Here is a 115,343-nt window from a genome sequence, read left to right as displayed (position 1 = left end):
CGAGTTTTATCTCCGTATGGTAGATGGCTTCAACGGCCAAATTGCAGACTTTTCATCAACATATTATCAAACATACTCCACATCCCAAGCAAATCCGGGACCGGAACCCGAATTTTATATCCTGTATAAAGATGATGATGTAAGAAAAAACACTTTCTTCAGGACAAAAACAGACGGTACTCTTGTATACGACAAGTACAATCTTTCCGCAGGGCCATATGCAGCATGGGGGCTTGCAAATGGAGGTATAGTCATGCTATTCCGAGCAGCAGAGACTCAACTCATTAAAGCGGAAGCCCTGTATAGATTAGGAAAAATGACAGAGGCCAAAGAAGCTCTAAACGAATTCAAACAAGGACGTTATCTTGATATTGAAGGTTCTTACACGGAATCCGACCTGTTGAACGAAATTCTGAAAGAACGAAAACTAGAGTTTTATCACGAACAAGACATATGGTGGTTGGATATGAAACGTACCGGGACACGGATGGAAAGAGTTATTAACGGAACACTGTATGTACTTGAACCGGACGACTATCGGTATTGTTTCCCCATCCCACAAAGCGAAATGAAGGTGAACAAGAACATGGTTCAAAATCCGGGTTGGGAAGAGATCAGTCTTTAACTTCTAAATAAAAAAAACATGAAAAGAATTCTATACACTCTCGTGGCAATCTTTATCGGATGCATCATATCCTGTACCCCGGATAAAGACGAAGTTCTGGAAATGGGACTGGTTGACATGGATCACATCAAAGATATAAAACTACGCACCAGTCACTACCAATTATTGGCAAACGGGAAAGCACAACTTGAGTTCAACCCGTTACTCACGACAAAAGACGGTTTTACCGTACAAGACAGCCGGGTAGATCATTCCCAAATAGAGTATTACACCTCAACGGGTGAAACTCTACCCAAAGTATTTTCGACTTCCGACAAATCCCTGATCGGGAAAGAAATCAACGTGCACGCAAAAATCAAAGGAGCCGATCTCACCTCAAACACGGTAACATTCACGATCAGTGACCCATCCGTTTCAGACACTTACACGGAGATCACGATCCCGGTAATATTCCATTTGATTCAATCCAACCAGGATATAGCAGGATATGGTGGCGAAATCCCCATGGAAAGGATTCACCTGCTTATAGACAAAATAAATAATACGTTCTCTGGAAATGTCAGTACAAATGCCATGGGAGTCGACACTAAAATTCGTTTCAAAGCCGCTGTTTATGATCCTTACAAGAACAAATTACAGGAACCGGGCATCAACCGGATTTACGTGGAAAAGGTTACCGATGCTGCAAAAGATCAATACAAAACCTTTATTAAAGATCAAAAAGCATTATGGCCATACGACAAGTATTTAAACGTGTGGCTGATTTCGGATCGGGAAAATGAATATGACAAATTCTTTTATACTATTTCCAGAACGTGTATTCCTAGGTATATCGCCACCGAGGCAGATCCGGCAAAAATCCCGGAAGGATTAACTTTATCTTCTTTACCAGAAAACTGGACCCCGGTTCCCAACGAAGTCGGAATCCTGTATAAACTGCAATCAATACAGACGATGGTACGTTCTTTCGGGGAAAAGAATGAAAACGAACTGGTAAACGGCTTCGGTTATTATCTGGGATTACTCCCGACATGGGGTGCTTCAAGTAGTGCCAAACCTCAGGATTATTGTTCAGACACGCATAAATATTACGGAAATGACAATGAAGGATACAACAAAAACCAAACAGCATACAAGCTTGTCGGGGATTGCTTCTTCCTGGCAGAGAATATCATGGATGATCCTGTCGGGGTTCACCGTTCCGTCAGCCAGCAACAGGCTCAAAGAATGCGTTGGATTTTGAATAACAGCCCGGAACGTTCGGCATGGAAATCCGACTATGCTTTCACAGGACGATAAGATGTTCAACTATAAATAATAAATCATGAAAAAAATTGTATTATCATTTGTATGTGTACTCGTGGCTTGCGTGGCAAGCCACGCACAAGGAGTAAAATTTGAATCGGGCACGTGGAATGAAATCCTGGCTAAGGCCAAGGCTGAAAACAAGACAATCTTCGTGGATGTCTACACCAAATGGTGTGGCCCCTGCAAACACGTGTCGGAAACTGTATTTCCACAGGAAAAACTGGGTGATTTCTATAATCCCCTTTTCATTAACTTCAAAATGGATGCAGAGAGCCCAGCCGGAAAAGAATTCGTGAAGGCCTATCCCGTGACTGGATATCCCACCTTCTTTTTCATCGACGGAAACGGAAAGGTGATTCACAAAATAGTGGGAGCCAAAGATGTCGACGGCTTTATCTCGGAAGCTAAAATGATTTCGATGTACGCCCGTCACGGGGGGATTGACAACATGATGGTCACAATCAAAAACGGCACGGCCGACAGGGAATTACTGTATGATTATTACCAGTCCGCTAACAAGAAAAACAAACCGGAAGCATTGAATCTTTACCTGAAAGCACTCCCGACAGAAGAATTAATTGATGAAAACAACAAACTCATTGAAGAAATGTCTCTTTACGACAAAGAATTAATGACAAGACTTGTTGATGAGATCGTGAAAGCTAGTAATGACGGTCGGTTCTCCAATGGGAAATATGCCGAAAAATTTGCTTTTTGTATCGTTTTTCCCGTTCAATATGATATTACCACGTTCCTCCGCACAAGTATTCAAGAAGGTAACTGGGAATGGTTCAACGAATTACTACAACTAAAAGAAAGATTTGCCAATTACGGAGGCCGAGTCTACAGGGGAGGCAAATTACTGGATGGCGATCTCAGGATTATTCAAGGGAGAGGACTATTCTTTGCCACTCCGGAGTACAATAAACTTTGCTATTGGACCCGGAACAAAGTAAATGAAGATGAATTCAAAAGCATGCTCGTACCCTACATGGACAAACTGATCGCCGAGAACCCCGTTGATTCTTTAATAAAAGAAGACAACAATCAAGTTCTGGATATGATCAAAAAGGAGGGGCTAAAAGGTCAAATGCAATTTTTCGCACAAGGAATCTTTGAAGCCGGTAACGTCACGGCTCATAATATTATCGCCTGGACTGACTATTTCTGGAAACTCTCGCCTTCGGACAAGAAAACTAAAGAATTATGCGGCAAATGGATTAAATATGCCTTTAACGTGAATCGTTTTAATGATAAAGTTGCCGTCCCGGCCGCCGACTTATTGGCCAGAATCGGAAATTTCAAAGATGCCAAAATCATTTTAGAAAAAGCGATTGCCAGCCAGAAAGAGCTTAAAAACGAGGATCAGAAAGTTTATAAAAAACTCGAATTGAAATTACGGGATATCAATAATGGTAAACTGTAACATTTTTTCCTCGTACCGGGAAAAGTTGCCAACACCTCCTCTGTTTATGAGGTCACTGAAAAAGTTCTTTTTGTAAAAAACGATTACCCCCTCCAACTCTCCCCTTACACAGGAGGAGGGTTGATCACCAATCGGTTTCCCCTCCTGTGTAAGGAGGGGTTAGGGGAGGTAGTTCTCAATATTCAATTGAAATAATAAATTATGAAGAAAATCGTATTATCATTCGTATGTGTATTTATCGCTTGCATGACAAGCCACGCACAAGGAGTAAAATTTGAATCGGGGACGTGGGATGAAATCCTGGCTAAGGCCAAGGCTGGAAACAAGACAATCTTCGTGGATGTCTACACCAAATGGTGTGGTCCCTGCAAACACGTGTCGGAAACTGTATTTCCACAGGAAAAACTGGGGGATTTCTATAATCCCCTTTTCATTAACTTCAAAATGGACGCCGAGAGTCCGGCCGGGAAAGAGTTTGTGAAGACCTATCCCGTGACAGGATACCCCACCTTCTTTTTCATCGACGGGAACGGGAAAGTGATTCACAAAATAGTGGGAGCCAAAGATGTCGATGGCTTTATCTCGGAAGCTAAAATGATTTCGATGGACGCCCGTCACGGGGGAATTGATAACATGATGGCCGCAATCAAAAACGGAACGGCCGACAGGGAATTACTTTACGACTATTACACTTCTGCCAATGAAAAGAACAAACCCGCGGCCTTAAATCTTTACTTAAAATCCCTTCCCACGAAAGAATTAATTGACGTGGATAACAAGTTAATTGATGAAATCTCCCTATACGACAAGGAACTCATGACTCGTCTCGTGGAAGAAATCGTGAAATTCAGTCACGGGGAGAAATATACAGATAAAGAATTTGTCGGGAGATATTCTTTCAATATTGTTTTTCCCGTTCAGTACGACCTCACAACCTTTTTGGAAAAAAGTATAGCGGAAGGAAATCTCGAATGGTTCAACGAATTGCTGGAATTAAAAGAAAAATTCAATAATTACACGGGAAGATTACTGGACGGGGATTTAAATATACAACGAGGACGAGGGATATTCTTCGCCACCCCGGAATACATCAAATTATGCTATTGGACTAAAAACAGAACCAATGAAGACGGGTTCAGGGACGCTTTAACAACTTACATGGATAAACTTATCCGTGAAAATCATGTCGACTCGTTGATAAAAGAAGACAATAATAACACCCTAAAACTGATAAAAGAAGCAGGAGGGGTAAAAGGACAAGTAAAACTCTTTGCATCATTCCTTTTCAATGCGGGCAACGTGACCGCTCACAACATCATCTACTGGACACATTATTTCTGGAAACTCTCGCCTTCGGACAAGAAAACAAAAGAATTATGTACCCAATGGATCAGCTATGCTTTCAACATGAATCGTTTTAACGATCGTGTTGCCGTTCCGGCTGCCGACTTGTTGGCCAGAATCGGGAATTTCAAAGATGCTAAAATCATTTTGGAAAAAGCGATTGCCAGCCAGAAAGAACTTGGGAATGATGATCCTCAGGTGTACAAAAAGCTAGAACTAAAGCTTCGGGATATCAACAACAAGAAACTGTAAAATCAATCAAGAAAGAGGTGTTGGGAAGGGGATGAGACCAACACCTTTTTGTAAAAGCTAATTAGCGAAAGAATTGTATGAACAAAAAATTACATTGTATGAAAGAATCTATCCTAAAAATCGAAAACCTGTCCCACCGCTACAGTGTACAGTGGGCGATCCGGGATATCAATTTTGAAATCGACAAAAATGGCATTTACGGTTTACTCGGTTCCAACGGGGCCGGTAAGTCCACCACGATGAATATCATCTGTGGTGTCCTCAAACAAACGGAAGGAAGTGTTTCAATCAAAGGGATCGACATGAGAAAAGATCCGGTTCAGGCCAAACGCCACATCGGTTTTCTACCCCAGATACCTCCCCTCCACCCGGACTTAACCGTGGAAGAATACCTGGTACATTGTGCGAACTTACGCTACGTGCCTAAAAATGACGTGAGCAAGGCGGTTGACGAGGTGACTGTCCGTTGCGGGATATCGCATTTCAAGAAACGCCTGATCCGTAATCTCTCGGGAGGATACCAGCAACGCCTAGGGATAGCCCAAGCCATTATTCACAATCCCGATTTCGTCGTGTTCGACGAGCCGACAAATGGTCTGGATCCGAACCAAATCGTGGAAATCCGCCACCTGATCAAAGAGATCGCGCAAGAACGTACCGTGATCCTATCTACCCACATCCTGACGGAAGTACAAGCTACATGCGATCATATCTACATGATTGAACAAGGGAGCCTTGTTTTTTCGGGTTCCGTGGATGAATTTGATAATTATATCGAACCGAATTCCCTACTCGTCTCGCTCATGGCGAATCCCGGCGCGGAGGAATTACGTGTTATTCCCGGGATCACGGGAGTTGACGAACTTGGTGGCTCTCGCTACCGACTGAGATTCAACGATACTCCCGAGATAGCGGAACGTATCGTCGAAACAAGTGTCGCCAAAGGCTGGCGCTTAAACGAGATCAACCTAGAAAAGAGTTCCATGGACACCGTATTCGCGGAATTATCTAAAAAATAACGTAAATCACCAAGATATGAACATGATATTTAAAATAGCGAAAACAGAATTACAAACCTTATTCTATTCGCCGGTAGCGTGGCTTATCCTCATCGTATTCACTTTCCAAGCCAGCATTTTATTCACGGGAACATTTGGCATGTCGGTAAGAAGTCAAGCCCTGGAATACGAGGTCGGAAATCTTACCCTGTTCACGTTCGGAGGAGATTACGGGTTATTCACCCACATCCAGCAATACCTGTATCTTTATATACCGCTATTAACCATGGGATTAATGAGCCGAGAATTAAGTAGCGGCTCCATCAAGCTATTATATTCTTCTCCCGTTACCAATAAAGAAATTGTTCTGGGAAAATATTTTGCCATGCTCGTTTATGGCTTGGTACTTATCGGGATACTGGCCATTTACGTACTCTATTCCGCCTGCACAATTAAAGCATTCGATTTTACGGTTGTCTTGTCCGGGCTGCTAGGACTTTACTTGCTGATTTGCGCTTACGCTTCTATCGGTCTTTTCATGTCAAGCTTAACTTCCTACCAGGTTGTCTCTGCAATGGGTACACTCGCTATTTTAGCGGCACTCAGTCTAGTTCGTGGTATGTGGCAAGATATCGAGTTCGTAAGAGAGATCACCTACTGGTTGTCCATCAACGGCAGGGTCGATGAATTCGTTAACGGGTTAATATGTAGCGAGGATATACTTTACTTCCTTATCGTTATCACGCTTTTCCTAACGCTCACCATCCTACGCCTCCAAGTGATCCGCCAGAAAACCAGCTGGACGATCGCCTGGGGCAGATACATCGGGGTATTCCTGATCGCCATCGTACTCGGTTATTTCAGTTCCCGCCCAAAATTAATGAGTTTTTACGATGCTACCCGAACGAAACAAAGAACCTTAACCATGAACAGTCAGGATATTATCAAAAAGATGGAAGGAGGTCTCACCATAACGACCTACGTGAACATTCTTGACGGCTTCATGTATTACGGGCTCCCGCGCTCTGTCAAAAGTGACATGAATCGATTTAAAATGTACCGACGTTTCAAACCGGAAATTGACATGAAATATGTCTACTATTACGATACCGTGACCAGTCGATCTCTTTCTCTCCGTTATCCGGGAATGACGATGCGTGAGCAAATGAAAAAAATTGCCAAAACAATCGACATGGACACCAACAAGATAAAAACACCCGAAGAAATTCGTGCCACGATCGACTTAAGCAGCGAGAATAATCGTTTTGTACGTTTGTTAGAGCGAGAAAACGGGGAAAAAACATTCTTGCGAGTATACGATGATTTCATGAATCCGTTCCCTAAAGAATCAGAAATATCCGCGGCTTTCAAACGCCTGGTCATGGAGCTACCTATCGTTGGTTTCGTTAAAGGACACGGAGAACGAAATTGCACGCGGGAGGGAGATCGGGATTACAAACACTTCTCGCAAGACAAACCTTTCCGGTATGCTTTAATTAATCAAGGTTTTGATATCGCAGAAGTAGACTTACAACATGAAATACCGTCTAACATCACGATCCTGCTTATTGCTGATGTTCGATCACCATTCACGCCAGAAGAGATGAACACCTTGAACACCTACATTGCCAAAGGAGGTAATCTAATCATCGCGGGCGAACCCAAACGCCAAGCATTGATGAACCCGTTAACGGAACAACTGGGAATACAGTTTATGCCGGGTTGTTTAGTAAAACCGTCAGAGAACTTCTCCCCGGATTTAATTGTTTCTTTCGTCACCAAGGAGGCCGGAGAACTTTCATATCTTCTGGAAGATATGCGGAAACATGACTATTCGTTCACCACACCCGGATGTACGGGACTAAATTACACAACGGATAAAGGATTCGAAGTTATTCCCCTATTCAAAACGGATACCGTCGGCTGCTGGAACGAAATCGAGACGACTAATTTCATCGACGACACGGTTCGTATGAACCCGGCCAAAGGCGAGACGGAGGAAATATTCACAACGGCCCTCGCCTTACGAAGAGATATCAACAATAAAGAACAACGTATTATCATCATCGGTGATGCCGATTGCCTTAGTAACTCGGAAGTCGAGATGAGAAGAAAAGGAATCCGGGCTGCGAACTATTCCTTCATTCTCGGGACTTTTTTCTGGCTGTCGAATGAAGAAGTTCCCATTGACATCCGCCGCCCGACACCTCCCGACAACAAAGTTTATGTCGGAGAGTCAGGCATGAAAGTCACGAAATTCGGACTCATCGGGGGACTCTCCATGATCCTCGTATTCTTTGCCATCTTTATCTGGATAAGACGAAGAGGAAGGTAATGATATTTTACCTCCCTACCCCCTTCTGTAAAAGAAGGGGGTAGGGAGTATTCATGCGAGAATACCTACTTTCACCTCATTCTTCCCAATGCCCGAAATGATTCGAGCGGAACACCCGAACTTCCCGGCGTAATTGATTTAATTCATGCTGCATTTCGTGTAAACGTCCCATCAACTCGTGAATGACACCGATTCCCTCGATATTCACGGACAAATCCTCGTGCCAACGAATAAATCGTTCCAAATCGTGTAATTGCGATTCAAGCAAATAGCGTTCGCCATCGACCACCCGGATATCAATCAAACCATCCTCTTCCAGCGAGAGTATGAACGAGGGATCCACGTGACTTTTCTGACAGTATTCCCTGACTATAATCAAATCTGTTTCCATAACTCTTCTCCTTAATTAAGATTCTGTAATTCCCGGAACAACTCTTTCTGCTTTTCCGTCAACGTCGTCGGAATCTCCACCGAGTAAGTCACGATCAGATCACCGAACTTTCCCTCTTCCTTGTAAACGGGAAAACCTTTCCCCTTCAACCTTACCTTCGCACCGTTCTGCGTTCCCGGTTTCACCTTCAACTTTACCTTCCCGTCCATCGTCGTGACCACCTGCTCTCCACCGAGGACTGCCGTGTACAGGTTCAAGGGAGCTGTCACGTACAAATCATTCCCCAAACGTTTGAATACCGGATCCTCGGCAATAATAAACGTGATATATAAATCCCCGGCGGGTCCACCGTTCACCCCGGGGCCACCCTGTCCTTTCAGCTTGATCGTCTGTCCGTCGGCAACACCGGCCGGGACCGTGATTCGGATATTCTTGCCGTTCACGGTCAACACTTGCTTGTGGGTTTTGGCCGCATCCTGGAATGAAAGATGCAACTCGGCATTATAATCCTGTCCCCGGAACCCGGCAGCCCGTCCACCGCCTCTCCGCGAACCGAACAAGGATTCGAAGAAATCCGAGAATTCCCCGTCACCTCCCATACCGGAGAATCCGCCTCCCGAAGACCAGTAAGCCCCACCTCCATCACCGAATCCGCCACCACCTTGCTGTTGGTAACGTTGTTTCTGGGCTTCGAACTCGTCCGCATGTTTCCAGTTCTCGCCGTATTGGTCATACTTCTTTCGCTTCTCCGGATCACCCAATACCTCGTTCGCCTCGTTTATCTCTTGGAAACGTTGTTTGGCATTCGGATCATCCGGATTCAGGTCCGGGTGATACTTTCTGGCCAATTTCTTAAAAGCCTTCCTGATATCATCTTGTGAAGCACTTTTGTCAACTCCTAAAATTTTATAGTAATCTATATAGGCCATACTGTTTTGATTTTTAACATTATCAAAAAGGGTTGATACAAACATTGTACCAACCCGTGATATACGTCCGTTATTGACACTTAGTTACAATTGACCTGACAAAGTGACGAAAACGGGACACGATATTCTCGCAAATAAAAAAGTCCCCGAAAGCCACGATTGTAGCTTTCGGGGACACAACGGAAACGCAATTCTCAACTATTTCAACATCTTGTTTATCTTGTAAAGCATAAACTCGTAATGTCTTTTTGTCTCTCCCGTGGCACGAGGCAGAGCTCCCCGGATCAAATCCCTGGTCTTAAGGAGCATACTATAAAAAAGAGGGGCCGTGGAATAACGGTTAGCCTCTATTTTTGTCATGGTGGGGTAGAATCCGTAAAAGTGATCATGCGCTTTCCCCGTACCGCACACTGCATGCATAGGTGTCCCATCGGCGGTAATCTTTCGCACGCTCTCGAAAGTTCCTGCCGAAGAGCCCGCCTGCGATGTCACGGCAATCGAACCCAACAAACCTTGTTGCAGCATAATTTCCTCCTTTGTCAGGGAACGCCCGGCAATAGTGCCCTTCCAGATTTCCCGGTATACATCATCCACTAGCTCCTCGGGAGAATAAGCATCCGGATCTTTCTCCACGCAAAGAGCAAGACGACTGATTCTTCCCAACAGGGCACCCATAATAGCCGTACGGGTTACCTTGGTTTCCATGCCGACATCAAATTTTTGCAGAAGCCGGGGATCCCGTAACCAATCAATGTCTTTGGCTTGCGCTATGACATAACGCACAATTTCTCGCTGTTGTTCACGAGGAACCACCTGAAAAGCCGGACGCCCGTCACCCACTTTCACTTCATCCATATAAATACCACCCACATGACTCAGGACGTTATCCAATTTCCCGTTGAACATAAACCCGATACGCCCGAGAAGCAAAGCCCGGTAGGACATATCCTTGTCCCCCTCGGAGTACCAATCGTAGAAACCCTCCACGAATCGTTTTAGATTCTTCTTGAAATACTCGAAACTCTTGACCGGATCATTTCCCAAGTCCCCGGTCAGGACAGAAGGATCATAAGCAAACATGGGATATTGTTTCAACGCATAACGATAAACAGGATCACCCGCCTTCTCGTCAATCCAGCAATCAAGCACGGGAATCTCTTCTCTGGAAGAACGAGCATCAGGGATCGGTTGATAGAGCCAGCGTATAGCGTAACGATCATAAGGTCCCACTGCATCAGGCACGAGTAGCACGCCTTTCTCCACGTCTTCCGGTTGCGCAACATAATTATATTGCATCTGGTCCATAATGGAAGCCGTCAACCCGTGTTCTCGCGTAAAGGAAACCGAACGTAACGAATCGACAGGATAAGCATTCGAGGCCGCAAAATTCGGTAACAATCCCAGGTTCATTCCCATATATTGTATCATGGCAGCACGGATCAATTCTCCTGCCTGATTGTCAGACAACTGGGTTCGTCTCACGGAAGGATCGGCACCCATAGTAGCAAGGATTCGCTCCCGCTGCATGACCGAAACGGAATTGTTATGAATGTAAATAGAAGCATTCAGTATCTCACCCGAACGAGGGTCCACGAGCAAAGAATTCTGCGGCATATAAGACCAGGAGGGAGAATAACGCACGACAGAATGAGCAATGTCATTCGCATTGAAATCGGGATCATCTTTCGGGAAATCCAACACCCGAATAACATTTTTGAACCCGATCTCGGCAAAAGCCGTATTCCAAGCCTCGATTCCCTCCCGCACGTACGATTTCCATGCCGGGGGTACGAGACTATCCATGTAAATCACGATAGGTTTCTTAGGTTCTACTTTTTCCCCTCGAGCATAAGCATCGTTATCGGAGGGTTCCAGACGCCATCGTTTCGTATAATAAACTGGTGACAACCCCTTAAAAGAACCCTCGATCCCGGACTTTTCCATAAACGCCACCCCGATTCTGGGGTCTGCGATACGAGGCATCATGGGCGACTCGGGCAACACGGAGAGCATCCGGTTGACCGTCAAGGTCACGGGGATGTTCTGCTGGTTCATACGTCCCATCATGTAATAATCTACTTTGTAGAGCAACTCGCAGGTTGCCATGACGGTTGAAGGATACGCCCGGATACCCCTCAGGCGGGAATTTGCTACATCCGGCTTGTGAACCCGACTAATAAATCCCAACATGGAATTTCCCGCCATCCCGGGAAAAGGGCTGGCATAAGAGAAGTGTTCGAGAAAAAATTTGGTCATATCAAGTACTATCGCACTACTATCCGGGGTATAAGCTTCAATCTTGTATATCGACTGAATTCCAGGCATCTTCGATTTCTCAATAGCAGCGGTCATGTTCGGATTTCCGGTTTCGTTGACCGGTTCGCTGACAACAACCATGCGGGCATAAACAACCGAATCGTTTTTCGTGAAACGAAACACGCAACCATCATCCGAGAATTGCCCGACAATACCTTCCCCGTTGTCACAAATATCCTCGATAGAAGTGGAATACATCAAATCTTTTCCCAACAAGTTCACGGGAAATTCCACGTACGCTTTCCCATCTACAATGTGGACGGTCATCAATCCTTTGGAGGTAGAAACACGCTTCCCCTTGAACAACTTCTGGTAAGGAGTTAAGGTTTCTTTTAGCGTTTGCGTTTCCTTTACTTTCTTCTTTCGGGCATATCCCTCGTGGCTGCCGAAACACAAGAAGAAAAGTAATGGCAACAAGTAGTATAATATACTTTTCATGTTTTCCCGATATTAATTATTTAACGCCTGATTAATTTTGTAGAGTAATAGCTTGTAATGATTTCTCGTATCGGTAGAACCGGTAGAAACTTTACCCTGGATCAAAGCTTGAGCTTGTTTCAATTTCTCGTAATAGATATGATCCATCGGCTCCATCACGTCCGTGAGATAGACGTTAAACCCGAATCCCATTTGTTCCGCCGGGATCGCTTCACGGACTGCCTGATAATCATTTTTCCGGTTCGTGAACACACCCATCACTTCTTCAGGCAATTCACCGTAGAATGCTCGACTCTGTGCCTTGATACACTCGGGAATCTCGATCATCCCCTCTTCAAGGGTAATTCCTAAAGTGCCGCCGGACATCGTTTTATTGGCAATCCCGGCCGTCAGTACCAGATGTGATAAAAAACGGGTTTGCAATTTCTTTTCCACGTTTGTCAAGGTGCGTCCCTGACGGGTAGGTTTCCACACGTGATTGGCCACGTCTGTCAAGAAATCGGACCGGGTATAGGCATCTTTTCCCGCCTTGTCGGCACAGATCCCGATCATCCGCATCCGTCCCATCAAACCTTTAAAGACGGCATCCTCGACATTCGTGGAAATATTCCCACGCAACTCAAATCCTTTCAACAACTCCTCGTTGTCAAGCCAGGACATATCGTTCAATTGCTCCAAGATGAATCGCGTCGCCCGTTGCTGCCTCTCCCGTTCAACCGCCTGATAAGCAAGACGCTCATCCCCCTCGTAACGTTCATTAAGATATATTCCGCCGATATTGGCGATCACGTGATTGAGATAACGCATGTACTGGTAAAGAATTTCATTATAGATTTGCTTGCGGAAAGCGTAGTCCCGGTCTTCTTCACCTACCCAGTCGTTAAGATTGGAAAGTATGTACTTCAAGTTTTTAATCCCGTAATCGGCAGCCTTCATGGCATCATCCCCCAAATCCTCCTCGTAGGAAGTCGGGTCAATATGACCCCGTAACTGCTGTTTCCCGTAACGATACACGGGATCACCCGACCGCTCGCTCACCCAACGGTCAAGCGTGGGAACTTCTTCTTTCGAGGAAGTCGCATCCAGCAGAGGGGTATACAACCACTTGATAGCAAAATAGTCGAACACGCCCAAACGGGGAGGAGTCAGTTTCACGCCTCGTTCTTTATCACCGGGTTGTGCCACGTAATTGTTACGAGCGTAATCCATAATCGAATGGGTTGTTCCATACTTTTGCGTGAATGACGGGGAACGCAACGAATCCACCGGTATTGCGGCCGAAGAAGCCATGTTGTGCATGAAACCCAAGCAATGGCCTACCTCGTGAGCGATCACGTAACGCACACAATCACCAATAATCTCTTCCGGCAGGGTGACAGTGCGCACATCGGCATCCGCTTGAGCCGTGTGAAGGAAACGCCAGTTCTGTACCAACTGTAACATATTGTGATAAACATACACCGAGGCGTTCACGATTTCCCCGGTTCTCGGGTCTGTCCACGACGGGCCCATGGCATTTGCCACCCAGGAAGGGGAATAACGCACACAGGAATATTTCAGGTTATCCGGATCAAATTCCGGGTCATCTGTCGGGAAATCGACTGCCCGCACAACATTTTTGAGACCGATCTTCTCGAAAGCCGCATTCCACTCCTCGATCCCGGCTTTTATATATTTTCTCCATGTTTCTGGGAAAGCATTATCCACGTAGAACACGATCGGCTTTTTCGGCTCCACGAGTTCCCCGTTGCGATATTTTACCTCGTCGGAAGGCTCCACTCGCCAACGATTGGCATAAAAAAGAGGAAGCATTCCCCTCGGTTGGTTGGAGAACTCCGATTTCTGTTGGAAAAAGATATTCATGCGCGGATCAGCGATTCTCGGACGCATGGCCTCGCTAATCTCCGGGAGCAACACGAAACTACGGGTCATCACCGCGGTAAAAGGTATTTTATACAAATAATAATATTCCTGATCACGCAAACTTACCACGTAAGTCAACGAGGAACGAACGCTCACGTTATCCTCAAAAGCTTTGATCTCCCCGATAAAAGAATTCGCTTTCTTGAATTCTTTCTCGACCCACCTTTTACCTAACGCGATGGCATAAGGAGAGAACGGGTTCATCTGTTCCCGATCTTCCAACAGGAAATCCGTCATGTCAATCACCACGGTCGTACTGTCATCCGAGGTCACTTTCACCGGGAAACGTTGCATGATCGCCGGTTTCTTGCTCACCCGGATACGATCGGCCAGCAAAGGGTCTTCCGAAACATAGTCCGTATTAACCAAGCAAAGGTTCACGGTTGAGTCCGACCGGGTAAACCTGATATGTTGCGGGTAGAAAGGTTTCTCGCCCACGTTAGCAAACTGGTTATCAGTAATCTCGCTCACGGTGGAACCTAACAACATATCCCGTTCCATCAATGTCAACGGGATTTCGAAATAAACCTTCCCGTCCATTTTGTGAAGGGTGAAAAGCCCCTTGCGGGTTTCACACTTTTTCCCTTTAAAGAATTTCTGATAGGCCGTCTCTTTCTTCACTTCCGGAGCCTGTGTTTTCTTTTTATTTCTCGCCTCCCCCATAAAAGGAATAAGCACGAGAAATAACAACAATAATAATTTGTTTTTCATACATTTATGTGATTTAAATATAAATAAGAACCGAACAATAATTTTTCTTTTCCTTCCCAAACAAGGCATAAGCGGGGTGTAGTTACGGGAGTTTTCGCTCCCGTAACCGGCCCCAAGGATCTACAAACATTATAAACTTTACGCGCTCATCTATTTAGCCACGACATCAACCACTTTCCCGAAATTATAGCGGAAAAGTTCCTCGTAAATATTGGCATTTATATTAGCAGAAGACATATTCAAGGATACCACATCGCCATTCGTAAAAACCACACCCAGCGTGGATTCGTCTTGCATAACATTAGGCAGGCGAAGTAATTGAATAGATTGATCCTCAAACTCTTTCACGAGGACGGTAATATCCGTACTTGTATCATACCGATAAAGTTGATTATTGGACGCTCCCCCGGAGAAGAAAATATATTTTCCTGTCCGGAATATCGCCATTTGCGTTTGCGAGGTAAAATAACTGCTACACTTCAACTCTTTATGATTTTGCCCAACGATCAACATGAACGTATTATTGTAAGCCATGTACATCAACATAAAACGTTGGAAATAATATTTCCCGTCATCCGGATTCTTCACGATCATATTAAAATTCATCATCGGCTCGCCAACACTCAAATGAACGAGTTCCTTGTTCCCCATATCATTCAACGGGGTGTACGCCGCGGGATAAGAAACGGTGGGCATCTCCTGCACGTCGCCACCACTGCGAAAATCGGTACCCAAACACAACAGCCGGTTGTTCAACTCATCGTACAACAACACCTCGTTAGCAAAAGCCGGGGTCGACACTATTTGCCCGATCCAGGAATCTTTCGTCGGGTCCAGCAACATCGGGTTATTGTTAAAAGGATCTTGATGTAACTGGCCGTAATTGGCTATCGCTCGGGAATACAAATTCCCATCCTCTCCCAGAAGTACATCCGCATACATTCCATAATAAGCATCTTTCGGGACAAAACCGACAGGGGGTTGTTCGTTAAAGAATTCTTCGTCATTCCGTATTACCCGACTCATTGAATTCACATCCAACTCCACGGATTTTTGGCCTCCCCGCTGAATAACCAACAACTCGTAACTCCCACTAGGAGCATGATACACTAATTTCACCGGATCGGAACCCAATTCTTCCCCGTGATTATTATAAATATCCCGCCGATCGACATACTGGTATTCTCCATCTACATATTTTGAGGTAATCATGTGTAGAACGGATTTTCCTCCATCGTTCGACAAGACAAACCAGCTCGGAGCAAAAGCAATATTGTAAGGAGAACTGACCTGCACGATAATCTCTTGAATCGTCCGCACTTTCGTCCGATTGTTGATCACGGAAAACATCACGAAATTCGTCCCCAGAACTTCCCCGGTATATTTCAAATTGCGTTCCGTGGAATAAGGTTCTCCACCAATCCGCCATTCGTAGCTAAAATTTACGGAATCAGCAGGATTCTTGAACATTAACGTCGGTTTGATTTCAATATCCTCCCCGATCGGCACGGAATAAGATGCCAGATCAAAACTGATATCAACTTCATCTATTGAGGCATAAGCATAATTCCCTTTATCCTCGTAGCAAGAGTATAAAAATAAGCTACAAAGAAATAAAATGTATATTTTCAATTTCATGGATCTTTATTTTACATTCAACAAATTATTCTCGTTCCACGGTCACGAACCCATTACCGGAAGATTTTTCCACATAATAGACCCATCCTCATCCGTGTACTCCGGCTCGTATTTTCTCAGGTAGTTTTTGAACTCCAAGGCGATAATCCGTTTCGCATTCCACGTCCATCCCGTCAAATCACCTACTTGAGTAACTTCTTTGAATTTCGTAAACTTTTTCAACGTGTATTTCCCCAAGGCTTTCTCCGTTTCGGCATTCCACCAGTCCGGTTTTGTCACGACATTCGAAACCATCAACACCCGCCGGGAATAATTGGGTTCCCCGACCAGAATATGATCGTTATTTATAATGTCAACGACCAATGAATAAACGGTTTTATCTCCTTCAACAATACCCGCCCGATTCAATCGCAAATAAACAGTATCTTTTATTTGTCCCTTGGAAAAAGTAAATGTTTCGGGTAAATCAAATAATGCAGCCGGAGCCGTCGTCTCCCGCTCGTTCACGAGCAACGAAAGAGGGGTATCTTCCGTGAAGACATCGCCTATTAGTTTTATTTCCAACGGGATATCAACCTGATCATCCACGTAAAAGAAGAACGAGCAATTTAATGTATCCGTATATAATTTAGTGAACTGCACGTAGTGGTCATTTCCATAAGGCTTTATATTCTGTTTCTCACAAGACTGAAAACAGAAACCGATTAACACCAGATAGATAAAATATTTCATAATCTCCATTTTTTACATTAATAAATGTCTTCCGAATCCGGTCTCGGCAACACGAACGAAGTTGGAATAACCCGGTTCCCCAAAGTCACCGAACGATTCAAACGCTTGAACATAAAGAATGTCTGTCCCTCGGTCAAAAACTCCTTCCGGGCCTCCCAGATCAAAGCTTTCGTGAATTCCTCGGAAGGGGCGCCTGTCACCACTCTTTTAGCATCCCGGGCAAAACGAACTTCTTTCAACACCCGCTCGGCATCTTCCGGGAATCCGTTCGCAGCATAACACTCGCTGAGTATATAATAAATCTCGCTCAACCGAATCATCGGTACAAACTTGTACTGCCGTTGATTATTGGCGGTAGTCGTCCCTAAATCAAACCATTTGACACAGGTTTCCTTGTTACTGCTGGAAATGATCAGATTACCCCGATAATCATCTTGATCCAATTCCTGAGTGAACAAATCTTTCAGGCCATTCAGGTAGAGAGAGGTATAATTACTTGTTTGATAATCGGCAACTTTACTCGCCAGACGATTGTCATACAGGGCAAATAACAAGTCTTCTATCAATTTCACCGAACTATCCTCCTGCTTTGCCGGATAAACATCGCTAGAACTGGTGAAACTCCACGGGCGGGTCTCCCCGGTTTTCGGTGCATACTGATTATAAATAAACTCGGAATATTTTTGCGCGTTAATCTTATCGCCGGCATACAAATACACCCGGGCCAACAATCCCGTAATCGCAACGAAATTTAAACGCACTCCCCTGGAACAGAAAAATAACCCGCCTTCTGCCGAATAACCATTGATAAAACGATTGTCATGATTCGTCAACAACATACCCCGGTTGACAACCGTATCGTTCTTCGCAACAAGATCCTTGGCCCGTAACAAATCTTCCGTGATATATTGTAAAGCAAGCGTATTGGTCACTTTAGGCTCATCAGTAACGGAATAGTTTTTACGGTAAGGGATGTATTCCCCGGTATCATTTGTTACCGGTGCGGGAGCAAACAACCGTAAAATATCAAAATGTAACATGGCCCGAACTGCCAAGGCTTCTCCCAAAATCAAATCTTTCTCGGAAGCTCCCGCCGGAAAGAAGGAAGAATCCCGTTTCTCGATTTCCTCGATCAATTTGTTACAATTGGCAATAATATTATAAGCTTTCGTCCAAATAGATGCCGTAACATTTTTTACAGAGGCATTTTCAAAATTATATTTCTGCACCTCTTTATACACCGCCCCAGATTCTTCCGTCGAATAATCTTGTCCCAAAGCACTCGCCATTCCCCAGCTCAATTCCCGCCCGTAAAGTTCCGGGGACACCATTTCCTGATAGATACCGTTCAACGAATTCCGGAATCCGCGATAGTCACTAAACAAACTTTCATCCACGATCTTGTCTTTCGGGTTCACATCCAGCCATTTATTACAGGAAGTCAGTCCCATAACGGCTAACAACACCATGCTTATATACCTGTATTTTCTCATAATCTATCTGTTTTTAGAAACTGATATTCAAACTAAAATCAAAAGTCCGGGCAAACGGGTAGGATAGTCCTCGTTCTTGTTCTACACTGGAAACATTGAAAACATCCTTCATCGAAAATTGCGCCCTCATCGTACTCAACCCTATTCTTTGAAGCAAAGCCCGGTCGAAATCATAAGACACGGTAAGAGAATTAAACTTCAGGTTATTGTATTTCTGCACAAATCTCGAAGTCGGACGAGTCATCACGTTATTTGCTTGTATCTTCTTGTATTTCGTCTTATCGCCCGGCTTTTGCCAACGGTCGGTCAACACCCGACGATCCGCATTCTTATTCTTCAAATCCACACTTTCCACCTTCGTCACCAAAGTCTGGTTATACTCGTCACCACCGAACTCGTACATGAGACTCGCGAATAACGAGAAATTTTTATATTGAGCATTTATACCGAATGCCCCCTGTGCTTTAGGCTCCGTGTTACCTATAATTTGCTGGTCCTGAGACTGCCATGTATAAGATATCGATCCGTTGGCCCGCATAAAAATCTCCTCTCCATCTGCCGGGTTAATCCCCAATGAACGCATTCCGAAGATCGAGGTCATGGAACCTCCTTCCACGTATTGCAACACGGGTTTCGCATATTTCTCGTTTTGTTGATTCGCCAATCCCTGTTGCTCGTATTTCGCAAACTCCTCATTCACCCGTTCATTATAAGCCTTCAATGCATCCGAAATTTTCATGATACGATTCTTATTGTGGGCCATATTTCCCCAGAATACAATCAACCAATCTTTCCGTTTCACAAGTTCCGCACGCAAATCCAATTCAAATCCCCGGTTCCGGACTTCTCCCATATTATCCATATAAGAGGCAAATCCCGTGGAAGTAGGAACTGTCACGCTGGTAATCAAATCTTTCGTCATTTTATTATACCATGAAAATGTCAGAGTATAAGCATCATTCAAAAATCCAAGGTCAATTCCCAAGTCCACCGTGTTGGTTTTCTCCCAAGTCAGGTTCTTATTCCCATAATAACGCAAGATAACCCCGCTCCCTGTCTCATACCAATCTTCCATCAAGTCATAACTGTTCTTGGCCGCATAGGAGGGGAAATTCGTTTTACCCGTCGAACCGTAAGTACCTCTTATTTTCAATTTACTCAACACGGGATATTTTTTCATCCACTCGTAATTATGAATATTCATCCCGACACCCGAAGACCAGAAAGGTGCGTATTTCTTATCGGCCCCAAATTCGGAAGAACCGTCCAAACGACAAGAAGCATCAAACAAATACACATCATTATACGTGTAGTTTACCGAGAAAAAAGCCCCAAACAAACGAGTGTGATTATCCGTGAAAGTTGATTTCTTGGCATGTTCTGCCGCATATTCCGGGGAATTCAAATGACCGGAGGGAAATCCTTTATAATAATCCGTTGAACCTTTGGCTATATTCTCCAATGTATTCAACCCCAGCGAACCATTAATCTGATGCTTATTTATTGATGCCACGTAATTCATGAACAGATTGGAACTAAATTGAGTCCTCTTCTCTTCGGAAAGAGTCAATTCTCCCGGTAACGCAGTATTCACGGCATATTTACCGGACAACGGATCAATAAAGTCCTCAGAATCCGACACGTATTGCATCGCCTTAAACTGTCCTTTCAATTGCAAATTATCTAGGATATACCAATTCAAACTTAATTCATCAGCAAATTCATAATAACCATTCTGACTGTAATTTGACAATACTTTTGCCTCATACAAGGGATTTTTCAAATCACCGGGGCTACCATGCCAACCGTTACCATACTCTTGTTGCAAGGTTCTCACGTAATTTCCATTCTCGTCTTTATACAAGTCATAAGGTAACTTATTTGCATAATCGGCAAAGTTACCGTAAGGAGAGGCCGTAGCCTTTACTTCATTATAGGTCACGTAATTCTTTATCTGCAATTTTTTCATACGGTAATCCACGTAGAAGCCGGCCCCGATTTTATCCCGGGAAGAACCCTTCATTACCCCACCCTGTGCATCATACCGCAAATCAATCCCCACACGTACATCTTGTGATCCTCCATCGATATACAGGCTGTGTTTATGATTAAATTCCGTTTGCAGAGGCTTGGAAAGCCAATAAGTATTCACGCCACGATCAACCCGACTCTGTTTTAACAAGCGTTCCCGTTCCAAGGCATTTCTATCGGCAGAAGAGGCATTCTCTCCCGGAGTAAAGAAGCCGGCGGCAGTTTCGGCGGCCAGTTTTTCTCTCGCGTTCATCAGGTTATAATCAGACAAGTCAGGAGCCGTCACGGTAGCCGTAAAATTATAAGCCACTTTCAACTTACCTGCTTCCGGCGCGATCGTCTCGATCACGATTACCCCGTTTGCCGCACGGGAACCGTAAATTGCCGTTGCCGCCGCATCTTTTAATATGGTCATACTGGCAATCCGGTTGACATCGAAATCATACACTTTTTCTATACTCACCTCGAACCCGTCCATGATAAAAATGGGAGCGTTCGGATTGTTCTGCAATGAGGTTTGTGACAAATCTTTATCCAACTCCATCACCCCGATTCCCGATTGTCCCCGAACATAAAACTCAGGCAGGGTATTCGGGTCGGAACCCATAATATTGTTTTTTATCATTCGCAACGAGGGATCAAATACTTGCAAGGCGTCGATCACATTTCGACTGGAAACTCTCATCAATTCATCTTTTGAAACTTGAATAGAGTTTCCCGTAAAACTGGACTTTTTCACGTTGGCATACCCGGTCACAACGACATCTTCCAACTCGCCTACCTCTTCTTTCATCGTCACGTTGATGGCAGCCTGTCCGGAATACTTCACCTCCACGGTTTGCATACCCACGAAAGAAAATACAAGAACCAATTTACTCGAATCGGTTGTGGTCAACTCGAACTTCCCGTCAATCCCGGTTGCAACCCCGACAGTCGTTCCCTTGATCAAAACGGTTACCCCCGGAATCACGTCCCCTTTCGAATCTTTCACGATACCTTTGATCGTGTACCTCTTGAGCTTACCCAACGAATCGGCAGCCGTGAGTTTTGAAGGAAGGATCAGGATATAATCTTCCATCAACTTATAGGTCATCCCGCTCCCTTTCAGAAGAGTATTCAAGAATAGTTCAACATCGACATCTTTGAAATTCGCCATCACTTTACGGGCCGCCTCGAAATTGTCGTCACTATAAATCACGATCTTATGCGTCAAACGCTGAAATTCAGTCAACGCCTCTTTGATCGTTGTCTCACCTAAATTCATATTTACCCGCTGTTGCGACAACACCCCACCGTACGAGGTAAACACGAAAAAAATACTCATAAACAAAGTTAATCTCATAATCGTACAGATTTTCCACGACCTGTTTTTTGACAATACAGGTCGATACTTTCGACTTTTTTTCATACATTTGTATTATTAAGTTCTACAATTATCTACCCTTCCCCAAGGGAGATATAACCGGGTAATGTTGGTAGCATTACCCGATTTTCATTTTTCTACTTTTTATCTATTATCACTTTATTTCCGTCCACCTTAAAGGCCACATTTGTGATTTCCCCGATCATACCCACGATATGGCGAATATCATCATACTTACGGAAACCTCCCGTGAATCGCAGGTTTTGCAACGACACGTCCTTGAATTCGTAAGTAATATCATACCAGCGCCCCAATCGAATCATCAATTGTCCCAACGGCATGGCATCAAAACGAAATAAACCGTCCGTCCAGGCAATATAGTTTTGGGCATCTACTTCCCGAACCACAATCTCTGAAGTCTCGTTATTCAACACAAATTGCTGATCGGGAATCAATAATTTCTCCACGCTCCCCGCATTTACCTGTACTTTCCCGTTCACAAGAGTCACTTTCGTATTTATTTCTCCCGAATAAGCTGAAACATTAAATACCGTTCCCAATACCCGCACATCCGCTTTCGCCGTGTGCACGATAAAAGGTTTCTCCGTATCTTTCGCCACCTCGAAACAAGCCTCTCCTTCCAAATATACTTCTCGCTTAGCCCCCGAAAATTCAACTGGGAAACGTAATCTTGATTCGGAGTTCATTATCACCAAACTCCCGTCCGCCAAACGTAAACGATACTCTCCACACTTCGGAATGACCAGTTCATTATACGTCATGACATCCGATGTTATCGCTTCGCTCTTCCGGTATTCCAGATAAGAAGAATCTGAACGGATCACGACACCCTTTTCTTGAATCTCGTTATCCCGCATATTTTTCACGCTCACTTTATCGCCAGAGGACAGGATCAATGTAACATCGGCTTTATTCCAAACAGACTCGTGTTCTGCCACCCGTACCCTATTCTCTTGCGGCCAGAACAACCAGGAAATTCCTATAGTCAAAATAATAGAAGCCGCAACCGAAATCCGTACGAACAAGCGACGACGCTTTTGTTTTTGACGGACTTGGACTATTCGTTTCCATCCAGAGTTTCTGTTTACATTTTCCCGCTGATTTCCCCAACGGGCACTGTACCACAAAGCACAAAATTCCCGATACTCCCGGTGATTTTGTTCGCTTTCTTTCAACCATAACTGAAACAAAACCTCCTGTTCCGGTTTGATTTCTCCCGTTAAGCGAGCCAAAACAATTTCATATATCTCTTCCGGTAATCTCATATTTTTCTATTTTACCAGTAAGACTAGAAAAAAGAAAAAACGGGTAGGTGATTTTCCGATTTTTTTATAAAAAAATTAATGACGCTTTCTAGAGATATGCCCCCAAAAGAAAAAAAAGACGTCCACCCCTAAAATTTTCAGCCGATCTCGTAAACGTTTCGTACCTTCCTTCAACAAGAATTTCACGGTATTGATTGATATACCCAGTTCTTCTGCCACTTCCCGGTACTTCAAATTTCGCAACATAACACATTCCACAACCTGACGAGTTCTGCCCGGTAACTCTTCCATCTCTTTCATTACCCGATCAATCCGTTCTTCGTCCACGTCGGCCACCCATTCAACCGGAATATCAACATGGTCTAATTCCTTTGTCCTGCGCAACACATCCTTCTGTCTAATATAAGAATAACAGCGATTCCTCACCGCCGAATAAAGATAGGCTCCCAACGAGGTATTTGCTATCTTCAACAAGTAATCCTCCTCCCACAATTTCACGAATAATTCCTGCACGATATCTTCTGCAGCGGCCTGATCTTTCAAATACTCATCGGCATACAACACCAAAGGCCGGTAATAGCGGCCAAATAACTGCCGTATACCCGCACTCTTGTCCCGATGTACAAGATCTAAAATATTTTTATCCGACTGTGGCATCCTTTTCACCCATTATTGCTCCAAATATAATAAAAATACGGAGCGATACATGCCTTTAACAAAAATAATGGCAAAAATAAACCGGGATTATAAACCCCGGTTTAATATTTACTTTCTTTATCTATGGCCTCAAGATATAATTCTCGAAATACAATTTGAAACGATCTTTCAAAAGATCTTTAATCTTCAACATCTTGTCCATCTCGATCTTTCTCATTTCAAGTTCCGATTCCACGAAATAACTGATAAACTGATCAGTACCCAGACTTTCGATTAACTTGATCTTCGCATCAATCTCATCCTCGTAAATCTTCGTCAATTCCTTCACGTCATTCTTTTTCAACTTCAACACTTTCGTTTGAGCTTTCACTGTACTATCAATTTGTCCCTTGATCGACTGACTCTTTTCCAGCAACATTTTACGCAAAGTGGCATCATCGCCCAATTGCTCTTTAAAAGCATTCACCCGCCGGGCCATATCTTCCAGATTCATCTTTTCACCTTTCTCCAGCATCACTCGTTCTTCCTCCAAGTTTTTCAAATACTCTTCAAAAGTCAATACCGTTTCCTGCGGGGTATATTTAAACGTAATCGGTAAAGTTTTCTCGAAACGTACGGCTTTCCCACCAGACATGGCCGGTTTCCATTTCGGCATCCCCGAAATCACCCGCAAGGCCTCAGCATCCAAAAGCGGATGTGCGGAACGGGCAACTCTCGCACGCAACACGGAACCATCTTTCTCGATCACAAAGGTAATAAACACTCGCCCGTCAATCTGCTTCTCGTAAGCTTCCTGGGGATACTGCACGTTTTCCCCGATCCACTGATTCAGATTCCCGTTAAACTCGGGTTGCACCTCAGCAACCACCACGATCGTAGTGTCCTCATCCACCATACGTATCTCCATATCCCGTGCCGTCACGGGAGTTGAAAGCCAGCCCAAGCCAAGTATCCCCCCCAAAACAAGGGTTACTTTAGCCCAATTGTAGTTTCTTTTCATACTATGCATATTCGTCATTAAGTTTATCTATATCCATTTAATAAATAATGCATAAAGCTACAATTAATATCACAAATTCGGATGTCTCTCTCCACTTTTTTTATTATACCCCCTTGACAGCCTTCCTGAAAATTTGACATAATACCCGTGACAAAAAGTCCTAAAACCGTAATGGCATGCACTTTGCACTAAAGATAAGCGAACGCAGGGTTCACGAAGAACCCGGGTTCAAACCAAAATTGAAATGTTGAACTTAAAGATAGGAGACTAAAATTATGATGCCTGTAAGAAGAACTCAAAATTGGTTACCAAGTATCTTTAATGATTTCTTTGATAACGAGTGGATGACAAGAGCTAACGCAACCGCACCGGCGATCAACGTGATTGAATCGGAAAAAGATTACAAAGTGGAAGTTGCAGCTCCGGGAATGACAAAAGAAGATTTCAACGTTCGCATTGACGAGGACAACAACCTGGTTATCTCCATGGAGAAAAAGAGCGAGCAGAAAGAAGAGAAAAGAGAACATCGCTACTTACGCCGGGAGTTTTCGTACGCGAAATTCCAACAAACAATGATCCTACCGGATGACGTGGATAAAGAGAAAATCGCCGCTGGTGTCGAACACGGTGTTCTGACCATCGAATTACCGAAACTATCCCTCGAAGAAGTAAAGAAAGCACAAAGAACTATCGAAATAAAATAAGATTAAGGTAACCAAGGAATTTACTCTCCTACTCTGGTAAACAAGGGTAGGAGAGTTTTGAATTTTACAGTTTGCCGTTATTGACATCCCGCAATTTCAGTTCTAGATTTTTGTAAACTTCCGGGTCATTGTTTTTAAGTTCCTTTTGACTGGCAATCGCTTTTTCCAGGATGATTTTAGCGTCTTTGGTATTCCCGATTCTAGCCAGTAAGTCTGCGGCCGGAACGGCAACTTTATTGTTGAAACGATTCATGTTAAAGGCGTAGTTTATCCATTTACTGCATAACTCTTTCATCTTTTTATCAGAAGGAGAAAGTTTCCAAAAATAGTCCGTCCAGGCGATAATATTAAGGGCTGTAACATTCCCGGCTTCAAAAATATATCGAGCATAAAATGTCATTTGTCCTTCTAATCCTTTTTCTTTAAGCATATCCAGAAATTCATTCCGATCTTCTTTTATGAGAGAGTCGACGTGATTCTCGGCAATCAGCTTATCCATGTAGGGTACTAGTGTAATTTTAAATTCGTCTTCATTTACCCTGTTTTGAGTCCAGTAGCAAAGTTTATTATATTCTGGGGTGGCGAAAAACAATCCTCGTCTGCGAACGATTCTTAAATCTCCATCCAGTAATTGGCCTTCTGCATGAAATCTTCCTCCATAATTAGCAAATTCCTCTTTTAGCTTCAGTAACTCGTTGAACCATCCCTCGTTTCTTTCTTCAATACTTTTATCGAGGAAGGTCGTAATATCGTGTTGAACCGGGAAGACAATGTTAGAAGCAAACTTTTTGTCGTATTCCCCGTCAGAGAATCTTCCGTCGTTGCTGGCTTTCACGATCCCGTTAACAAGCTTTGTCATTAACTCTTTGTCGTAAAGGGATATTTTGTCAATCAATTTATTATCTTCATCTATCAATTCTTCTGCCGGGAGTGCTTTCAGGTAAAGATTCAATGCTTCCGGTTTGTTCCTATCATTGGCAGAAATGTAGTAGTCGCGTAGTAATTCCTTGCTAGCCGTTCCATTCTTAATTGCTGCCAGCATGTTGTCGATTCCCCCGTGGCGGGCATACATGGCGATCATCCCGGCTTCCGAGATAAAACCGTCCACATTCTTGGATCCGACAACCCTGTGGATAACCTTGCCATCCCCGTCAATGAAGAAAAACGTGGGATAAGCTTTTACGGGATAAGTCTTCACGAATACTTCCCCGGCCGGGCTTTTCGCGTCCATTTTGAAATTAATAAACCGGGAATTATAGTATTCTCCCAGTTCTTCTCGTGGGAATACGGTTTCCGACACATATTTGCAGGGAACACACCATTGGGTGTAGACATCCACGAAGATCATCTTGTTTTCAGTCTTGGCTTTCGCCAGGATTTCATCCCACGTCCCCGATTCAAATTTCACACCTTGCGCGTGACTTATCATGCAAGCGATAAATACACATACAAATGATAATACGATTTTCTTCATGATCTGTTTTTATAATTGAATGTTAAGAACTACCTCCCCCGGCTCCTCCTTGGAGCGGAACTCTTTTGTTAGAAGAGTATTCCAACTCTCCCTCTGTTTATAGAGGGAAACTAGCGATTAAGCGAGAACAGACGGGGAGCTTGCTCACGGTCTGTCGAGCGAGAGCTAGTTCGAGACCGTTTCGGGCTCAATACGGCGAAGCCGGGAGGGAGTTTTTGGAGATAGTGATAAGAACTCCTCCGTCGGCTACGCCGCCACCTCCTCTATAAACAGAGGAGGTGTTGGTGGTTCTTCCCGAAAACGGGTAAGAAACTTTACAGTTTACCGTTATTAATGTCCCGTAATTTCAGTCCCAGATTTTTGTAAACTTCCGGGTCATTGTTTTTAAGTTCCTTTTGACTGGCAATCGCTTTTTCCAGGATGATTTTAGCGTCTTTGGTATTCCCGATTCTGACCAGTAAGTCCGCGGCCGGAAAGGCAACTCTCATGTTGAAACGATTCACGTTAAAGGCGTAGTTTATCCATTTACTACATAACTCTTTCGTCTTTTTATCCGAAGGAGAAAGTTTCCAGAAATAATCCGTCCAAACGATAATATTATGAGCAGTAACATTCCCGACGTCAAGAACATGTGAAGCATATAACCTTCCTTTTTCCAATCCTTCTTCTTTAAGCATACCTAGAATCTCGTTCCGATCTTCTTCCATTAGAGAGTCAACAGGGGTCTCGCTGATCAATTTGTCCATGTAGGAGACTAAAGCGTTTTTGAATTCTTCCTCGTTTACTCTGTTTTTGGCCCAATAACAAAGTTTGTTATATTCTGGGGTGGCGAAGAATGATCCTCGCCCGCGAACGATTCTTAAATCTCCATCCAGTAATTGGCCTCCGTCATGAAATCTTCCTCCATAATTAGCGAATTTCTCTTTTAGCTCTAGTAACTCGTTAAACCATTCCTCATTTCCTTCTTCAATGCTTCTGTCTAGGAATTTTGCAATATGACGTTGAGTCAGGAAGACTGTACTGAAAGCAAAGTCCTCGTCGTATTTCCCGTCAGAGAATCTTCCGTCGTTGCTGGCCTTCACGATCTCGTTAACAAGTCTTGTCATTAACTCTTTGTCGTAAAGGGAAATTTCGCGAATCAATTTATTATTTTCATCGATCAACTCTTCTGTCGGGAGTGCTTTCAGGTAAAGATTCAGGGCTTCCGGTTTGTTCCGATCATTGGCAGAAGTGTAATAGTCGTGTAGTAATTCCTTGCCGGCAGTTCCATTCTTAATTGCCGCCATCATGTTGTCAATTCCCCCGTGGCGGGCATACATGGTGATCATCTTGGCTTCCGAGATAAAGCCGTCCGCATCCTTGGCCCCGACGATCGTGTGGATAACCTTGCCGTTCCCGTCAATGAAGAAAAACGTGGGATAACCTATCACTGGATAGGTCTTCACGAACTCTTCGCCGGCCGGGCTTTCCGCGTCCATCTTGAAGTTAATAAACCGGGAATTATAGATTTCCCCAACTTTCTCCTGAGGGAATACGGTTTCAGATACATGTTTGCAGGGACCACACCAAACGGTGTAAACATCTACAAAGATAGTCTTGTTTTCAGCCTTGGCCTTAGCCAGGATTTCATTCCACGTCCCCGATTCAAATTTCACACCTTGCGCGTGGCCTACCAAGCAAGCCACGAGTACACATACAAATAATAATACGATTCTTTTCATGATTTATTTTTATAGTTGAACATCTTATTCTCCGGTCGGCTCCTGCGAATCTCCTATTTTTTGGAGATCTACGCCATACTCATCCTTAAAATACCGGATCAATATGTCATACTTTTTCCGAATCATCCCCTTCACATCTTTCTTCTCGTGAAGAATTCCTTTAAAACTGGTATCACCATCCTTGGGCTCCGCCGTCAAATAAGTATACGGGGTCTTGATGATCGCCTTTAAGAAATCTTTCCAATCATCTTCTTTACGTTTCCCCCCAGATTTCGGTGCTATATATCCTTTCTCGTACATGTTTTTCTTATCAACAGTTACGTTATCATAAGAAGAAACGTCCAAGAATTCCGATGACATCGCTATTTTTTTAGTCAGTGTCAAACGATTTAAAAATGACATATTTATAGTATCCTTCAAAAGGTCTATTTTACGAGAGGGTAAAGACGTTATATTCTCATTTGCATAGTTTACAATCAAACAATCAAACCCGTATAAAAAACCTCTTTCATGAAGACGAGTAAAATCGGCCTGTATCAATTCGCTACATAATAACAATTTCATCGACATACACCGCCGCAGCATCGTATCCGGATAAAAATTTAAAAATTTACGCTCCACGATATCAAGCAGATCACCGGCATAAGCCTCATCCGCGGGTTCGGCTTTAAATCCGGTCGCAACGTCACTAGAAACACTCTTCTCCAATTCCTCCCAAAAATTGATATTCCAGTAAACATCTTTTGGCTCGAACTTATACAAGACATAAAAACCACATCGCTCGTACCAATCCAAAATTTTAGCATCATAATCATGATTTCCTTGTGGCAAGGTATATTTGAATTCCGAGATTTCTGTCGAAACTAGTGAATCTTCATGATAGCACCTAACACAAAGAATCAGGCAAAAAATCACAAGTAATAATCTGTATTTCATAACATTCTTTTTTTACTCATTATCAAATCATAAATTAGGCTCAAGGTTGGGATTAGCCTTTCTGACCAACAGAGGAATAGGCAAGGCATAACGAGAAGAATTTTTTTCTAACACGTACACCTGCTCTTCGCCCGGATTAATAAAAAATACATGTTTCAACTCAGGCATCCCGTAACGACGCAAATCAAACCACCGATGATTATCCTCCGCACACAATTCCCGACGACGTTCATCCTTATAAAAATTCAATAAATCCTCCCCGTTGGAAAAATTCACAGGGGTATATTCCACGTTACGGGTATCATAACGACACGAACGTAGATAGTTCAACGTTGCCAGACTTTTCTCCCGATACTCGTCCTTACCGCTCTCTATATATTTATGAATATAAACTTCCGCTCTATTCAAATACACTTCCGCTGTCCGGATTCCCGTAAGCCCCAAAAATCCATCTTTACACACGCCATGCACAAAAAAATTCTCTCCGTCAAATGACTGAAAAAGATAGAGTCTCCCTCGTATATCCCCGTAATTACTAGCGTCCTCGCCCGAATAATCAAACAAACGAATAAAGTCATCTGATACAGTAAACGGGGGAACACTATAACGTGGTTGACGATCATTATTCGTCATGCGAGCCCAAATTATTTCATCCGGGGTTCCGAAAAAATACACACCCTCCTGATCATAACTACCTAACGTAGGAATCTTTGACAAATTGAGTAATGCAGGTTTTTCTTCAATCACTTTATCTGCGAACTCCAATGCCTTATCCCAATTTTCCATGTATAAATACATCCGCGACAACAACGCCTCTGCCATCAAATGATTTGCACGCCCCATATTCCTTGGCAGGGGGTTCGCTTTCAGCAAACGATCTGCTTCCAACAGATCGGTCTCGATCTGCCGATACACCTCGGCCACCGAATTCCGGCGGAAATACTCTCCCGTAACACCCGGATCCAACTTTAAAGGAACACCCGGATTTTTTTCAGGGTCCCCGTAATTATAAGGCAAACCAAAAAAATTCGCCAACATCAGGTAATAGTAAGCCCGCATAACGTAAGCCTCTCCTTTCAAATTCTGTCGCCTGGTATCATCTCCCGTGACCTTATCCAAATACTCGATCACCACGTTGCACCCTTTTATTCTATCATAAGGCGCTTTCCAAAAAAACGGGTCGTCTCCTCCTCCGTCTTCATCGAACATATTTCCTTGCCAACCAAAAGCATACCGTTTCTGCTCAAGAATGTCCCGATAAGACGTCATGTCTTTCCAAAGCCCGTTACATTTCTTGTCATCCGTAAATATATCAGTACCGTTAAAGAATCGAGTATAATCATCCTTAGTCAAATAAACCTCTCCAAGTAACAATTGCTCCATATCCTCCACGGTTGAAGGACGCACTTCATCCTGGCTCGACTCCTCCAAGAATCCATTACACCCGGGGAAGCATAATATCAATAATAATATCCAAATATTTGATTTCATCATTTCTTGTTTTTATTGGTTAAAAACTGACATTTACACTAAAAGAGTAATTTCTCGACAAAGGCTGACTTCCCATTGCCACCTCGGGGTCCCGACCATTAAAATCCTTACTTACAATCTGGAACGGATTGCTGGCAGAAAAAGAGAGACTTACATTCTGGGCAAAACGCTTGATCAACTCGTGTGGTATAGTATAAGAAACGGATACATTATTACATCTCAAATACCACGCATCCACAACCCGAATATCAGAGTATGACCACGCGTCATAAGGGAATATCTCGGTATAATTAGAGAAAGGATACAGGACGCGACTATTTTCAGGTGTCGGTAAAGAAGGAAGTGTCGTGTGCTTTTCATCTCCCGGCTTTCTCCAGCGATCCAATAGTTGTGTCGACAAATTTTGATACTCGCTAGCCATTTTCGTTCTACCGTTATAAGGAGGTGCTAAAAATTTCTGGTTCCCCGTACTTAAATAAAAATTTGCGCTAAGAGACAAACTCTTATACCTAAATGAAGTACTTAAACCCGCCGTGAAATCCGGGTCCAACTTTCCCGCGTATTTCATGTATCCGGTCACATCCTGCTCCGTGGTTTTTGCATCTGTTTGAGAAAAATCAAATTCCGGACCGCCATTTTCCGGGTTTAGTCCCGTGAACCGGAACGCCCAAAAACTGGATACGGCATAACCTTTTTTGTTAAAATTGCCGGCCACCACATCTTCCCATTTTCCCGTGGGTTCCAAATCACTGTCTAACTCGTTGTACACTTTAGATGTATTCATACTCAAACTCCACACGAAATCTTTCGTTCGCACGGGAACCAAACTAAAGCTCAATTCCCAACCCGAATTTTTCATATTCCCCCCGTTAATCATCATCGTCGTCACACCATTTTCATAAGGTACTTCCCGGCTTGTAATCATATCCTCCGTATACTTGTAGAAATACTCGAACGTACCGTTTACGCGACTTCCCAAAACACTAAAATCTATTCCTAAATTCACGCTCTTATTTTTCTCCCATCTCAAATTAGGAGTCGGTAAACGTACTATCGACAATCTATACTCTCCGGTGTACTCATCTATCGGTTCAATCTTGGCAATCAAATCCGGTCCCACGTTCTCGGCCACGTTACCTTGAAAACCGTAAGATGCGCGAATACTCACATCATTCAATATATTTTGCCCTTCCAGCCAATGCTCCCTCGTTACATTCCAGCGTCCACCGACGGACCACACGGGTTGATACCGGGCGCTCTTATCCTGCCCGAAACGATTGGACGCATCCATACGAAGACTTGCATTCAGCGCATACCGATCGTCAAACATATAACTCATGTTTCCATAGAAAGACAAATAATTCGCTTCCCGGTCCGTGATCGTCGGGTTAGAACGGGCGTAAGTATTTCGTCTAGTTCCATTTTTTCCTGTGGTTAATGGCACATCAGCGAAACTTTTTCCCCTGTCAAGCATGTATCCGTAATTCGTCTGTTCGGAACCATCATACTTGTTGCTCCGTAATTCTTCTCCAACCATAAGAATCACGACATGGCGATCAAAAGTTTTCGCGAACTCCAACTGATTTCTCCAAGTGTAATTGACATTCCGACTTTCACTCATACCCAATACTCCCCCGAAAGGTAAGGGTGAGTCCACAAATTCGGGATCGCCCGCCTTACGGGTACCGAATTCATACCCCCGTATATCCCGAATATAATTGGATTGCTCCGTGCGCCAGGATTCCCCGCGTGATGTTGAGAAATTATATCCTAAAATCGAGGATAGTGTTAACCCCAAACCCGGTGTCCAGCGCAGATTCAGACTACTGTTAATACTACTTGTCGTATTCTGATTCCCGCTATTAGCCAATTCATGCAAAATATTATACTGTCCGAGGCCATTGTCATAAAAATACAATTCCCCGTTTTCATCATAACAAGGAATCGACCGGTTTGTCGTGCTTGCGTATTTGTAAGGATCAATTCCGATAAAAGCTTTCGTTTTTGCCGTACTCCCGGATAATCCAAACGACATAATAACTTGATCCCAAAGCGTTGAAGAAATATTCAGATTCCCGGTATAGGAAGTCTGCGAATTTCCTTTCGCCGTATTATTCTGATTATTAACACCGAATGATGCGCGATAAGTTGCCTTGTCATCGCCCCCCGAAATACTTACCGAATGGGAATGACTAAAAGGTGTCTGGAAAAGCAGATCAAACCAATCCGTATTATTCGTCTCCAGTTTTTTTGCCTCCGTGTTGAATTCTTCATAACTAATCACCCTACGTTTATAGGCCAATGCTAATGCCATGAATCCCACGCGATCCTCATTTTTCAATATAGCACCTTTCTCATAGGCTTCACGAGAAACATCAACCCGTTGCTTGGAATTCATTAATTCCATACCTTTATATGTCAACCTGGAACTCGTTGAAAAACTACCGCTATATCCCAAAGACATTCGTCCCTTCTGTCCCTTTTTGGTGGTGATTACAATTACCCCGTTGGCAGCCTTCACTCCATAAATGGCCGTTGCCGAAGCATCCTTCAAAACCACGATATTGTCGATATCATTCGGATTCAACCAAGCGATAGCACCTCCCACGAAATCACGAATCATATCCATATCAGTTCCGTCGATATTAGCCAGTTCCGTCGTGTTGAACGGTAACGGGTCTTCCTGAATAATCCCGTCAACCACCCATACCGGTTCGGGATTACCCACCAAAGTCGAGGTTCCGCGTACCCTCACCTTTTGACGTGTCCCCGTTAGACCGCTCTGGTTGATAACCATCATTCCCGGTAACTTCCCTTGTAATGCTTGTTCCAAGGTCTGGGTACCATTCAGCACTAAATCCTCCGCTTTCACGCTACTGGCCGAACCTGCCATACTTTTTTTCTTCAAGACTTGGTATCCCGTCACAACCACCTCTTCCATGGCTTTCGAATCTTCTTCCATCACCACGTTTATCGTATCCTTACCCGCGTATTTTACCTCCAATGTTTTCATCCCCATGAAAGAGAATAAAAGTGAAAGATTCTTGACTTCCGGAATATTCAAACGATACCTTCCCTGTTGATCCGTCGCCGTACCGATCGTCAATCCCTTCACGATAATCGTCACCCCGGGGAGAGGTGCCTTATCCTTGTCTGTTACCCGTCCCACAATATTCAAAACTTTCTTCTTATCCTCCGGGGCAACTTTCAAAACGATAAACTCGTCCATAATCTCGTAAGTCAACCGGGTACCTTCCAGCACCTTATCCAACACCGTCTTCAAATTCGACTTCACAAATCCCGCTTCCACAGTTCTGTACTTATCCAGTTCGTTGTTACTGTACATCACGGTGAGACCCGTTTGCTGTTTGATCTGACCAAACAATTCCAGATAGGTCACGGTCTTAGCCTCGATGGTAATCTTAGCCTGAGCCCCGACATTGGCCACCGCCAGGTGCATACTAATCAATAATAAAATCACACTTAACTTCATAACTCTTAAAAGTTTTCGCGGCTCAAAATTTAGTGTAAAGAGCCACCTCATTCGCTTTTTTTTCATACCTTTGTAATTAAGTTAATTATAAATATTAACAAGCTCTTATCTCGGATCGTGCGTCACCACTATCCGGGATATTTTTTTAGCTTATCATCATACAAGCTCTACTATTTTACATGAATCACAATTTTACCTTCTTTCTCCGCAAACGCCACATCTGTCGTTTTCGATATCATATTCAGCACGTAATCCAAAGTTCTATATTTAGTCACCGCCCCGGAGAAACGCAAATGCCTAGCGGCATCGTCTCCAAAAACAAACGTCACTCCATACCAACGGGATAATTTCGCAATCAACTCTTCCAAGGGCATATCTTCGAAATTAAATCTACCCTTTTTCCAATCCACGATGGCCCCTACATCACCTTTCCGAACCGTAGTTTGTCCACTTGCCCGGTCCAAAATTGCTATTTCTCCCGGAGCAAGCACACAAGCATTCTTTCCCGCGTCAAAACTCACTTTCCCATGCAATAAAGCAACCTCCGTGCGCTTATCGTCCTCATAGGCCATCACGTTAAATGCCGTCCCCAAAACACGCACTTCTGCCTCTTCGGCATGCACGTAAAACGGTTTCTCCGGATTAGACGCTACCTCAAAATAGGCTTCACCTTTCAATTTCACCTCACGGGTATCTCCATGAAAGCGATTCGGAAATTCTAACCGGGAATCTGAATTTATCCAAACCCTTGTACCATCACTCAACTCGACAAAGTACTCCCCTTCCTTAGGAACGACTATCGTACTGTTCTCTATTCCTTTTTCTCCGGAATCTCCCGTATCCTCGAACCGAACCCCGCCGGTTGAATCCTGTATCACACTAACCCCGGCAATATCTGCTACCTGACATGTCTCACCCTCTTTCAATTCGATCTTCACCCCAGAAGAAGTCTCTAAAATTGCTCTCGAAGACCCGGCCTCCACCTGCAATATGCTTGCAATCGACACCGATTTTTCCTTGGGTTCCTGCCGTTCCTGCCACACGAAAAACACCCCCACCAGTAGAGTAATTACAGCTGCAACACGCAACCCCCATATATATAATTGCCTTTTACGACTCACCAGTACAGGGGCTATACGCAGCCATACCCTCTCTTGCATCCGGTCCAGTTTACCCCATTTACCAACCGCATCCACCCGAATTTCCGTTTCAAGCATGTCCTGGAACTGTTTTTCATGTTCCGGCGAAGCCTCCAACCACCGGATCAATTTCGCCCGGTTTTCCTCGGAAAGCTCACCCTGCCTGTACCGGGCAATCCATTCATCTATTTCATTCCACGTCTCCATAATTCATCTTCTTTCCCGTATAGACAACAAAAATGGAAATCGGGTGAATCAAAAAGATTTTTTTTGAAAAAAAATAATCGGCCCCCGATTTACATGGTCTATAACAGACAAGACTAATTTGTACAACGTCGCCTTGGAATGGACCTCGTTCGGCTATACCTCCTTAACCCTTACACTTGGACAACAAGCCAATCCTGACACAACACCAACGGAACATAGACACATATTTGTGTCTATGTTCCGTTGGTGTTGTGTAGTTGTTACGTTCTTGAGCAAGAGAAAGGATAGCCCAACCCAAAACAAGGGATGCCCTATGCCTTGTGTTACGATAGCATGCAGATTCAACAAATTATTTCATCAAAGCAATCACAAGGAATAAATCCATTCGTTCATCAAAACGTTCCCGCAGGTGTTTCATCCCGTTTTTCAACAACGTTTTCACCGTATTTATTGATATTCCCAACTGATCTGCCACCTCTTGATACTTCATTTCATGAAAAAATACCCCTCGAATAATTTCTTTTGTCTGTTCCGGCATCCGGTCTATTTCAGTCTCAACCTCTTGAATCAACGTGTCATTCCAAGTCATCATCTCTTCTTCAACCACCTCCTCCCGAAGCACGTCCAACCGATCTTGCAACACATCTTTCTTTTTCAGGCGATTCAAGCAATTATTCTTCACCGACCGGAACAAATATGTCTTCGTAACTACACTTTGAATTTTCTGAAAAGTATTGTCTTTCCAGAAATTAATAAACACCTCCTGTATTACATCCTCCGCCTCTTCTTCCGAAATCAAAAAACTAACAGCATACAAAAACATAGGCTTCGAGTATTCTTTATAAATTTGCTCGAATCTGAATTTTTCATTTATTGTATTTTTCAACTCCTTCATCTTATTAATAACAGACACCTAGGGCAAAAATACAAATTTATTTGAGAAAACATAAAATAGATTGCCTAAAACAGAACATCCATAAAAAAACCCTTGATCCACGAATGAATCAAGGGTTCCCTGTGTTCCTATATTTCAAATATACTATCTCTGCAACGGGAAAGTCAATACTTGTTCTTTATCTTTCTTCACGTCTGACTTGTTGATCTCGATATTCTCAACCAGAATAGAAGACGGGTAAATCAAAGAAGACAATACCTGACCGTTCAGGATATAATTACTTACATTCTCCTTACTGGATATGTTCAGCATACGTTTCAAGTTTGCCAACGTAAACCCGCTCACATCACCGAAACGTACTTGCGTTTCACTTCCGTCTTTCAGGTCTACCCGATAAATACAAGAAGCTTTTCCTGCCAAACTACGCACGATGTAAGCATACTTCAAACCTTCTTCTTTCGCGGCTTTAATCAAAGCGCTCTTCATCTTTTCAGGTTTTGTACCTTTATCCACCTTGATATGGATCGTTCCGGGAGCGGTCGTGTGCATTCCGTTCCGACTGGATAACAAGAAACGAGAGCTACCTGTCGATTGGGGGGCATGTACCGTAGGAATACATCCGTTCAACATCCCCTTAAAAATACCATTCTCAACCAACGTGATCTCTTTTGCCGGCACGATACCTTCTGCATCAATATCATAAGCACCTAACAACTGAACCCCGTTATATTTCTCCAACGAGCTGTAATTCTTAACTGTCAAACGGGTATCAATAATCTTCATTCCCAAACGGTCATCCAACGTTTTCTTCGGTTGAACACGATCCGAATCCGGCTTACGATAAGCGATAAGCCCACCCTGGTATATCAAGTTTCTTGTGAGAACAGTTGAAGACGCTCCCCCCTCGAATAATACCGGCCCGGCATAATATTCGGTAATTGCGGGAGCATTCTTTAATGCAATCAACCCATCTGCAAAAGCCTTAACGCCTTTCTTCAATTCATCCAAAGAAGGTAAATCATCCGGACGAGCAACCAACACGGAATACGTATCGTCGATCCGAACTCCATCTTCCGTAAGTACATACCCGGTTGCATACAAGCTTGCATAACGTAACGGTTCTTTCAAGACAACACCATCCGTTGTCGTCTTGTACACTTCCATCTCTTGTCCCGTGATCACTACGGAAGAATTATAAATATCCTTGTAATCTTTAAAGATAAGAGATAATTCCTCTGCCATTTTCTCCAAAGCCGTACGATCAATCGTGTAAGCATTTTTCGGTTCTTCCAACTTCGTCACGGGATCCACTTTCTGTTGATCCTTTAAATCGGCCATCTCCCCGGTTCTCGGATTAGCTTTCAAATAAGCATCCTTCATGGCAGCAGCCTGTAAAGAATACTTGTAAATGGCATCCGCTCCTAGCCAAAAATTCCTCCGCATCACGTCATAATCGGGAGTTTCCGGCATCCCGGCTTGTACTGACGCACAAGCATAGCCGATATCATTATTATGAGCATAATCACCCAAAAACATTTGAACTCCACCGGTTGCCATCCAAGGCGATTCATAAAAATTCGTAACACCACCCAATGAAGCAACCACTTCAAACTGATGGATACGTCCCAACGTGAAAGCCTGATAATACGGCTTCGGCATCCCCGGCAACATCAATTGCTCCTTGCCGCGTTGCATCTCATCCTGCATAGCCTTGAAGATCACTTGATCTTTCTCATTCTGTGCGGCTAACGGCCCCACCAGCAGGAAAAATAATAATATTGGTAATATATATTTCATTTCAATTTTAGATTTTAGATTTCAATGACCCCGTGATTAAAAAAATCACCCAATTCATTAGCTTTTAACTCTTAATTCTTTCCCGGTGCCGGTAAAATCGGAGGAAGTTCTCTTGATTTCTCCCGACGTTGAGTCTCGATTTTGCTTACCAGAATCATCGGAGAACTAGCCGTTACAGGAACCCAACCGGATTCTGCCCCACACTCTCCCGTGAACACGCTCGGCTTATCACCGGCACATACGATATTGGAGAACATCGACAACGGTGTTCCGATCAAATCTACACCACGAACCAACTCGTCCGGACGTCCGTCTACATATACCCGGTATACTTCCAACGGGGTCACGTTGAAAGAGTTCAAACTACCACCTTCACCAGTCAATGTGAAACCACTGGTTACTTCTTTGAAATAATACCCGTATTCTTTTCCCTGACGTTTAGCCTCTTCAATCAACATGGATCGCAATTGAGCCTCCGTTTTCGGAGCAGTCGTTTCTACCACCAGGTTAGACTGGCGAGATACGGGATCACCACCTCCGGAAGTACGTCCATGACCATTACTGCTGGGGAATCCGTCAAGCGGTACCCGACTCATCAGGAACTCTCTCAAAATACCGTCTTTTACAACGTCAACCCGACGAGCTTTCACCCCTTGATCATCATACAAGTAGAATCCGTTCAACGCTTCTCCTGCATAACTGCGTAAGGTCGGATCGCAATATACCTGGAACTCGGCAGGCAGTACCAACTCACCCACTTTTTTCTTAAAGGTCTCACCACCACCTTTCAAACGGTGGCCTTCGATACGGTGACCGAAGATTTCATGAAAGAACACGCCACTCGCCGGGCCGGACAAGATTGCCGGACCCGTGTAAGGATTTACAACTGGGGCGTCACGCAACACCGTCAAACGCTTTACCATATCTTTAGCATCTGCGATCATCCGGTCATTTGCAGGAAGATCTTTCGGATCATAAGCAAAATAAGACATGTTCAAAGGTAATTCCATTCCATCGTCCGCTTTCATGGATGCACTAATCATTATCCGAGCATAGGTCCGATTCTGTACCACCTCTGTCCCTTCCGTGTTCACGAAATACGTGCGTAGTACTCGGTAAGTCAAACTTACATCTCCGGATTGCAATAACGGACTTTCTTTAAATACGGCTGAAACTTCATTCAACCGTTTTTCCCACGCAGCACGATCTATCGCTTGTTTCTCTGCCGGAATCGGAGCCTCGTAATATTTCTCCACCGGAGCCTCAGAGAAAGAGGGAGCTTTATCCTCGTCAGCAACACTTACCTGACTTTGGGTCTTTGCTTGCTGATAAGCCTCCACCGCAAAATTATAACGTTTCATTACCTCTGCCCAGATCGACTGACGGGAGGCATCCTCACCCTTCTCGTCATCCAATCCCAAGTAAGCCATCGGGTAGTTCCCATTTCGATCTCCCTGGGCTCCCATGGCATTATATTTAAAATTATCCAACTTCGTGTCTCCCACGCGCACTTGTGGAACAAGCGTACGTACACGTTGCTCGGAAGACGACATCGTCGCCCCGAAAGCACTTTGAATTCGCACATTCCGATCATCCATCACACGGAAATTCATGTGATAAGGTGGATTTTCCTGTTTTTGTAGCTCCTGCATATCGGCTGCTAACTCTTGCTTCAACAGTTGTAACAACTTGTCTTCCGACTGAGCGTACGTCTTTTGTACCATCAGCATGGAAAGGAAGCAACTAACAATAATCAATCCTAATTTTTTCATTTGTAATTGTAATTAATCATTTAAATTAAAGATCTTGAAGATCACGCACTATTGATATCAACAAAATTATACATCTAATTTTGTTATTCAAAATGATTCTACATTAATTCTTTGTTAATTCTTTATCTTTCAAAAATAGCCTTAATAAAGGCTGTTTTAACATTCCATGAAATATTACCCCTTATTTGTAAAATAACCTTCCCTAATGAAAATAAAACACAACCACACGATTTAGTTCCAAAAGTATATCAATGGAAAAAGTCTTGAAGACCTTTGTTTTTAACTGCAAATACAGAACAAAAAAATCTTCAAGACCACAATATTAATAATCAAGAAATACTATTTTCTTTTTCTTCGAATCAAAAGAGTTATACAACCAATCATCAATAAAATCGGAATAATCCACATGATAATCACTTTTATAACAACCGTACCCTGTGTAACCACAACCCGATCATCCGGAGGATTAACCCGGGCAGCATCAACCGGGAATTCTTCATATGACATATTGCGGAAAGTCTCCGTAATCAACGTGAAATTCGAACTCCGGAATCCTGCCCGATTCTGGGACAACTCCAACGTGCTGATACAATCGGCATCCCCGATAACAAAAATACGTTGTTCTTTATTTTTTACAGGACGAGTCAGGTATAGCATAATCGAATTAGATTTTTCTACTTCTCCCACGGCCGGATTCAACACAGATTTCTCGTTTATAAAATCTGTTGTTTCCTTCTCGATCCAGGAACCGCTACTTGCACTAGCTAGCACCTCTGTTATCTTAAATCCTTTTGTCGTATCAATAACCTCTACCGCACATGCCGAAGGTGTGATAATCGAATAACCTCTACGAAAATACCGGATATAATTTTCAGACACTTTGGCGGCCCCTTCTTTTATATTCGCCGCGATAATGTCATCCAAGTTTACCTCGGAAGGAGACACGATAATACCATCGGCAAAACGTAATCCCAACCTCTCGATCACTGGATTCATAAACTGTTGCCGTTTAGGTTCTCCCAAGATAAACAGATTCCCGCCACGGGCTAAATAAGAATCAAAATTCCGGAATTCCTCTTCCGTAAAATCACTTCTCATATCAGCAAGCACCACGATATCAATATCATCAGCGACAGGTTGATCCAACGAGATTTCACGTATCCCATACCCGCTATTTATCAATGAATAACGGAACGTCTTATTCGAGGCAAAAGAACCGTACCCTTTCTCTCCCATATCCACTCCGCTCCGTTCCTTGTGCCCGGTAACGAAACCCACCACAGGAGCCTCTTGAAGCAATGTTTTCAAGGCCGTTGATATCTGTGCTTCAAACGGATGAACCTGATTATCTTTATAAATACGCAACATTGCCTTTTTCCCATTTGCCGCAGTGATTACCCTGGCGAAACGACCGTCTTCACCTGAAATATCATCCATTTTCAACACCTCGTCCAAAGGCAAGAAACGTTTGGGATTATATCCCGAATATCTGCATTTATCCTCCACGACCTGTTCCAGCGTCATGGTATCATAAGCCGCCTTCGCATAAGGCATATATCCCTTGGCATAGTAGTACACGTACTTCAACTTTGTCTCCGGCTTGAAACGCAAGTATTGTTCGAACTGGGCTATATCGTCAATCCGATTTCGGGGAGCTCCGCGATCATAAGTCTCATCCAAATAATTGACATAAGTCGTGATCGTCAAATCGCCTTTCAACTTCCTGACAATCTCTTGACTCTCTTCCGTGAGCGTATTCACCTTTGTAGCGGTAGAATCGTAATAAGCTATAAATCCGGGTAATGACGAAATATATCCCAAAGACAAAGCAATCAATAATACCACACCATACTTAGACGAAGTATTCCATTTAGACAATTTCAATCTTTCTCCCTGAAGTTTTATCACGGAAAGTCCCAAGAACATAAAAATCACCAAAATAAAATACAGCGTGTCTTTCGTGCTGATCATTCCGCTGATAAACACTTTCGCACGGCCTGAAATCGAGAGCCAATAGGTAATATCCCGGACAAAATCATATTCTTGCCCGACCCCGCCTATAAAATTCAATATCGCGAGAATAGCAAGCGTCCCGACAACAGCCACGACCTGATATTTCGTGATCGTAGACATAAACAAACCGATCGCTCCATACGCCAAGACGGTCAGGAATACCCCGAAAATCCCCGTCAACATCATCGGTACATCCGGGGCCTGAACAGAAAAACAGGTACTTACAACCGGTCCCAACAATATTATACACAACAATAATGCGTAGACCACAACCGCCAGGTATTTTCCCAATATAATCTGGAAATTGGACACCGGCGATGAATACAGCAATTTGATTGATCCGCTACTCAACTCCCGGCTCATCAATCCCATCGTGAACAACGGGATATAAAGATATAGATTGCCTAACAATCCGGAGAGTATTCCCGAATACCCATCGAACAAAGAAGATGTAACCGCGTACATCCGGTACCCCAGTTCTTGATTCCTAAGTTGCATTTCAAGAGCATCGCTATAAGCCATTCCGACCTGAAAACTAAAAACAATCAGTATAAGCCATGCGATAGGAGAGAAAAATAGAATCCGAAGCTCTGATTTTGTAATTCGTATAATTGTTCTCATTCTTGTAATCTTTTAAAATAATATATAACCCTCCCTACACTTCTTTCCCGGACAACTTCGCAAACACCTTATCCAGAGACTCCTTCTCCAAAGAGATTTCACGTAAACGCCATTCTTGTGCGACAGCTTGTTTTATCACACGTCCGACAATCGAATCATCCCCCTTAAAATGTAACCTGATTCGGGTATTCGTCAATCGCTCTACCCTCACAATCCCCTCTATTTTAAGCAATTCTTCTGTCTTCGGGGCATTATGCATGATCGTGATTAACGCACTGGGAGACATATACGTGTTGAAAGCATTGATCGTCCCCTCAAAAACCTTTTGCCCGTGCTCGATCATCATGATATAATCACAAACAGCCTGTACTTCCGGCAAGATATGCGTGGAGATCAACACGGCCCGATCCTTGGCGATCTCCCGGATTAAATGGCGCACTTCCACGATCTGGTTCGGGTCGAGCCCGTTTGTCGGTTCGTCAAGAATAACAAACAAAGGATTGTGTATAATAGCCTGCGCAATCCCGACCCGTTGTTGATATCCTCCCGAAAGATTACGTATCTGCCGTTTGCTGAAATGCGTTATACCACATTTTGCTTTTGCCCTCTCAATAGCCTGGTCGATCTCCTTCTTGGGCATCAACCGGATATCCGCACAATGATACAGATACTCGTCAACAGTCATCTCCGTGTGAAGCGGTGCCTTTTGAGGTAAAAAACCAATATACTTTTTCGCCTCGATCGGATTCTCCCGCAAATTAATTCCATTGATAAAAACATCCCCCTCCGTCTGAGTCAACACGTTACAGATAATATTCATGGTGGTAGACTTACCCGCACCATTTGATCCGAGCAATCCGAACACACCCTTCTCCTCTATTTCAAAATTAATATCCCGAATGGCCCAATCTACACTATATTTATGAGATAAATGTCTGACTTCCACTATTTTATTTGACATACTCTTAAATTTATTTCTATACTACTTACGTTGTCTACGATATATAATCGAAATACCCGTCCCCGCAAGGAATACCGGGAAAAGAATCATAAAGAACAATTTTATCCAAACCCGCCAACCTCCTGACAAGTTAACTTGATTATCAATTGCCCCGATCCGATCCGTGTTGATAGGAAAAACATCATACGAAAGCCAACGGAAAGACCCGGTAATAATTTCAAAATTATTTGCCTCTATTCCAGGGCGAGAAAGACTGAATTCCTCATTCGTGATAAAATCACTATCTCCCGAAATAACAATACGTTGTTCTTTATCACCAACTTTACGTTTCAAATTAACCAAAGTCGTGTAAACCCCTTTCTGCTCCCCCGCCTCTGCGTTACAAACGAATTCCCCATCCACTAAATCCTTGGTTTCGTACTCAATCCAAGTATCATCACCCGTCTGCAATACCGGGTACACCTCAAAATCTTTCACTTGTGAGTAATCAAGAGCAACACTCGTGGGGACGGAAACCCCATATCCCCATTCGTACATACGGGCAAACATCGGATGTCTCTCCACGGCTTCTTTCGTGTAAGAGGTTCTCAACACTACCGGAGAGCCCAATTCATTCGGACTCGCAAGAACTCCATCTGAAAAATGTACTCCCAACGAAGCTGTCAAACGATTCATATTCTCGCTTCTACCGTACTCTCCCAAAATGACCATATTTCCTCCCCGATCAATAAAATCCTTCACGTTTGCCATCGCTTCACGAGAAAGAGAATCCTTTAAATCCGAAATAACAAGTACAGAAATATCGTCTGTAACCTTTTCCCGATCCAAATCAATCTCCCGCGTATCGAACCCCTGGTTCAACAACGAATGCCTGAACCACAAATCCTTGGCAAACAAATAAAATCCGCGTCCTCCATAATTATTAATACTACGAGAACCGTATCCCGTGGAAAAAGCAATCAGGGGAGCCTTGGCAATAAACCGCTTCAACGTGGCAGAAATTTCCCTTTCCCGCGGGTGCCGCTCGTTATCATTGAACAGTCGCAATACCTCTTTTCTCCCGTTCTCCTGTTCCGCTATACGAACGAATTGATATCCCTCTCCACTTAAATCAATAATTTTCTCGATCTCTTCCGGCGATTTAAACATCTTGAAATTCAGACTACTGATCTTGCAAAGTTCTTTCGCCCGCTCTTCATCATTCAAATCCGGATAGCGTGCATCCAGATCAGGATTATTCGCTTTATGATAATAATACACGTATTTCATTTTAATCTCCGGCTTAAAGCGGATATATTGCTCGTAACGGGCCATATCATAATTCCGGTTAAAAGGCAAGCCGGCGAAATAATCCGGGGCTAAAATATTCACGTACGTGGTAATAGTAAGCGGCCCCTTCAAATTTTTAATCACTTGCTGACTCTCAGGGGATAAAGTATTACTCTTCGTATACGTCCCATCGTAATACAATTTAGCTTGCGGAAGAGAAGTCAAATACCCCAACAACAAAGCGGACACGACAATCATACTATATTTCAACACTTTCGTACGCAAAGACATAATCTTCTTTTCCGTGTTTAATTTGAATATTGAAAGAGCAAGGAATAAAGCGATTACAATCAAGAAGTACAAAACATCAGCACTAGGCAACAATCCGGCAATAAAAGACGTCGAACGCCCGTAAATAGACAGCCAAAACGTGATATCCCGGACAAAATCAATCCCCTGACCGACATCCCCGATAAAATTCAGCACGGCCAAAACGGCCAAGGTTCCCACGGCAGCCACCACCTGATAAGCGGTAAGCGTTGACATGAACAAACCAATAGCCGAATAAGCCAGAATCAACAAATAAATCCCCAACATTCCCACCAAAAGCATCGGTAACTGGAAATTCTCGACCGTCAACCAAGAAAAGAACACGTTCAACCCGATAATACTCATCAAAGCCGCACCATAACACATCATGGCAATATACTTCCCGATAATAATCGAAGAATTCTTGATCGGTGAAGAATACAACAATTTGATCGAACCCGACTGGTACTCCCGACTCATCAATCCCATCGTGATCAATGGGATATACAAATAAAGATTTCGAAGTATCGGTTTTAAAATACCCGTCATCCAACTATTATAAATAGCCGAAGACACATTCCACAAACTGTTTCCCAAAGATTGTCCGCGTAATTGACTGTCAAAAACATTAGCGTAATCATACCCGATCAACAGGGCAAAAATAACTAAAACCAACCATGCTACCGGAGAGTAAAACATAGAACTGAGCTCTATTTTAGCCACTCTCAGCGTTTGTCTTATATTTTTATTTAATTTCATATCCACACTATTTTCTTACTTTTCCGGATAATTGTGCAAAAATCCGATCCAAACTACATCTCTCTACCAAAAGCTCTTTTAAATCCCAATCATTGGCCACACTTTCCTCTATATATCTCTCCGTGATGCTATTATCCTCATCAAAAAATATTCTAAAACGTCTTTCCGACAATTCCTCTATCCCTTTATTCGGAACCAAGCGAGCAAGAACCTCCTTACCCGGCGAATGATTCAATTCAATAATAAAACTGTCGGGAGCGATATAGTTATCAAAATCCTCCATGGAACCGGAGAACACCAAATGGCCGTTATCAATCATCTTAATATCATTACAGATCGCCTGTACTTCAGACAAGATATGAGTGGATAACAACACAGAATGCTCTTCCGCAATTTCCCGGATCAGGTTACGGATATCCACGATCTGATTCGGGTCCAACCCGTTTGTCGGTTCATCCAACACCACGAAAGCGGGATTATGCACGATCGCTTGAGCGATTCCCACTCTCTGTTGATATCCCCCGGATAAATTCTTAATCAACCGGTCACGAAAATGAGTGATCGAACAGCGTTCCAAAGCCACGTCAACCGCTTTACCCACTTCCGCCTTATCCATCAATCGCAAATGTGCGGCATTCCGCAAATACTCCTCCACGGTAAGATCCGTGTATAAAGGAGGTTGCTGGGGCAAAAAACCGATATACCTTTTCGCTTCCACCGGATTTTCCCGCAAGTTAATCCCGTTAATAAAAACTTCCCCCTCTGTTTGATTCAACACTCCACAAATAATATTCATCGTGGTTGACTTACCGGCCCCGTTAGAACCGAGCAACCCCATCACCCCCTTTTTAGTGATATCAAAACTGATATCTTTTATCGCCCACTGCACACTGTAACGATGAGACAAATTTCTTACTGATACAATCGAACTTCCCATATTTAATACCTAAAACTGTGATTTTTACATACGATTCGTTACTCCTTGCAGGCGTTTCCGCCCGCAAGGTTTAACTTTTTAATTAGCCACTACGATTTGTTTAATAATTCCAATGATCCAACTGCTTGTACTGAATATCCACGATACGCCCCACCTTGTTATCAGCAGGATAGGCTCCTTCCCCTACCGGATAAATAATTCTCTTCTCTTCAGGAGTATTCTTTGCATTCCAGATTTGTAAAATATAAAATTCTCCATTCTCAAGTCCAACAGCCATATGAGCATTAGACGGACTCTCCGCATTCATAGCTGTAATCTTAGCGTTAAAACTCTTATAGGGTTCCACCGGATCACCAATATTATTTAAATCCACATAATACACCTCCTGACCTACAGCAAAAAATGCGTATTCCGGTCGATCCTGTGGGAAAGCTGCAAGTGTTGGAACTCCCGGTAAACCTTTTAGTTCATGCAATTTAACTTCCACAATCTTGGGACGTCCATTAGATCCTGTCACTTTAACAATTTGCAAGAATACCTTATTCGTACTTTCTTCTCTCAAAAGCAAAAAGTAACCGTAATTAGGATAACCATATCCAAACATGGCCATTTTAATCAACTCATAGCCATTCATATTATCTAAAGGAACAATCTCATCGATCTTATCATTTTCTCCACAAGCTGGCAATGCCGTTAATTTTCCAGCTCCGGCAATCTCATCCGAATAACCACTGTTGACAACATAGAGCATTCGTTTATTCTTCCCGTCATACACGAAAGCGTATCCTGTACGGTTAGCCCTATAAAATCCTCGACCGACCTGACATTTTTCTACTGGTTCAGTCTCATCTTCATAACATAAAGGTGTTGGTAAAAAATATTCCGAATTATATACATAAGAAGAAGCCTTAAAACGAGAATATAAACGTCCTCGTTGGTCCGATAAAACGTCCACCCGATCCATAAATGTTCCGGGATAAATAATTGCCCCTTCCGGATATTTTCCACCGTCAAATGCTTGAATCATATCAATTTGCTTTTCAAAAGACTCCCCACTCAAATCAACCGCACCACTCTTTTGAAATACACAAACATTCCCGATCACCTCATCTTTATAATTAACACCTTGTCTAAAATGTACTTGTAGAGCAATAGGTCCTGTTCCCAACTCCTCACCATTTACCGAAGTATAAATATCATTGTAAAATTTTGTTTTCTTGAATTCATCTTTTTCATCATCATATTCCAAATTCGAAAAATAAGACAAATGAGATTTACCATCCATATCTGATAAAATAATCCAAGAGTACTCATTTTCGTAAATTCCCGTCACGTTAAGAGATGTCCGATTCATATATACAATATTCATTTTTAAATCAGTCACTTCCAAATCAACGTTCCCTCTTTTAAAGACTTCATCTGCTGTCCATGTAAAAATACGCTTATTCCATTCCGGCCTTGTCTCTCCGTTTAAATACCAAATGTAGGAATAACGAGGGGAATCTTCCGGGATTTCTATATTAAACTTCGGTTCAATTTTTACCTCCTCACCAAAAGTTGTCGAATAGGAATATTCATCAAAAGATATTGCTAACTCACTAATATCTTCATAATCATAATTCCCTTTATCCTCATAGCACGCAAGCATTGTTGCCACTATAAATAATAAAAAAACAGTATATATCTTTTTCATACTATCATTCTAATTACAAATTAATACATAGGAATTAACATTGGACTATTATCGTCCTCCGTGATCCCATGAAGAGCAATATAAGCCTTCGTATTTAAAGCTATTTTCCGTTTCTCGGTATCACTCAAACCATCAAATGTCGTGAATCCTTCATTTGCCGCAATAATCGTCTCCAACTTCTTATAAGAATAAGTCCCAAGATATGCCTCTTTTACCTCCGTTGTCCACCACAAAGGAATCACGTTCTTATCATTAAAACGAATCTTTACATCCGTATAAGTAACATATCCCAATCCGAAATTCTCATTCGCAACCAATCGCAAAGTTAATCGTACCTCTTTATCTTTAAGTGATGGTTTTCTATGCAATACCACAGACAACACGTCTGTAGCCTGTCCTTTGTGAAATATCGGAGGGTCAGGTAGGGTATATTGTTCCGGCAAAGCAGTCGTTAATGAATCCACCACTATCACTCGATACTCCATGTCCTCGGTTAATAAATCCCCGATTAAATTAATTTTGAAATCGTGGACTAACTCCGTCTCTCCCACATAATGAGAAAAAGAATAACCGACCGTATCTATTCTCACATCCTCAACTCCAACCCTTTTCCAGCGTTCAAAAAACAAGGCATGCTCCGCATCGTATGTTTCTATTTCCTGTTTGTCACAACTTTGGAACGATAACGCCATCAGGAATATGCAACCAAACAGCAAGACTTCTATTATATTTCTATTTTTCATAATCACTTCAATATAAATTAGTTTACATTTTCACTATCCGGTTTAGGAACGACAAATGAATCAGGATTCATACCTGTTGTAAATTTCTCTCCATATTTTTTATAATAGAAAAACGTCTGTCCTTCTTGAAAAAACTCCCGTCGTACTTCACCCAAAAGTCTAGACTTAAATGTAGTCATATCTGTAATCCCCAAATCAACATCTCCTTTACAATTCCTTCCAACTCTCACGTTCTTGATATTCTCCGCTGCATTAGGGAAATCCCCTATTGATGCATAATATTCTGCCAAAATAAAATGCATCTCGCTCAACCGAATCATAGGAACCATATCCTCTGTTGTCGTGATAAGCTCATCTGAACCGTCCGGTCTAATATTTTTCAACGGCATATAATCACCATAATCATCTTTAATCAATTTTAAACGCTGATCCCCGTTATCAGCAAAATCATACTGCCAAATCGTATTATATTTACTAATAGTCAAACAAGAATTACTTGTCGTTACCGCATACTCATCATAATCCAATTGTAACTTCGGGTAAGATAAACAAAAGATTAGATCCTTAGTAAATTTCCGGTCCGTACTCACCTTATTTCCCTCGTACGTGAACGCTAATGTCTCGTCAACATACGGAGAAAACTTTGCAACGAATCTTGCATTTTCTGCAGCAAGAGCATACTTATCTCCTCCCCAATAGCTATAAAAACGAGCCAACAAAGCAGTAACAGCCAAACCATTAATCCGGTACCCCCGGTAGTGATAAAATGGTAACCTCTCAACACTCGAACCGTCTCCAGAAGCAGAAATTCCTGTTTGGTCATTAACCACAAAACGATTCAAAGTAGCCAAAGCACTTCTATTCGCAAGATTCAATGTATCATACCCCATAACCATTCCCTTCGCCGCTAACAAATCCGTTTCTATCTTTTTCATGGTCTCTTCCACACTAAGAGCAACCTGTCCCCCGTAATAAGGAAAATCCGTGACATAAGGAATATATATCCCTGAAGGCTTCGAAGCAGGAGCCGGAGCGAAAATTCGCAATAAATCAAAATGCAACATGGCACGAGCAGCCAAAGCCTCCCCCTTAATCATCTGTCTCTCGGCTTCTCCCAATCGAAAATCCTCCGGCTTCAGCACATCAATATGATTAATAATATTATTACAATTGGCAATCGTGTTATAAGCCATCGACCAAATACTATTAAATGCATTTTTTATATCATCATTGGCATCATACTCAAACTTTGCCGCTTGATAATAATAATGATACCTCTTTATATTATAATAATTTTCACCCTGAAGACAATAGACCTGTCCCATGGCATCAATCATCCCATAAGTTAATTCCCGTCCATAAAGTTCCGTACTCGCCATTTGTTCGTATATACCATTCAGCGAATTCTGGAAACCCGTAGCTTCCTTGAAAAGATCGGCTTCAACGATCGATTCCTTTGGCGACACATCCAACCAATCGGAGCATGAAGATAAAATCAATCCCCATACAACCAGTAGTAATATTTTTTTATTCATAACACATCTAATTTTAGCAAGAACTACATTATAATGACACCTTAAGGGAGAAAGTAACCGTACGAGCAAAAGGATAACTGATGCCCCTCTCCTGTTTTACACTGGAAAGGTGTAATATATCACTCATCCCGAATGTAAATCTTACCATACTCACGTTCAATTTATTCGTTATATCAGGAGATAAATCATATCCCAACTCTAAAGAATTCCAAGATAGCATATTATAATCTTGAACAAAACGAGAAGTTGGTTTTGTATTTTTTACAGGATCCCTTCCTGTCACCAAACTCTTGTATTTAGCAATATCACCCGGCTTCTGCCATCTACCGGTAAGTACCCGTTTATCCACGTTATCCGTGTACACGTTCACATTTTCCACTTTATCTACCAACGTTTGATTATAACGCTGCCCCCCGGCTTCGTACATGAAATCAGTAAACAAACTAAATTGTTTATACACGACATTAAATCCGAAAGTTCCTTGAACGGTAGGCTCCGTCGTTCCTAAAACGACCTGATCGGAAGCAGACCAAGCCTTTGTCATCATTCCTTGGCGATTCAACAAGACCTCCTGCCCATCAGCCGGATTAATGCCCAAAGAACGCACTCCCCAGATAGAACTCAATGAACCACCTTCTTCATATTGAAGGAAAGGTTGTGTCTGTAAAGCTTGCTCCGGATCTCCATATACATATTGTTTCTCGAACTGATCCCTCACCCGCTGGTTATACGCTTTTAAACTCTCCGAAATCTTCTCAATCCGATTTTTATTATGAGCCAGATTTGCATTAAAAATCACCAGCCAATCTTTACTTCGATATGCTGAAATTCTCAAATCAAACTCGCATCCTTTATTAGACACCTCCCCGATATTATCCCGATAAGAGGTAAAACCGGTAGAAGTAGGAACAGTCACATCATTAATCAAATCAATCGTACGTTTATTATAGTAACTACCCTTCACATACAAAAAATCATGAAATAACGTAATCTCGGCACCGATATCGAATGAATTCGTCGTTTCCCAAGTCAATTTATTATTTCCCAATGCCTGAAGCTTCGTGCTTATCCCTGTTTTATACCACTTGTCTGTTGATACCAAATAAGTTGTACGTGCCGCATATGCCGGGAAATTAGCCTTTCCGGTCTGCCCGTAAGATCCTCTGATCTTCAACTGATCTACAAACTCCATGGACTTCATAAACTCATATTTGTGAAGATTTACTCCCAAACCAAAAGACCAGAACGGGGCAAAACGTTTATCAGTCCCGAAAGCCGAGGAACCGTCAATCCTCATGGAAGCATCCAAAAGATAAATATCCTTGAAAGAATAATTCAACGAAAACAAGAAACCAACCAATCGCTTGGTACTCTCCGAAAAATTCGTTTTATTATACATCTCCTTGGCATATTCCGGGGCAGACAAAGCCCCCGACGGAAAACCGATATAAGTGGAATTATCCGAATCCGATTGATCTTCTTTCATAGATATACCAACCAAAGCATTTACCATGTGATTTCCCAATGCTCTATTATACGATAATGTAGCACTCATATCCAGGGAAAGATCATCAGTATGTCCCAGGTACAACGTTCCGGAACTAAGATTCTTCAATGACAAAGGATTTAAATTAGCCGATTGTTTAGACAAAGGATCATAAAAACGACGAGATTCACCCATAGTTTTTGTTAAACTCAATTGTCCTTTCAACAACAACCCGTCAAGAATATTCCAATTCAACGAAAGATTATTTATAAACTCATCCGACTTTGATTTATCAAAATTATGCAAACTCGGTTCATACATCGGATTTACCCGATTTGCAGGTGAACCTGTTCCCCAATTTCTCATTGTCGTTGAATACTTCCCCTCCTCATCCTTATACACATCATAGGGCAACTGCTTTGCAAAATCCGCGAAATTACCATAAGGAGATTCTTTTACTCTCACTTTCTGATAGGAAATCTGGTTCTTGATCATAAATGATTTATACGTGTATTGAAGCGATAAACCGGCTCCTATCCGATCTCGCAAAGACCCCTTCATCACACCGTCCTGATTCGCGTACAATAACTCAATTCCAAAACGTACACTCTCTCCCCCGCCATCAACATACAAACTATGCTTGTGATTAAACACGGTTTGCAGAGGCTTGGACAACCAATACGTGTCCACTCCCTTTGTTACATTCGCCAACTTCTCATTATATTCTTTCTTCAATGCATACGGGTTAGCCCACTGGTCAGAAGGATCAGCCTCAAAACACCCTGCCAAACGCTCCGTTTCCAACTTCTCTTTCGCATTAAGAAGATTATAATCCGTCAGATCCGGGAAAGTCACATCTCCCACGAAATTGTAATCAATATTCAATTTACCGGCCTTCGGCGGTACGGTTGTTATCACCACCACGCCATTCGCGGCCCTGGAACCATAAAGAGCCGTTGCTGTCGCATCCTTCAAAATCGTGATTGATTCGATCCGATTCGGGTCCATGTCATACAATTTCGACACGCTCACCTCGAAGCCATCCATAATAAACGTCGGGAGATTAGGATTATCCTTCAAATTGGACTTTGCCAAAGCCTCTTTATCCATCTGCTTCACTCCGATCCCGGATTCTCCCCGAATATACACCTCCGGCAAAGCATTCGGGTCCGAACCCCAACGATTATTTTCCTTGATCCGGAAAGACGGGTCAAACGATTGAATCGCCTTGATCACATTCGTCTTAGACACTTTAAGCAAATCATCCTTCTTTATTGTCACCGCATTTCCGGTAAAACTAGAATTTCTGATATTACTATATCCCGTTACCACCACATCTTCCAAAGTCGCCACATCCTCCTTCATCATCACGTTAATCGTATCTTTCCCCGCATAAACGATCTCTTGTGAAATCATCCCGACAAAAGAAAAAACCAAGGTAAATTTCTTCGGTGCATTGGGTATCGAAAGTACATAACTACCATCCCCGGTAGTCGCCGTACCGATAGAAACTCCCTTCAACTGCACCGTTACCCCGGGAAGAGGTTGTTTCTTCTCGTCCACGACCTTTCCCACAATCCGAAGGATTTTCGCCTGTTGCGCTGTCATTTCCCGCACAATATATACTCCTCCTTCTTCAAAGAACTCGAACCGGGTATCTTTCAACACCTGTCCCAATGCCTCGGCAATATTCATATCAACAATCTTGATTCCCTCACATTGAATCTGTTTTGTTTTACCGGCATCATAGAGAATCCGAACTCCCGACTGATCTTTAATCTGTCGTAATACCTCATTCAGCGTTGCGGACTTCACCAAAAGAGTTACTTTCTGGGTAAAAGCATTCGCTGAAGCCAAGAAAAAGAATACTAAAAACAGTGTTAATTTCATCACTAAGAAAAATTTTTTGACATAATGAGAGCACCCCCACACGTCAGGTGGATTTTTTTTCATAACTTTGTTTCAGTTTAAAGGGTTTATTAACTTTAAATACAAAGGATTTGATTCTATAGTTTGGTCGCTGGCGAATCGAATCCTTTTATTTTACTTTTCGCACATAAATTACTTGATTTCGTATTTCAAATTTCACATTCGTTCCTAATTCAAACAGCCGTAATAGAAGCTGTATATCCGAATATTTATCCAAGGTCCCTGAAAGTTCTAATTTTTTCAGTTCCTCGGACTCGAATTTTACCTGAAAATCATACCAACGGGCCAGAGTCGACATAATCTGGTCCAAACGTTGCTCCTCGAAACAGAAAAGATTCTCTTTCCATCCCGTATATAAACGAGTATTTACCTTTCGAACAACAGGTGCTTTCGCACCCTCCTCGTAGCTCAACTGTTCTCCGGGTTTTATCAGCACTCCATCCAACGAGTCCCGTAAATAACAAATACTTCCCTTCTCAAGCGTCGCAGCAATTGCTTTCTCATCATACGCCGAAACATTAAATGCCGTTCCCAACACCTTTATATCTCCCACCGAAGTACTAACCACGAAAGGATGAGCCGCATCCTTCTTCACATCAAAATAAGCTTCTCCTCTCAAATAGACCCTCCGATCGCCTTCCGAAAAATGAACCGGGAAACGCAATTCCGTCTCCGAATTCAACCACACTTGCGTCCCATCTGCTAAAACCAAATGAAACTCTCCTCCCCTGGGAATACTCATCACGTGGAACTCCCGTGTTTTTTCCTTTGTCAACGAATCCTCTTTCACCTCGTAAACCAATCCCGCCGAATCAACCTCCATAACCGCCTCTCCCGTTTCAACCTTACCACGAAGAGTGTCATCCAAAACAAGCATTCGCCCGTCAGCCAAATGCAAAACCGCTTTACTTTTCCCCGGCTGAAGTATCGAAGACACGTGCCCAAATACCTTCGGCAAGCTCTCCTCTCCTGAAAAACTACCTCTATATATAACAACGCTCCCCACGATCAAGGCAATCACTGCAGCCGCACTCCCCACCCGGATAAACAGCCGCCGCCCATTCCTCCGATGTAACTTCCGAAAAGCTGCATCCGCGTCAAACCGCCCCTGTTCCTCGCCCTTCTTCCGCAAGTACCCCGGTTCGGATAGACGTTCGACAACCCGCCGAATCACCGGATGCTCCTCGTCAAGAAACGAAGTACTTTCCTCCTCTTGCAAATAAGCTCTCGCCTTTTTAGACCACTCGAATATTTGATTCCATTTTTTCATCTTTTTCATGTATCTTTTCAATAATAGAACACATGATCCGAAAAAACGGGTGACAAACATTTTCGAAAAAAATAAACAAATATTGATTTCCACCTTCCCTGCTTTTTACTGAAGCACACGGAAAATCAAAAAAGTACCATTTTGCCCCATATCACCAGGGCTAAAATGGTACTTTTCTGTCACTAATTACAAACTACAATTTAGAAACAGCTCTTTTATTGCCATCAGTAATAGAACTTATAAGCCTTTTCTATAATTGAAGAAATTGTTTATACCACTGTATATATTTAGGATCTGTAAGAGAATCCACAATCTCTTTTCCCCACGCATTCCACTCTTCCGTTCTCCCCGGCTCTATCGCAAGAACATTCGCGTATAAATCCGCAAACGGAATCTCTTCCGCTTTCAAGCCTTTACTTGCTTTCTTATAAGCCTTGACGCTATAAATCTTAGCCTTATATAGTTTAACAATATTTGCCAAACAAATTAATTGTCCTGAATTCTGCAACTTATTTTGTTTGATAAATTGTATCGTTTTATTTATATCTTCGATAGAAGTCCTTGACTTATTATTATAAAGGACCTGGTTAAGATCAGAATTAATTTGATACGCAACTAATTGATCCACCTTCTCGGCACCTAACTTTTCACGAAATTCCTGAATATTAGAAAATAAATAATTTTTCATTTCAGAACTAATCGACGAGAATTGAGGATAATACAACATCCAGAATTCAGGAGAAATTCTCTGTTCGTCATCAAGCCGAGCAAACAGTTCCACGGCAACAAGCGAAGCTTTAGGACTAGACATTTTACTCAATACCATTAAATATTTAATCATGAATTCAGGAGATCGATCTCCCATGGTATATCTTTCTTCAAGTACTCCCACCGCTTTATTCTCGTCAAAGGTTTCGTTCATTCGTTCAATAAAATCACCCCCCATAGCATTAGATATCCGATGTCGGACATTTCCTTCTTTATCAAGTACAAGCATCATATTCGGAACATTAATACCATATCTTCTGGCAACTTTAGGTCCTTCTCCTTCTTCAATATTTATTCTGTAATTTATAAAGAATTTATTCAGGTAATCTCCCACCTCTTTTTGCGAGAAAAGCTTCTCATCTATAAGTTTCGTAGTTTTACCATTATTATGGATATCTAAAAATACATACCGATCTTCTCGACAAGCTTGCGACAAAACTTCCTCCAATGTTTTTAGATTTTCCCAATACACGCCATCACTTCCCGAACATCTTCTCGCGACAAAACCTATTCTAGCTATATCATCTTTAACCACCCCATCTCTAACAGATTCTTGAGCTCGCAAAGCAATCTCCCCCAATCTTCCCGTTTGTTCCTTGCCATTGGAAAACGATATAAATAATTTCGCTCCTTCAAATATCATTCTTTTTTCCGAATCATCCAGAATATTCAAGTTCGCATCAAGAACATCCAGAAAAGCCTTTTTATCATAATTTCCCCGGGCTGCAGCCAATTCGGTTATTTTTAAAAGAGCTTCTTTACGGGGTACATCATTATTTTTAAGCAAATCTTGAATCGTCGGAATCTTTTCATATTTCTTCGCGGGTAACTGGTATAAAATCATCTGCTTCAACTCTGCCATAAAAGAATTATAAATCAATTTGCCAACCTCTTCTTCCCCAACCTCTTTTTCAAAATATGGCCGATTTGCACAAACAAAATTCATCTCCTCGCCCTCCAGGGATGTAGCTCTTGACCGCAGCAAAGGCCAGTAGGTAGAATTCAATTTATCCTTTTCCGAGAGTTTTCCCCAAAGATCATCGCCCACATTTTGAGCCGTCACCACCTCTCCGGAGATAGAAAGCAACTTCCAGTATGCCATTTGCTCTACTTTATCCAATTTCCCCGCCTGATACAACGTTTCATACTCGGCAATACTGTTCGCTTTTAAACCGCCCTCGACATTTTCTATCAACTCTTCGAGAGACATTGCCCCGACAACTTTATGCATCAATTTGCCATCGGAATTAATAATCAAAAACGTGGGAAACGCATCTACCCCGTACTGTTTACCGATAGCCGGCCCTTCGCCTTTCTCCATGTCCGTTTTTACACAAACAAAATTCTTATTGAAATAATCGCCGGCCGCTTGAAGCGTGAAGACATCATTTGCCATCATCTTACACGGACCACACCATGATGTATAACAATCCAAAAATATAGGTTTATCCTCCGCTTTCGCCTTTTTACAGGCCTCCTTCAAAGACAATTCCTGAAAATCTGTTTGAGCAAAGACAACCACGGAACACAACAGTCCCACTAACACCAATAATAATTTATTCATTTTTCTTTCACTTATAACGTTAATCTTATTTCTGTTTTTTAGCATTTACAAGCATATTTCCCAGTCCTATTCGCAAAGGCTCATGCCCGGTGTGCTCGTAGGTATATTCGTGTATTTTTATCACTCGTTGGTGTTGCGCTTCTGTCCCGGAACTTGCGAGGAAAATAGTTACCGGAAAATAAAACCACACCAAATCCTCGCCATCAATCTTAGGGAATTCTTTTTCACACAACGCGAGTACTTTTTCTATTTTCTTCTCGTCCTCTCTATCCGCCCAAGCAGCACGCAATGCCTGCGCCAAAGAGACATAAACATCAAGACGTGACCGCGAATTAAAATGATGCGGCTTCATCTGTTTCACCAATTTATCCAAGTCATCCATCTTCTCCCGCCCACGAATCATATCCCTCAATTTAATCTCAAAAGCCATCGAGACTCTTTCCAACACTTTCTCCTCTCCCATGCTCTCGCAGAACGAGTCGAAATGGGCAAACAGGAAATCCATCGCTTCCGAACCGATCGGGGACAATATTTGATTATCATAAATATACCAATACTCCCTGTTCGATTTCTCGGCACTCGGGAGCACCTTGAACAGTTCCGCACGTACTTCCTGTGCCTCCGCAATCATTTGGGCTTTCAATAGTTCCTGCAAATAATTTGTCAGGAAGGTTGCTTCCCGGTTGCCCTCCGCGTATTGCTTCCCCAAATTGGCAATAGAAGCTGACATCGCCTCGGCCACCAATTTCTTGAATACTAACGGATCGAGCGTACCACCGACAATTTGATTCTCCAAGCCCTGATTTGTATTCAGTAACAAGAAAGTCGGGTATGCCTGAACGTTAAACTTCTCCGCAAGTGCCTTGCCATCTTCCTCCGCCCCCGTGTCATACTTCACGCACACGAAATGCTTGTTCATAAACTCACCCAACTGCACGTTCGGAAATACATCGGCAGCCATCACTTTACAAGGACCACACCATGACGTGTAAAGGTCGACAAAAACCATTTTCCCTTCCGCTTTCGCTTTTTCACACGCTTCATTTAAGGTCAATTTTTGGAAATTTGTCTGTCCGAAAGCCAGTACAGAACATAAAATCCCGACATAAAACAATAAAATTTTCTTCATTTCAGTTCATTCTAATGATACAATACAAAACATTCTCTTTTCAATTAAAACCATATGTTACCCTATGGAAGAGAGCCCGACTCTCTTCCATTTACCGTAACATTCTACAAATAAGCTAATAATCTATATTGAAACCCCTATCGCCTTCAACACAGACACCATAATTCTATACTTCGTCATCACGGCATCAAACGCCCCGTACGATGCCTCGAACTCTTCTGGCGTAGAAGTAAATATCGCACTGATATACATACCGACATCCTGAGTTTCCGTGGGCATATTACTATAATCATAAGGATTCGGATCTTTCAAGAAACCGACAGTTCTCGGATCAGAAAATCCATAAGTATTATAAAAACGCCACCCACTACACCCATACAAATCTACCTGCGTGTAATAACCGCGTGTTGTCTGATAAAATGCAGCCAGTTCTTCGGTATAAGTAGCGATCGGCGTGCTAAGCACAGCATTAAGAACGGCCCCTTTCATGTTTTGCCGTTCCGCCTTACTCATATCCCGTAATTCGGAAACCCGAGAAATCAACACCGTATTCAACCCCTTGAAAGCCTCGTTGCTCGTTGTTGACAAATTATGAGGGGTTAAAGAATTCAACAACAAAAAGCTGCGAATTTTGATACTCTCGGGCAAAACGGGCACAATCTCCTCACGCAAGAATTCAAGCCCGTCAATAACACTCTCTTTCGGACACAACTCATAAGACCTAAACGGATTAGGAGTTTCGGTTCCTCCCAAGGATGACGAACTGAATTGCAGAATCTCATAATGTGTATAAGAATTACCCCAATTGTCGATACGAATCTCCTGTCCGATCGTATCATTATAGAACACGGGAATGCCCGTCTCCACGTAAAATTGATAAATCGCCCGATCCACCGGATCATCCGAATCTTCAATCGTAAACCAGTCTTTACCAAGGTTGGAAGGCGTCAAACTATCTTCCTTGTCACACGCCATGAACAACACGGACAAAAGCAATACATAAAGGAATTTATTCTTTCTCATAATCAATCTCTTTGAAGTTCTCTATTCGGGCGGATCTCGTTCTGAAGTTCTCCCCGGTTAAATTCGATAGCATAGTTCGGGATTGGAATCACCCAAGCCGCCCGGTCTTGCGTGTAGGCATTCAACTTATAATAACCGTTTTCATACCAAGTCTGTGAATTTGCCTCATAAGCATTATTCCGGTGACGGATACTGAAATTATCCGGAAGAGGATGAATACTGTTCACGGCATAACGTCGCAAATCAAACCAGCGATGTCCCTCGAAACAAAGCTCCCGACGGCGTTCGTCACGAATAAAATCAATCAATGCCCCGCCCGTTTCCGTCACCGATGGAGCAACCGCAAATCGTTTGGAGCGCAACTTTTCCAACTCGATTTTCGCATCCCCGTCCCGGGTCAACATCGCCAAAGCCTCTGCCTTATTCAAAATCACCTCCGGCAAACGAATCAAAAAATCTGCTCCTATCTCATCATTATCATTATAATCCGTCCAAGTCTTATATTTATCGGGAATAGCCGCGTGCAAAGAATTCTTGAAAAAAGCGGTTCTGCGCAAATCCCCATTGTCATAACATCTCAACAGCTCCTCGGACACCTGGTACGAAAGCGCTTGAGCCTGCTGTATCCAACTTCCATTTTGCTCAACCCAAGCATTTGATGAACTCAAAAATGTCGAAACGATGGCATTCCCCCCTTGCGTGAAAATCGTTTCGGGTGATGTCCAAGAAATCACGTTCTTCCCATCCGTCCAACTGTTCAAATCCATCACCGAATAAGTACCAGACAACGCCTCGTCTGCCGCGGCAATACATTCCTCATATTTTTCCATATACAAATACACCCTCGACAACAGTGCGTTGGCGGCAACTTCCCCAACCCGTAAAGTCGAAGAAGGCACAATACCTTCCAAACAAACGACAGCACGTTTAAGATCCGTGACAATCTGTGAATACACCGCTTCCACCGAGCTACGGCTAAAATATTTATCCTCTATATGCTCCGTGATTTTCAACGGCACACCGGCATCTTGGGAGGCCGTAGCTTTGTTATAAGGCATTCCGTAGATATTCACCAACAGGAAGTAATAACCTGCCCGAAGAAAACGCGCTTCGCCTTCCACCCTGTTCAACAATTCGATATCCTCTTCCTTCGAACGAAATTCGTCTGCCATATAAATGATGGAATTCAATACTCCTATACACTTGTAAAACCGTTCCCAATCATTATCCCTGTACTGGGCGTTCTCCAAAGTCAAAAACGGATCGGCTCCCCAGTGATAAAAAGAACCGAGTACATTACGCGGGTAAGTCGACGTGGAAGCCAATCCTCCATCCACAAACTCCTCTGCATCATCGTCCATCACGTGCAACCACGGGTAATTCATGGTAAGTCCGCTGCTGAAACCCATCGTTTCCTGAGTATTGGAACTAAGGTTCGACGATTGCATAAAACATTCCCCTCGAAGTAGCTCGTCCAAATCCTGCGCCGTGGTCGCGTAACGCTGATTCTGTGAATATTCCTCCAAAAAATCACCGCAAGAGCCAAGGGCAAGCACACTGAATATATAAATTAAAACTCTTTTTTTCATCGCTCAAATTTTAGAAAGTGATACTAAGATTACACGAGTAAGTCGGACGTACCGAAAGATTTACATTCGGCGACGAACCTGACTGGGTAGGATCTTGTCCCCGTAACTTTTTATGGGCTATCGTGAACAGGTTCGTTCCCGTCAAATTGATATAAGCTGATTTAAGACCTAATTTCTTGCAGAACCTATCATCCACATTATAACGGAAAGAAAGCGACGACAACCGCAAGTAATTTCCACTTACCACCCGGATATCCGAATTGTCATACATCTCATAAATATTAGACGCAATTCGATGTGTCATATTCGTGCCACTACTCCACCACGGACTAGCATGAGTCCCCGCTACCGTATTCAACCCGGGAATATTGGTATGCTCCTCGTCACCCGGTTTTCTCCAACGATTCACAAACTCCCGCCGCAAATTACTCGACGGGTTGGGATTGGTTGTCCCGTACTCGGTACACAATTTCAGCAAACGAATTTTATTACCCAAACTATAAGCCAGATTAAACGACAAACCGAAATTCCGATACCCGAGATAATTCGAGATTCCCCCTTGCAGGTAAGGCTCTCGCCGTCCGGATCTCTCCATTACCTCCAAAAAGACATCTTCACGCTCCATATTATTATATTTCTTACTCAACTCTTCTTGCAATTCATCCTCCGCCCCGTAAAAAATAGGAGAACCGTCTACCGGACTCAACCCTTTAAAGCGGTATGAATAGAATGTATTCAAAGGCTCCCCGGCAATATCCACGTCACCGCTCAACATATCGGTATACTCGATCTCATCCCGCAAGACGTTATTCCGGTTATTTATCGCGTTATTAACCAATTCGTTCAACACCTGTCCCAACTGGGGATCGATGCGCCAAACAAAACCTCGCTTCCCGCCATCCAACCCGACACGATTGATCGGCGTGAAATTCAAACTCACCTCGATACCCTTATTCACAAGCGTTCCGCTATTTACCACGTATTGTTTGGTTCCATTGATTTCAGAAATCGTCTTGGTCAAAAATGCATCCCGTGTCTTCTTGTAATACCAGGAAACCGAACCGTTAATCTTGTTTTTCAAGAACGAAAAATCCAATGTCACGTTCGTGGACGCTGTCTTTTCCCATCTTAAATCAGGATTCGGGTAATGGGCGACTTTCGAATGAAATTCACCATATTTTCCAGAATAATCAGCCTCTTGCCGAATAATCATATTTGGAGTCTGGTTACTCAACATATTTCCCTGGTAACCGAAAGACCCCCTTAACGCCATGTCATCCACCCAATCAACAGATTTCAAAATATCCTGCTTCATGTTCCAACGACCTGACAACGCCCAAATCGGCATCATACGATCATTCGCCCGTGATCCGAACAAATTGGAAGCCTCCCCTCGAATATGTAAATTCACCATATAGCGGTTGTCATAATCATACCCGACCATCGCGTACCACGCTACCGAATTCGTCAAATTTTCCGTGATAACACCCAAAGCATTCGCACTTGCCATAAATTGATTATAATATCCCGTGTAAGTCTGGGGAACAGAAGAGAACAATTTACCCCGATCTCTATGATATCCCCGGCGTGTGATATTAAAACCATCGTATCTTTGAGAATTCAATTCCAAACCGGCAGAACCACTCACATTATGCTTCCCCTCGATTCCCACGTTCTTCGTGTAATTTGCTTGCACCCGAGCCATCCAGTTTGTACTGCGTACATCACTCTTACGCAATTCACCACCAACGGGACACAAGTCATTCCGTTCCGTCTGGTCCGCACGCAATTTGTGCACGTAATAGGTATCCTCCGTGAAATAAATCTCCTGATTCGTATTACTTACCGCGTAAGACAATGTCCCTTCCAATTTCAAATCGTCAATAACATTATAACCGACATGTGCCTGCATATTAATCGCGCTTCCCTTGGTTTTATCCCCGGAATTATCCATTTCGTTCAACACGTTAAAATTATACACCGGAATCGTGCTACTCGCCCGTTGATAAAAATAACGGGAGCCATCGGGATTAAAAGCCGGAACGGCACGACTCATATTATAAGCATAATCCAGGACGCCTAATTCCGAAGGGTTATAATTACGACTCGATACATTTCCCTGAAGTTGGAAACGTGCCGTGAAACGCTCGTAATTAGCCGTCAGATTCAACGTCGTCGAATAGCGTTTGTTATTCTCCCCTTTTATTGCCCCATTTTCATCACTCATTCCGAGAGAAGCATAATAGCGGATATTGGCAGAACCGCCCGATAAACTCAACGTGTGGCTATGTGAAAACACATCCTGACAAACGATATCGAACCAATCCGTGTTCAATGTCTCGTAATACGCAACCAACCGGTTATACTCCTTATAATCAATCGCGCCATTGTAATAATCTTGTACCACAGCCTCGTATCCGACCCAACTATCCACATTGCTATAATAAACTCCCCGCTCTACCAACTCCCGGGAGACATCTACCCTTTCCTTCGAGTTCATCAGATATATAGCCCGGTCGCTGTAACGCGGACGCCGCGTAAAAGAACCCGTTCCGGAATAAGTCACGCTAGGAGGACCAGCCTTTCCTTTTTTCGTCGTGATTACAATTACCCCGTTACCCGCCTTCGCGCCGTAAAGAGCCGTCGCTGAAGCATCCTTCAACACGTCAATCTGCTCAATATCATTAGGATTCAACCCCGAAATGGCATTTCCCAACAGGTTCACGAAATCCAGGTCATTGATTTGCGCGGGGTCCACGTTCACCGGATCGGTCAAAACGACCCCGTCCAACACCCACAACGGCTCTCGGTTTCCCAGAACAGTCGAGGTCCCCCGGATTCTCAATTTCGGCGCGGCACCCACCTGACCGGAATTCTGCATGAAAATCATTCCGGGAATACGTCCTTCCAACATCTGATCAATCGTGTTCATTCCCGCCACTTTTATATCATCCATCTTGATGGTTTGCACGGCACTCGTCAACTTACGTTTATCTATATTTTGATACCCGGTTCTCACGATCACCTCTTCCAGCTGCTCCGAGGATTCCCTCATAACCACGCGAATCGTGTCTTGACCGGTGTACTTCACTTCTTGTGTCTCCATACCGATAAACGAAAAAAGCAATGACACGTTTTCCATCTTAGGTAACGTCAGCGAGAAACGTCCGTTAACATCCGTCGTCGTCCCCAGAGTCACCCCCTTCACGATCACCGTTACCCCGGGCAACGGATGTTTCTTCTCGTCCGTCACGCTCCCGGCAATCCGGACCTCCTTTTTCCCGTCCTTCACCTTTCCCGGAACAATAATAATGACTCCTTGCTCGATCCGGTAAGCCAGATTCACATTCCCCAGAACCACGTCCAACACCCGTTCCAACTCCTCATCAACAAACTTCACGGACACATCCTTCACTTTCTTCAACTCATTATGATTGAAAAAAAACTTGTAACCTGTTTGTTGCCGCAACTCCTGGATGATCTCCAACATACTTACTCGCTCAAGATCCAAATTAATCTTCTTCTGGGCAAGCCCGTTCGCGGAAACCTTAAACAACAAAAACAACGTAAAAACACATATTAATTTCATAACCAGAAACCATTTTTTTACACACGTCCCCCTAACAGGGATGCCATCATCTCGTTTTTTTTTCATACATTTGTCTTGTTAATGTAAAGATTATTAAATTAATTAACACATCAACCGGAGGGTGGTCCCAACACCTCCCGGTTTTTTTATTTCATTTTCACAATAATCATTTTATCCTTTAACTCGAACTCGACACTCGTCGTCATGGATATAATATCCAAGATAACGTTACAACTACTATACTTCTCCAGGTCACCCGTAAACACGAGATCCTTAACCTCCGGATTCTGGTAAAACACGGAAACATCGTACCATCGCGCCAACTGCTTCATGATATCCTCCAAACGTTTTCCCTCGATAATCCATTTCCCCTCAGCCCACGCAGTGTAAATCCCCGTGTCAACCTTTTCCACCTCTACCGAGTTCGTCTGGACATCATACGTAACTTGCTCACCCGGCACGATCACGCGAACCTCCTTCATCCCTTTCCCCCGAAAAGCGACACTTCCCTCGACCAAAGTCGTTTGTATACACACCTCTTCCGAATAAGCACTCACGTTAAACACCGTTCCCAAAACCGTGACGTCCCCTCCTTCCATCTCGACCACGAAAGGATGTTCCGCATCTTTCACCACGTGAAACAAAGCCTCCCCCTCCAAGCGCACCCGTCGCTCTTTGCCCTCAAATCGATCCGGGATACTTAACTTCGAATCGGCATTTATCACCACGCTCGTGCCATCCGCTAGAACAAGGTTATACTCGCCTCCTCTCGGTACAATAATCTTATTATACTCCACTGGTTTAAGTGATTTCTCAACCTTCCCTTCCTCTGACTTGAATCTTCCCATAGCCTGTTCGAAAGTGCTGGAATCCGTCAACTCCACCTGCCGACCGGAATTAAACACCAGTATAGCCTTTGTCGTTCCCGGTTCAATCTGTATCCCCCCAGGTATCACTGCCGTATCCAGTGAATCATTTCCCCAAAACCAATAACCGAGACCCAAACACAGCGGCAACAACAAAACCGCGGCATACCTCATAACCCGTCTCCAAAGGTACTTCCTCGGAGATTTATCCGCGTAAACGACAAATTCACTCCACGCATCCTCGACATCCACCTCCCGGCTTTCTTCGCCCGTGTAATAACGGTCGAAATAACGCTTCGCCTTCCGGTAATATTCCCGGTTCATCTCGTCTTCGGTCAACCACCTCTCCACCAACTCACGCTCGGTCTCGTCCGCCTGATCCAAAATCCGACGTACGATAATATCCCAATTTATGTGCATCCTGTCTGTCATGTTATCTTTGATTATTCATCACATGTAAGACACACCCATGGAAAAAACGGAGTACAAAAAAATAGACTTTAACGAAAAAAAATTACAATAACATGAAAATCCTACCCTCTTATCTGCAACCACTCGATCAACAAAAAGATCGGTATCAATCTCTCTCGCAACATCCGGTAAGCCCGTTGCACCTGGGTCTTCACGGTTGTCTCGGCAATATTCAATTGCTCGGCAATCTCCTTGTTCTTCTTTCCTTCAACCACTTTCAACAAAATAATCTCCCGGCACTTATCGGGCAAAGAATCCAACGCCTCCCGTAATCGTTGCTGAATATCCTCGTCAATAGCAACATCCTCCGTACCCGAAAAAAGTTGAGCCTCGAACAATTTATCATTATGCTCGTCCCTAATTTTTCGATCCCGCAAAACATTCAAACAACGATTCCGAACCGAAGTGAACAAATAAGCCTTGATTGAAGACGAAACATGCAATTCCGTCGCGTGATCCCACAAATAAAAAAACAAATCCTGCACCAGATCCCTAGCCTCCTCCTCGTCGTACAAATAACTCTCGGCAAACAGTACCATTTTGGCAAAATAATGTTCGTAAAGATATCGAAATGCCTCTTTATCACGTTTCTTTACTCGAACAAACATTAAATCATCAATACCATCCATGAGTACATACAGATTATTACAACAAATTTATGCAAGAAAATGGAATATCACGCGAGCTCACGAAAATAAAAGGAAAATTAACATCGCCAACCCTTCTCCTAACTCTTCTCGCACAAACGCGTAAGCCCGTTTCTTCTGGGTTTTCACGGAATTCTCGCTAATCCCAAGTTGCTCGGCGATATCCTTCACCTTGCATCCCTCCATGCTCATGAACAGCACCCGCCGTTGTTGTTCCGACAACCGATCCACCGCCTCGTAGAATTTATTCACGACGTCCTCCTCCACGGCACATTCAATCACCGGATCATCCTCCTGATCTTCCAACAGGTTATTTCCCCATTTCTCGTATAATTCCTGGGCAATTCCCCGGTCCCGAACCGAATTCAAAGACCTCGTGTATACCATCCGGTAGAGGTAACCCACCAGCGACGGGACATCCGGGAACTGGATTCCGGCATCCCAAATCTTGATAAAACAATCCTGAACAATATCTTCGGCAGAATCCGTATCCTTCACGATCTTTGACGCGTAATTACACATCGCGGGATAGTACTTCCGATACATCTCCCGCCATGCCCCTTCTCGCTTTTTATTGACATTCTCAATAAACCGATCAATATCCATAATTATACATCATTCCGGTTCTTATCAAGGGCAAATATGCGAATAAAAGTTCATACCCCCAAATCCTCCTCGTAATTAAAACATCACTCCAAAATAACATGACTATCTTTCCAACCTGATCAGCCCCGGAGTATAAAGTCAAATGCGAGGGAGATGACACACCGATGACAAACAAGAACCCATCGAGATAACCCCTGGAATTCCTGTGTAATTCCATAAGAAAGATTTTAACTAAACTATTACAATCCTATATGAACGCTATATATACATAGCGTTCATATAGCGTTCAAGGTGGAATTACACAGGAATTCCTCTAGTACAAATCAAAAAATAGTAACTTATATTTTTATGACAATCTCCTGTTATCTAACTTGATACACACGACGTACCAGAAATTACTTGTGAAGAAGTCATTTCCTCCCTAAAAGATGTTCCCGCAAATCTTCTACCTCTCTCGAACCAAGCACCGTGTAATTCATCCCACTCTGGACGATGATCCGGCAAGCCATCTCAAAAAAGAGAGCCCGTTCGAACACCTCATCAAAATCCTTACCACAAACCACTTGCCCGTGATTACTTAATAGCACGGCGTCATGTTCCTTCAGGGCCGCGATGACCGCTTGGGCCAGCTCGGGCGAACCGGGACGATAATAAGGAACCACTGCCACCTCGCCCACGTGATAGGGGATTTCCAGGGTAACATTAAAATTATCGGGTTTATTTTTCATACAAGCCACGACCGTGGCATATTCCGACTGGAAATGCAACACCACGTTCACTTCCGGACGTTCCCGCAAGACCCCCAAATGAAAAACGCTCTCCATGGAAGGACGCACCCCGTTCTCCGGTTGTCCCGAGACGATATCACACACGGATATTTTTTCGGGTGTCAAAACCGGAAGCCATGATCCCGTGCCGGAAACAAGCATTTTATCCCCGACCCGCCAGGATAAATTTCCACTACTGCAAAGCATCAATTTCGCCTCCCCGTAACGATGTGCCTGAGCGACAAAAAGCTCCATCTGTTCTTTCGTGATCATACGTATACCCTTAGATTTCGTCCAAAAATAACAAGAAAAAGGAACTTTACCAAAATAAAAACCGGACATTCCCGCACGCGAGGAACACCCGGATTTCTCAATCGCACGACTCACCCGAAGCACGAAAGGGTGAATCACGCCATGCTCTCGTCAATTATAATCCCGGCAAAGATTCCAGTATCTTCAACGTCTCGGGTTCCGAGGGACGGGACATATTGGCATTGATATAGTTTCCGTCTTTGTCTATTAACAGGAAACGGGGAATCCCATGACAAAGAATCGCCTGCATAAAGGATTGATCCCCGCCCGTGTTCAACTGGATTCCTCCTAGCTTCTCGTCTTTAACAAACTTCAACCATCCTGCTTTACCTTCGTCACAAGAGATACTCACGAAATAAATGTTCCGTCCATGTAACTTCTCTTCAAGTTTCTTTAAATAGGGAATTTCCATCTTGCAAGGGCCACACCAGGTAGCCCACACGTCGATATAAACATACTTCCCTTTTAAATCCGACAGGCTTACCTCTTTTCCATCCACGTCCTGAAACGTGAAAGGAACCGCGGGTTGCCCCTTCGCCAGTCGATTGTTTTCATCACGATAGTGCTGGTATTCTTCGAGATAATCCTGTCGTTTCACCCGTTCACGGAAAATCCGATCCATCTCTTCCGTTCCCTCCATCCCATGCGATCTGACAAATTCCAAGGAACTCCGGGCGACGATATACTCGACGAGGCGGGGATCGTGACATTCCCCCGTTGCTATTTTCAACACGTTCAACAACATGGTATAAGGGCTTACCGAAGTCTCGTCCATCCGGGCCAAGGCGCAAGCCACTTTCTGGAAAGATTCGGGATACTCCGGTATTCCCCAGGAAGATTCGTCCTCGGTCAATCCTCCCTGCAACTCCATGAAAGTCTCGCCCGAAATCGTCTTATCACCCGTACCCCCGTAAACGATGTTGGCAGCCAGTTCATAAATCCGGTCATGAGCGATCCGCTTTTTCTCCAGGGCGACAAAAGCCGCATCCAATCCGGCCGTATCCAATGCCGCCACGCGTTCTCGTACCATCTTTTCCAACTTCTCCCGGAAAGCGGCATCATCCATACCGTAATCCCGGAAGCAGGGTGTATGATAAAACTTCCTGTTCAAATAATCGTTCGTCTTCGCACCCGCTCCCTCGAAATGAAGCACGTTGAGTTCCAGAGTTGCCCGTAATGGCTTCCCCGCTTCCAGCCACACGGGGAAACGTCGATCGCCTACCCACAGACGACCGTAACCACTTTTTTCCAAAGGAAGTAGTGCGATAGCCTTCTTTTCGTCGTCCATGTCCATCCCCACGATCGTATCCGCCAGTTCCAAACTAATATCAAAAGAATAATCCGCAGGCAAATGCAAAACAAACTCCGTATCCGGCATCTTCCCCCGACAGGAATAACAAGCCCACAAGCAACACACGATAAATAATATTCTATTCATAGCTTTCATGATAAACATACATTACAAACATTCATTCAAAAATCATTCTCCATTTTTCCCCATCAATCGCAGGATAGAGCTCACGGGGATACACTCTTTTATCCCCATCTGGCGATCGGAGGGAGGCTGATCGACATAAAATATCGGGTGAAGACAAGAGACCATGGCGATCATGTTTCCCCGGTCGTCCATGATCGGGCCCCCGCTGGAACCTTTGGCAAAATCAGCCGTGATCTCCACCCGGTTGCCAAAAGGATTTCCGGCTTCTTTTGTAAACGTACGGGATATCCTGCCGTGCGTGTAGGTATAAGGATATCCTGCCGGGTGGGCCAAGAGATGCACGCTCGCTCCCGCCGGGAGATCACTTCCGAGGGGCATCGGGATCAATCGATCGCCCCGGGGATCAATCTTGAAAAAAGCCAGATCCCCGCTCCGGTCATAACCGAGTACCGAGGTAATTGAATACACCCTTCCCGCTTCCGTGGCCACGAACAGGAGGCTATCCCGCAAATCCAACCGGGCCGAAGTGTCGATCAGTTGCCATAGCACGTGGCAATTCGTCACGCATACCCCATCCTCCGCTAGCACGACGGCCGTCGCCCAAGGGATAATAGCTTCCGGGCGAGTCGTGGCCCGCGTATACTTGAAAACCATTAACACGCTCTCCCGTCTCTGACTAATTATTTCTTCGGGTTTCAATTTCCGCTTCCCGGCAGGACGAGGCTTTACCACCACGGGAGAACTTTCCTGCAACATCCGGGTTTCCCGTTTCAACGAGCTCATACCCTTGAATAAAGAAGCCGCACCCGGTCGTTTCAACGAGTCGAGAATAGCCCAACCCAACCGGTCATAATCCCGGTAAACCACCTCTTTTTGTGCGTGGCACCTTGCCGTCCCGAAAAGGACGACAAGTAAGCCGATGTTCAACCATTTAAAACAATATCTTTTCATCTGAAATCCATACAATAACAACATTTCCCTCCATAATTATTTTTCCAACGCGTACGGTATAAATTGCCCCAGTGAAAATTTGAATTTATCATTGGTCGTCTCCGCCAGAAGTTTCTTCGCCAAAGCCAGAATCCGGGCTTGCTGGTCAGCATTACCGTTGCGTTTGATCGTCAATGACAACGGGAAAAACACTGCCAGTAAATGTTCATGTTCAATGCGCGGGATATCCTTCTCGCATGTTGCCAATAGTTTTTCAATATCACCCCCTCGCTGAGCACGGGCTATTCCGGCAAACATTTTCAAACGTTCCTTACTCGGAAATTCATAAGCCTCCATCTCTTTCTCGATCGCATCAATAACTTCCAGCCCACTCTGACGATCTCGCCCCGTGATCATGTTTGTCAATTTCACGTCAAAAGCAGTCGCGATTTTCTCATTCACCCGTTCTTTCCCCACGCTCTTCTGGAAACGAGCGGCGTTGGCCAACAGGTACTCCATGTTCGGGGAACCTACTGGGGTCAATGCCGGATGCTCGTACACGAACCAAAAAGTCGTGTCCACCCGTTGCGCATCGTTCAGGTTCTCGATTAACAACCCGGCAATCTCCAACACCTTCGGATCATCAATCGTCAACAGAGCCTTCGCATATTTCGCCAAGAAAAACACATCCCGTTCTCCTGCTTCATATTTCCGGGTAAGCGTTCCGAGCGCCGTATCCTCGTCCAATCCTTCCGCCACCCGCTTGATAAAATCCGCAGTGGCCTCGCTTCCCCCAACAATCTTGTGCCGGACTTCCCCGTCGGGTGTCAAGATCAAGAACGTCGGGAAGGCTGAAATCCCGTATCGCTTCATGATCTCGCTTCCTTCCCCCTCTTCCGTGTTATACTTCACGCACACGAACCGGGAATTCAAGAAATCTCCCATCTCTTTTTGAGGGAATATGGTATTCGCCATGTATTTACAAGGCATGCACCACGAGGTATACGTGTCCACGAATACCAGTTTATTTCCGACTTTTGCTTTTTCCAAAGCCTTCTCCAAGGTTAATTCTTCAAAATTCGTTTGGGCAAAAGCCCCCGCTTGCAGCATGCAAAATGCCACAACAGCAAATAAAATCTTTTTCATCTTTGCAAATTTTAAATGGAAACGACTCCCGCACGCACCCTAGGGAGTCGTTCCGACAAGACTAACTATATCTATAAATATTATTGAAGAGCCTCCAATTAGAGGTATACCACAACATAAAACGCACCTTTCCTTCACCTCTCATCTCCAAATCCGGCACCAAGGTTAAACCACCATTTACAAACCAATTAAAAGAATGTATCGTGTAACCTGTCCCGGAGGAAGTTGCCACCAATAACCGGTCAAAACGACTATCATATAACGGGCCGCTCCAAGAGGATTCATTATAATCATAGTTATTCGCAATATACTTGCAATAGGTCACCTCACCCTCGAACGTGTGAATGTTCATCACGAACGTGTCGTCATCTATGTCATAGTAAGAAAGTTGGTTATCCTTGATAAAATAGATTTGGTTTCTCGTCTGATGCATCGTGTAAAAATCAGCCGTAGCAAAGGCCTCGCAACGGGACACAGGTATCGTGCGGGCAAACCGGATCGGACTGTAAGCCCCTGTATACCACTCATAAGAAGTCAACCCGTACAATAACAGATTATCCCGATCATCCTTTTTTTGCATCAAGGCATAGGCCGTCCCGTAATTTGTTAAATGTTCCGGATCGATACTCCCGTCCGTTTGTCCCATATAGATCAGATCGGCATTCATGCCGCTCGGAGAAATTCGTAACTCGTCAAGGTCCCTGTAAGCATTATCAAAATACTTTATCTCCATCACCGTGGACATGTTACTCGAAGATTGGAGTAACCCGAAAGAGGAATTCAGCTCGTCGTACACCAACATCGGGTTGCTGTATCCATAACAAACCTGGTAAGGAGCAAGATGATAATTACCCAAGAGCGCAGGCATAAAAGCCGCCGTACCTTGTTGCATCAAATGAGCCCGTCCGTCATGTATCAAGCTCGCGTTATTTGACAGCTTCATATAAGCCTCGATACTACCGGAGGCGAAATCCGGGACCTCGAAAAACAAATCCTCGTTCCTCACCAACACTTTCTCGTCAGCGACCCGATACATCAGAATCTCTTTTTCGCTCACGGGAGTCAGACACACTTGATAATTCTCGGCACTTCCCGTCTCCGGATTATACCACATATAATTATCCGTGCTAAGTACCGATACCGGCCGACCTCGCATCGGTTGACCTAAGGCCAACGACAGCACGTCGGTTGCAAATTCAGTTCCATTCGCTTGTACCAATGAAACATCCATATCCGTGTTCCCGTCCGATGTCTCTTTCAGGATCAACCAGCCCCGGTCTATCCGGGGAACAATCGTGTAGGTAAACGAGAGAAGAGACTGTATCCCCGTCTCCACGTGAGTCGCTTCTACTTGCAAGGTTACCGAACCGATCGTATCCACCCGCCACTCCAGACTGGCTTCCTCGGAGATCAATTCTGCCAATGAACCGTGATAACGATACCAGTTGTAAGTACATTCCACTTCCTCACCTCCCATCGTACACGTGGGGGTAATTTCAATCGGCTCTCCGGTTTTCACCGAACCGCTAGCAACATTCCCGATCACCAGATCCGGTAAGCGACGGATGGTGTTTTCCTTGTCATAACAAGCTGAAAACAAGAGTCCCACCACCAGGACTGTCATTAAATAATATATATATTTCATATCTTTTCTTTTTTATCATTTACCAATAAGCCACGGTGGGGAATGTCAACTCCGAATTGGGATCGTCGGGATTCTCTCTCAAAGGTGGTAATCCCTGTTCTGCCCGCTCCGCATTCTCCGCTTTTAACTCCCGGTTAAAAACATACAGATAATAGTTCCGATCATACCGATCCAAGGAATTGATCAACTCGTTATCCCAATCCTCCCCGGTCACCCGGATCATGAATTCATGCTTCACACGACTCCACGGCCCGGCAAAAAACCAATCGTCCCACGCACTCGGTTTAGAGATACAATCCGCAATTCTCAGCTCGATGTTACAATGGGCTTCATCCCCGGCCATCAAATCTTCCGAATTTACGATACGGAAAAAAAGCGTGTATGTCGTGTCGCGCAAAGACTCGTCACGTAGCACTACGACAGGGATCCGGGCTTCCAATTCTCCCGGTTCCAAAGCCAGATACCCGGCTAGTTGCCCGTCATCAAACGAAACGTAATGCACGCCCGCTTCTGCTTGACAAGGAATCACCCGCAAGATGGAGTCGATGACCAAACCATCGTCTCCATAAACGAATTGCCATTCCCGTCCCTCGTACTGTTCCAGCTTAATCCGGCTAGTTTTCTCCGGCATCAATCCCTGCGAACGTACCGTCAACCATACTGTGTCTCTCGTCAAACTCTCATCTTTCCCGACAAACGAATAACTATAAACGTTGGGATTAAGAGATGTTTCATCCAAAACAAATTGAACTCCTCTCCAACCGCTACCATAATCGGGCAACGTTTCCTCGCAGGCCACACAACAAAAGGCCACACACAAGGATAATATTAGTGCACGTATCATATAAATCGTTCCTTTCTTTATTAATTTTCAGTCGTACTTAACTCTCGTGACGGCAATGGCAGCACGTAATCGTCCACCCCGTTCGCCCGTTCGGACCAACGCATGGTCACCGTCCCCAAACGCTTATACACGTAGAACATTTGTCCCTCGCCGTAAAACTCTTTCAAGTATTCCAATTGAAGTATCCCTTCCCGGTTGGCTTCTGTCAGCTCCGTGGTCTCCAGTCCCCTGGCTGCCAAGAATTCCGTGTACGCCGTGTTTGCCTCTGTCAGGTCGGCACATTCGGCTATGATCAGGTACATTTCGGACAAGCGGATTAACGGCACGCTAAAATTCGGAGCCGGGGTCTCCGTGTCATACGAAGCCATATTGCCGTATTTATTCGGAGAGCGATTATCCCCTCTCGCCGCATACCACAACTGAGAACGAATGTCCCGGGAAGGAAACAAATCAGTTAGCCTAGCCGTCGTTTGTGAAAAGGACGGCGTATTCCCGTCCGCGACCAAATTATCCGCAAACTCTTCAAGGCTCACCCCGAACAACTGTTCCGAAGAATACAGCACCCGGTCATACCGGTTCAAATCACTCTGCGTCCCCAAAGAGAACACCTTGCTGCCACTCTCGTTGACAGCATCCCGTACTAACCGGGCATAACGCAAAGCCTCTTCACGTTCACCCAACCACAAATGCACCCGGGCCTGCAATCCCAGCACGGCGTAATAGTTCATCCGGTTCTTGCGATAAGACCCATAAGTAGACTGATATGCATTACCAGCCACGGCGGGATCCACGCGTTGCAGCAACAACTCGGCTGAATCCAAATCCGCACAAAGCTGAGTCATATAATTCCGATAATTGGAATACGGGTGATTCTCCAATTGCACGGTCAATGCGTAAGGTAAATACAAATAATTCTCGTTTACCTGAGTCGGCATCGGCCCCCACAGACGGATCAGATCAAAATGGATAAAAGCCCGTAAACCCAGGACTTCTCCCTTGTATAAATCCCGTTCCCCGCTCGATAACACGTTATCTTGGGCGTCTATATGTTCCAACAGGTTATTCGTGTTAGCAATGATCTCGTATTGATTCAGGAACAACTGGGACAACGTCTTATCCACCAGGTCAGCCCGGTAATTATGTATTACATACTCGTAGGACGTACCGCTTTGTACATTCGTGTACCACAAATTGGCCATGTATTCCGTGGCCCCAAGCACCATGACCCCGTCCGGAGAATAATTATTCCGCATCAGGACATAACAACCGGTAAGGGCATCATAAAAGCCTCCCTGTGTCTTGAACATATCCTCTTCCGTTATTTGTGTCTCCGGTTGAATCGTCAACCAATCCGAGCAACCCGACAATCCGAGTAGCACGCAGGATAGTACTAATAAATTCCTTATCTTTTTCATAAAGCGTTCAAATTAGTTAGAAGGTACATGATATTGAAAACGACGGCTTCACAGAAAAGGGATAAGCTGTTCCCCGTTCTTGCTCGATCGTGGAAAGGTACAATAGATCCATCATACTGGCTGACAGGCTTAACCGTTCCATTCCCAAGTATTTACACATCCGCCGCGGGAAATCATATTGTATGTTGATATTCCGCCAGATAAAAGTCGATTCGTCCATCACGAAACGATCGATTGCCGGGGTATTCTGAGTATTTGCCAACCCTTTGTAACGGGTCACGTCACCCGGTTTTTCCCAACGTTCGGTCAATACACGCTTATCGACATTCACCTGCGGATAGGCATTCTCCACTTTATTCAATAAGGTAGAGTTCAATTTTTGGCCACCTAACCGCAACTCGAAACCGGTATTCACCGAAAACGATTTATAACGGAACATCGTGCTGAAACGAGCGTTCACTTTCGGCACTTCGTTACCGACCTTATACTTGGCACGTACATCAAGAGTCGAAGAGACCCGCCCGTTACGATCCACGTAAAGCACCTCTCCCGTGGCAACATCTACTCCCGGCGAAATATGCGCGTATATGGCATCCATTGATTCTCCTTCCCGGTATTGTAAATAAGTGCTGGAGGCACTTTGGTTATTCACGTCATCCTCAATCTGGCGTTTCATCTCATCGGAAAGCGACACGATCTTGTTCTCGTTCCAAGACATGGCTCCCCGTACCGACCACATGATATTCTGGTTCCGCAACAAATTTACGGAAAGATTCAACTCTCCACCCACGTTCCGAAGTGTCCCGACATTCTCCATATAGCTTGAAAACCCGTGTGAATAGGTTAACCCCACGCTTGAGATGTAATTTTTTGTCTCCTTCCGGTAATAGTTACCCTGAATAGACAAAATCTCGTTGAACAAGGTCAGGTCCAGACCTATATTATGCTGGTAGGTATCCTGCCAACGCAGCTTCTCGTTCCCGATACCCATCAGCGTGGCTCCCATATCGCCATTATACCGCTGATCCCGGTCGTACTCGTACGTCGTCAAAGCCTGGTAAGGGTTACTCGGCAGAGCACTGGTTACCCCGTAAGAATAGCGCAAACGCAGCAAATTCATCCAAGGTAAGTTTTCTTGAACGAAGTTCTCCTGACTAATCGTATAACCGAAACCCAAAGACCAGAACGGAGCAAAACGATTCAAGGAACCAAAGGAAGAAGACCCGTCCAAACGATAAGAGAAATCGACGAAGTAACGGCTGTCATAATTATAGTTACCTGTCGCCGTGAATCCCACCCGACGGCTCTGCGTGTCGGTGGCCGTCGGACGCTCGGTGGCAAAGCCCGCCGCATTGGAAATATCGGTCAGTTTATCGTTAGCGAACCCCCTCACCCATAAAGAATAACCTAAACTTTTCGTGTCGTACAAACTCCCGTCCAATCCGACAAACACGCTATGTCGTCCGAACGTATTGCCGTAACTAGTCGTAAGCCCCAATTGCCACGAACGCATCTCGCGATATCCCCAAGTATAACTTCCCATAGCATCGGGATCCGACGTGTTATTAAACTCATTACTGGATTTCGGGACAAAACGGTCTTCCCGATCCGTTTGACTGGTATACCCGAAATTCGTGGATAATTTCAACCCTTTCGCAACATCCCACTCGACACGGAAGGTATTTCTTATATTAGTATATTTATCTTTGTCGAACTTGTTGATAGACCCTTCCCACAAGGGATTCGCAATAGGCGACGTACTCGTGGAAGAACCGAACGTCGTGAAAGATTTCACTAATCGCCCTTCTTCATCGTAAGGATTCCAATAAGGATTCAACGAAACGTAATCAGAAAAGGTCCCGTACGGACTATCTTCGGAATTATTCATTCCCAAAGAAAAAGTATTCATAAAACGGAATTGTCTGAGCAAATAACTAATACTTAACGTCCCGTTAAAATTATTCCGATAAGATCCTTTCATAGCTCCCGCCACACCATTGTATGACAAATTCATCGTGTAACGGAATTGCTCGTCGCCACCCCCGAAATCCAAGTTATAATTCTGCCCGACACCCGTCCGTACCGGTTTACCGATCCAATAAGTATCTACCCCCTCGGCTATCGCTCTCACGTTCTGTCTATACAATTCCATGCGTTCCGCACTATTATACAATCCCGCACGCACCTCCAAATCCAACTTTTCCTGCGCATCCAACAAATTATAGCTGGACAAATCGGGAATCTCCACGTTCAATCCTGCAGAAACGGAAACCCGCAATTTACCTTGACGAGGTTTCGTCGAAGTAATTACCACCACCCCGTTCGCTCCCCGTGAACCGTAGAGCGCCGTGGAACTCGCATCTTTCAATATCGTCACCGATTCAACGTCCGACGGGTTCAGGTCCATCACCCGCTCCAACGTTACCTCGAAACCGTCCAGCACAAACAACGGTTGGTTCAACTCGGCACGGGCATACGTCTGCAAGTTCGTGATGTCCGGCAACCCGGAAATACCCCGAATCTGAATCTCCGGCAACACGTTCGGATTCGACCCGTACGTGTTACTTTCCCGGATCACGAAAGCCGGGTCGATATTATTCAATGTCTGCAACAGATTCCGGTTACCGTAATTCATGATATCCTCTTTGGTAATATAAGTCACCGCACCCGTGAAACTCTCTTTCGGCTTGTTGAAGATACCCGTCACCACCACCTCGTCTATCTCTGCCATATCATTCTTCATCACGATCATCAACGGTTTGTTATCCTTTTTTAGTGCAATTTCTTGCTTCTGGTAGCCCACGAACGAGAAGATTAACACGAGACCATCCCGCTTCGGTAAATCGAAATCGAACTTACCCTCGACATTGGTCGTAAAACCTAGCGTTGTTCCTTTCACTTGAATCGTCACTCCCGGCAAGGTCATCCCGTCCACATCCTTCACGGTACCTGTCACCGTGATTTTCTTCAATGTATCAGCAACAGCCAGCGGACGCACGTAGTGAATCACTACGAAATTGTCGTTAATCTCGAATTTCACGTCATACCCCTTGAATATCATCCGCAAGGCATCTTCCAGCGAGACATCGGCGAAGTTTACGTTTACCCGTTTCGACACGTCGATCTTCGAGTTGCTATAAAAGAAATCCATCTTCGTCGATTCGGAAATCTTGTTCAAGACCTGTTCGATCGTGGCATCCTTCATTTTCAAGTTAATATGGGCCGTTTGCGAATATACCGCAGCCGATACATGCATCACGCACACTAAACATAAAATCCCTGTTATTCGCATGATTAATAGAAATTTTTTTAGCCATCTGGGGGGATAAAGCCCCAAATCACGATTTTTTTTCATACATTTGTTTTTTAAGGTTTATAATAGCCTTGTCCTCTATCGCCAAATGTCGGGCAAAGCTGTTAACTTTATCAAGTACCGGGAGAGTCTCTACACTTTTCCGGTATTTTATTCTTCCGAGATTACAATAGTTTTATTTTTCACGCTAAACCGGACCTGACTTGTCTTCTCGATCATCCGGATCAAATCCTCCAGCGGTTTGAATTTCATGATCGCCCCGGTAAAGCGAACTTTCTTCACGTTTTCATTACTAAAGAATATTTGCACGTCATACCAACGGGAAATCTGTTTCGCGATCTCTTCGAGTTCCGTGTTATTAAACATGAACTTGCCATCAATCCACGAAGTGTATAAACGCACATTTACTTCCCGTTTTTCCAACTCGCTTTCCTTGCCGTAAGCTTGTTCTCCGGGCGCTAATCGAATGGTTTGTTGTTCGCCCGAAAAGACTTCCACGCTACCGTTTACCAGCGTGGCGGAAACCACCTCGTTGTCCTCGTAGGCATTCACGTTGAAACGGGTCCCCAATACTTTCACATCCATACGGGCCGTCTCCACGATAAAAGGTTTCTTGTCATCGTGAGCCACGTCAAAGAATGCTTCCCCGGATAGGGTCACCCTTCTCTCGGCTCCCGTGAAATACGGTGGGAATGTCAATTTAGAAGCTGAATTTAACCACACTCTTGTCCCGTCAGCCAATATGATCTGATACTCTCCCCCTTTGGGAATAATCAATTCGTTATTTTTATCCACATCCGAAACCGCAATCGAATCATTCGGGGAATAACGTAACAAACGATTGGAATCCATTTCAATCCGGACATCTGTCCCTTGGGCTATCAATGAACTTTTCATCGTACTATCCAGAAGCACGGTTTCCCCATCCAACAGTTTCAATATAGCCCGTTCAGTCCCCGGGGTGGAAATTGCACTAAACTGACGGTGTTCCACCACTTGCTCCCGTTTCAATCCCTGCCATAATCCCAGTGCTATCCCTAAAGGCACGATTAAAATAGCGACATATTTCCACCAGCCCCGGAATACGACCTTCTTACCCCTGTTTCCTTTCAGACGTTTCAGGACATTCTCGGTATCCGGAGTGAAATTCCGATGCAATAACTTGGCCTGATCCCGGATTTTTTTCACCTCGGCAAACACTTTTTCGTGTTCCACGTCTTCCGACAACCAGTTTGAAAGTTCCAGTTCTTCTTCCGAAGACAACATGTTCTCCAGCTTCCCAGAAATCAATTCATATATTCGATCATCTATTTTCATTCTTCACTTTTTATATAGAGTACTTCGGAAATGAAAAACGGGGTGAAGAAAAAACAGATTTTTTTCAAAAGAAATTAATTTTCTTTGGTTCCGAAGAGTAATAAAAGCAAAAAGAATTGATCTTGTCGTAATTTTTCCCTTAAAGTTTTGTAGGCAATTTTCATTTGTGTTTTTACCGTGTTGACCGAAATATCCAAAGAGTTAGCCACATCCTTGTATTTCATATCTTCCAGAACGACCAGCTTAAAAACGATCTTGCATTGCACAGGCAAATTGTCGATCTCCTTCCACAGACGATTCAATTCGGGAGTGTCAAACTCGATCACCTCTTCCGGAGTTTCCAAGTTTTGCTTTACCACCTCCAGATCAACACGTTCCCGCTTATTTTTCAAGAATGTAAAACAAGCATTACGTACAGCAACAAACAAATAACTATCTATAGATTCCCCCTCGTCGATACGTGTGTTTTTTTTCCATATTTTTTCAAAAACCTCCTGCACGATATCTTCCGCCACGTCAAAATGGATCACGAAAGTAGCGGCAAAACGGCACAAGTTTTTATAGCGAGTCCTGAAAAGGTAATCAAAAGCAACTTCTTTCCCTTCTTTCAACTCTCTCGTCAACACCTCGATATCGCTATATCTTTGATAATCTGCCATAATTCCACTCTAACAAGACAAAATATTTGTTACCTGAAACCACGAATCATCTTAATCCGGTTGATTTCTCAAAAATAATAAAATCCTGAAACAAAACTCTTGTTTTCCCATTACTTTTGTTCCTTGCAATTTTATCAACACAAATATGACCAAAGAAAAATGGCAAGACCATATCGCCATTCTGATGACCAACGTCATCTTTGGATTGAACACCCCGATCGCCCCAAAACGCTATATTACGTCTTTCTTATATCGTCATCATGGCCACGGGTGTCGCTTATTTACTTGTACCGATCGTCCTCAAACGCATTCGTCTCACTACGGTCTTCATGTACAATAACACCCAACTTAGCATCACTTCGATCGTGGAGATCCTGATCAAGCAAGATTATTTCACGTGGGATAAACCCGTTGCCGCCCTACTTGTTTTCCTTAGCGTATACTTTGGTAACACAGAGTAAATCACAGGCGGAATTAGAACAACAGCATTAATTAGATTCCGGTTTTACAGGTAAGGTAAACCAGAACGTACTTCCTTTCGTCTCTTCGGATGTCACCCCGATTTCCCCTCCTAATTTATGAACGATTGTCTGACAGATCGCCAACCCCAATCCCGTACCGTTGGCAAAACTATCCAACTTGACGAAACGCTTGAATATCTCGGATTGCTTTTCCGCGGGGATACCCTTCCCCGTATCGGAAACGAAAAAGCGCAATCCTCCCTCTTGCACCTCGTAACCGAAATGGATATATCCTTTCGTCGTGAACTTGAGCGCATTATTTAAGAAATTCGATATCACCTGCATCACCCGATTCTTTTCCGTGTAAATAACACAGTTTTCAACCTGAGAAGTAAAAGCAATTTCAACTTCAGGAAATTCAATCATCTTCTGGTGATAACTTATTTCCAATCCTCTTAACATCTCGTTGATATCAACTGTATCATAAATAAATTCCAGAGTACCAGCCTCTATTTTGGATAAATCCAGGATATCACTGATCAACTGCAACAACAATTCATTATTACGATTAATAATCGTCATGTATTCCTCCCGATCTTTCGGATCATCAGTGGTTACAAGCAATTCACTGAATCCCACAATAGCATTCAACGGGGTCCGAATCTCGTGACTCATGTTGGAAAGAAACATTGATTTCAATTTATCGGACATTTCTGCCGCTTCTTTAGCCCGTTTCCACTCGTTTGCAACCCTTATACGCTCGGAAATATCTTCGTATTTCAAAACCACTCCCCGGATATTTCCATTCCCTTTTATATCATAAACAGGAGTAGCCGTGATTTCCACCGACAAGCCGTCTTCAAAAGTAACTTCTTTCATTTCCCGTTTTCCGGTCTCCAACGCTCTCTGCATCACACATCCGGGGCAAGGAGAATCCCGATGCATGACACTCTTGTAACAACATAACCCCGCCTTATACTTACCCGCCAAAGGATGAACAGAGTAACTCGCCAGATTTTCCCACTCGATCATGTAATCCGGGCGGAGATAAACCAACCCGTTATTCGAGTGGTTCAAAATAAGTTGATTAATCTCTTGTACTTTCTCAATGTTTTGCTTCGCCTCCATCAACGTTTTCTCATACAACTTATTCTCTGTTATATTCCGTAGCGTGCCGACAATGCGGAGGGGGGCCCCAGAAACATCCCGTTTCTCTACCGCCAGATAAAGATCATAATATTCATCATATTGCCCCAAAGCATCGTAACGAATGTCTTTATGTAGATTATCTATTCTCCCGTTTTTAATATCGTCAAAGCCTCGTGCAACCTCTTTCCGTTCCTCCGGATGTATATCGGCAATAACCTCCAAAGAAGTTAAACCATCCCGGTCTTTACGAAATCCTCTGTTTACTTCCTTAAATTCCGGAAATTTTATCCGGATAATATCACTCTCCAAATCCCAGATCACGGGAACCGTGTTGGTTACCGAGAATGCCATTTGTAATTGTTGATTCACTTCCTGAAGCTGGTCCTGTATTCGAATGAGATCAGTAATATCCCACCGTGTTGCCAGCAACCAATGGTGCACGTCATTAGACACCACGTTTTTGTTCACGATAGAAACATGCTTTTCTTCATCGGGAGTCACGTAGACCTCCTGTTTTTGGTAAGAACCACCCTCTTCAATAATCTTGAAATCAACATCCCGGTAATGTTCTCCCCGTTCTTTTCCGTACACCTCGATATCATTTTTTCCGATAATCTCTTTCCGCGTATACCCACCTTGCAATTCACATTGCTTGTTCCAGAAAACGTATTTCAGATCATCATCAATATCTTTTATAATCAAAGGCATCGGCATATTATCCAGTACGGCATTCAACAATCGCTGATTTTGCTCGATCGCTGTTTCACTTTTCTTACGTTCCGTGATATCCCGCTCGAAACAAGCTACCAAATTTTCTTGCACACGCCTGAAACGCCCCTCGTAACAAGTCGTCCGCCCTTCTATCGTAACCGCGTACTCCACCTCGCGTACCTCATCCGAGACCAACGCTTCCCGCAAAGTAGCGAGCACTGCATCCACGAACGGTGGATCCACGCAATCCCGCAAATTTCTACCGATCAACATTTCGATCGGCAAAGAGAGCTTGACAGGATCAGCATTATAAATTTTCCGTATATAAAATTGATTGTCTACCATGAAAATCATGTCGGGGACTGAAGCTATAATTTTTTCCGACATACTATCTTCCGCATTATTTCGCGGAGAAGAGTTTTTTCTCTTACGAGAAAAAAAGAACACGAGGTTTCCAAAGATAATCACTCCTGCGATAATATACCCCCACATAGCTATATGATTTAAAATTAATGCAATATTGCACAAAGATAGTAATAATAAATCATCAAGCAATCCCCACACAAGAGTATCTAGCCCGAACACCTTTAAAAGGTTCAGCCTTTAAATCAAACATTTAACATATCAATAATAAAGACAAAAGGATACTTTACAAACCAAAACGAAAAGTGTTTTTTCACGTTTACCACGAGGCGTATATTTCAAAATAAACAACAAGGCCGCCCGAATAAATCGAACGGCCCCATTCTGTACAAATTAAAACTTAAACTTATTCACTTAAATATGCACGTAACATCCATAGATTCTTTTCTTGCTCCGAGATATACGGGTTAATCATATCTTGAGTTCCATCATCACCAACTTCAGCAGCTAATGCCAGTATTTCCCGCTCTTTTCGGATCAATATGCCCAAATTCCCCACAATCTCTTTCACGCAACTCTTTCCGTCGGAAACTCCCGTTACCTCCTTGATTTCAGCCTGTTTCATATAAGCGGAATACGAGTGTAACGGGGTTCCTTCCAACGTAAGCACGCGTTCTGCAATCTCGTCCACTTTCTCGATAGCGTCATTATAATATTCTTCAAACTTAGCATGCAACTCGAAGAAATTACTTCCTTTCACGTTCCAGTGGAAACCTCTCAAGTTTTGATAAAATATCTGGTAATTTGCCAACAAATCGTTCAGGTGACTTACTAACTCTTTTGACTTCTCTACGTCTAATCCGATTAAATTCAGTGTTTTCATATTATTTGATTTTTTTATTATTATTCTCTTCATTTTCTTGATACAAATGTAAAAGATACAACAATATAAATCAAATCAATTGTTTTTATAATATTATATATTCAAATTATAATAATTGCAAATCAACATATTACATCCAAGAATCGGTCTGTTTTACAATAAAAATATTTCACGATATTATTTTCCCATACTAAATTGAACCGGAACCGTGTAGGAAACCCTTACTTTTTTACCTCTTTGTTTTGCCGGTTCCCAGCGAGGTAATGCCTCCACGACCCGAATAGCTTCCGCATCAAGCAAGGGATGAACCCCACGCATGACTTTCACGTTTGTCACCAAACCTGTCGTGTCGATCACGAATGAAACAAAAACCTTCCCCTCTATCTTCTGTTTCCTTGCCTCTTCGGGATATTTCAAGCGTTCAGCAATGTAAGTTGAAAGAGAGTTATAAGGAAAAACCGGCATTTCTTCCGTCACGTAACAGAATATGTCGTTTTTATCAACAACAGAATCCCGCCGTAAACTATCCAACATTTCACGGGAGAAATGGACCGGAACCGTATAAGAAACCCGTATTGACATCCCGTATTGTCTACCTGGCTTCCACTTCGGCATATTAGAAATTACCCTTACGGCTTCCGCATCTAAAAGCGGATGTACTTGACGAGCAACCTTTACGCTATCCACCCGTCCATCCTTTTCTATAGTGAAATGCACGAAAACTTTACCCGTAACACCTTTTCTAACAGCTTCAGGCGGATAATTCAAGTGACCACTAATATATTTCTGAACATTCCCAGCGGGAAAAACCGGCATATCCTCTATTACCATATAACACAATATCTCTTCTTCTCTTTCTCTAACCGTGTCGACACGCGACTCCTCCATTGAATTCATGCGTACAAAATATTCCATTCCATGATTATCACTACTAGTTTCGGAGAAAAAAACAGATTCTCTTTCTGCCGCTCGTCCCTCCTTGCTTTCCCCGATTCCCAAGATCACCAGAGCAGTCCCGAAAAAGAGTTTTCCATCATTTATCCATTTCCGGTTCCACCGAATTGACAATCGATTCAACAACCGATATAACGTCCGACACGTCACTTTACGCAAAACATTCATAACAATTAAATAAATGGTTCCAGCATCTGTTCTTTCACAACGGGATCAACGTCTTTCAGTGATCCCCCGAGTTGCTCGGCTGCCGCCCGACAGCCTCCGTGACACGCCTCCCATTTCCGACATTCTTTACAGGCTTCCACCCTGGTCTCCTCCCAAGAAGTCGTATAGTCCGAAAACAGTATCTCCGATAACTCTTGATGATAAACATTTCCCGCAATAACGGGAGAATGGTTACACAAGCGTACATTCCCGACAATATCAAACGTCAACGGCCGACGATAAACATCAAAAGAGCAATTTCCGAAACAGATATGCGGGTAATCCCCCGGATCGAGCAAACAATGTGGGGTACACACGCCAGAAACAACATCCAACTCCCGCTGACCGACCAACGTATCAATATCATGAAAGACTTCCCGCAAAGCATCCCGATCAACAGAGAGACTCTCGCCATGATTCAATCCCTCGCCCCCGATATTATAACGATTGATCATGAACCGACGCAATCCCATGTGGGATAATTCCTCGACACACTCCCGCACGTAAGCATAATTTGTTTTCGTGATCACGATCACGGGGACCACCTCCCGCCCCTGTTCAAGCATAAATTTCATAGCCGTCATCATACGCTCCCACGATCCCTCCACCCCCGTGATCCGGTCATGAATCTCCGGGCGAAACGAGAGTACGGAAAACTCCATCAAATCCACCTTTAATGCCGCTAACTGATCATAAACCGACAACGGGCCATTCCCGTTCGTGATCACGGTAACTTTCACCCCATTCACCTTGGCATGTAACACCAACTCGATAAACCGCTCGCTAATCGTGGGCTCTCCTCCCGTAAATACCACTCTCTTTACCATTGTTTTCCGAATTAGATGATCCAGCAAAGCAAAGGCTTTCCGATAAGAATTAAACCGTTCCGCTTGTTTTCCTGTTTGTTTCCACCAGTTATAACAGTGTTCACAGCGCAAATTACACTCAGTGGTTAATTCAATAATGGCGTGATTCAAATATTCCTTTTTCATGATCCTCGTTATTCTCCACAAGTATATTAAAAAAAACAAGCACAAACAACTATTTCAGATTTTCTCTCTAAAATAACCTAAAATCAACTCCACCAAGGCATAAACCTCTTTTTCTCCCCCTGAATATATTATCAGGAAAACAACATTTATTCTTTTTTGAAAAAAAATCATCCATTCTTTTGCAGAATACAAAAAATGCACTACATTTGCATCCGCAATCAAGCAACACGGGCGCTTAGCTCAGCTGGTTCAGAGCATCTGGTTTACACCCAGAGGGTCGGGGGTTCGAATCCCTCAGCGCCCACCACTTGAACGCCACGAGGCGACAAGAAAATGACAAACAACCTGTAAATTAGAGATTTACAGGTTGTTTTCTTTTATCCCTTTGACTACTTCCGACTCTAAAATGCCAATCTCGTTACTAACGGAGTAACCTAAAAAGTAACCTCTAACTAATTTTGAAAAAATAGGTTACTCTTTGGCAAAAAGGTGTCAAAAATTGGCGAAGCTAATTTTCTCATAAACAAAATATTACAAGTATTTTTCAAACTAAAAATTTTTGTTATGAGGGACACATTTTCAATTTTATTTTACCTCAAAAATGAGGACTCAGCGGAGAAATCCATTTATTGTAGAATTTCTATTTGCGGTGTAAAAGCCCCTTTTTACACGAAGTTAAAAATCAAACCCAAATATTGGGATCAGGAAACAAAACGAGGCAAGGGAAGATCGAAAGAAATCCCACGGATAAACCTTGCTTTATCTAAACTCGAAACAGAAATCACCGAAGCATACGAAAAAATCCGAGAACGCAGAAAAAAGGTTGACCCATTCTACTTACGCGATTATTTACAAGGCAACGTTCAAGACAAAGAAAACGTTTCTATTTTGACCTACTTCGACCAATTCAACAGCGAGCTAGACGAAAGGGTAAAGGCAGAAGACCTAACAGATGAAACGCGCACCAGATATGTCAACACCCGTGAAAGATTAAGCAAGTTTATAAAAGAAAAATACCAAAGGGACGATCTGTACTTGGACGAAATAGATGTTCGATTCGCACGAAGATTTAGATTATTCATTTGTACCAACTACTCGTGTAAAAATAACACCGCACAAAAGTACGTGCAAAAATTAAAAACAGTTATCACTGACGCGTGGGGTAATTCTTTCCTTGTGTCAGACAAACTTATACGCCACAAGTTGAAATACGATCATACTAACCGAACTTGTTTAACATGGGCTGAGCTTAAAAGAATTATGCAAAAAAAATTCTACTCGGAACGTCTTGAAAAAGTCAGGGATATGTTCGTTTTCGCTTGCTTCACGGGTATGGCTTATGGAGATATTAGATCCCTTACCGAAGAAAACTTCAACCTCATGAACGATAACAACGAGTGGATCGACAAAGATCGGAATAAAACGAAAGTAAAAGCTGAAATCTTATTCAGCGATATTCCGAAACTAATCATTGAAAAATACAAAGATCGAAGAATTAATAACCGACTAATTCCTATCATAAGCAATCAAAAATGTAATGATTACCTCAAAGAAATCGCCGCTCTTTGTAAAGTAAACAAAAATTTGACGTGCCACGTAGCCCGACACACGTTCGCGACCACTGTCACTCTAACGGAAGGCGTACCGCTAGAATCCATATCCAAAATGCTGGGACACACGAACACGGTCACGACACAGATATACGCGAAAATCGTAAACGAAAAACTGCGAAAAGATGCTAGCAAATGGAATAAAAAGATGGTCGGAATTGAAGATGAGTTTAACCTGAAAAATCAGTAATCATGGACTTACAAGTAATTCAAAGCAAGATATACAATATTAGAGGATACAAGGTAATGCTCGACTTCGATTTAGCGGAATTGTACCAAGTAGAAACCAAATTCTTAAAAAGAGCCGTCAAAAGAAATATCGAACGATTCCCGGAGGACTTTATGCTTACTCTTACAGAAAAAGAGTTCGCCAACTTGAGGTGCCAAATTGGTACCTCAAGTTGGGGAGGTTCTCGATACAAGCCATTTGCTTTCACGCAAGAAGGCATAGCCATGTTAAGCGGAATTTTACGAAGCGAGATCGCGATACAGGTAAACATTTCTATCATGAGAGCTTTCGTCGCTATGCGGCAGATGATCGTGGGATACGAAGAACTACTAAAACGCATCGAAGAACTCGAAGAAAGCACGGACGCTCAATTCAGCGAACTGTACAAAGCTTTAACACAATTATTAAGCAAGCAGGTAAACGATGCAAACAGACGCCCCATCGGCTATATAAGCAAAGAATAAACACAGAACAACACATCATTAATTGGTAAAACATACCTTACAATTATAAAAAACGATGTCATCCTTTATTAAAAAGGAAATACCACAACTAACGTTAATCACGTTCCTTAAAAGATTAAAACAAAAAAATGATACTTACTTTGTTACAAGCCGAATATGATACTTCTACTAATCAATAAATCATTATACTCTTTTATGAAATATATAAGAACTAAAAATTACACATATAAAGCAACAAAGAACCAAAACTAAGCGATCTTATTAAACGGAAGAATTATACTCTTCCGTTTTTATGATTCTTCTATTTTTTAATGAGTTTATTGTTATAAAATGCAATATTAAAACAAATTCCACACACTTAACTACTGAAAATCAGGAAACATAGAAGAATTCTTGTCTAAAAAGAAAAAAATAGAGATAAATATCTATCTTTATTTATTATAAAATTATATTTTTGAAAAATGGGAACATACGATTAATTTCCCCTATATTGCTAAAGATAAATTGTTATGTATTTATCAGAGTTAAAACTTTGGAATTTTCGCAAATACAGTAAGCACGGAGGCGCTTTAGATGTATCTACCCCGCACCTTGTAGTTCCTTTTAAAAAAGGTCTGAATGTACTTATCGGAGAAAATGATTCTGGAAAAACAGCTATCATTGATGCAATAAAAATAGTACTACGCACTCATGCGATCGAATGGATTCATTTGGAAGACAAAGATTTTTACAAAGATACAGACACAATAAGAATAGAACTAAAAATAGAGGACATGACTAATGAAGAAGCTTGCCTGTTCACCGAATGGTTAAGCTGGGACAAAACCTCTCAAAAACCTTTTCTCCGAGTGATATATAAAGCTCAAAAATTGCAGGGACGAGTGTTACAGGGGGAAGTTACAGCAGGAGCCGAAGTTGACGGTAAAACTTTTACCTCCCTCGCACGTGAATATCTAAAGACTGTTTACCTGAAAGCACTTCGTGATGCAAGTGTAGAACTTACAGCCAAGAAAAATTCCAGAGTATCACAAATCTTACAAGGACACGAACTATTCAAGGAAGACCCAGAACAAGAGCATCCATTTGTCAGCTATGTAAGAAAAGCTAATAATAATATCAACACGTGGTTTAATGACGATACCCCGCAAACTGACGAAAATGGTGCATCTATCGCTGGGACAAGTAACAAAGAAATGATAAAGGGCAAGATTGACAGTTTTTTAAAAGCTTTTATCAATTCTAATACCAGTAGCAGCCTTACAATAGCAGATCCCAAGATTCGTAGTATATTAGACACCATATCGATTGTAATAGAACAATCTCAAAATTTGGGATTAGGAACAATGAATCGCCTGTATATGGCAACAGAACTACTCCACCTAAATAAGAAATGGGATGGATTGAAATTATGCCTCATTGAAGAATTGGAAGCACATTTACATCCACAAGCACAAATGAAAGTTGTTAGTGCTCTTCAAGAACAAGACGTGCAATTCATTATGTCAACTCATAGCCCCAATCTTGCATCTAAAATAAAAATATCTGACTCAAAAAGCACCAACTTATTATTATGCTATGGAACAGAAATTTATCCCCTCAATACGGACTTAACTAGGCTTGATACTGAGGATTGCATATTTTTAGAACATTTTTTAGATGCGACGAAAGCCAATCTTTTCTTCTCTAAAGGAATAATATTAGTGGAAGGATGGGCTGAAGAATTATTATTACCCGTTCTTGCAAATAGATTGGGACTAAACTTAACCGATCATGAAGTATCAGTTATTAATGTTGGCTCCACAGCTCATATCCGCTATGCAAACATTTTTATTAGAAAGGATGGGAAAAAATTAGATCTTCCAGTAAGTATAGTCACAGACCTTGATGTAAGTCCTGCCAAATTAAAAAAAGAAGAGGAAGAAGAAGATATAATAGAATACGCAGAAATAAGTAGGGAAGAAGAACAACAAAAGGCTATAAAAATACAACAAAGTCTAGATTTACCTGTTGACTCGAATGTAAAACTTTATTTAGCACCACATTGGACTCTAGAATGGTGTCTATATCATTCCACCGCACTCAAAAATGACTTCATGAATTGTGTATCTTTAGTCCATTCAAGAACAGCAGGTTTCAAAAAAGGTGAAGATGGCTCATGGAATGAAACGACTTTTAAACAAAGTCTTATCTCAAAACTAAAAAATCGTACTCTAGATAAAGTAGCAATTGCACATGAATTGTGTAAAAGATTAAATAATAAGACTGATTTGAATATTCTAGAGGATGACAATATCTATTATTTATTAAGAGCAATCAAACATGCTTGTAATCAATGAAACCAATAGCAGACACCCTTATAGACCACATTCAAAGCGAACTATTACCAGCAAACTGTTTCTTTGATAAAGAACGTAGAGACTTCATCAAACAACTATCTTCTTGTGATTTACTCGCCGTACCAGGTAGTGGAAAAACAACCGCCCTACTAGCAAAGCTAATTTGTATGGCTCAATGCGCAGAAAAAGGTGACGGAATTCTAGTACTATCACACACAAATGCAGCCGTAAATGAAATAAAAAAGCATTTAATGCGAAAAAGCATTCAATTATTAGAATATCCACATTACATATCCACAATTCAAGAATTTATAGACAAATTTCTTGCCCTACCGTACTATGAAAACATATTTAAACACGGAATTGAATTCATTGATAAAGAACGATATGAAGAAGAATTAAAAAGGAAAATCAACATTTGTCATGATAAAAAAATATTATATTGTTCTCGCAGGTTCGACTTTAACCAAGTCCGCTTCATATTAGATAAAAGAGAAGTCAAGATAGGATTAGGAATAGAAGGAACCTCCATCGATTATCCTACACCTAGGACTTGGGCTGGTCATGAAGAAGAATACAAAGCCTTTGTCCTTAAGTGGTTATACAACACCAAAAAAAGCATTTTAGCCTCTGGAGTACTCCACTATGATGATTGTTATTTTTTAGCAAATTATTATATACAACAATTCCCTGATATAATAACTATTTTACAAAAACGCTTTAAATACATTCTTATTGATGAAACTCAAGATATGCAGTTTCATCAGTTGGAACTCATAGATAAGTTATTCAACAATACGACGTGTATATTACAACGAGTCGGGGATCCCAACCAATCCATATATAATAAAGTGGTAGATTGTTGTTTATGGACACCTAGAAATGCCATGTTTTTAAATAATTCAATGCGATTAACCAAGGAAATTGCAGATGTTGTTAATGCTTTCACACTAAATCGAGGAAACGATGGGCACGGTAATGCTAGATTTGTTGTTTCGGGACGCAGGGAATTAAATAATTCTATTGCACCCATTCTAATACTATATGACGAAAAAACAATGTCTTCTTTGGAGAATGTATTTCGAGAACAGATTACATTACATAATCTTCAAAATACAGTAGAAGGACTTAAATATGGCTTTCATATTATCGGCTGGAATGCTAAAGAAACAGAAGAAGAATTTAATATGAACAGACTTCGATTAGAGGAAATTTTTCCAAACTATATTAAAACAACAGTTTCATCTAAATCGACCTATAATACTCTCTGTGAATACATTCAATGCCAACACCCCAGTAATACAATTGGAGAGTGTTACAAAACCATACTTCATTCACTATGTAAAATATTACGCCTTTCTAACAAAAAGGATGTATCAAATAAATATTATACCATCAAATCCATAGAACAACAATACAAAAATATAGACTATAATTTATTTAGAAAAAAATTGTTATTAATTTCTATGGCTATGGTAGAAGCCAACTATAAAAATGCTTATGAGCAATTGGTCGATTACATAAGGAAAGATTTTTTACCTCATTTCTGTTTAGGTGCAAATGATATAGTAAACACTTTTATTGGTGAGAAATTTACCGAATACATTCCAGAAGCATACCAAGAAAACACACAAGAAATACCTATAATAATAGGTACAGTTCATTCTGTAAAAGGAATGACACATTGCGCAACTATGTATGTAGAAACTTTTTTCCACAAGTATGAATGTAAACATCTTATTAAACAGGATGCACATGGTCAAATAGATGCAAGCCCATACTTTAAAGACACAATAAATATAACAACATCTAGAGGTAAACAAGCAATGAAAATGCTTTATGTTGGAATGTCACGACCAACACATCTCCTATGTTATGCTACTTTGAAAACAAACTGGGATGACATTTCTCTGCAAAAAATGCAAGATACAGGATGGGACATTTTAGACTTAACAATCTAATTTAGTATCGTCTTAAGAAATAATCAACTAACTTATCCTACACGTATTACTCAATAATATACTATAAAACAATTAATATATATAATCTTATTTCAATATAAAAAAGAATGGATGGCTAGTGTTTAGAGTAAATTGTGGGTTACCATCCATTCTAGGACAAATTAGGCAATAAATATAGCTCAATATTAGAATACCCGATACCCTAAACACGACAATTTTTATAAAAAAAAATCGGTGTACCAAAAGTACACCGATTTCTCCATCATCTTAATAATCCATTCCCCGATGTAAAAGGAGCCGGATATACTTGCAAAAAGTCACGTGTAAGGTGCGACGCTATTAAATCTCTCCGGCTCCTCTACAAAGTTACAAATAAATATAGAAGATCAGTCACCATGAAGGAATAACTATTCCCATATATATGTTTATATTGATCATATCCAGATGTTATTAAAAAAAGGCAGCCGGGTTGATAGTAATTGAATTGGAATAGTCCGGCTGCCCGAAGAAGAAAGGGGGGAAAATCGAGTGATCCCCTTTCCATACCGAGATTCTCTGGTTGCATTATGTAGTTCAAATCTCAAGCATCAAAAAGAATAATCATGTAAAAAAAGAGCCGGATTGTATACACTTTCAGAGGCTGGGGAGATAAACCTTGACCTAAGATCGTTCCGGCTCAATTTTTTTTTGCATACCGGAAAAAATCCCGGATGCTATTCAAGTACCCGGAAAAAACACGAAGGTCAGACACGGGTACTCAATCGCGTCGGAGGACTAGCCAGCCTTGGAAACGAAAGAGCAACACCGTGCCCGACCAGTATTTATATATAACATATATATATATATACGAAAATCGAAGCACAAGCGTTGCATCAATCATCCTGTGTTCCTGAACCCCAAAATAATTAAGCAAAAACCTAATTACCTAGATCCCTGATGAAAATGGCTAGTTTCCGACCACAAAATGCAAATTAATGCACGCTAATACTTGTAAGAACGTCCAAAAAGCGAATACACGCTCTTTGTTCAATCACAAAGGAATTAAAAAAATATTTCGTTTGCAACTTTTTTACATTCTAATTTCAGCCTTTATAGCGTGCAGTAAGAATTATTCCACGATAACGGTAAAAATACGCTCTAACACGACATGATACCCCTCGTTGGAAACTTCCACGTCAAACACGTAGCGACCGGGCGGAACCGTGTGATTCCACGGTAATTTTATAATACCCGCCCCCTGCATTGAAAACTGACTTGTCGCTTCCGGGTGTTCACTGGCTATATTCTTAATCGCATACCGTATTGGAGCCGTCCCCAAAATACCCTCGATAGAGGTACTTTGCCACGGGATTTCAAACTCGATTTGCCGGGCATCCTCGACAGGATCAAGTACCGATTTAACAATCATGGAATCCGGCGCGTACACGGCATCCCGTGTTTCCAAATACCCGACCGTTATATCTTGACACCCCGTCACGATCAACAGTATCACCCCTAGAATCAATACATATACTTCTCTCATAATTTTCAATTTTGCATTTTCAATTTTCAATTGTTACAGTTGTGTGAATTGATAGGTATAATCTAAAGCGTGTACCACCCCGTTCGTCACTTCAATATCAGCGGAGGCGATCGAAGCCATGTTCCCGCTAACAGGAGCATGTATTTTTAATCCTTCCGCCCCGATGTCGGGTACGCCACCATAAGATGATTTTGTCCGGTAAACACGTAGTTCGACACCCGATAACGTCGTTACCATAGTTCCGCCCGTGAGCGTTCCCTTCACCTCGTAATCAAACCCCGTCTTCATCATCTTTCCCGGAATGATATGAGAAAGAAGCATATCCCGGCACAAGTCAACCGGAATATCCTTTACCCGGTTATAGATAGGTTCCCAATCATCATCTATCGTTTTCACGAGAAGCTGTTCAATAGATAAATTCGTCACCCCGAAAAACGTGATCTCTTTATAGTCGGGGTTCGTCCCGTCGAACACGTCTTTCAACCCGGCGTGTTCTATCAGTATCATCGTGGAATCCCAATCCCCCGGTTGGCTCTCGAAATACTCCCACATGGTACAATCATGTTTCCCGTTCGCCAATCCCGAATCGTGATAATAGTCCTCGCAAGAACAAAGGATGCAAAACACCCCGATCAAAAATATATATCCTTTCATAACTCTAGCATTTTAAATTAATAAGCATAACCGTTCGCCTTCCAGTACGGGGTTTGTAACATCAACGTGTTGTTGAAAAAAGCCATCTTTCCCACCGGGATAAACAACGCCCCATCTTTCACGTCCTGTTCGGTCAAAGTCTTGAACTTCCCTCGTAACCTCTCCCGGTAAGTACCGTTCCGCACGCAATCAAAATACCTCATGGATATTCCCTCGCAGAAAAATTCCCGCTCCCGCTCGTCTTGTATCTCGTCCTGCAAATCGGCATCCGTCCCGGCATAATCTTTCACCCCCGCCCGGTTACGGATACGGTTCAAATCAATTCTCGCCCCGGCATAATCTCCCGTCCGAGCCTTGCACTCTGCCCGTAGCAAGATAATATCCGCCAACCGGATGATAATTTCATTCGCTTTATAAGACTTTATTTGTCCCTTTTGACTACCCGACTCGTGTATGATAATTTGTTGATACTTTTGCACGTAAGCATTCCCCTTTGTCGTTACAGTGGAAACCTTCGCCATGCTGTCAAGTTTATAAAAATATTCGTTTCTCCGTTGATCGTCCGGGTCGGGGAACATCTTGTAAACAGTCGAGTTACTTATTAAAAGTCCCCGGCGAGCCGTGGAGGGCGTTGTCAAGGGGACAATCGGCCACCACTGGCAAAATCCCGCCATATAAGCACCCCATCCCTTTACATCGTATTGGGTGTCTTTAAAATCACACTCCAAAATACCCTCCCGGCTGTTACCGGGGATCACACTCGCGCACACTTCATGAATCGTGTTCGCCAAGGCGTATGATTGATCGGCAATCACGGAATCACATTCCAGTATCGCCAGTTTTAACAAATCCGGTTCTTTATTCAAGGCAGCCTTCCAAGCAAAAAGATGTGCCAGTATCGCGTGACACGTCCCGGAGGAAACCGCTTGTTTACTCGTTATCGGGTTCCCCTCTATATCTTTCAACTCGTCCGCCACGGGCAACAACGAGATCGCTTCCCTTAAATCAACAATACATCGTTCCGCGACCTCTTGCCAAGGTGTCCGGGCTTTCATCCCCACGTCTTCCGCGTGAACGATCAAGGGTAAATCCCCCCAGTTCTGCAACATATAAAAATACACGTAAGCCCGGAGCCCAAGAGCTTGACCCCGGAAGAAATTATACTGTTCGCCCGTGAGATCGGCACGATCTATATTATCCAGAATCAAATTAGCCTCGTTGACAATCTTATACTCGTTGTTCCAATTGATACAACCGTGCGTCTGCGTCCAACCTCGTGATAAATCGTTATTACTTGGATTTGTCCAAATTCCAAGCACGTCAAAAGGTAACCCCCGGTCACGGTAAACAACAGAACTATTATTCGCTATGTTGTAGCGAAATGTTGCGTACAAGCCGTAGTTCGCCGCGTCCAAATCACTCGCGTTCTTCCAGTAGTTTAAACTCGTCACCCCCGTGTCGGATTCCACCGTCAAGAAATCATCACAAGATGATAGTGACAACGCCATCAATATAAATATATATATCCTTTTCATACTTTTAAAATGTTCCGGTTATACCAAGTGTCAATTTCCGGTTCAAGGGATAATTACCAAGATTATCCACGCCCGTCATTATATTTACAGATTCCGGGTCAGCACCGGAATAATTCGTGATCGTGAAGAGATTTTCCCCCGACACGAAAACCCGCACCCCGAAGCCCACTTTTTTCTTCCACCTATCCGGCAACGTGTACCCGATAGAGAACGTTTTCAATTTTAGATAACTAACATCTTCCACGTTAGCGGTCGTGTAAGAATTAAAACTACCTAACCCACCCTCTAGTCGATTCATCGGGAAATCCGTTTTATCACCGGGTTTCTGCCAGAAAGAAACGTTGTTTAAATCAACATACACGGGGGTAACGCTATCATCCGGCGTTAGCCCGATTATGGTTCCGACCGAAGCCCCGCGAGCCGCGTTCAAGATATGTCGGCTAATCACGAAATTAAATAACACGTTCAAGTCGAACCCTTTCCATTCCAAGGTGGTGACAATCCCTCCCTGCGCGACGGGGGCGGGAGCTCCCGCGTAAACGCGATCATCCGAGTTTACCACCCCGTCACCGTTCACGTCATACACCACCCGATCACCCGCCCGGTAATGCTGCGTGTTCCCGTTACCCGCGAGAGGCGTATCCTTGCCGTTTATAAACATTCTCGGTACCTCTTTATCATCATTATAAATCCCCCCGGTTTTCAACACGTAAAGACCGTTTAAAGGCTTCCCGATGATGTTGAGATTGGTCGTGTTATCTTCCGTTAGAAAATCCCGTTTGTTCTCGCTTTTTTCAAGGCGGTTCCAGTTCCGGGCGATATTAAACGAAATATTCCAGTTCAATTTCTCGTTCCTGATCGCGTTCCATTTCACCTCTAGCTCGATCCCCTCGTTCGAGATCGCGTAAGCGTTACGCCACTGACGATTGAATGCGGAATAGTTACCGGGTAACATGACAGGATAAAGTAATTTATCCGTGTAACGATAGTAATAATCCAGCACAACCCCGAAACGGTGATCGCGAAAATCCAAGTCCAACCCGAAATCGTACTGTCCCGTTTCCTCCCACGTCAGGTACTTGTTACTCAATCCCCTCGACAAATCCGGGTGAATGGTCGGGTTACCGAGGTAAGGATCACCCGGTGAAAAAGAGCCTTGCGCGATATACGGTTGATCGAACTGTTTACCCGACTTCCCGTAAGAAACCCGGAGCTTTCCATGATCTAGCACTCCCCTACTCCAATCCATGAAAGGTTCTTCCGAGAACGTCCACGCCACGGCATAAGAGGGGAAGGTTCCCCACCGAACATTTTCGCCGAATTTCGAAGAAGCGTCCCGGCGCAACGTGACAGAAAGGAAATACCTTTCGAGATAATTATAATTCAAACGCCCGAACACGCCCACGCTCGTGCTAACTTCCCGCCCGGTCGTGCCGTCCTTCAACGCCCGGTTCTCGTCCACGTTATAAACATTACCGAACCACGAAATATAATGAATCAGATCGCTTGGGGAATCTTTACCCCATGTTCCGATAGAGTTCCTCTCGTCTTCCTGCACCGACAAACCGAGTAAAAAATCTAAGGTATGCTTTTCAACAAACGTGTGCCTGTAAGTCAAAAGGTTCTCGTTTATCAACGTTAAATTTCTCTCGATCTGCCCGCTTGAATAGGATTCGTTGTACTCGTCCAAATCAGAGGGCAAGAAAAGATTTTGATTTTGTTGCGTGAAATCCAACGCCACGGAAGACTTTAATTTCAAGCCCTTTATGATCTCGTAAGATAAATCTAAAGAGGTGCGTACCCGGTAAGACTCGTTATCTTCTTTTATCGTGTTGAAACGCTTTATCATTTCATCAAAGGCGGGCGTGCCCTCGCCCGGCAATATCGTTGACATGGTTAGCAACTCTTCGGGTATCTGTTCCAGTTCCTCTCCGGATGTGAACCCCGTGTAAGCGGTCAAACGGGAAGCCCGTTTACGTCCTGTCCGGGCAAGGTAAAAGCGCACGTTAGATTCGACTTTCGGCAGGGGCTTGATAAAGAAATTCGCCAGCAGGTTCACCCGACTAAATCCAGTGTTACGCAAGACACCCGATTCATCGTAATAACCAAGACCAATGTTATAGCTCATGTTCGTGTTACCGCCCGATAGTTGGAGGTTGGCATTCGTCACTTTCGCCGTTCTGAAATAATACTTGAAGAAATTCGTCGAGTTATTATAAAACGAGTTCAAACTATCTTGATAAGCGGCGATACCCGCCCCGTCACCTTTATTCCAAAAATAATTATAGTGCATGTTCTCGTTATACGACTCCCGGTACGAGCTAACGTACTTGTACGTGTTTGTCGAGGGGTCGAAGTAGGCTTGCTGGAAATTCCGCAACGCCTCCAAGCGCAAGTTCCTTTCGGCGTTCCCCCCGGTAAGCTCCGGCAAGGAGGGGTCAAAACTCCACGTGCGAGAAAAATTAACGCTGATCTTCGCCCTCTGGTTCAAACGCCCGCTTTTCGTTGTCACGAGCATCACCCCGTTGGCGGCCCGTGACCCGTAAATCGCCGCGGAAGCGGCATCCTTTAACACCTGTATGCTCTCTATGTCGTTCGGGTCGATCTCCGCGAGGGTATTCGTTCCCGTGACGGGAGAGGTGAAAGATTGCATCGGCACACCATCAATCACCCAAAGGGGATTTGAAAAACGTTGTTCTCCAGCAATATCAAAAGAATTGTATCCCCGCACGTTGATAGACGTGCCGCCTCCGCCGGGTGCGCCCGTCATGTTAGTGACGTTCATCCCCGAAACCCGGCCTTGCAGCAGGTTCGCGATGGAGGGAGAAGGCACGTCTTTTATATCCTCCCCGCTAACGGTACTCATGGCTCCCACCACTTCGCGTCTCCGTTGTGTCCCGTAAGCGATAACCGTCACCTCGTCCAAACTTGACATTTCTTCTTTCATCCGGATAGTCAACAATTTCCCCGCCTCGAATCTCGCTTTAACCGTTTTAAAACCGATAAAAGAAAACACCAACACACCCTTTTCACGGGTCAACTTCAACGTGAAATTCCCTTCCGTGTCCGTCGTTACCCCTAGCCTCGTTGAATCCAGCAACACCGTTACCCCCGGCATGGGCTGCCCCTTCTCGTCCATCACCCGACCTTTTATTATATTGTCCTTTACTCCCGTGCTGTCCCGTACCTCAACAGCATTCGCCAACAGGGACACGCAGCAAAGCAAGGGTAAAAACAACATTTTCAAATAAATTCCTACCGTGAACTCTCGCGGCAAACGAATTTTGACTTTAGCGCGCGATTTACGCCTGCACGCTTGTCTTTCTAAGTTTTTTTTCATAATTTTAGATGTTAATTTCGTAATTAATATGGGGGGAAGTCACGAAGCTGTCAACTTAGGCGAACTTCCCCCTTTTTTACTTCCCGTTTTCTTTGGAAAGCAATTCCTTTATCCCGATCTCGTTAATTTGCCCATCTTGAAAATCATCCGGGTAATCATTCTTCATGATTCGCTCTAGTGCTTTCAAGTGAACAACATAGTAAAAATAGAAATGAGTGTTCAAGTCTTTCAATTTTGTCAACTGGATCAAAAATTTATTGTAGTCACTCAAACGTGCGCTCATCTGGTGCTTTTTCTTTTTCTCACCATCCTTTTCCACGAGGTAGAATCCAAACACGTCGTACACCTCATTATAGTGTACTTCCAAATTACAATGACACAGTAATCCCATGAGTTTAGTCATTCTTTTAAGCGTGGAGTAAAGAATGTGTAACTTCTCCCGATCCGACGTTTCCAACCTTGCCGCGGGACAAAGCAAACGCGCCTCTTCTAAAAAGAATCTTTTTAGTTCTTCCTCTTCAATAATTTCTTGATGTTCTGTCATTCAATTGTTTTTCGTTAGGTTATTAGTTAATATTAAAGTTATCACGAATCATATTCTGAAATGATTCACTTTCACACGTAGTGTTTACCTTTAGATGAACGGTATATCCCTGTAAAATTCATTAATTTACTCATTAATACATACCAATCATGAAGTCAGCTATTAAGTTATATACTATAAATAAAGTGAAAGAACTTCGCATAAAACACGAAATGAGCCTGCGATACTTTGCGGATTGCCTGAATATTAGTCACTCTTACATTCATTGTATTGAAGACCCGACATCAGATAAAGCCTACAACCTAGATCATTTAAATGAAATAGCGAAATTATTCAGGTGCCCGCTTTGGGAACTTATCCCGCAAAACCCTCTTTAGCCCGGCGGGGGCTTGTTCTTGTTGAGGGACGATATTTTCTGTTTCATAACTGTTAAATTTAATAATCCGGGATGTGTACACCCTTTATTATTTTATTGACATTCAGCATAATAACATTCCACACACCCAATATTTCAGGTGTATTTTCCCTTCTGGCATTTCTGCCTCTCCATAAAATTTTCGTTTGTTTTTTGCACGCGTGAACGTGACTGACTGGACAACCCTCTACGAGGTTCAATAATGCAAATATAGTGCAATCACATGTATTCTCAAAATATTTATCCAAAAAACTTTCCTTTAACATGAAAAATAACTTCGAAATGACAGCAACACAGGACATAATAAAAGAAATCAAAAAGACAGAAATAGAACTTTCCGTTATCAACAAAGTGAAGGAACTTAGAAAAGCTGCAAAAATGAGTCAAAGAAAACTTGCAATGGAATTAAGGTTAAGTAGCACATACGTGAATAGAGCTGAAAATCCATTCTCCCGTGCAAAGTACAACTTAAATCATTTAAACGAGTTAGCAAAAATTTTCAATTGCTCCATTGCAGACTTCATACCAAACCCTTTCGTGCAAAAGGACACGATTGAAGAATACATGGATATACACCCCAAACTTAGAGCCAAATACGAAAAGATGATTAAGAACATGGAAGAGAAAGCACAGAAAGAACGGGAGGCAAAGGAAAAAACGAAAAAGGAGAAAGCAGCGATGAAGAAAAAAGCGACATCCAAGAAAAAATGATCGGGCGAATCCGCTAACTCGCGGACCGGGCTTTCCGCGGTACACGGTATCTCACGTCTATCCCTTTCGCGGGAAAAGGGAGCGAGCGACCAAAATAATTATATTACAGGATAAAACACGCGCGACATGACAATCGAGGATCTGCATAAAATTCTTTCCAAAGGCGAAAGTTTACATCTCGAATTTAAGGAGGCAAGAATAAAAGTCCCCAACAATTTCTACGATACCGTGGTTTCTTTTCTGAACCGGGAAGGAGGAACAATTATACTAGGGGCAAACGATGATGGAGTTATAACCGGAATTGATAAAACCGCTGTCGACCAATTAAAAAAAGATATTGTTACCGCATTAAACAACAAAGATGTCATAAATCCCCCGGTCAATTTCCCTATCTACCAACTGGAAGATAAAGGTCTGATCGTTTTATACGTGAAGATTCCCGTTAGCTCGCATATACACAGCCATGACGGAATTATCTATGACCGGGAAAATGATAGCGACATCAGGATCGAGGATGATTCCCGGATTTCTGAATTATATTTCAGAAAACGAAATCATTTTACCGAGAATGAAATATTCCCGTACCTCCAAATAGAAGATTTGGATAATAACCTGTTTGATAAAGCGAGAAGTATTATTCGATCTGTCAACGCTTCACATCCTTGGTTGACGATAAACAACATGGAGATTTTACGCTCATCCGGGTATTATCGAAAGGATATTCGGACTGGCGAGGAAGGATTAACCCTCGCTTCCGCTCTCGTGTTTGGAAAAGATTTAACTATCCAGAACATCCTCCCGGCATATAAATTCGATATTTTGGTAAAATTGAATGACCTCGATCGTTGGGATGACAAATTAACGTTACGAACAAATTTGATCGACACCTACCTGCAAGCGATGGATTTCATAAAAAATCGCTCACGCCTGCCCGATATGTTTTATTTGGAGGGAGATCAACGAAAAGATTTGCGAGAACTAATATTCCGTGAAATAATAGCTAACGCCATTGTTCACCGGGAATACACGAGCGCGTATCCTACCACGATGATTATTTACAAAAATCGTGTTGAAATAACAAATCCGAACAAACCTTTATTCAGAGGGTTGTTGACTTTGGATTCTTTTAATCCATACGCCAAGAATCCGAATATACGTAAATTCTTCTCCGAGTTTAGCTGGGTAGACGAGATCGGTTCCGGGGTAAGAAATGTATACAAATATCTAAATATCTATTCTTCCGGTACAAAACCCCTCTTTATCGAGGATAACCAGTTCAAAACCGTAATTCCCCTTGTTGGCTCCGTTTTGGGAGAAGAGAGAGCTGCCGCGTTTATCGAACTGGTGGGATTAAATAGAACTAAACTCGATTCAGAAACGCTTGAATCTATTGAATCTTTAAACTTGGCTCCTGACTATGCAGAAATGAATGATACGAATGCTTTATTTTTCGCCAAGGATAGAAGTTTGGGGTGGAGTTGGAGTAAAAAAGGGGTGGAGTTAGAAAATCTTAGAATAAAGATAAACAACGAGTTACCGGAAAATCCTTCTTTCGAGGGGTGGAGTTGGGCAGAAAAAGGGGTGGAGTTATTCGATAAAAGAACGATGAATTTGATTAAGATTTTATTGCTCTGTTTGACTCCCAAGAATATCGAAGATATACAAAATTTGATCGAGTTTAATTCAAGAAATAAATTGAGAGAAATATATATCAACCCTTTACGGGTAGCTTGTTTATTAGAATACACGATAAAAGATAAACCCAATTCTTCCAACCAAAAATATGTTATTACAGAGAAAGGGAAAGATTTTTTAGGTGGATTTGACTTATAGCAAATAATTTAAACAGCAACCTATGCTAGTAGTGGATAACATGAGTTTACGGGAAATGTATACCGAACTCGTAAACGACGGGCCCAATGTCACGGCGAAAGTCGAGTACCTGTGCAATAACTTCCGGCGGAACGTTCTCAAACGCACTCGCTTCCCCGTTCAATTCAAGCCAGTCGATTACGTTTCTCCGAAAAAAAATAAATGGATTATCATTTTTACAGCAAAAAGCAAAAAAGACGCGGAAGCCCCGGTAATCACTTACGTTTGTACAGCGAACGCGAGAGGCGGGATTTACGTGTTCATGATTTCCTTGTTTCAAGGTGATCCCTGCGTACTCATGTTCCCGCCTCACTTTTTTCAACGATACCGGGATAGATTCCTAAAAGGGAATAATGATATAAAAGGTATTGACCTGATAAAATACTTTTTTTGCAGGAACCCGACTTTCTCGTCTGATGAAAGCGTCGAGGATAAAAGAATTTTTCAAACAAGCTGCGAGGATGGAGTATGTTTAGGCATCGAGAAAGAAAAGAATATTTTTATTCAAAGAACATTCTTAACGTATGAAATGCTGAAAAACGACCAGATCGACACGTTCGAGAGCCTGTACGATACCCTGTACGAGGGAGAGGAATAATCTTATTCCCCGGTCGGGTAATTCGCTCTTTTTTTCGCCTCTTCCAGTATCGCCTTGTACATCCGGGGTTCTAACCAATCCTTTGCCACGCTCATAAACTTGCGCGTGAGTAATTGATCTTTATTCTCCGCTTTCTTCAATACTTTTTTCCTCGCGAGAATCAAATCTAAAAATTTTAACCGGAACTTCCGAGCCTCGTAAGCCCTTCGATAATTACTATCCTCGACTAATTCCGGGTTCAACCCCTTCAGATCCTCGAAGCGATCAAGCGTTGTTTTCACGTCCCGGAGTTGTTCCGTTAATTCTTCTTCCCAATATTGCAGCAATTCAATATCCTCGCAATCAAGAACATCATCGCCAGTAATATCTAACTCTTTATTAAACAAATTCTCCGCTTCCATACTCGTGTATTTTAGATGACAATATAACAAAATTAAACCAACCCCGGAACATTCAAACTGTTTCTTTCTTTACAAATATACCGCATACTGCACAGGGTACAAAACAGTTCATGGAAAATCTTTTCTTTACTTTTAATTTTTAGAAAAATGGGAACCAAAACAACCGAGATCGAAACCTACATCATAAACAAGGTTAAGGAATACAGGATAAATGCCGGGATGAGTCAAAGAAAATTGTGTTTGGAATTAAATTTAAGCCCATCCTACGTTTTTCGTGCCGAAAGCCCGAAGTATGAAACAAAATACAATCACAACCAACTGAACGAGATCGCGAAGCTGTTTAATTGCAAGATCGCCGATTTCATGCCCGACCCTTTCGTGACAACAAACTGCATTGAAGAATTTGCGGAGATACATCCCCGGTTCCGGCTGAAATACGAGGAACTGCAACGACAGGAAGAGGAAAAATCAAAGAAGAAACTAGAAGAACGGGCAAAGAAAAAGGCGGGGAAGAAACAAAAAGCATCAAAGAAATAACCCGATCCCCACTCGTGGGCGAACTTCGTAGGCCCAAACAACAACCCTATCATACAGGAAACGCCCTCCTTTTACCGGAGGGCGCTTTTTTGAAAACTTTAGTTTGTCAGGGGAACGGGACTTTCCCGTATCATCTTTCCGTGTAAGGTATCTCGCACCTTTTCTATTCTTTCGTTTTTCCAGTGGGGACACTTGTATTATTTATTGGTACAAATATAGGGTACTCGTATCCGTATACCAAACTTTTGGGCGCAAATCTTTCCTTTATCTTTAATTTTCATAAAATGGATACCACAAAGACGACTGATGTCAAGAAACCCAAAATAACAAAAACTGTTATCGAACTCTACGTGATCGAAAAGGTAAAAGAACTAAGGGAGTCGAGAAAGGTGGGACAGAAAAAACTTTCTTCTGAACTTAAATTATCTATTTCTTACGTGGGGCGTGCAGAAAATATTCATAGTAACACGAAATACAATTTTAATCACGTGAACGAGATCGCGAGATACTTCAACGTTCCCTTCGCTTACTTTTTCCCTCCCACGAACCTCGAAATTGACTGCATCGAGGACTACCTGAATAAACACCCGCGGGTAAAAAATAACTATGAAAAAATGATGCGCCGGGCGGAAGAGAAAGCACGATTGAAACGGGAAGAGAAGGAGAGAAAGAAAAAGGAAAAGGCTGCGGAGAAAGCCAACACGAAAAAGAAAAAATAATCCCTCTTCTTCACACGGGCAAACCCGCCCACTCAAATCTTCACCTATATATATAGGAAACGCCCTCCAAGGAGGGGAGGGCGTTTTGGATATTCATTAATTTACTATTTAGAGCCACGGGCGGTTTCCCGCCCGTGCTTCCACGAGGAATGGTGGTTCCCGCGCTTACACGTTTGCATTATTTCGAGTGGGACTCTATTTAATAAATCTTATCGCAAAGGTAACCATCTGATATTTCAGATGAAAGAAAATGAGAAAAAATATTTCCTTTATTTTTTCAAAAACAAGGCAATGAAGACGCAAGTTGAGTTAGCGATTATAAAAAAGGTTCGGGAGTATAGACTCGCCGCCGGGATGTCGCAAGCCCAATTGTCAATGGAAATGAATCTGGATATTACTTTCGTGGGGAATGTTGAAAGTGCTAAATGTAAGGACAAGTATAATTTCAACCACTTGAACGCCCTCGCCATTATCTTCAATTGCAAGATGAAAGATTTTATGCCGGACGAAAATTTCCCGGACGATAACTCGAAATACCTCAAACGAGATAAATAACAAGAGGGGGCGATTGCCCCCTCTCTTTAGTCTTCAAAGATGCTTCCCCAACACTAGCTTTATTACACCTCTAAATTTACGGTTAAGATTTGAAAAAGTACGTCATTCTTGACTTGACGAGTGCATGTAAACACTCACGTCGCTACAATCCTGACTTAAATCAAATGTTTGCTCCACGGTTGAATAACTCTGGTAATCCGGGTCACTAAAACGCAAGGTTGATTTTCTACTTTGTACTTCAATAGAAAAAGAACCATCCGACCATGTGGTTGTGGTATTAACGGAAACACCATTTACCATTTCATCTACCACGATTCCACCAATTGGTGATTGGGTTGATTGATCGTAAACGTGTCCGCTTACGGAAGTCTGTACTGCCGGGGCAAATGCCGTGAACGATAGGCACATTGTACCAACCGCCACCAAACATAACAACATTAATCTTTTCATAGTCGCGTAAATTTAACATTAATAAAAATAATGCGCGCATAAAAACTCTCTCTGAAAATGTATACTCATGCAAGTTAAGATTATTTTTTTGATTAAAAAAGTGCGTGTTATGAAATAATAATGAAATAATATTGTTAAATAGAATGATTCTTTATAATTCACGTAATTACCTCTTAATAGTTATGTTTTAGCTACAATTATAGCACACTTTTTGCTGAATCGCTAGAAGCTAATAACGATAAGACTTACAAAAAATACAAGTTACAATTTAGTCGTGTATCCACGCTCCATTTATTCCAACTTTATACCTTTTTTTTCTAGCAATAAATATCGTTTATAAATTATATAAAGCATCGCTAATTTGTAATCATTTTAAATAAAAAAGAGTCAAATTAGGCTCTCAAAACGCATTTTATCATTTTTAGTCAACACGTTCAAAGTATTTTTTACCGGATCGTGATTATATCGTTCAGGTTCGTGGTGTACCTCTTGGAAATATGCTCGCTTTTTAACTTCCATTTTTTACCATAACCTTGGGCGGCAATTTTCAGCGAGTCTGTCCCGTTTTTCTTGTTGACCCGATCAACGGTATTATACAAGCGTTGAAGTCTAACGCGGTCCGTTTCATCAAACAAATTTAATTGCACCTCGTTTTTCGGAACAATGGCGGATACCACGCACCCCGCTTTCTTGTAAGCGTATCCTTTTTTATAAATATGTTGTAGGATGGAACAGGCAGCAGCTATTAGTTCTGAACTCGCGTTCGTCGCAACGGGCAACGATATTGTTCTACACTCGAAATCTTGTGGTAAATCCGCTCGAAACCGATTTGTTAGTATAAACACGGTAATCATTCCGGCACACGAATTTTGTTCCCGCAACTTCCGGGCGCAAGCCGCCGCGAAATTCGACACTGCCTCGGATAACGTCGGGTAATCGGTCACGGTTTCCCCGAAACTTCTTGATGTACAAATACTTTTCTTATCTTGCGGTTGTTCCAAACTATGACACGGAATACCTCTTAACTCTTTCCACGTTCTCACGCCGCCCACTTTCATGTACTTGCGCACGAAACTCTCCGGCTTTAAAATAAAATCATAAGCCGTTTTCACCCCGTAATAATTCAAGATTTTTAGATATTGTCGCCCAACTCCCCACACGTCCTCAATATCGAACAATTTTAGGGCTTTTTCCCGCTTTTCCTCGCTATCTATAATACACACGCCACCATAGCGTTTATATTTTTTCGCGAACTTACTTGCCACTTTCGCCAACGTCTTCGTGGGAGCGATACCCATAGACACCGGGATTCCGGTATTTCGGGTAACCGTGTTCACGATTTGTTTCCCGTATTCTGTCAAATTATAATGTTCCTCGTATCCCATGAGATCAAGAAAACTCTCGTCGATAGAATAGACTTCTATATCTTTCACGAATCCCGCGAGAGTCTGCATGACTCGATTTGACATATCCTGATACAAAACATAGTTAGATGAAAAAACATGAACCCCATGTTTCACGATAACATCTTTCACTTTAAAGTAAGGATCACCCATTTTAAGCCCTAATTTCTTCGCCTCGTTGGATCGTGCGATCACGCAACCATCGTTATTTGAAAGCACGACAATCGGCTGATCCCGTAAAGCGGGATTGAACACCCGTTCGCAACTGGCAAAAAAATTATTACAATCGACAAGGGCATACATGGCTTACCTTTTCCGTTGTTTAATAATACTTGTTACCACTCCCCAAACGACGAAATCGTTCTCACTCGTCACCCGTGTCGGCTCGTACTTATCATTCGCCGGAAGTAGCCAAATCACATCTTTTTCTCCCTTCCTCCTCTCGATCAATCGTAAGGTAAATTCACCATCGAGAAACGCGACTACCATATCCCCATTTTTAGGAGGTAATAGAGATTTATCTATTATAACAATATCACCTTCATCAACCCCGGCATCTTTTAAACAATCCCCCACGACACGCCCGAAAAAAGTAGATGTGGGATTCTTCACAAGTTCTTCGTTCAGGTCAATTGCCAACTCCAAGTAATCAGCCGCCGGAGAAGGGAAACCCGCATGAATCCCGTCCTCCGCCAAAGGCAACGCCAAGTGCGTACTCGTGTCGCACTTGTATAATTTTATTTCTCTAAATATGTCCTTTTCCATCACTATCGCAAAGATAGGTGGAGAAATTCATAATTAATTTTGTAATAAATTAATTACAAGAAGATTTAGGAACATTTGAGAATGTTTTGGTTAAGTTCCGCGTGAATATATAAATGAACGTTCGAGGATATACCTATATAATAAGGTATAAGTAAAATCCTATTACTTAAATCTTAATGTTATTACCGACAAAAAAGAAAAAAGCGGAATTAATCCGCTTTTACTGTAATGGTAATAATTTTGCTTCTTTCGATTCATCTATTTTTTTGAACAACGAATATATATCTATTTCGATCTGGTTGGTAGCCTTTTCCATCTTATCAATTAATTCATTCTTGCTTTTTTTGGAAGCTCTCGGTTTGCTCACTTTCTCTTGTTGATGTTTGACAAAATCAACTTCTTTATTACAAGTATGATATAATTGTCGAATTTCAATGTCTTCAATATAATCAGGTTCAAATTTGTTACAAAGTTCGACCACTTTATCCCGCAAAGACGTTGCACATTGTGCGTAAGTATATCCATTACCTAAGCATAATAACTTCTCGTGTAACAGGTCAATTTCATTCAATAGTTTTAATTCTTCTTCTTCCATAAAATAATTCATTATTAAGATTATTGTATCAATTCTTCGTTGCTAAAACAAACGAACGGTTATTTCTCTTCAATTATTATATGCTTTATTTCCTCTTCCCAATCTTTCTTTTCGACAACAATATCAACAGAGGCATCCAATTCCTTTTCACTACACGTTTTCCCGGTGGAGAGAGGCGTGCCCAGTTTTTCCGATACTTCGTTCCCAACAATTTCCACGGGATAAAAGATAACGTAATAACTATCTTCGTCTGCCAGAACAGGCAAAACGTAATACTTGTCTTCGTGTCGGGAACGATTAGGTAAAGGGGTTACGAGTTGTCTTACCGCCTCCCACTCGGCTAGCCAATTTTCACGCTGCATCACAAGTTCCATAAACGCCTCCCCGGTATTGTTTAGTTCTTCTTCTTTCTCTCCCTTGTCACTTTTCGAGCAAGAGAAAAAGAATATTAAAAGTGATGCACAAACAAACGCACGAATTATTTTCATGACATGAATTATTTAAAACAACACGTTCCTCTCTATTTAGTAAGGTAATAAAAATAGAAGTCCAAGATACCGATATAAACAAAATCGAAACTACTTACCTATATTTTTCATATTAGCCATTACTTTACATTGCTTCAAATTTTGAGATAATGTTTTATCAAAAAACATTTGCGGAGACCATTTTTGTAAATTCTTTCGTAATTCCTCTATACTTACATCCACCAAAGCACTTACAACACCAGTCCAAGTATCCACAATACCTATTCCAGTAACTAGACCAAAACGTCCCCATTTTAACCAAGCGGATTCGCCTGTTTTACTCATCAAGACTTTCGTAAGTTCATCATAATTGTAATCTTTAGAAACAAGCCATTCCCGGTATTTAACTCCATTTATATCATCCCTAATTTTTAATATATCAGAAATATGTAAAATTTTATTGTAATATAAAAGAGCAAGCTCAGGAATTTTTCTCGCTGTCAAGGCTTCATTTAGATGCTGAACAACTAGTCTGTCTAGTTTATAACCCAACTTCGAAACAAGACAGTACTTTGCTTTATCCTCAATTAAAACTTCATGCGTTCCAAGTTGTGAAGCCCATTCTAAACTTCTCTCCATTAGCAGCAGCCTCATAAAACCAGCAGCTTCACCTTCTTTTATCGCATAAGGATTTTCTGATTGAAAACCGAAAAGTCCTCTTAATGCAGGAATATAAAAATCCCGACACACGGCTTTTTGTACATTATCATCCCAAAGATCATATTCTATATCCTCATGTAACAATTTATCTCGAAGCACATCTTTATAAAAACTATATTGAGATTTATTATATTTATTTCTCAAACGAGCCATTATCTGATCATATGGATTTGTTTGATGAAGGTTTAGGTAGGTTATCACATCCTTTTTATCGCAAAACATGAAACTCGGATAAAACCATGAATCTATTATCCGTAATTCGTCCCGGTAAATAAGCATACTCGTTGCTTCTGTTCCCATGAGATCTAAAAACTCCTCAAGAGCATCTAAAAAAATATATATAACATCATGGGATAAAAGACTATTCAATATTTTATTCAAAAAATAAAGCCGTTCCTTTTCAGAGAACTCAGGATGTTCTTTAACGCTTGCCCATCTATTGAAATAATGGACACCATCAATTACTCTACAACGGTATGAAAAAGTATCAATTAATATAGCCATAATAAAAACTTTAAATCTAATTCAACTCGAAACTGAATCTATATGATAAAAAATAACCAATTAAACGATATAAAATTTTATTCTTCTGCAACCGGATTAAAATTTATCTCTTCCTTATAGTCAATTTGCATTTGCAAAAATTCATTCAACACTTCAAGGGCTGTTTTATCTTCTGGCATAACTGTAAAAATTTGGTCTTTAGGTACATTTTTAAATAAATTACTATTTATAGCAATCTCCGATATATCCATGTTGGATTTTCCACTTAACAGATAAAAGAACAACAGCTCGCATTCCATTGTATTTAAATTTGCAATCCAGTAATCCATATAATAATCCCGATTAAACTTAAAATCATTTATCACTTTAGTAATATAGCACAAGTTATTAAAATGAAAACTCAAACGAGCCAAGTTTCTTGTATAAAAACAACGGGCTGCCAACCGAAGTAGTGAGTAACGAACGTCTATTTCGGTATAACACCATGCGTCACCCGCATATAATAATAAATCTTCCCTTTCTTCTGTTGAAAAATTAACATAAAAAGGTTTCAATCTTCCATATTTTACTGGATCATCTAAACCTTTCCGCAAATCACGAAACCAAGATCGAGGATTTGACAATACAATCTTTACAAGTTCCTCATCATTTTGTAAAGGTTCATCTTTTCTATTAATTTGATTAGCATCATATGCAAACATTGCAACGAATAAGGTTAATTCAAATTCATCCCTAACTAACATTTTTATGTTCTTTTGCCATCCTGCGTATGAAGTAAACTGACCTGCTTTCCAATGAATTATCATTAGTTGCAAATCCGAATACATTTCCTTTTTATAAACTTCAAAAGCCTGCATCCCCTCTGTCTTTTCATGTGTTTTCAAATCTATACTTATCAATGAATTCATCATCTTTTGGTGAGATTCTATTAATTTGAAGAATAAATCCCGTTCATCTTTGGCTTCTGCTTTTGCACCCAATCTCTCCGATTCTTCCCTTGCTTCTTCTCTTATTTTTTTATTTTCCGCTACCGCTTCCTTTCGTACCTTTTCCGCTTCTTCCTTTGCCTCTGCAGATTTTTTGTTTGCGTTATGAACAGAATAGAGAACCCCCACAAATGCTAGCAAACCAGTGATAGCTCCCATGTAAGAACCGAAAGCACCCCATTCCATCGGATCGTTTGACCAACCATTTTCTGCAAATTGCCAAAAATATCGACCTAACATATATACAGCTATCAAAGCTAAAATAGCCATAATCCAAATAAAAGTACTCGATTTTTTCATCCTCATAAACTTGTTACAGGGGATATAGCCATCCCCTCGTTTAAAAACATAAATGTAATATAAATATTAGAATTGTGAAAAAGAGATTATTGTTATATCTTTGAAAAAAGTAATTGTTTTATAAAATAATAGTACCAAAATGAGTGATACAGGAACACAAAACCAAGATGATAACAATAAAGCGGGATATGATTCATTTAAAGGAAAGACAGAGTATACCCGAATAAAGGATCAAGAGTATTATAAACGTTTTGGGGTTGAAATAAACGGATCAGAATTTGAAATTTCCGATAAAGATAAACTAGAAGCCGCTTATGAAAAAGCATGGGAAAATCGAAATTATGAGATAGATAAATTCTGGAGCAGAGGTTTGTATTTTTGGGGATTCATCGCAGCAACCTTTATTGCTTACACGGCAATCATCACAAGTAATAGCGATCGAGTAAAGGAAATTATAACTTTGGGAATTGATATAAGTATACTCGCCTTGGGTGTGATACTTTCTCTCGCGTGGCTGCTCGTGATAAAAGGTAGTAAACGGTGGCAAGAAAACTGGGAAAAACACATTGACTATTTGGAAAACTTCGTTTCCGGACCAATCTATAAAACCATATTTTATCAAGGCAGACACTATTCCGTGTCTAAAATGAGCGAAAATGTGGCGTGGACTGTCTTGGGGGTTTGGTGCATTTTGTTAGCTCAAACTCTATGTGAACGCTATACACTGAGTCTTACTCATGTTAATTTGGTGCCGACCATAATACTGGCACTTATGGTATTTATGATAGTTAAAATGTTAATATGGGGAAAGAGGGAAATTTTCATAAAAGACGGAAAAAAGAAAGAAACGGATTTTATATATAGAAAAAGAAGAAATGATTTAGAAACGGAAGAAAAGGAAAAAAAAGGAGAAAAGACACAGGACAAGCAAACGGAAGAAAAGCAAAACCGAAGCAAGAGCAACAAGAACCTGTAATCTTTAACATGGGATTTTCACCCGTTTATCGGTTTTAGAGAATGTAATTTAAACTGTGTCAGCAAA

The 115,343-nt window shown here is 42.6% G+C and carries 83 protein-coding genes and 1 tRNA gene (1 of these 84 running past the window's edge); 20 read left to right on the top strand and 64 right to left on the bottom strand.

The genetic code is table 11. The annotated features are described in order from the left end of the window. The 6 genes from DWW52_RS12065 to DWW52_RS12040 form a co-directional block, all read left to right on the top strand. Positions 1-625, top strand: partial view of a RagB/SusD family nutrient uptake outer membrane protein gene (locus DWW52_RS12065; RefSeq protein ID WP_118715771.1) — the end only. 878 nt of this gene lie to the left of the window's left edge; only the last 625 of its 1,503 coding nucleotides appear in the window; the start codon falls outside the window, past its left edge; it ends in the stop codon at positions 623-625. Between the two features lie 18 nt (positions 626-643). Continuing rightward, entirely contained in the window at positions 644-1,924 is a 1,281-nt protein-coding gene (locus DWW52_RS12060; RefSeq protein WP_118715770.1) for a hypothetical protein, read from the top strand. 25 nt (positions 1,925-1,949) lie between these two features. Then, the gene (locus DWW52_RS12055) at positions 1,950-3,359 is read left to right on the top strand and encodes a thioredoxin family protein (protein WP_118715769.1); all 1,410 of its coding nucleotides are present in this window, start codon (positions 1,950-1,952) and stop codon (positions 3,357-3,359) included. Between the two features lie 201 nt (positions 3,360-3,560). Next, positions 3,561-4,955, top strand: coding sequence for a thioredoxin family protein (locus DWW52_RS12050; RefSeq protein ID WP_118715768.1), 1,395 nt, complete (start codon positions 3,561-3,563; stop codon positions 4,953-4,955). Positions 4,956-5,053: 98 nt separating this feature from the next. After that, positions 5,054-5,974 (top strand): ABC transporter ATP-binding protein, encoded by a 921-nt coding sequence (locus DWW52_RS12045; protein ID WP_118715954.1) that lies wholly within the window; start codon positions 5,054-5,056, stop codon positions 5,972-5,974. A gap of 16 nt (positions 5,975-5,990) precedes the next feature. Then, a complete protein-coding gene (locus tag DWW52_RS12040; protein ID WP_118715767.1) occupies positions 5,991-8,288 on the top strand; it encodes a Gldg family protein in 2,298 nt (765 codons plus the stop codon). 76 nt (positions 8,289-8,364) lie between these two features. On the opposite strand, the gene DWW52_RS12035 is transcribed toward DWW52_RS12040, so the two are convergent. The 11 genes from DWW52_RS12035 to DWW52_RS11985 form a co-directional block, all read right to left on the bottom strand. Next, the gene (locus DWW52_RS12035; protein WP_118715766.1) at positions 8,365-8,679 is read right to left on the bottom strand and encodes a chaperone modulator CbpM; all 315 of its coding nucleotides are present in this window, start codon (positions 8,677-8,679) and stop codon (positions 8,365-8,367) included. 11 nt (positions 8,680-8,690) lie between these two features. Continuing rightward, complete coding sequence (locus tag DWW52_RS12030; RefSeq protein ID WP_118715765.1) at positions 8,691-9,608, bottom strand: DnaJ C-terminal domain-containing protein; 918 nt, start codon at positions 9,606-9,608, stop codon at positions 8,691-8,693. Between the two features lie 198 nt (positions 9,609-9,806). Beyond that, positions 9,807-12,362 (bottom strand): zinc-dependent metalloprotease, encoded by a 2,556-nt coding sequence (locus DWW52_RS12025; protein ID WP_118715764.1) that lies wholly within the window; start codon positions 12,360-12,362, stop codon positions 9,807-9,809. Between the two features lie 12 nt (positions 12,363-12,374). Continuing rightward, a complete protein-coding gene (locus DWW52_RS12020) occupies positions 12,375-14,996 on the bottom strand; it encodes a zinc-dependent metalloprotease (protein WP_199691995.1) in 2,622 nt (873 codons plus the stop codon). 150 nt (positions 14,997-15,146) lie between these two features. Next, positions 15,147-16,634: a PKD-like family lipoprotein gene (locus tag DWW52_RS12015; protein WP_118715763.1), complete on the bottom strand. Its 1,488-nt coding sequence runs from the start codon at positions 16,632-16,634 to the stop codon at positions 15,147-15,149. Positions 16,635-16,676: 42 nt separating this feature from the next. Further along, positions 16,677-17,366, bottom strand: a complete 690-nt coding sequence (locus DWW52_RS12010) for a DUF4843 domain-containing protein (protein WP_158582580.1) — start codon at positions 17,364-17,366, stop codon at positions 16,677-16,679. Between the two features lie 17 nt (positions 17,367-17,383). Then, positions 17,384-18,859, bottom strand: coding sequence for a RagB/SusD family nutrient uptake outer membrane protein (locus tag DWW52_RS12005; protein ID WP_118715761.1), 1,476 nt, complete (start codon positions 18,857-18,859; stop codon positions 17,384-17,386). A 13-nt stretch (positions 18,860-18,872) separates the two neighbouring features. Then, positions 18,873-22,232, bottom strand: coding sequence for a SusC/RagA family TonB-linked outer membrane protein (locus tag DWW52_RS12000; protein ID WP_118715760.1), 3,360 nt, complete (start codon positions 22,230-22,232; stop codon positions 18,873-18,875). Between the two features lie 158 nt (positions 22,233-22,390). Next, positions 22,391-23,539, bottom strand: a complete 1,149-nt coding sequence (locus DWW52_RS11995) for a FecR family protein (RefSeq protein WP_118715759.1) — start codon at positions 23,537-23,539, stop codon at positions 22,391-22,393. 75 nt (positions 23,540-23,614) lie between these two features. Then, positions 23,615-24,196 (bottom strand): sigma-70 family RNA polymerase sigma factor, encoded by a 582-nt coding sequence (locus DWW52_RS11990; protein ID WP_118715758.1) that lies wholly within the window; start codon positions 24,194-24,196, stop codon positions 23,615-23,617. Between the two features lie 121 nt (positions 24,197-24,317). Continuing rightward, on the bottom strand, positions 24,318-25,196 hold the full coding sequence (locus DWW52_RS11985; RefSeq protein ID WP_158582579.1) for an energy transducer TonB: 879 nt from the start codon (positions 25,194-25,196) through the stop codon (positions 24,318-24,320). A 275-nt stretch (positions 25,197-25,471) separates the two neighbouring features. On the opposite strand from DWW52_RS11985, the gene DWW52_RS11980 reads away from it, so the two are divergent. After that, the gene (locus DWW52_RS11980) at positions 25,472-25,900 is read left to right on the top strand and encodes an Hsp20/alpha crystallin family protein (RefSeq protein ID WP_118715756.1); all 429 of its coding nucleotides are present in this window, start codon (positions 25,472-25,474) and stop codon (positions 25,898-25,900) included. A 64-nt stretch (positions 25,901-25,964) separates the two neighbouring features. Here the strand turns inward: DWW52_RS11980 and DWW52_RS11975 are convergent, their stop codons facing one another. From DWW52_RS11975 to DWW52_RS11795, 36 genes are all read right to left on the bottom strand, one after another. Next, on the bottom strand, positions 25,965-27,374 hold the full coding sequence (locus DWW52_RS11975) for a thioredoxin family protein (protein ID WP_118715755.1): 1,410 nt from the start codon (positions 27,372-27,374) through the stop codon (positions 25,965-25,967). A gap of 314 nt (positions 27,375-27,688) precedes the next feature. Next, on the bottom strand, positions 27,689-29,095 hold the full coding sequence (locus DWW52_RS11970; RefSeq protein WP_118715754.1) for a thioredoxin fold domain-containing protein: 1,407 nt from the start codon (positions 29,093-29,095) through the stop codon (positions 27,689-27,691). Between the two features lie 24 nt (positions 29,096-29,119). Then, positions 29,120-30,031, bottom strand: coding sequence for a putative zinc-binding metallopeptidase (locus tag DWW52_RS11965; RefSeq protein ID WP_118715753.1), 912 nt, complete (start codon positions 30,029-30,031; stop codon positions 29,120-29,122). 27 nt (positions 30,032-30,058) lie between these two features. Then, the gene (locus DWW52_RS11960) at positions 30,059-31,522 is read right to left on the bottom strand and encodes a RagB/SusD family nutrient uptake outer membrane protein (protein ID WP_158582578.1); all 1,464 of its coding nucleotides are present in this window, start codon (positions 31,520-31,522) and stop codon (positions 30,059-30,061) included. 19 nt (positions 31,523-31,541) lie between these two features. Continuing rightward, positions 31,542-35,015: a SusC/RagA family TonB-linked outer membrane protein gene (locus tag DWW52_RS11955; RefSeq protein WP_233556874.1), complete on the bottom strand. Its 3,474-nt coding sequence runs from the start codon at positions 35,013-35,015 to the stop codon at positions 31,542-31,544. 170 nt (positions 35,016-35,185) lie between these two features. Beyond that, a complete protein-coding gene (locus tag DWW52_RS11950; RefSeq protein WP_118715750.1) occupies positions 35,186-36,361 on the bottom strand; it encodes a FecR domain-containing protein in 1,176 nt (391 codons plus the stop codon). A gap of 349 nt (positions 36,362-36,710) precedes the next feature. Next, on the bottom strand, positions 36,711-37,256 hold the full coding sequence (locus DWW52_RS11945; RefSeq protein ID WP_118715749.1) for an RNA polymerase sigma factor: 546 nt from the start codon (positions 37,254-37,256) through the stop codon (positions 36,711-36,713). Between the two features lie 144 nt (positions 37,257-37,400). After that, positions 37,401-39,053, bottom strand: a complete 1,653-nt coding sequence (locus tag DWW52_RS11940) for a metallopeptidase TldD-related protein (protein ID WP_118715748.1) — start codon at positions 39,051-39,053, stop codon at positions 37,401-37,403. Positions 39,054-39,124: 71 nt separating this feature from the next. Then, on the bottom strand, positions 39,125-40,825 hold the full coding sequence (locus DWW52_RS11935) for a TldD/PmbA family protein (RefSeq protein ID WP_118715747.1): 1,701 nt from the start codon (positions 40,823-40,825) through the stop codon (positions 39,125-39,127). Between the two features lie 339 nt (positions 40,826-41,164). Beyond that, positions 41,165-43,459, bottom strand: a complete 2,295-nt coding sequence (locus DWW52_RS11930) for a Gldg family protein (protein ID WP_118715746.1) — start codon at positions 43,457-43,459, stop codon at positions 41,165-41,167. A 34-nt stretch (positions 43,460-43,493) separates the two neighbouring features. Then, complete coding sequence (locus tag DWW52_RS11925; protein ID WP_118715745.1) at positions 43,494-44,420, bottom strand: ABC transporter ATP-binding protein; 927 nt, start codon at positions 44,418-44,420, stop codon at positions 43,494-43,496. A gap of 21 nt (positions 44,421-44,441) precedes the next feature. Next, positions 44,442-46,757, bottom strand: coding sequence for a Gldg family protein (locus DWW52_RS11920; protein WP_118715744.1), 2,316 nt, complete (start codon positions 46,755-46,757; stop codon positions 44,442-44,444). Positions 46,758-46,764: 7 nt separating this feature from the next. Further along, positions 46,765-47,694 carry an ABC transporter ATP-binding protein gene (locus tag DWW52_RS11915; RefSeq protein WP_118715743.1) on the bottom strand — a complete coding sequence of 310 codons (930 nt, stop codon included), beginning with the start codon at positions 47,692-47,694 and terminating at the stop codon, positions 46,765-46,767. Between the two features lie 100 nt (positions 47,695-47,794). Next, a complete protein-coding gene (locus tag DWW52_RS11910; RefSeq protein ID WP_118715742.1) occupies positions 47,795-49,387 on the bottom strand; it encodes a PKD-like family lipoprotein in 1,593 nt (530 codons plus the stop codon). Between the two features lie 20 nt (positions 49,388-49,407). After that, a complete protein-coding gene (locus DWW52_RS11905; protein WP_118715741.1) occupies positions 49,408-50,130 on the bottom strand; it encodes a DUF4843 domain-containing protein in 723 nt (240 codons plus the stop codon). Between the two features lie 17 nt (positions 50,131-50,147). Beyond that, the gene (locus DWW52_RS11900) at positions 50,148-51,665 is read right to left on the bottom strand and encodes a RagB/SusD family nutrient uptake outer membrane protein (protein ID WP_118715740.1); all 1,518 of its coding nucleotides are present in this window, start codon (positions 51,663-51,665) and stop codon (positions 50,148-50,150) included. 28 nt (positions 51,666-51,693) lie between these two features. Then, positions 51,694-55,041 carry a SusC/RagA family TonB-linked outer membrane protein gene (locus DWW52_RS11895; protein WP_118715952.1) on the bottom strand — a complete coding sequence of 1,116 codons (3,348 nt, stop codon included), beginning with the start codon at positions 55,039-55,041 and terminating at the stop codon, positions 51,694-51,696. Between the two features lie 148 nt (positions 55,042-55,189). Beyond that, the gene (locus tag DWW52_RS11890; protein ID WP_158582577.1) at positions 55,190-56,359 is read right to left on the bottom strand and encodes a FecR family protein; all 1,170 of its coding nucleotides are present in this window, start codon (positions 56,357-56,359) and stop codon (positions 55,190-55,192) included. Positions 56,360-56,600: 241 nt separating this feature from the next. Next, entirely contained in the window at positions 56,601-58,682 is a 2,082-nt protein-coding gene (locus DWW52_RS11885; protein ID WP_158582576.1) for a thioredoxin family protein, read from the bottom strand. 25 nt (positions 58,683-58,707) lie between these two features. Next, positions 58,708-59,811 (bottom strand): thioredoxin family protein, encoded by a 1,104-nt coding sequence (locus DWW52_RS11880; protein WP_118715737.1) that lies wholly within the window; start codon positions 59,809-59,811, stop codon positions 58,708-58,710. A gap of 123 nt (positions 59,812-59,934) precedes the next feature. Next, the gene (locus DWW52_RS11875) at positions 59,935-60,834 is read right to left on the bottom strand and encodes a hypothetical protein (RefSeq protein ID WP_118715736.1); all 900 of its coding nucleotides are present in this window, start codon (positions 60,832-60,834) and stop codon (positions 59,935-59,937) included. A 2-nt stretch (positions 60,835-60,836) separates the two neighbouring features. Further along, a complete protein-coding gene (locus tag DWW52_RS11870; protein WP_118715735.1) occupies positions 60,837-62,423 on the bottom strand; it encodes a RagB/SusD family nutrient uptake outer membrane protein in 1,587 nt (528 codons plus the stop codon). 10 nt (positions 62,424-62,433) lie between these two features. Then, positions 62,434-66,012 carry a SusC/RagA family TonB-linked outer membrane protein gene (locus DWW52_RS11865; protein WP_370449516.1) on the bottom strand — a complete coding sequence of 1,193 codons (3,579 nt, stop codon included), beginning with the start codon at positions 66,010-66,012 and terminating at the stop codon, positions 62,434-62,436. 146 nt (positions 66,013-66,158) lie between these two features. Then, positions 66,159-67,310 carry a FecR family protein gene (locus DWW52_RS11860; protein ID WP_233556871.1) on the bottom strand — a complete coding sequence of 384 codons (1,152 nt, stop codon included), beginning with the start codon at positions 67,308-67,310 and terminating at the stop codon, positions 66,159-66,161. 101 nt (positions 67,311-67,411) lie between these two features. Beyond that, positions 67,412-67,978 (bottom strand): RNA polymerase sigma-70 factor, encoded by a 567-nt coding sequence (locus DWW52_RS11855; protein WP_118715732.1) that lies wholly within the window; start codon positions 67,976-67,978, stop codon positions 67,412-67,414. A gap of 57 nt (positions 67,979-68,035) precedes the next feature. Next, positions 68,036-68,602 carry an RNA polymerase sigma factor gene (locus tag DWW52_RS11850; RefSeq protein ID WP_118715731.1) on the bottom strand — a complete coding sequence of 189 codons (567 nt, stop codon included), beginning with the start codon at positions 68,600-68,602 and terminating at the stop codon, positions 68,036-68,038. 410 nt (positions 68,603-69,012) lie between these two features. Next, positions 69,013-69,642: a class II aldolase/adducin family protein gene (locus DWW52_RS11840; RefSeq protein WP_118715951.1), complete on the bottom strand. Its 630-nt coding sequence runs from the start codon at positions 69,640-69,642 to the stop codon at positions 69,013-69,015. A 154-nt stretch (positions 69,643-69,796) separates the two neighbouring features. Beyond that, positions 69,797-71,119 (bottom strand): TlpA disulfide reductase family protein, encoded by a 1,323-nt coding sequence (locus DWW52_RS21280; protein WP_233556869.1) that lies wholly within the window; start codon positions 71,117-71,119, stop codon positions 69,797-69,799. A gap of 42 nt (positions 71,120-71,161) precedes the next feature. Next, positions 71,162-72,070, bottom strand: a complete 909-nt coding sequence (locus DWW52_RS11830; RefSeq protein WP_118715949.1) for a serine protease — start codon at positions 72,068-72,070, stop codon at positions 71,162-71,164. Positions 72,071-72,106: 36 nt separating this feature from the next. After that, positions 72,107-73,195 carry a thioredoxin family protein gene (locus tag DWW52_RS11825; RefSeq protein ID WP_118715729.1) on the bottom strand — a complete coding sequence of 363 codons (1,089 nt, stop codon included), beginning with the start codon at positions 73,193-73,195 and terminating at the stop codon, positions 72,107-72,109. A 61-nt stretch (positions 73,196-73,256) separates the two neighbouring features. Continuing rightward, the gene (locus DWW52_RS11820; RefSeq protein WP_118715728.1) at positions 73,257-74,840 is read right to left on the bottom strand and encodes a PKD-like family lipoprotein; all 1,584 of its coding nucleotides are present in this window, start codon (positions 74,838-74,840) and stop codon (positions 73,257-73,259) included. Positions 74,841-74,859: 19 nt separating this feature from the next. Continuing rightward, positions 74,860-75,684 (bottom strand): DUF4843 domain-containing protein, encoded by an 825-nt coding sequence (locus tag DWW52_RS11815; protein WP_118715727.1) that lies wholly within the window; start codon positions 75,682-75,684, stop codon positions 74,860-74,862. Between the two features lie 20 nt (positions 75,685-75,704). Beyond that, on the bottom strand, positions 75,705-77,099 hold the full coding sequence (locus tag DWW52_RS11810; protein ID WP_118715726.1) for a RagB/SusD family nutrient uptake outer membrane protein: 1,395 nt from the start codon (positions 77,097-77,099) through the stop codon (positions 75,705-75,707). Positions 77,100-77,115: 16 nt separating this feature from the next. Then, complete coding sequence (locus DWW52_RS11805) at positions 77,116-80,454, bottom strand: SusC/RagA family TonB-linked outer membrane protein (protein ID WP_118715725.1); 3,339 nt, start codon at positions 80,452-80,454, stop codon at positions 77,116-77,118. 108 nt (positions 80,455-80,562) lie between these two features. Beyond that, positions 80,563-81,729 carry a FecR family protein gene (locus DWW52_RS11800; protein WP_118715724.1) on the bottom strand — a complete coding sequence of 389 codons (1,167 nt, stop codon included), beginning with the start codon at positions 81,727-81,729 and terminating at the stop codon, positions 80,563-80,565. Between the two features lie 74 nt (positions 81,730-81,803). Then, positions 81,804-82,388 (bottom strand): RNA polymerase sigma-70 factor, encoded by a 585-nt coding sequence (locus DWW52_RS11795; protein ID WP_118715723.1) that lies wholly within the window; start codon positions 82,386-82,388, stop codon positions 81,804-81,806. A gap of 260 nt (positions 82,389-82,648) precedes the next feature. Here DWW52_RS11795 and DWW52_RS11790 point away from each other — a divergent pair, with 260 nt between their 5' ends. After that, a complete protein-coding gene (locus tag DWW52_RS11790; RefSeq protein ID WP_118715722.1) occupies positions 82,649-82,849 on the top strand; it encodes a hypothetical protein in 201 nt (66 codons plus the stop codon). Between the two features lie 27 nt (positions 82,850-82,876). On the opposite strand, the gene DWW52_RS11785 is transcribed toward DWW52_RS11790, so the two are convergent. The 4 genes from DWW52_RS11785 to DWW52_RS11770 form a co-directional block, all read right to left on the bottom strand. Beyond that, positions 82,877-85,201, bottom strand: coding sequence for a PAS domain-containing sensor histidine kinase (locus DWW52_RS11785; RefSeq protein ID WP_118715721.1), 2,325 nt, complete (start codon positions 85,199-85,201; stop codon positions 82,877-82,879). Positions 85,202-85,478: 277 nt separating this feature from the next. Next, positions 85,479-85,955, bottom strand: coding sequence for a Dps family protein (locus DWW52_RS11780; RefSeq protein WP_118715720.1), 477 nt, complete (start codon positions 85,953-85,955; stop codon positions 85,479-85,481). A gap of 177 nt (positions 85,956-86,132) precedes the next feature. Then, positions 86,133-87,077 (bottom strand): energy transducer TonB, encoded by a 945-nt coding sequence (locus DWW52_RS11775; RefSeq protein WP_118715719.1) that lies wholly within the window; start codon positions 87,075-87,077, stop codon positions 86,133-86,135. Positions 87,078-87,082: 5 nt separating this feature from the next. Continuing rightward, entirely contained in the window at positions 87,083-88,108 is a 1,026-nt protein-coding gene (locus DWW52_RS11770; protein WP_118715718.1) for a radical SAM/SPASM domain-containing protein, read from the bottom strand. Between the two features lie 229 nt (positions 88,109-88,337). Between DWW52_RS11770 and DWW52_RS11765 the strand changes: the two genes are divergently transcribed. The 5 genes from DWW52_RS11765 (at position 88,338) to DWW52_RS11745 (ending at position 94,708) form a co-directional block, all read left to right on the top strand. Beyond that, positions 88,338-88,415 (top strand) — tRNA-Val (locus DWW52_RS11765). Between the two features lie 257 nt (positions 88,416-88,672). Continuing rightward, positions 88,673-89,908, top strand: a complete 1,236-nt coding sequence (locus DWW52_RS21315) for a site-specific integrase (RefSeq protein WP_255418991.1) — start codon at positions 88,673-88,675, stop codon at positions 89,906-89,908. Positions 89,909-89,910: 2 nt separating this feature from the next. Further along, positions 89,911-90,411, top strand: coding sequence for an ORF6N domain-containing protein (locus tag DWW52_RS11755; protein ID WP_118715716.1), 501 nt, complete (start codon positions 89,911-89,913; stop codon positions 90,409-90,411). A gap of 509 nt (positions 90,412-90,920) precedes the next feature. After that, a complete protein-coding gene (locus DWW52_RS11750) occupies positions 90,921-92,747 on the top strand; it encodes an ATP-dependent endonuclease (protein ID WP_118715715.1) in 1,827 nt (608 codons plus the stop codon). Next, positions 92,744-94,708 (top strand): UvrD-helicase domain-containing protein, encoded by a 1,965-nt coding sequence (locus DWW52_RS11745; RefSeq protein WP_118715714.1) that lies wholly within the window; start codon positions 92,744-92,746, stop codon positions 94,706-94,708. Before DWW52_RS11750 ends, DWW52_RS11745 begins: the two co-directional genes overlap by 4 nt. Before the next feature lie 1,108 nt (positions 94,709-95,816). Here DWW52_RS11745 and DWW52_RS11740 read toward each other — a convergent pair. From DWW52_RS11740 to DWW52_RS11720, 5 genes are all read right to left on the bottom strand, one after another. Then, the gene (locus tag DWW52_RS11740) at positions 95,817-96,230 is read right to left on the bottom strand and encodes a hypothetical protein (RefSeq protein WP_233556865.1); all 414 of its coding nucleotides are present in this window, start codon (positions 96,228-96,230) and stop codon (positions 95,817-95,819) included. Between the two features lie 33 nt (positions 96,231-96,263). Further along, the gene (locus DWW52_RS11735; RefSeq protein ID WP_118715713.1) at positions 96,264-96,884 is read right to left on the bottom strand and encodes a fasciclin domain-containing protein; all 621 of its coding nucleotides are present in this window, start codon (positions 96,882-96,884) and stop codon (positions 96,264-96,266) included. Between the two features lie 17 nt (positions 96,885-96,901). Next, positions 96,902-98,419, bottom strand: coding sequence for a RagB/SusD family nutrient uptake outer membrane protein (locus tag DWW52_RS11730; protein WP_233556863.1), 1,518 nt, complete (start codon positions 98,417-98,419; stop codon positions 96,902-96,904). A 4-nt stretch (positions 98,420-98,423) separates the two neighbouring features. Continuing rightward, on the bottom strand, positions 98,424-101,759 hold the full coding sequence (locus tag DWW52_RS11725) for a SusC/RagA family TonB-linked outer membrane protein (RefSeq protein WP_118715712.1): 3,336 nt from the start codon (positions 101,757-101,759) through the stop codon (positions 98,424-98,426). Between the two features lie 76 nt (positions 101,760-101,835). Further along, on the bottom strand, positions 101,836-102,303 hold the full coding sequence (locus DWW52_RS11720) for a hypothetical protein (RefSeq protein ID WP_118715711.1): 468 nt from the start codon (positions 102,301-102,303) through the stop codon (positions 101,836-101,838). A 697-nt stretch (positions 102,304-103,000) separates the two neighbouring features. Here DWW52_RS11720 and DWW52_RS11705 point away from each other — a divergent pair. The 3 genes from DWW52_RS11705 (at position 103,001) to DWW52_RS11695 (ending at position 105,899) form a co-directional block, all read left to right on the top strand. Next, positions 103,001-103,429, top strand: a complete 429-nt coding sequence (locus tag DWW52_RS11705) for a helix-turn-helix domain-containing protein (protein ID WP_118715946.1) — start codon at positions 103,001-103,003, stop codon at positions 103,427-103,429. A gap of 126 nt (positions 103,430-103,555) precedes the next feature. Continuing rightward, a complete protein-coding gene (locus tag DWW52_RS11700; protein WP_118715708.1) occupies positions 103,556-105,262 on the top strand; it encodes an RNA-binding domain-containing protein in 1,707 nt (568 codons plus the stop codon). A gap of 22 nt (positions 105,263-105,284) precedes the next feature. Next, positions 105,285-105,899, top strand: a complete 615-nt coding sequence (locus tag DWW52_RS11695; RefSeq protein ID WP_118715707.1) for a hypothetical protein — start codon at positions 105,285-105,287, stop codon at positions 105,897-105,899. Positions 105,900-105,901: 2 nt separating this feature from the next. On the opposite strand, the gene DWW52_RS11690 is transcribed toward DWW52_RS11695, so the two are convergent. Beyond that, positions 105,902-106,300 carry a hypothetical protein gene (locus tag DWW52_RS11690; protein ID WP_118715706.1) on the bottom strand — a complete coding sequence of 133 codons (399 nt, stop codon included), beginning with the start codon at positions 106,298-106,300 and terminating at the stop codon, positions 105,902-105,904. Positions 106,301-106,447: 147 nt separating this feature from the next. Here DWW52_RS11690 and DWW52_RS11685 point away from each other — a divergent pair, with 147 nt between their 5' ends. The 3 genes from DWW52_RS11685 (at position 106,448) to DWW52_RS11675 (ending at position 108,111) form a co-directional block, all read left to right on the top strand. Continuing rightward, positions 106,448-106,837, top strand: a complete 390-nt coding sequence (locus tag DWW52_RS11685; protein ID WP_118715705.1) for a helix-turn-helix domain-containing protein — start codon at positions 106,448-106,450, stop codon at positions 106,835-106,837. 284 nt (positions 106,838-107,121) lie between these two features. Then, the gene (locus tag DWW52_RS11680) at positions 107,122-107,556 is read left to right on the top strand and encodes a helix-turn-helix domain-containing protein (RefSeq protein WP_118715704.1); all 435 of its coding nucleotides are present in this window, start codon (positions 107,122-107,124) and stop codon (positions 107,554-107,556) included. A gap of 291 nt (positions 107,557-107,847) precedes the next feature. Continuing rightward, positions 107,848-108,111 carry a helix-turn-helix domain-containing protein gene (locus DWW52_RS11675; RefSeq protein ID WP_071596015.1) on the top strand — a complete coding sequence of 88 codons (264 nt, stop codon included), beginning with the start codon at positions 107,848-107,850 and terminating at the stop codon, positions 108,109-108,111. Positions 108,112-108,213: 102 nt separating this feature from the next. Here DWW52_RS11675 and DWW52_RS11670 read toward each other — a convergent pair whose 3' ends face one another. The 7 genes from DWW52_RS11670 to DWW52_RS11640 form a co-directional block, all read right to left on the bottom strand. Beyond that, positions 108,214-108,561 (bottom strand): hypothetical protein, encoded by a 348-nt coding sequence (locus DWW52_RS11670; protein ID WP_071596012.1) that lies wholly within the window; start codon positions 108,559-108,561, stop codon positions 108,214-108,216. 446 nt (positions 108,562-109,007) lie between these two features. After that, complete coding sequence (locus tag DWW52_RS11665; RefSeq protein ID WP_118715702.1) at positions 109,008-110,267, bottom strand: Y-family DNA polymerase; 1,260 nt, start codon at positions 110,265-110,267, stop codon at positions 109,008-109,010. Positions 110,268-110,270: 3 nt separating this feature from the next. Then, positions 110,271-110,729: a LexA family transcriptional regulator gene (locus DWW52_RS11660; RefSeq protein ID WP_118715701.1), complete on the bottom strand. Its 459-nt coding sequence runs from the start codon at positions 110,727-110,729 to the stop codon at positions 110,271-110,273. A 220-nt stretch (positions 110,730-110,949) separates the two neighbouring features. Beyond that, on the bottom strand, positions 110,950-111,324 hold the full coding sequence (locus DWW52_RS11655; protein ID WP_148315364.1) for a hypothetical protein: 375 nt from the start codon (positions 111,322-111,324) through the stop codon (positions 110,950-110,952). Between the two features lie 59 nt (positions 111,325-111,383). Then, positions 111,384-111,812 carry a hypothetical protein gene (locus DWW52_RS11650; RefSeq protein WP_118715699.1) on the bottom strand — a complete coding sequence of 143 codons (429 nt, stop codon included), beginning with the start codon at positions 111,810-111,812 and terminating at the stop codon, positions 111,384-111,386. 90 nt (positions 111,813-111,902) lie between these two features. Beyond that, on the bottom strand, positions 111,903-113,015 hold the full coding sequence (locus DWW52_RS11645; protein WP_118715698.1) for a hypothetical protein: 1,113 nt from the start codon (positions 113,013-113,015) through the stop codon (positions 111,903-111,905). Between the two features lie 77 nt (positions 113,016-113,092). After that, on the bottom strand, positions 113,093-114,301 hold the full coding sequence (locus DWW52_RS11640) for a hypothetical protein (protein ID WP_148315363.1): 1,209 nt from the start codon (positions 114,299-114,301) through the stop codon (positions 113,093-113,095). A gap of 139 nt (positions 114,302-114,440) precedes the next feature. Here DWW52_RS11640 and DWW52_RS11635 point away from each other — a divergent pair, with 139 nt between their 5' ends. Beyond that, positions 114,441-115,277, top strand: a complete 837-nt coding sequence (locus DWW52_RS11635) for a hypothetical protein (RefSeq protein WP_118715696.1) — start codon at positions 114,441-114,443, stop codon at positions 115,275-115,277. Positions 115,278-115,343 lie beyond the last annotated feature (66 nt).

This window comes from Odoribacter sp. AF15-53 (genome assembly GCF_003479425.1).
Classification (GTDB): Bacteria; Bacteroidota; Bacteroidia; order Bacteroidales; family Marinifilaceae; genus Butyricimonas.
Note: the sequence above shows the minus strand (reverse complement) of the source record. Positions and strands in the feature narration are given on the sequence as shown.

Excerpts from the sequence above, each read along its gene's own strand:
- DWW52_RS12060 (WP_118715770.1), top strand. The coding sequence starts at position 644 with ATGAAAAGAATTCTATACACTCTCGTGGCAATCTTTATCGGATGCATC.
- DWW52_RS12055 (WP_118715769.1), top strand. The coding sequence starts at position 1,950 with ATGAAAAAAATTGTATTATCATTTGTATGTGTACTCGTGGCTTGCGTG.
- DWW52_RS12050 (WP_118715768.1), top strand. The coding sequence starts at position 3,561 with ATGAAGAAAATCGTATTATCATTCGTATGTGTATTTATCGCTTGCATG.
- DWW52_RS12045 (WP_118715954.1), top strand. The coding sequence starts at position 5,054 with ATGAAAGAATCTATCCTAAAAATCGAAAACCTGTCCCACCGCTACAGT.
- DWW52_RS12040 (WP_118715767.1), top strand. The coding sequence starts at position 5,991 with ATGAACATGATATTTAAAATAGCGAAAACAGAATTACAAACCTTATTC.
- DWW52_RS12035 (WP_118715766.1), bottom strand. The coding sequence starts at position 8,679 with ATGGAAACAGATTTGATTATAGTCAGGGAATACTGTCAGAAAAGTCAC.
- DWW52_RS12030 (WP_118715765.1), bottom strand. The coding sequence starts at position 9,608 with ATGGCCTATATAGATTACTATAAAATTTTAGGAGTTGACAAAAGTGCT.
- DWW52_RS12025 (WP_118715764.1), bottom strand. The coding sequence starts at position 12,362 with ATGAAAAGTATATTATACTACTTGTTGCCATTACTTTTCTTCTTGTGT.
- DWW52_RS12020 (WP_199691995.1), bottom strand. The coding sequence starts at position 14,996 with ATGAAAAACAAATTATTATTGTTGTTATTTCTCGTGCTTATTCCTTTT.
- DWW52_RS12015 (WP_118715763.1), bottom strand. The coding sequence starts at position 16,634 with ATGAAATTGAAAATATACATTTTATTTCTTTGTAGCTTATTTTTATAC.
- DWW52_RS12010 (WP_158582580.1), bottom strand. The coding sequence starts at position 17,366 with ATGAAATATTTTATCTATCTGGTGTTAATCGGTTTCTGTTTTCAGTCT.
- DWW52_RS12005 (WP_118715761.1), bottom strand. The coding sequence starts at position 18,859 with ATGAGAAAATACAGGTATATAAGCATGGTGTTGTTAGCCGTTATGGGA.
- DWW52_RS12000 (WP_118715760.1), bottom strand. The coding sequence starts at position 22,232 with ATGAGATTAACTTTGTTTATGAGTATTTTTTTCGTGTTTACCTCGTAC.
- DWW52_RS11995 (WP_118715759.1), bottom strand. The coding sequence starts at position 23,539 with ATGAGATTACCGGAAGAGATATATGAAATTGTTTTGGCTCGCTTAACG.
- DWW52_RS11990 (WP_118715758.1), bottom strand. The coding sequence starts at position 24,196 with ATGCCACAGTCGGATAAAAATATTTTAGATCTTGTACATCGGGACAAG.
- DWW52_RS11985 (WP_158582579.1), bottom strand. The coding sequence starts at position 25,196 with ATGAAAAGAAACTACAATTGGGCTAAAGTAACCCTTGTTTTGGGGGGG.
- DWW52_RS11980 (WP_118715756.1), top strand. The coding sequence starts at position 25,472 with ATGATGCCTGTAAGAAGAACTCAAAATTGGTTACCAAGTATCTTTAAT.
- DWW52_RS11975 (WP_118715755.1), bottom strand. The coding sequence starts at position 27,374 with ATGAAGAAAATCGTATTATCATTTGTATGTGTATTTATCGCTTGCATG.
- DWW52_RS11970 (WP_118715754.1), bottom strand. The coding sequence starts at position 29,095 with ATGAAAAGAATCGTATTATTATTTGTATGTGTACTCGTGGCTTGCTTG.
- DWW52_RS11965 (WP_118715753.1), bottom strand. The coding sequence starts at position 30,031 with ATGAAATACAGATTATTACTTGTGATTTTTTGCCTGATTCTTTGTGTT.
- DWW52_RS11960 (WP_158582578.1), bottom strand. The coding sequence starts at position 31,522 with ATGAAATCAAATATTTGGATATTATTATTGATATTATGCTTCCCCGGG.
- DWW52_RS11955 (WP_233556874.1), bottom strand. The coding sequence starts at position 35,015 with ATGAAGTTAAGTGTGATTTTATTATTGATTAGTATGCACCTGGCGGTG.
- DWW52_RS11950 (WP_118715750.1), bottom strand. The coding sequence starts at position 36,361 with ATGGAGACGTGGAATGAAATAGATGAATGGATTGCCCGGTACAGGCAG.
- DWW52_RS11945 (WP_118715749.1), bottom strand. The coding sequence starts at position 37,256 with ATGAAGGAGTTGAAAAATACAATAAATGAAAAATTCAGATTCGAGCAA.
- DWW52_RS11940 (WP_118715748.1), bottom strand. The coding sequence starts at position 39,053 with ATGAAATATATATTACCAATATTATTATTTTTCCTGCTGGTGGGGCCG.
- DWW52_RS11935 (WP_118715747.1), bottom strand. The coding sequence starts at position 40,825 with ATGAAAAAATTAGGATTGATTATTGTTAGTTGCTTCCTTTCCATGCTG.
- DWW52_RS11930 (WP_118715746.1), bottom strand. The coding sequence starts at position 43,459 with ATGAGAACAATTATACGAATTACAAAATCAGAGCTTCGGATTCTATTT.
- DWW52_RS11925 (WP_118715745.1), bottom strand. The coding sequence starts at position 44,420 with ATGTCAAATAAAATAGTGGAAGTCAGACATTTATCTCATAAATATAGT.
- DWW52_RS11920 (WP_118715744.1), bottom strand. The coding sequence starts at position 46,757 with ATGAAATTAAATAAAAATATAAGACAAACGCTGAGAGTGGCTAAAATA.
- DWW52_RS11915 (WP_118715743.1), bottom strand. The coding sequence starts at position 47,694 with ATGGGAAGTTCGATTGTATCAGTAAGAAATTTGTCTCATCGTTACAGT.
- DWW52_RS11910 (WP_118715742.1), bottom strand. The coding sequence starts at position 49,387 with ATGAAAAAGATATATACTGTTTTTTTATTATTTATAGTGGCAACAATG.
- DWW52_RS11905 (WP_118715741.1), bottom strand. The coding sequence starts at position 50,130 with ATGAAAAATAGAAATATAATAGAAGTCTTGCTGTTTGGTTGCATATTC.
- DWW52_RS11900 (WP_118715740.1), bottom strand. The coding sequence starts at position 51,665 with ATGAATAAAAAAATATTACTACTGGTTGTATGGGGATTGATTTTATCT.
- DWW52_RS11895 (WP_118715952.1), bottom strand. The coding sequence starts at position 55,041 with ATGAAATTAACACTGTTTTTAGTATTCTTTTTCTTGGCTTCAGCGAAT.
- DWW52_RS11890 (WP_158582577.1), bottom strand. The coding sequence starts at position 56,359 with ATGAAAAAGATGAAAAAATGGAATCAAATATTCGAGTGGTCTAAAAAG.
- DWW52_RS11885 (WP_158582576.1), bottom strand. The coding sequence starts at position 58,682 with ATGAATAAATTATTATTGGTGTTAGTGGGACTGTTGTGTTCCGTGGTT.
- DWW52_RS11880 (WP_118715737.1), bottom strand. The coding sequence starts at position 59,811 with ATGAAGAAAATTTTATTGTTTTATGTCGGGATTTTATGTTCTGTACTG.
- DWW52_RS11875 (WP_118715736.1), bottom strand. The coding sequence starts at position 60,834 with ATGAGAAAGAATAAATTCCTTTATGTATTGCTTTTGTCCGTGTTGTTC.
- DWW52_RS11870 (WP_118715735.1), bottom strand. The coding sequence starts at position 62,423 with ATGAAAAAAAGAGTTTTAATTTATATATTCAGTGTGCTTGCCCTTGGC.
- DWW52_RS11865 (WP_370449516.1), bottom strand. The coding sequence starts at position 66,012 with ATGAAATTAATATGTGTTTTTACGTTGTTTTTGTTGTTTAAGGTTTCC.
- DWW52_RS11860 (WP_233556871.1), bottom strand. The coding sequence starts at position 67,310 with ATGACAGACAGGATGCACATAAATTGGGATATTATCGTACGTCGGATT.
- DWW52_RS11855 (WP_118715732.1), bottom strand. The coding sequence starts at position 67,978 with ATGGATGGTATTGATGATTTAATGTTTGTTCGAGTAAAGAAACGTGAT.
- DWW52_RS11850 (WP_118715731.1), bottom strand. The coding sequence starts at position 68,602 with ATGGATATTGATCGGTTTATTGAGAATGTCAATAAAAAGCGAGAAGGG.
- DWW52_RS11840 (WP_118715951.1), bottom strand. The coding sequence starts at position 69,642 with ATGATCACGAAAGAACAGATGGAGCTTTTTGTCGCTCAGGCACATCGT.
- DWW52_RS21280 (WP_233556869.1), bottom strand. The coding sequence starts at position 71,119 with ATGAATAGAATATTATTTATCGTGTGTTGCTTGTGGGCTTGTTATTCC.
- DWW52_RS11830 (WP_118715949.1), bottom strand. The coding sequence starts at position 72,070 with ATGAAAAGATATTGTTTTAAATGGTTGAACATCGGCTTACTTGTCGTC.
- DWW52_RS11825 (WP_118715729.1), bottom strand. The coding sequence starts at position 73,195 with ATGAAAAAGATTTTATTTGCTGTTGTGGCATTTTGCATGCTGCAAGCG.
- DWW52_RS11820 (WP_118715728.1), bottom strand. The coding sequence starts at position 74,840 with ATGAAATATATATATTATTTAATGACAGTCCTGGTGGTGGGACTCTTG.
- DWW52_RS11815 (WP_118715727.1), bottom strand. The coding sequence starts at position 75,684 with ATGATACGTGCACTAATATTATCCTTGTGTGTGGCCTTTTGTTGTGTG.
- DWW52_RS11810 (WP_118715726.1), bottom strand. The coding sequence starts at position 77,099 with ATGAAAAAGATAAGGAATTTATTAGTACTATCCTGCGTGCTACTCGGA.
- DWW52_RS11805 (WP_118715725.1), bottom strand. The coding sequence starts at position 80,454 with ATGAAAAAAAATCGTGATTTGGGGCTTTATCCCCCCAGATGGCTAAAA.
- DWW52_RS11800 (WP_118715724.1), bottom strand. The coding sequence starts at position 81,729 with ATGAAAATAGATGATCGAATATATGAATTGATTTCTGGGAAGCTGGAG.
- DWW52_RS11795 (WP_118715723.1), bottom strand. The coding sequence starts at position 82,388 with ATGGCAGATTATCAAAGATATAGCGATATCGAGGTGTTGACGAGAGAG.
- DWW52_RS11790 (WP_118715722.1), top strand. The coding sequence starts at position 82,649 with ATGGCCACGGGTGTCGCTTATTTACTTGTACCGATCGTCCTCAAACGC.
- DWW52_RS11785 (WP_118715721.1), bottom strand. The coding sequence starts at position 85,201 with ATGTGGGGGTATATTATCGCAGGAGTGATTATCTTTGGAAACCTCGTG.
- DWW52_RS11780 (WP_118715720.1), bottom strand. The coding sequence starts at position 85,955 with ATGAAAACACTGAATTTAATCGGATTAGACGTAGAGAAGTCAAAAGAG.
- DWW52_RS11775 (WP_118715719.1), bottom strand. The coding sequence starts at position 87,077 with ATGAATGTTTTGCGTAAAGTGACGTGTCGGACGTTATATCGGTTGTTG.
- DWW52_RS11770 (WP_118715718.1), bottom strand. The coding sequence starts at position 88,108 with ATGAAAAAGGAATATTTGAATCACGCCATTATTGAATTAACCACTGAG.
- DWW52_RS21315 (WP_255418991.1), top strand. The coding sequence starts at position 88,673 with ATGAGGGACACATTTTCAATTTTATTTTACCTCAAAAATGAGGACTCA.
- DWW52_RS11755 (WP_118715716.1), top strand. The coding sequence starts at position 89,911 with ATGGACTTACAAGTAATTCAAAGCAAGATATACAATATTAGAGGATAC.
- DWW52_RS11750 (WP_118715715.1), top strand. The coding sequence starts at position 90,921 with ATGTATTTATCAGAGTTAAAACTTTGGAATTTTCGCAAATACAGTAAG.
- DWW52_RS11745 (WP_118715714.1), top strand. The coding sequence starts at position 92,744 with ATGAAACCAATAGCAGACACCCTTATAGACCACATTCAAAGCGAACTA.
- DWW52_RS11740 (WP_233556865.1), bottom strand. The coding sequence starts at position 96,230 with ATGAGAGAAGTATATGTATTGATTCTAGGGGTGATACTGTTGATCGTG.
- DWW52_RS11735 (WP_118715713.1), bottom strand. The coding sequence starts at position 96,884 with ATGAAAGGATATATATTTTTGATCGGGGTGTTTTGCATCCTTTGTTCT.
- DWW52_RS11730 (WP_233556863.1), bottom strand. The coding sequence starts at position 98,419 with ATGAAAAGGATATATATATTTATATTGATGGCGTTGTCACTATCATCT.
- DWW52_RS11725 (WP_118715712.1), bottom strand. The coding sequence starts at position 101,759 with ATGAAAAAAAACTTAGAAAGACAAGCGTGCAGGCGTAAATCGCGCGCT.
- DWW52_RS11720 (WP_118715711.1), bottom strand. The coding sequence starts at position 102,303 with ATGACAGAACATCAAGAAATTATTGAAGAGGAAGAACTAAAAAGATTC.
- DWW52_RS11705 (WP_118715946.1), top strand. The coding sequence starts at position 103,001 with ATGACAGCAACACAGGACATAATAAAAGAAATCAAAAAGACAGAAATA.
- DWW52_RS11700 (WP_118715708.1), top strand. The coding sequence starts at position 103,556 with ATGACAATCGAGGATCTGCATAAAATTCTTTCCAAAGGCGAAAGTTTA.
- DWW52_RS11695 (WP_118715707.1), top strand. The coding sequence starts at position 105,285 with ATGCTAGTAGTGGATAACATGAGTTTACGGGAAATGTATACCGAACTC.
- DWW52_RS11690 (WP_118715706.1), bottom strand. The coding sequence starts at position 106,300 with ATGGAAGCGGAGAATTTGTTTAATAAAGAGTTAGATATTACTGGCGAT.
- DWW52_RS11685 (WP_118715705.1), top strand. The coding sequence starts at position 106,448 with ATGGGAACCAAAACAACCGAGATCGAAACCTACATCATAAACAAGGTT.
- DWW52_RS11680 (WP_118715704.1), top strand. The coding sequence starts at position 107,122 with ATGGATACCACAAAGACGACTGATGTCAAGAAACCCAAAATAACAAAA.
- DWW52_RS11675 (WP_071596015.1), top strand. The coding sequence starts at position 107,848 with ATGAAGACGCAAGTTGAGTTAGCGATTATAAAAAAGGTTCGGGAGTAT.
- DWW52_RS11670 (WP_071596012.1), bottom strand. The coding sequence starts at position 108,561 with ATGAAAAGATTAATGTTGTTATGTTTGGTGGCGGTTGGTACAATGTGC.
- DWW52_RS11665 (WP_118715702.1), bottom strand. The coding sequence starts at position 110,267 with ATGTATGCCCTTGTCGATTGTAATAATTTTTTTGCCAGTTGCGAACGG.
- DWW52_RS11660 (WP_118715701.1), bottom strand. The coding sequence starts at position 110,729 with ATGGAAAAGGACATATTTAGAGAAATAAAATTATACAAGTGCGACACG.
- DWW52_RS11655 (WP_148315364.1), bottom strand. The coding sequence starts at position 111,324 with ATGGAAGAAGAAGAATTAAAACTATTGAATGAAATTGACCTGTTACAC.
- DWW52_RS11650 (WP_118715699.1), bottom strand. The coding sequence starts at position 111,812 with ATGAAAATAATTCGTGCGTTTGTTTGTGCATCACTTTTAATATTCTTT.
- DWW52_RS11645 (WP_118715698.1), bottom strand. The coding sequence starts at position 113,015 with ATGGCTATATTAATTGATACTTTTTCATACCGTTGTAGAGTAATTGAT.
- DWW52_RS11640 (WP_148315363.1), bottom strand. The coding sequence starts at position 114,301 with ATGAAAAAATCGAGTACTTTTATTTGGATTATGGCTATTTTAGCTTTG.
- DWW52_RS11635 (WP_118715696.1), top strand. The coding sequence starts at position 114,441 with ATGAGTGATACAGGAACACAAAACCAAGATGATAACAATAAAGCGGGA.